The following is a 114,905-nucleotide window of genomic DNA, read 5'->3' as shown; positions in this document are numbered from 1 at the left end:
CGCCTGGGCTGCCCAGGACGCCCCGCGCCCCCTCGGCGCCCTCGGGCCCCTCGGGCGGCGGCGACCCGCTGTGCCCGCCGGTGTGCACCAGCAGCTATGCCGCGTACGGAGACGGGGACGGCAACCGCTACCCGGCCGGGGTCGATCTCGCCCTCGCCGAGCTCATGCTGAAGGGGATGCAACTGTGATCACACCTACGGTCAAGGCCCAGTTGCTCGCCTTCGCCACCATCACTGCCGTCGGCGTCTCGTATGTCGGCGCCCAGTACACAGGGCTGGGCGACAGCCTTCTCGACCGTGCCTACACCGTGCGTGCCGACTTCGTCGATTCCGGGGGCGTCTTCCCGGGCGCCGAAGTCACCTATCGCGGGGTGCCGGTGGGCCGCGTCGGCGAACTTCGGCTGACCGGCTCCGGCGGAGTGTCCGTGGCACTGGACATCGAGGACGCATCGCGGATCCCGGCGGACAGCCTGGCCGTCGTGGCGAACCGTTCGGCAGTCGGCGAGCAGTACGTGGATCTGCAGCCGCGCGCCTCGGGCGGCCCCTATCTGCGGGACGGCAGCACCATCGCCCGCCGCGATACGCGGGTACCCCTGCCCACATCGGATCTGGTCCTCAGCCTGGACCGACTGGTCAACTCGGTGGGCAGGAAGGATCTGCAGATCACCATCGACGAGCTGGGCAAGGCGTTCGCCGGGACGGGCCCGCATCTGAGCCGGCTCGTGGACTCGGGCAACGACCTCGTCGAGTCGGCGTCCGGCTCGCTGCCGCAGACGATCGCGCTGATCGAGGACTCGCGGAAAGTCCTCAAGACACAGGCCGATCAAGGCTCGGCCATCAAGTCGTTCTCACGCGACCTGGCCGATCTCACGGGCCAAATGAAGGCGAGTGACGGTGACCTCCGCAGAGTCATCGGCTCCGGCGCCCCCGCCGCGCAGGAGGTGAACTCGCTGCTCCAGAGCAACCGGACCCATCTGCCGGTCCTGCTGGGCAATCTGATCAGCGGCGGCCAGATCACGGTGGCCCGGCTGCCCGGCGTCGAACAGGCCCTGGTCACCTTCCCGCTGGTGGTCGCCGGCAGCTACACCGTGATCCCCGGCGACGGCACCACCCACTTCGGCATGGTCGCGGGCGCCGACGATCCACCGCCGTGCCGCCAGGGTTACGGCACACAGCGGCGCGACCCCTCGGACACCGGCGAGCGGCCCGCGAACACCGGCGCGCGCTGCACCGCTCGCGGCGGCGGCACATCGGTCCGCGGCGCCCAGAACGCCCCCGGCGCCTCGGGACACGGCAGCACCGGCGGAGCGGACCCTGCCGCGTACATCACCCCGTACGACCCGGAGACCGGCACCGCCACCGGCCCGGACGGAACGCCTGTCGAGATCGGCTCGACGGGCGGCGAACAGAACGTGTTCGGAAAGGACTCGTGGCAATGGCTGCTCGTCGGACCGATGGCATGAGCAAGGGCTTCGTCGCGTACGCGATCCGGCCGATCCGCCGCCTGGGTGCCAGGCTGATGGGCGCCGCGCGCCGCGGGAGGGCGCTGCCCGCGGCTCTCGCCGTGGCGACGGCCGTGACAACGGCCCTGAGCGGCTGGCTGTGCGTCCAGGTGTACGAGCAGCGGGCGCAGGAGCATCGGAACCAGGACATTCTGGCCGCGGCCCGTCAGTCGGCGCTGAACTTCACCTCGCTCGACTACCGGCACTACACGCGGGACAGCACCAACGTACTGAAGGGTGCCACCGGCGACTTCAAGGAGCAGTTCGCGGCGCAGACCGCGGAGCTGACGAAGCTGGTCGCCGCGAACAAGTCGGTCTCCGAGGGGCAGGTGCTCGAAGCGGGCATCACCCGGGCCGACGAACGCAAGGCCCGCGTCCTGGTGGTGGCCGACAGCAAGGTGACCAACACCGCCGCTCCCCAGGGACAGGCCCGCACCTACCGGCTTCAGCTCGATCTCGTCCACGAGGGCGGTCGCTGGCTGACGTCCTCGGTCGAGTTCGTCGGCTGACCGCGCGCCCGAGCACACACCCGTAACACCAGCAGTGAGGAGCAAGACCGTGGCGAACCTGACTGGACGAGGCTCCGGCGTCGCATCCCCCGGCCGCCGCTCGATGGCCGCGGCCGCCCGAGCGGCGGCCAAGCGCACGGAACGGGTCGGGCCCGGACCGGATGCATCGGTCCGCGTGGCGGAGCGCAGTGCCGCCACGAGTACGAGGGCGGGCGCGGCAACGGACCTGGCGGAGCCGGACGGGATACGGCTGGAGGCGCCGGACGACGCGAGCCAGGCGCGCCGGCCGGACGTGCAGCACGCCGGCCCTGTCCTGCACGCCGACGACCCGGTGGCCGGCGCGGCACGCGGACGCCGGCGTGTGCTGGGCAGTGCGGCGCTCGCCGTGCTGGTCGTGGCCGGGCTGATCGCGGTCGCGGTGCTCGGCTCGGCGTACCGGGACAGCCGGCAGGCGGATACGGCGCGGGTGCAGGCCCTCGCCGCCGCTCAGAAGGCGGCCCCGGTCGTCCTGTCGTACGACTACCGGCGTCTCGACAAGGACTTCGCCGCGGCACTCGGCCATCTGACCGGTGCCTTCCGCGACGAGTACCGCAGGACGACCACGACGGTGGTCGCGCCGACCGCGACGAAGTACCACGGGGTGGTCAAGGCGACGGTGGCGAAGCCGCAGGGCGGCGGCACCCCCGCGGCCTCGGTGGTGTCGGCCTCCCCGGACAAGGCCGTCGTTCTGCTCTTCGTCAACCAGGTCACCCGGAGCACCCAGGTGACGGGAGACCGCGTCGACCTCAACCGGGTGCGGATGACCCTCACCCGCACCTCGCACGGCTGGAAGGTGAGCGCCGTCGACGCGCTGTAGCCCCGTACGGCTGCGCGCGAGACCGCGTGCAGCCGTACACCCCGTGCGCGCCCGCCCGGACACTCCTGAGTGCCTCCTGAGCCGGGACGACAGAAGCCTGGAGAAGTGCTTCTGTCGTCCCCGCTCGGGGGGCACTTTTTCGTGTCCGCTCTTGACAGTCCTCCCCCGCTCCAGGCAGTCTTCCATCAAGCAGAAATTAACTTCCGCAATACGGAAGGAGCGCAAGCCCCTCATGGCCCCTCTTTTTCGGGACAAGCGCGGCGCGGACCAGCGCTTCGATGTGAACCTCTCGATCCTCTTCACGGAACTCCCGCTCCTGGAGCGCCCCGCGGCCGCGGCCGCGGCGGGCTTCACGGCGGTCGAGCTGTGGTGGCCCTGGATCGAGACCCCGACCCCGCCGCAGGCCGAGCTCGACGCCCTCAGGAAGGCGCTCGACGACGCCGGCACCCAGCTGGTGGGACTGAACTTCTACGCCGGGCAGCTGCCGGGCCCCGACCGTGGCGCGCTCTCCGTGCCCGGCGACGAGTCCGACCGCTTCCGCGCCAATATCGAGGTGGCCGCGGACTTCGCCGCCTCGGTGGGCTGCACGGCGCTCAACGCGCTGTACGGAAACCGCGTCGAGGGCGTCGACCCGCAGGTCCAGGACACCCTCGCCCTGGAGAACCTGGTCCTGGCGGCCCGCGCGGCCGACCGGGTGGGGGCGATCCTGCTGGTCGAGACGCTCAACAAGCCGGAGTCCCCGCTCTACCCGCTGGTGAGCGCCCCGGCCGCGATCGAGGTCGTCGACAAGGTGAACGCGGCGACGGGACTCGGCAACGCCAAGTTCCTGCTGGACATCTACCACCTGTCGATGAACGGCGAGGACGTCAGCCAGGTCATCGCGGCCTACGCCGACAGGACCGGCCACGTACAGATCGCGGACAACCCGGGCCGTGGCGCGCCGGGCACGGGCTCACTTCCGCTGGAGCAGCTCCTCGACGAGCTGACAGAGGCCGGTTACGACGGCTGGGTCGGCCTGGAGTACAAGGCCGGCGACCGCCCGAGCGCCGAGTCCTTCGCCTGGCTGCCGACCGAGGCCCGCGCCGCCAACTGACGTGACGTACAAAAGTTTTGAGAGAGGCACCATGATGAGCACCCCCGCAGCTTCCTCCCACCCGGCCCGCCCTGCGATTGCCTGGATCGGCCTCGGCATCATGGGCTCGCCCATGTCCGAGAACCTGCTGAAGGCGGGTTACGACGTCACCGGTTTCACGCTGGAGCAGGACAAGCTGGACCGTCTCGCCGCGGCGGGCGGCACCGCCGCCGGCTCGATCGCCGAGGCCGTGAAGGACGCCGACGTCGTCATCACGATGGTGCCCGCATCCCCGCACGTCGAGGCCATCGCGTACGGCCCCGACGGCATCCTGGAGAACGTCAGGCAGGGCGCCCTGCTGATCGACATGTCCTCGATCACCCCGCAGACCTCGGTCGACCTGGGCAAGGCCGGTGCCGAGAAGGGCATCCGCGTGCTTGACGCCCCGGTCTCCGGCGGCGAGGCCGGCGCGATCGAGGCCGTACTGTCGATCATGGTCGGCGGCGAGCAGGCCGACTTCGACGCCGCGCTGCCGATCCTCGATGCTCTCGGCAAGACCATCGTGCTGTGCGGTCCGCACGGCTCCGGTCAGACGGTGAAGGCCGCCAACCAGCTGATCGTCGCGGTCAACATCCAGGCCTGCGCCGAGGCCGTCGTCTTCCTCGAGAAGTCCGGCGTGAACCTCCAGGCCGCCCTGGACGTCCTGAACGGCGGTCTGGCCGGTTCCACGGTCCTGACCCGCAAGAAGGACAACTTCCTGAACCGGGACTTCAAGCCCGGCTTCCGGATCGACCTGCACCACAAGGACATGGGCATCGTCACCGACGCCGCCCGCAACGTCGGTGCCGCGCTGCCCGTGGGTGCGGTCGTCGCCCAACTGGTCGCCTCCCTGCGCGCGCAGGGCGACGGCGGCCTGGACCACTCCGCCCTGCTGCGCTCCGTCGAGCGCCTCTCCGGTCAGCAGGTCTGAGTGACCGAGGCTCATCGCCTCACCCCCTGATCTCCGGGCCGCGGCAGCGCTGACACCTGTCCTGTCGCGCCCAGGCGCTGCCGCTGCCCGGGAACCACAACTTCAATTTCAACAAACTGTTGACGTTACATTCTCCGCGAATTTACGCTCCAGGGGCCGTCAGCAGCTCCAGCCCGGAAGGTCAATCCCGCCACCATGACGCAGCGTGTGCTTACGACCGAGTCAGGCGCCCCGGTCGCCGACAACCAGAACTCCGCCACCGCCGGCGTCGGTGGCCCGATTCTTCTCCAGGACCAGCACCTGCTGGAGAAGCTCGCCCGCTTCAACCGGGAGCGCATCCCGGAGCGCGTCGTGCACGCCCGCGGCAGCGGCGCGTACGGCTACTTCGAGGTGACCGACGATGTCACCGGCTTCACCAGGGCCGACTTCCTCGGCAAGGTCGGCAAGCGCACGGAGACGTTCATCCGCTTCTCCACCGTCGCCGACTCGCTCGGCGGCGCGGACGCGGTCCGTGACCCGCGCGGCTTCGCGCTGAAGTTCTACACCGAAGAGGGCAACTACGACCTCGTCGGCAACAACACCCCGGTGTTCTTCATCAAGGACCCGATCAAGTTCCCCGACTTCATCCACTCCCAGAAGCGCGACCCCTTCACGGGCAAGCAGGAGCCGGACAACGTCTGGGACTTCTGGGCGTACGCCCCCGAGGCGACGCACCAGGTGACCTGGCTGATGGGCGACCGCGGCATCCCGGCCTCGTACCGCCACATGAACGGCTACGGCTCGCACACCTACCAGTGGACGAACGCCGCCGGCGAGGCCTTCTTCGTCAAGTACCACTTCAAGACGAACCAGGGCATCCGCTCCCTGTCGAGCGAGCAGGCCGCCGAGCTCGCGGGCAAGGACGCCAACAGCCACCAGACGGACCTGCTGCAGGCCATCGAGCGCGGCGTGAACCCGTCCTGGACCCTGTACGTCCAGGTGATGCCGGCCGCCGAGGCCGCGGACTACCGCTTCAACCCGTTCGACCTCACCAAGGTGTGGCCGCACAGCGACTACCCGCTGCAGCGCGTCGGCCGTCTGGTCCTGGACCGGAACCCCGACAATGTCTTCGCCGAGGTCGAGCAGGCCGCGTTCTCGCCGAACAACTTCGTTCCGGGTATCGGTCCTTCGCCGGACAAGATGCTCCAGGGCCGGCTGTTCGCCTATGCGGACGCGCACCGCTACCGCCTGGGCGTCAACCACACCCAGCTCGCGGTGAACGCGCCGAGGGCTGTGCCTGTTGGGGCTGCCGATAACTACGGCCGCGACGGCCTGATGGCGACCCGCAACGGCCGCCGCACCGACAAGAACTACGAGCCCAACTCGTACGCGGGTCCCGCACAGACGGACGCCGCGCTGTCGGCTCCGCTCGCGGTCCAGGGCTGGACCGGCACCCACGCGGCGCCGGCCCACGTCAAGGACGACGACTTCTTCCAGGCGGGCGAGCTCTACCGCCTGATGTCGGACGAGGAGAAGTCCCGTCTGATCGCCAACATCGCCGGCGGCCTCTCGCAGGTCACCCGCGACGACGTGATCGAGAAGAACCTCGCCCACTTCCACGCCGCCGACGCCGACTACGGCAAGCGCGTCGAGGAAGCGGTCCGCGCCCTGCGCGAGGACCAGTAACAAGGCTGCGCCCGGGATCTGACGGAAAGTCAGATATCCGGGCGCCGAGCCCGCACCGCAAGATCCGGATGAGGGGTGGTCATGCGGAGCGGGTGGAGGCGAGGACCGCAGCGGCAGGTGATGCCAGTGCGGTGGTGAAGGTCTCCAGGTCCCCTTTCTGACCTGAAGGAAGGGGAGCCCGGGGAGCAATCACCGCCGCTGCGGTCCCAGCCCGACCCACAGTCTCCGCCCGGCGGCGCGAACGTCCTGTCGCGCCAGCCTCGCGCCGTCGGGCGGTAACAACTTCACAACCTGAGCGCCGAGTACGGACAGCCCCGTACTCGGCGCCCTCCTTTGTCCCGGCAGTCTCACGCGGCCGGCGCCCGGCGGCCGAGGCCGGTGACGGTGGCGCCCGCGATACGGCTCGGCTGGGTTCTCTGCCCGCCGGCACTGGCCGACGCGGTCGCCGAGCTGAAGCGGCGCCATGACCGCGGCTGCCCCGAACTCGACCAGCTCGCGCTGGCCGCGCTCATCGAATCGGGCCGCATCGAATCGGGCCGCTACGACCGGCATGTGCGCCGGATGCGCACGGTCTACGCGCAGCGGCACGCCGCGCTCGTCGAATCACTCACTGAGCACGCGCCCGAGGTCCGGCTGACCGGTCTCGCGGCCGGCTTCCGTGCCGTGGCTCATCTGCCGCGAGGCGCCGACGAGCAGTCGGTGATCACCGCGGCCAGGGCGCGCTCGGTGGGCCTGTACGGCATGAGTCCGCACCGCTCGTCGGGCGCGACGGACCCGGCCCAACTCATCCTGGGCTTCGGCAATCTCGGCGAGCGCGCCGTCCGCGCGGGTATCGAGGCCACCGGTGGCCTTCTGCGCGGAGACGGCGCAGGCAGTGATGCAGACAACGAAGCGGCCTCCGTCCGGGAGTGACTCCGGGACGGAGGCCGTTCGTGACTGCGGCATTCCACACCGCGGCGTTCCACATGGCGCCATTGGACGCCGCGGGGTGAGTGTCAGACCTTGAGCGGCTTGATCGAGGTCGGGGCGTGGCCCGGCTCGGTGGCGAGCTCTTCCCACTCGTTCACGCCGTCGATCTGGACACCCATCGAGATGTTGGTGACCCGCTCCAGGATCGCCTCGACCACCACCGGGACGCGGTACTCCGCGGCCAGCTTCTTGGCCTCCTCGAAGGCCGGCAGCAGTTGGTCGGGCTCGGTGACGCGGATCGCCTTGCAGCCCAGGCCCTCGACGACCTTGACGTGGTCGACGCCGTAGACGCCCAGTTCCGGGGAGTTGATGTTCTCGAACTCCAGGTTGACCTGGAAGTTGATGTCGAGATTGCGCTGCGCCTGGCGGATCAGACCCAGGTACGCATTGTTCACCAGGACATGGACGTACGGGATCCTGTGCTGCGCGCCGACCGCCAGCTCCTCGAGCATGAACTGGAAGTCGTAGTCGCCCGACAGCGCGACGACCGGAGTCTCCGGGTCGGCGGTGGCGACACCGAGCGCGGCCGGGATGGTCCAGCCGAGCGGGCCCGCCTGGCCGCAGTTGATCCAGTGGCGCGGCCTGTAGACGTGCAGCATCTGCGCACCGGCGATCTGGGAGAGGCCGATCGTGGTGACGTAGCGCGTCTCCGGGCCGAAGGCCTTGTTCATCTCCTCATACACGCGCTGCGGCTTCATCGGCACGTTGTCGAAGTGCGTACGGCGCTGCAGCGTGGCCTTGCGCTCCTGCGCGGAGGCGGCCCACTCGGCGCGGTCCGGCAGCCGGCCCGCGGCCTTGAGCTCCTTCGCCACCTCGATGAAGAGCTCCAGCGCTGCCTTGGCGTCGGAGGCGATGCCGTACTCCGGGGCGAAGATCTTGCCGATCTGGGTGGGCTCGATGTCGACGTGGACGAACGTGCGGCCCTTGGTGTAGACGTCCAGGCCGCCGGTGTGGCGATTGGCCCAGCGGTTGCCGATGCCGAGGACGAAGTCGGACTCGAGGAAGGTCGCGTTGCCGTAGCGGTGCGAGGTCTGCAGACCGACCATGCCGGCGTTCAGCTCGTGGTCGTCGGCGATGATGCCCCAGCCCATCAGCGTCGGGACGACCGGGATGCCGGTCAGCTCCGCGAACTCGACCAGCAGCTCGGAGGCGTCGGCGTTGATGATGCCGCCGCCGGCGACGATCAGCGGGCGCTCGGACGCGTTGAGCAACTTGATGGCCTTCTCGGCCTGGGCGCGGGTCGCCGACGGCTTGTAGACCGACAGCGGCTCGTACGTCTCCGGGTCGAACTCGATCTCGGTCAGCTGAACGTCGATCGGCAGGTCGATGAGGACCGGTCCGGGCCGTCCCGACCGCATCAGGTGGAAGGCCTGCTGGAAGACGCCGGGGACCTGCGCGGCCTCCAGGACGGTGGTCGCCGCCTTGGTGACGGGCTTGGCGATCGAGGCGATGTCGACGGCCTGGAAGTCCTCCTTGTGGATCACCGCGGTCGGCGCCTGGCCGGTGATGCAGAGGATCGGGATCGAGTCGCCGATGGCCGAGTAGAGCCCGGTGATCATGTCGGTGCCGGCCGGACCCGACGTACCGATGCAGACACCGATGTTGCCGGGGTTGGCGCGGGTGTAGCCCTCCGCCATGTGGGAGGCGCCCTCGACATGGCGGGCGAGCGTGTGGTCGATGCCCCCGCCGGCCTGCAGTGCCTTGTAGAAGGGGTTGATCGCCGCGCCCGGCACACCGAACGCGTTCGTGACGCCTTCGCGCTTGAGGATCTCAACTGCCGCTCGGGCAGCGGTCATACGAGGCATGGGTGCTCCTGCTTCAGCCAGGCGGAGTCGGGCTCTTTTGCGTCACTCGAGAGCATCGATTCCATAATGCGGAAGTTTAGTTCTGCTATACGGAAGTAATGTAGGACGCCTGCGGAGCGACGTCAAGGGATGCCCGAAGTCGCTCCCCAAGGCCTCGCGCTTGGTGGACGATGAACCGGAGCGCCTGGGGAAGGGGGACCGCGATGGCCGAGACCGTGCCGGTTCGCTGTCCGGCCTGCCGCCGCGACCACCTGTACGCGCCGACGCTCTATCCCTGCGCGTGCGGTGCGCCGCTCGCGCCGCCGATGCTGCGCGGCGCTCCCCCGGAACGGATCACCCACCGCACGTGGACGGACGACTGGGTGACGGTCCGCTGCCAGGAGTGCGGGCGCCAGGACCAGTGGCCGCAGCCGGAGCTCGGCTGCCCCTGCGGCACCGTGCTGCGTATCCCGGTCCGCCCGGTGAGCGCCCCGCTCCCGACGTCACCGGCCGCCACGTCGGCCGCCCCGCTCATGCGCCCGGCGCCCATCCCGTTCCCCCGCACGGTCACCGCGCCGCGCCCCACCTTCCGCCCGGTCACCATCCGCACGGCGCGCGACGCGGTGACCGCGGCGGCGCTCTACCTGAAGTGGCTGGGATTCCGCGATGTCGTCCAGCCGGAGGTCAGGCCCTCGTCCGGGATAGATCTGCGCGGTCCCGGTCTGGTCGCCCAGGTCGACCCGTCCACCCACCCCGCCACTCTGCGCGATGTCGAATGCCTCTGGCTGAACGGGCTGAGCATCTCGGCCGCGAGCGTCTTCTTCTCCCTCGCGGGGTACGCGGAAGACGCCAGGTCCCGCGCCGACCACCTCGGCATCCCGCTCTTCGTCATGGACCTCACGGGCAGCCCTCAGCCGGTCAACGGCCCGGCGGACGAATTGATCTCCACCGGCGCGTAACGGCACGGAATGTCGGTCGCGCCGTACGGGGATCCGACCCTGCTCCGGTACGTACCGCACGTCGCCCGGAACGGCGGACTGTTGCGGACTGTTCGGGCGCGGCAGCAAGGGTCCCGGCTTCTCCGTGCACCACAACCCGACGGGCGGCGGAGCGAGCTGCGGGGCCTGAAACCGCTGGGTCATACTCCCCGTATGCGTATCCGACCGGCCGCACTCGCCGAACTCCCCCTGCTCCAGGACATCGAGAGGGCTGCCGGGGAGCCCTTCCGCGGCCTCGGCATGGCGGCGATCGCCGACGACGAGCCCCCGGCTCTCGATCTCCTGGACCGCTACCGGCGGCGGGGCCGCGCCTGGGTGTCGGCCGACGGATCGGGCCGCCCGCTCGCCTATCTGATCTCCGACGAGGTCGACGGCGCGGCCCATATCGAGCAGGTGTCGGTCCATCCGGACGCCGCCCGCCGCGGGCTGGGCAGCGCCCTGATCGACCACCTCGCGGCGTGCGCCGTCGCCGACGGGCTGACGGCGCTGACCCTGACGACGTTCACCGAGGTGCCGTGGAACGCGCCGTACTACACCCGCCTCGGCTTCCGCACGCTCGACGAGGACGAACTCACCGAAGGGCTGCGGGAGATCAGACGCGCGGAGGCCCGGCACGGCCTGGACCACTGGCCCCGGGTGTGCATGCGCCGGGAGCTCGCCTAGCTCTCCTCAGGGCCGTACCGCCGGCGCAGCTCCACCTTTCTGACCTTGCCGCTCACCGTCATCGGGAAGTCCGCGAGGACCTCAAGCCTGCGCGGGATCTTGTAGTGCGCGAGCTGTTCGCGGCAGTACTCGGCGAGGCCCTCCAGCGTCGGCGGGTCCGCCGGATCGCGCGGGATCACACAGGCCAGGATCTCCTCGCCGTACTTCTCGTCGGGGACACCGACGACCTGGACGTCCGCGATCTTGGGGTGGCCGTACAGGAACTCCTCGATCTCGCGCGGATAGATGTTCTCTCCGCCCCTGATGATCATGTCCTTGATCCGGCCGACGATCTGGAAACAGCCGTCCTCGCGCATCACCGCAAGGTCGCCGGTGTGCATCCAGCGGCCCGCGTCGACCGCCTCCGCGGTCTTCTCCGGCTCGTTCCAGTAGCCGAGCATCACGCTGTAGCCGCGGGTGCACAGCTCGCCCGCCGCCCCGCGCGGCAGGGTCACGCCGCCGGCCGGGTCGACGACCTTGACCTCGATATGGGGCAGGACACGGCCGACGGTGCCGGTGCGGCGTTCCAGGTCGTCGTCGCGACGGGTCTGGGTGGAGACCGGGGAGGTCTCCGTCATGCCGTAGCAGATCGACACCTCCGCCATGTTCATCTCGGCGACGACCCGCTTCATCACCTCCACCGGGCAGGGCGAGCCCGCCATGATGCCGGTGCGCAGCGAGGAGAGGTCGTACGTCGCGAAGTCGGGAAGGTTCAGCTCGGCGATGAACATCGTCGGGACGCCGTAGAGCGAGGTGCAGCGTTCCTCGGCGACCGCGCGGAGCGTGGCGGCCGGATCGAAGGACGGCGCCGGGATGACCATGCACGCGCCGTGCGAGGTGGCCGCGAGGTTGCCCATGACCATGCCGAAGCAGTGGTAGAAGGGCACGGGAATGCAGATCCGGTCCTGCTCCGTGTAGCCGACCGACTCCCCCACGAAATAACCGTTGTTGAGAATGTTGTGGTGGGAGAGCGTGGCGCCCTTCGGGAAGCCGGTGGTGCCGGAGGTGTACTGGATGTTGATCGGGTCGTCGCAGGACAACTCGGCCTCACGGGCCGCCAGTTGCTCGTCGGAGACCTTACCGGCCGCGTCCAGGAGCACGTCCCAGGAGCCGTCCTCGATGTAGTGGACGGCCCGCAGTTCGGGGCAGCTGGGGCGCACCTGCTCCACCAGTACCCGGTAGTCGCTGGTCTTGTGCCGCTGCGAGGCGAACAGCACCGAGATCCCGGCCTGTTTCAGCACATACTCGAGCTCGTGCGCCCGGTACGCCGGATTGATGTTCACCATGATCGCGCCGATCCTGGCGGTGGCGTACTGCACGAGCACCCACTCGGCACAGTTGACCGCCCAGATCCCGACCCGGTCGCCCTTGTCGACCCCGGTCCCGAGCAGCCCGCGCGCCAGCTGGTCCACCGCCGAGCCGAATTCGGCATACGTCCAGCGGGTGCCCGCGGGTTCGTCGACCAGCGCTTCGCGGTCGGGGTACGCGGCGATCGTCCGGTCGAGGTTCTGGCCGATGGTGTCACCGAGCAGCGCCGTCGTGCCGGTGCCGTGCGCGTACGAGAGTGCCGTCGTCGCAGGTGCCGTCATCGCAGGTCCCCCTCGTCGTACTCGGCGGCCGAGCCCTCGGCCGTACGCTCGCGCAGCTCGATCCGGCGGATCTTCCCGGACACCGTCTTCGGCAGCTCGGCGAACTCCAGGCGGCGGATGCGCTTGTACGGGGCGAGGACGGCGCGCGAGTGCTCGAAGAGCAGCTTCGCCGTGTCCGGCCCCGGCTCCCAGCCCTCCGCCAGCACGATGAACGCCTTGGGCACGGCGAGCCGCACCGGGTCCGGGGCCGGTACGACCGCCGCCTCCGCCACCGCCTCGTGCTCCAGGAGCGCGCTCTCCAGCTCGAACGGCGAGATCTTGTAGTCGGAGGCCTTGAAGACGTCGTCGGAGCGCCCGATGTAGGTGATGTATCCGTCGGCGTCCCGCGCGCCGATGTCACCGGTGCGGTAGAAGCCGCCCGCCATCGCCTCGGCCGTACGCTCCGGGTCGCCGTGGTACCCGGTCATCAGACCGACCGGACTGCCGGACAGGTCGAGCGAGATCTCGCCCTCCGTCGCGCCCGGCCGGCCCGTCACCGGGTCGAGCAGCTCCACCTTGAAGCCGGGACAGGGTCGGCCCATCGAGCCGGCCTTGAGCAACTGGCCCGGGGAGTTGGCGACTTGGACGGCGGTCTCGGTCTGCCCGAAGCCGTCCCTGATCACCACGCCCCACTCCCGGCGGACCGTCTCGATGACCTCCGGGTTGAGTGGTTCGCCCGCGGCGACGACCTCGCGCGGCGGCGTGCGCAGCCCGCTCAGATCGGACTGGATCAGCATCCGCCAGACGGTCGGCGGGGCGCAGAAGCTGGTGACGCCCGCCCGGTCCATCTCGGACATCAGCCGGCCGGCGTCGAAGCGTGTGTAGTTGAGGATGAAGACCGTCGCCTCGGCGTTCCAGGGCGCGAAGAGGTTCGACCAGGCGTGCTTGGCCCAGCCGGGCGAGGAGATGTTGAGGTGGACGTCGCCGGGCCTGAGGCCGATCCAGTACATGGTCGATAGGTGGCCGACGGGGTACGAGACATGGGTGTGCTCGACCAGTTTGGGGCGGGCCGTGGTGCCCGAGGTGAAGTAGAGCATCAGCGGGTCGTCCGCATGCGTGACGCCGTCGGGCTCGAAGTCGCCGCGGCCCGGCACGGAGAACGCCTGGCGGAAGTCGAGCCAGCCCGGCACACCGGCCGCGCCCCGGTCCGCCACCGCGATCCGGGTGTAGTCCCCCGGCACCTCGGCGAACTTGGCGGTGTCCGCCTCGCGCACGATGACATGCCGTGCGCGTCCACGGTCGATCCGGTCCCGCAGGTCCACCGGGCCGAGCAGGGGGGTCGCGGGAATGACGACGGCACGCAGCTTCATCGCCGCCAGCGCGGTCATCCACAGTTCCTGCTGGTTGCCGAGCATCACGAGGATCCGGTCGCCGGCCTCTACGCCCTGCGCCCGCAGCCAGTTGGCGACCTGGTCCGAGCGCACGGACATCTCGCCGAACGAGACCTTGACCTCGCTGCCGTCCTCCTCGACGATGTGCAGCGCGGTCCTGCCGTTGCCGGTGGCGATCTCGTCGAACCAGTCGAGTGCCCAGTTGAAGCGCTCGAGCCGCGGCCAGGTGAAGCCTTCGTACGCCGTTGCGTAGTCATCCCTGTGCTGCAGCAGGAAGTCCCGGGCGGCCCGGAACCTCTCCGTCGCGCTGCCAGACGTCATGTGTCCTCCTCATTGCGGGACCGGCTACCGACATCGTGTAATCAGTGACCCAGGTCTCACTACCCCCGTACGGGGGTGACCCCTCGCAGAGAGAAGAGCCGGTGTCCGAGTCGGCCGATGCTGTGGAGATGCGAGCGGCGCTGCAGCGGCTGCGCCGCTCGACCGGGCTGCCGGTCGCCTTCGGCGGACTGCTGCACGATGCCCGACAGCTGCGGATCGCCGAACTGAGCGGCACGGCGACGGGAGCGTTGCGCGGTCTCGCGATCAGCGCGGGCAGCGGCCTCGGCGGGAAGTCCATCGCGCTGTCGCGGCCGTGTGCGGTGAGCGACTACCCCTCGGCACGGCACATCAGCCATGAGTACGACGCGGCGGTGGCGACGGAGGGGCTGCGCTCGGTGCTGGCGGTGCCCGTCGTCGTGCGGCGCAAGGTGCGGGGTGTGCTGTACGGCGCGCTCCGTGAGCCGGTGGCGCTGGGCGAGCGGACCTTCGACGCGGCGGTGGCGGCGGCGCGCGATGTGGAGCAGGCCCTGGTCGTACGGGACGAGGTGCAGCGGCTGCTGGCCGCGGTCCGGGAGCCGGTGGCCGGCCCCGGGGCGTGGGAGGAGGTCCGCGAGGTCCACGGGGAGCTGCGCGCGCTGGCACCGCGGATCGGCGACCAGACACTGCGGGAGACGCTCCTGACGGTCTGCCGCCGGCTGGCGACCGCGGCGGGCGGCCCGCCGCGCGAGCGGACCGTCGCGCTGGCGCCGCGCGAGCTGGATGTGCTCGCCTGCGTCGCGGCGGGCTCGACGAACGCGGCAGCGGCGGAGCGTCTTGGCCTGAAGCCGGAGACGGTGAAGGGGTATCTGCGGGCCGCGATGCGGAAGCTGGGGGCGCACACCCGGCTCGAGGCGGTGGTGGCGGCGCGCCGCGCGGGCCTGCTGCCGTAGCTGGGGGCACCGGACAACCAAGCCCCGCCAATCAAGCCCCGCCGGCGATTGAGGCGCGGGGTCTGGGGCGGAGCCCCAGTTACGGGAAGGGGCGGGTAGGGGAACAACCCGCCTGCCGGACGCGGCGACGTGGCAACGCGGAAGGCGCCTCACCCCAGCGGGCCGACCCTTGCGCAAGGAGCGCGTCAAATACCGGTCTCCCGGCGTCAGCGGCACGTCAGGAGCCCGCTGACCCGCCTCTGTACGGGCATAGCTTCAGGTGGTCAGGAAAGCGATCGACTCCCCTGTGGAGGACACCATGAAGACCCTCACCCGCGAGGAAGCGGACCCTGCGGAACCCGACGAACCTTGCCCGGCAGGGCCGCTGTACGTGCCGGTTCGGCTCGGCTCTGCCGGAGGATGCCAGGTGCGCTTCATGCGCACACCGCTCGGCGTACGCACGGCCATCGGCTTCACCGGCCGGGACCGGCTCGTCGCCGTGCTCGGTGAACGACAGCAGTGGATCAGGATCGCCGAGCCCACGCTGCGTGCGCTCGCCGAACCGCTCGGGGTCACGACCGTGACGGTGGATCCCCGGCTCACCGCGCCCGCCGCTGCCAGGAGCGCGGCCGCACCCGCTCCCGTACAGCAGTGCGCGCGCCGCGAGGTCTCCCCGGTGCACGCCCTTCACGGCTGATGCCCTGCCGGCGTACACCACCTCGCGTCGGGCAGGCCGTCCGGGCTCGTACCCCGTATCGATGGCATCGGGCTGCAACATGACGGGCCAGGGGCTACTCGCTGAAGGTCCCGAAGCGGATGTCGTGCGCGGTGGCCGAGGTCATGGTGGTGAGCATCCGCTCCCCCTCCTCGACCAGCGCGTCGCACTGCGATCGGGTCAGCTTTCCGAAGGCCTGCACGGTCAGGGTCGCGCGCTCCTTGGTCTCGGCCAGCCGCCAGATGCCGGCCAGGTACCCGTCGACAAGGAAGGTGCAGTAGGCCATGTTGCCCTTCCAGGTGCGCGCCTTGTACTCCTCGGCCACCACCCGGCTGCGGTCGGCGTGCGAGAGCAGCAGATTGTCGAACTCGGGGAGGAAGCGGGGCGGCGCGGGGGTGTCGGCGTCGGGGCGGGGGGCGTCGGGGAGGTCGAAGAGCTCGACGCCCTTCTCGTCCTGGAAGACGGCCAGCTGCGGCCGGAGCCGCTCGAAGACCTCCCGCATCCGGGTCAGTCCGGACCACATCTGCATGTCCTTGACCGATGCGGGCCCGAAGGCGGCGAGATAGCGGAGCACCGTGCCGTCGGGCGCGGGCACCGGCTCGGTCGCCCTGCCGAACCAGTGCTCGGCGGTGGTCAACGTGACCTGGCCGCTTCTGCCCCACAGCCCACGCGGGGTGACCTGCACCAGCGGCAGTACACAGCGGGCGGCCACGGAGAGTGCGAACGGATCGGCGTCCGGCCACTCCTTCAGCAGAGTCTCGCGCAGCTCCTTCATGGTCCGCGGCTGCTCCTCGACCAGCTCGCGGGCGAGGGCGCCGAGCCGGTCCAGGTCGACCCCGGCCAGACCCTTGCGGAACTGCGTGAGCTCCCGGTCGCGCGCCGCCTGGACCAGCGGCCGCAGCGTGAGGCAGTCGTCGGCGGAGTGCGTGTGAATGGTGGAGCGCATGGTGACCAGGCGGGCGACGTCGCGGGAAGCCATCAGCCCGGAGAGCTCCTCGGGGTCGAAGCCGTCCAGGCGGGCGGCGAGTGCGTAGTACGGGGGCTTCACGTTCTGCGCCTGGAGGCCGACGAGGTGCTCGACGGCGCCCTTGACGGACATCGCGGACCTGGGGGCGCGGCGCAGCAGGAGCTGACGGTCCAGCGTGGCGCGGTTCAGTGCGCGGTTGCCGAGTACGGGGTTCGTCGTCTTCGAGGCCATGCGCCACACGCTACCCAGGCTTGCGGACAGCTTCTGTCCGCAATGGTGGTACGCCTGGGCCGCCACCCCGTCCTGCCAGGGCAATTCGGCCCGGATATCCTGCTCCGAGGCCATACCGGCGCAAGCCGCAGACGTTCGAGGTGGGAGGTGGGACCGCGATGCCACGCTCCTCGAAGAGGCACCAATGGCGCCGCCGCCCACTGCCGCCCGCGAGCCCGCCGCCACAAGCCCCCACGGCCGCCGAGCCGCCCGCCCCCTCCCCCGTACACAAGGACCAGGGCAGCGTCGTCCAGGCCGCGCTCTACCGCGACGGACGCCGCGTCTCGACGCCGGACTCGCTCGCCGAGACCTTCCGTCAGCTGCGTGAGTACCCGGACGGCATGGCATGGATCGGGCTGCACCGCCCGTCCGAGGCCGAACTCCTCTCGCTGGCCGCGGAGTTCGACCTCCATGAACTCGCCGTCGAGGACGCTCTTGAGGCCCACCAGCGCCCGAAGCTGGAGCGGTACGGCGACACCTTGTTCGTGGTGCTGCGCGCCGCCCGCTATCTCGACGCCCAGGAGGAGGTCGACTTCGGCGAGCTGCATGCCTTCGTCGGCAAGGACTTCCTGATCACGGTCCGCCACGGAGCAGCCCCGGACCTGTCGGCCGTACGCAACCGGATGGAGAAGACTCCCGAACTTCTCGCGCTCGGCCCGGAGGCGGTGCTGTACGCGATCCTCGACGCGGTCGTCGACGGCTACGCCCCGGTTGTCGCGGGCGTGCAGAACGACATCGACGAGATCGAGACCGAGGTGTTCGGCGGCGACCCGGCGGTGTCCCGCCGTATCTACGAACTCTCCCGCGAAATGGTCGAGTTCCAGCGCGCCACCCGCCCCCTGGTCGGCATGCTCCACGGCCTGATGGCGGGCTTCGCAAAGTACGGCACGGACGAGGAGCTGCAGCGCTATCTGCGCGACGTCGCCGACCATGTCACGCACACCAGCGAGCGCGTGGACGGCTTCCGCCAGGCGCTGGCGGACATCCTCACGGTCAACGCGACGCTGGTGACGCAGCAGCAGAACGCGGAGATGCGGGCGCTGGCGGAGGCCGGCTTCGAGCAGAACGAGGAGATCAAGAAGATCTCCTCGTGGGCCGCCATCCTCTTTGCTCCCACGCTCGTGGGAACGATCTACGGCATGAATTTCGAGACAATGCCGGAGCTGAAGTGGGCAGCGGGCTATCCGTTCGCGATCCTGCTGATGGCGGTCGTCTGCGTCAGTCTGTACTTCATCTTCAAGCGCCGCGACTGGCTCTGAGTCACATACACCGACCAGCGCGACCGACACAGTCGATTCGCTATCGCAACCTCCCCTGGATGACCCTCCGCGCCCCTGGGGGGTATCTGGGGAGAAACGACAGAGCCGGGGAGTCGCACCCCTTCACCGGTTCGGGCCGGCGGACGCGCACCGGACACACAGCGGCGTTCTGAGCGTGATCGAGACTGCTCACGCTTAATAGTCGCTGCGTAGACGCAAGAGGCGGGTGGCCGCTGTGTGCGACCCACCCGCCTCTTGGATACCCGGCCACCTACGCTCCCGGTCCAGCCATTTCGTACGCCTCCCGTGTGCCAGCGCCGTCGGCATCCTCAGCGGAGCCCAGCAATTTGTTGATGACTGCGCGCCCTTTACTGCCAGCCATGCGCGTTGCAGTTCTCTCGCTCACAAAGCCTTCAAGGCGCGCCGAACCGTCGCAGAATACCCATTGTTCACGAGAATCCGAATATTCGACTCAACACGCGACCGGTATATCAATACCTCGAGGCCGGGGCGCCAACTCTCTTCGACCCCAACGTATGCAACTTCAGGTAGCGAAATTGAGTTACGAAACCTACGATCGAACGTCACTTCGCCGCCATGCGAGACTATCTTTCCACAAATTGAGATATCATCCCATTCTAAGCTGGCCCGACTAGAAGTATTCCGCGATATGCAACGGCCAGTGCAATCCATAAAGTAGTGCACACTTGGCCGAATGCCCTGCGACGAGGCGGATGGCGGTGACCGAGATAATCGCGGCGAAAATGCCTAACCCGACAACCGCAGACCACTGAGGAGCAATGCCCAGCCCCACGGCCACTGCCACAGCGCACCAGACAAGCAACCCATAAGTACCATCCCGCAGAACTTCCCTGAACCCGACGACACCCGCGCCCTCACCCCGGTTATCGAGATTGCCGATAAAGATATGCCGTTGGGTGAGGCACTCCAACTTTCCCATCCAGCCACCATACTTCACCATTCCTGATAGTGCAGATATGCGCAGGTCGCTCGGGGCTTGTGCCGCGAGCGACCTGCGCAGAATTTAGACTACTGTCACGGCAGATCTCTCAGATAGTTCCTGACCGTCGCCTTCCACTCCCCACGAGGGACTTTATAGAGCAGAGGAGAGGAGCCAGCCATGTCGCGCTTGGCGAAGAATGAGGCGTACTTACCATTTGCTCCCTTGATGAGGCCTCCGCCGAGCCCTCGTCCCCACAAAGCCCCAGCCGCGATCCCCTTGGCCTCCGCCTTGGCTGTCCTGAACAGAAATGGTGTGGCGCCTGCTCGCCGACCCGATGGCTGCAACCGCTCCGATGGCTATATCCACGCCCTTGTGGTTCCGCCAGTCTGAATTTCCAAGCCTCTCGTCCCACACCTCGTCAACGGTATTATCCCAGGCCGCACTGAAGTTTCCCTTCTTGATGCTGCCCCAGATTCCATCCCTCTTGCGGCGTTCGGCTTCGGCTTCGGCTTTGGCGCGGGCGATGGCCTGAGCGCGGGCGACCGCTACCTGCTGCGCTCGCTGTTTGGCTTCCGCGTCGTCAATGAGGTAGTGACTCGGACTGGCGCGGTAGGCGCGGTAGCGGCGTTGCGACTCCTGGTCTTTCTTGGAGGTCTGGTGCCAGACCCACTTGCCGTTTTTGTAGGTGTCGCCGGCGCTCATGCCGCGCTGGTCGGCCCAGTAGTCGTCGTTGTAGGAGGCTCCGCCGGCGGGCCCGTCAGGGCGGAGGCCGTCGGGGCGGAGGCCGTCGGGGTCGGCTTTGGTGAACGCTCCCTGCCGGAGGTGGCCGCCGCAGTGTTGGACGGGTGGCGTTGACTTCATCTCTCTGCTGTCTTGGCACCGAGCAGTCACACTGAACGTTTACCCATGGACGCTGCCCGCAACCAGATAAAACCCCTAAACAGTTACAACCGGAGAGGGGCCGTCAGCTATCTGGGACCCCTCGCAAAAGATCGCCGCTAACCGTTGGGGTGGCCATCCATCTTGATGTCCAGATACTCGTCTAGCAGGCGAAACAATGTCTCGACTGCTCTGGAGTTGTCTCGCGCGCTAAGTGGACTAGTGGGGGAGGGCCGCGGACCGTTAGGCAACGCATATCTGAGGATCAGGGCCTGCCAGCTCAGATTCGTGCCCTCACCAAGCTCGGCGGCCAACCACTCAGCGAAACCGTCCAGGAGACGCCACGAGTTGCCTGCATCGCAGCCGTTCACGAAGGCGGCCACAGTAACATAGGAGCCGTCAAGACCGAGCATCTTGGGCCGCTCGCGTGCAGTGCGGAACAGCTCTTGAAAGTCCATGTCTTTCCCTCAGAATCCAAAGTTGATCGCGTCACGGTAATCGAAGAGCTTCATATGCTCCGCTAAGGCACTCCGTTGGTCGGACTGAACTGATCATAAACCCGCCCCTCCTTGACCACCACAGTGTGCGAATACCATCCGCTGTCCTGTTTACGATAGGGGCCAAGCTGGAACCTTCTAGTGGGATCGACTTCAATAGTCTTTATTCCCCGCCAATCACCTTCTAAATGCGTGGGCCCTCCGCGCCCCTGAGGAGTATCCGGGAAGAAACGACAGAGCCGGGGAGTGGCACCCGTTCACCGATTCGAGCCGGCGTACGCGCACCGGCCACACGGCGGCGTTCCGAGCAGTGATCAAGGCTGCTCACGCTTAGTAGTCGTCGTGCAGACGCAAGAGGCGGGTGGCCGCTGTGTGCGACCCACCCGCCTCTTGCCTACCCGGCCACCTACGCTCCCGATCCAGCCATTTCGTACGCCTCCCGTGTGCCAGCACCGTCGGCATCCTCAGCAGAGCCCAGCAACTTGTTGATGGGTACGCGCCCTTTTCTGCCGGCCATGCGTGTTGCAGCACTCTCGCTCACAACGCCTTCAAGGCGCGCCGAACCGTCGCAGAATCCCCAGTATTCACGAGAATCCGAATATTCGGCTCAACATGCGATCGGTAGATCAATACCTCGAGGCCGGGACGCCAGCTCTCTTCGACGCCAACGTATGTAACTTCAGGTAGCGAAATTGACTTACGAAACCTACGGTCGAACGTTACTTCGCCACCATGGGAGACTATTTTTCCATAAATAAAGGGGACTCTTCCAGTGACCTCAGCCCAGGACGCTCGGCAGGGAATCTCGACTCGACCTTCAGTAATAAACTGGCGCGAGCGCGCGCTCGCCCTACGGCTCGCACCCGCCTTAATTGCAGCACCGGAGACGGCCGCCACCAAGGTGAGAAACGCAAGTTCAATTATGAGCGACACGGATATACCATCCAATTCTAGACTGGACCGACTAGAAGTACTCCGCGACACGCGATGGCCGTGAAATTCATAAAGCAGTGCGCACTTAGCCGAATGCCGCCGTTATCCGCATCAGGAGAGTAGATCCACCAGTCTCAGGGCAGATGATACCCCGCCCAGGGATGCACACTTGGCGGTATGCCCCTTCGCCAGCCGGACGAGGCAAACCGCCAGCGCAAGAAGGGAGAAGGCGGCCACCGCCATGAGAGCCACCACCCAGCTGACCACAACACCGAGAGCGCAGGCCGCTCCGACCCATATCAGCAGAGGTACGCGACACCCCTTCAGAACCGTGAGAAGTCCGACAGGAACGGGGCGATCCGGCACGACTCTGTAATTGTCGAATTCAAGATGATTTCTCGTCGCGCAATACTTCTGATTCAACAGGTTCCCTATCTCTACGGTTGAGGCCTGGTGCTCTGCCGCCAGGGCACCAGACCTCTACGACCGATCTCTCAGTCCTTCACTTCCCCAAGCTCTTAAAGTTCCACCGCAGCGGAAGCCCTCCCGACCTCGGGCCGGTTACGATGCTGTCGACTCGCGCATGCCCGCCCTTAACAGCCCAGCGTGAGTACATGGTGGTACCTCCCTTCCGCAACGCTCCGAGTGCTCCCCGGCCATACATGGTGCCCCACGCCATCCCAACCACTTCAGACTTCGCAGTGCGCAGCATGAACTGACTGGCCCCCTGCCTTCTATCCTCTTCACTTGCGACGGCCATGTGAGCACCGAGACCAGCTACGAAGACAGCACTCGCACCCACGACGAACAGCCCCATTCCGCAGACAGCCGACGCGATGCAGGCAGCTGTGCCCACGGTGGCGAGGATCTTGATTCCTATGTCCACGCCCTTGTGGTTCCGCCAGTCTGAATTTCCAAGCCTCTCGTCCCACACTTCGTCGACGGTATTATCCCAGGCTGCACTGAAGTTTCCCTTCATGATGCTGCCGAAGATTCCGTCCTTCTTGCGGCGTTCGGCTTCGGCTTTGGCTTTGGCGCGGGCGATGGCCTGAGCTCGGGCTACGGCTACCTGCTGGGCTCGCTGTTTGGCTTCGGCGTCATCGATAAGGTAGTGACTCGGACTGGCGCGGTAGGCGCGGTAGCGGCGTTGCGACTCCTGGTCTTTCTTGGGGGTCTGGTGCCAGACCCACTTGCCGTTTTTGTAGGTGTAGCCGGCGCTCATGCCGCGCTGGTCGGCCCAGTAGTCGTCGTTGTAGGAGGCCCCGCCGGCGGGCCCGTCAGGGCGGAGGCCGTCGGGGTCGGCTTTGCTGAGCGGGTTGTTGTGGGCGTAGCTGTAGGCGTTCATCTGGGCGGGGTCTTCCACGTCGATGATGGGGTCGACGGAGAGGAAGCGTCCGGTGGTGGGGTCGTATTCGCGGGCGCCGAGGTGGGTGAGGCCGGTGGGGTCGTTGGTGCCGCCGACGAAGCCCCGGGTGCCGAACGTGTCGGACTGTGCGCTGCGGAGCTGGCCGAAGGGGAGTTGCTTTCGGCGGGTGATTGCGAGCGTGGCGACGTTGATGGCGGTCATCGCGGTGCCCTGGTGGTCGGACATCAGGTAGGAGATGTTCGCGCCGCTGCGGACGGCGACGTTTTCGCCGTTGTGGGTGTAGTAGCGGGTGCCGGTCTTGGTACTGGCGCTGGCGGTGAGTTCGTTGCCTTCGGGCAGGGTGAGGACGCTGCTGCCGTCGGCGTTCTTGGCGATCAGCCGGTCGCCGTCGGCGTCGTAGAGGTAGCTGGTGGTCTTTCCGGATTCGGTGAGGGTGGCCAGGTGGCCTTCGGTGTCCCAGGTCAGGTCCTGGGTGCGGCTGCCGATGACGCGCTTGGTGGTGTTGCCGGCCTTGTCGTCGTATCGGAAGGTGCTGCTCTGGCCGTCGTTCGCGCCGCCCTTGACGGTGGCCTGTTGCACGGCGTGAGGCAGGCCGGTGTTCGGCGCCGGGTAGTTGTAGGTGGTGGTGGCGTCGGTGGTGGCCGGTCCGGTGGCGTGGTCGGTCTGTTTGGTCCGGTTACCGAGGGCGTCGTAGCGGTAGCTGTGCCAGTAGGCGTCGGGGCCGCCGACGGTGCTCGCGGAGGGGTCGCTGGTGCAGTCGGTCTTGGCGGTCCAGGCCTCGGTGAGCTGTCCAAGCGCGTCGTTCGTGAAGCATTGGGTGTCGGTGGACTTCTGGACGTCCTGGCCGCTGGTTGTGGTGACGCCGGTGACGTTCCCGGCCGGGTCGTAGGCGTAGGAGGTGTCGTCGATCCGCTGAGGGGCGCTGTCGCGGTCGGTGACCTGCCGGGTCAGGCGGCCGGTGTGCTCGTCGTAGAGCTGCTTCTTGTAGACCTTCTTGCCCAAGGCGCTGCCGAACTCGAGGCTTTGGGGGCGGGAGTAGACGTCGTACAGGGTGTTGGCGACCAGGATGACGCCGCTGCGGCTGGTGCGGAAGGGCTGGTCGTCGCTGTTGTAGTTGGTCGTTACCCGCTCGGAGGGGACGTTGCCGACCACGGGATGGAGAGTCCAGTCCAGGGCGCCGGTTTCGGGGGTGTAGCCGTAGGTCCAGGTGTACGTGCCGGCCAGGCTGCGGGCCGCGGCCGGGACGGTGACCGTGGTGGAGGTCGGCTGGTAGCGGTCGTTGTAGTCGCCGGTGGCGGTCGTGTACTCGGAGCCGTTGTCGTATCGGGTGCTGCTGGTCACGTAACCCTTGGCGAGGGTGTCGTAGGTCCACGTGGCCAGTAGCGTGTCGCCGCGCTTGGTCTCGGTCTTGCGGCCGAGCTCGTCGTATGTGGTGGTGAGGGTGATGTTGCGGGCGTCAGTTTCCGTGGTGACGCGACCGAGCTTGTCGTATGTGGCGGTGGCCGGGCCCTTGTCCGGGTCGTCGGTGCCGGTCTTCTGGCCACGGTTGTCGAATGTGTAGGTCCAGGTGTTGCCGGCAGGGTCGGTGACCTCTTCCGCCTCGTCGTACTTGCCGTAGGTGTAGGTGGTCTTCTGCGAGGCGGTGCGTTCGGCGTTGGTGTATTGCAGGAGTTCGGTGGTGCGGCCGCGTGCGTCGGTGACCGTGGTGGTCGCGGTGCCGCCCTTCGGCGGGATCACGGTGGTGCGGTCGCCGTCGTATTGCCTGGTGGTGCGCCACTGCTCGTCGCCGAACTTCAGCGAGAGGGCTGCAGTGATCCGGCCTGCGCCGTCGTAGCGGTTCTCGGCCGCGGCGGGAATCTGATTGATGGCTTTGGCGGTGAACAGCTTGTCCGAGGGGGCGGCTTCGGCGTAGTACGCGGCGAAGCTGGTGGAAGCCCAGCCCCGGGTGTCGTAGTGGGTCTCGGTGACAATGCTGTGCTGGGTGCCGTTGGCGGGCGCCTGGGTCTGCCGCTCGCGCAGCAGCCCGTCGTACAGCGCGTACACGGTGCGGTAATCGCCGTTGCGTTTGAGCATCTTGGTGGTGACGACGTTCGCCTCGGTCTGAGAGATCTTGTAGCTGTATTCCGCGGAGGGCTGGGTGGCGTGGTCGGCCTTGGCCCAGCCGGGCTGCCACACCTTGAGGACACGGCCGAGGCCGTCATGAACGGCGTCGGTGCGCTTGCCGTTGGCGTCGACCGTGGCGGTGACGACGCCACGGGCAGGCTCGTAGCTGTTGGTGACGGTGTGTTTGAGCGTGTTGGTCACCGTGGCGGACGTCGGCGCCTCTACGGTGAGCGGATTGTAGGCGGTGGTGGTGGTGTTGCCCAGCGCGTCTGTGTCGGTCAGCGCGCGGCCGTGCTGGTCGTAGGTGTGGGTGGCGGTGGTGAGGTATCCGGTGCCTGCGGCATCCTGCTCCTCGAGCTTGGTGACGTCTCCCCTGGTCGGCTGGGCGGTGAGGCTGGTGGCGCCGTCGTAGTAGTGGCGCTCGGTCGAGACCAGATCGGCCGGCAGGGAGGGCGTGGTGCCGCAGGGCTTGGCGACCGTCTTGACCTCGGCGATGAGGGTCAGGATGTTCTTGGCCGTGTTGCGGACGTAGGCAGTGGTGGCGCATTCCTCGTCACCGGTCTTGGCGGTGTCGCCGAGCTGCGACTCGGTCAGGGGCTGGCCGTAGGTGTCGAAGGTGCGGTCGGTCTTCGTCGTGCGCCAGCCGGTGCCGACTGCGGTGCGGGTCTTTTCCGAAGCGCCGCCGGTTGCGTAGGCCTTCAGGGCGGGCAGGTCTTCGCTGCGGGTTTCGGTGGCCGTGGCGGCGGAGAGCCACGGGGTGTAGCTGGTGGTGGTCTCCAGCTTGCCGCCGTCGCCGTTGTACGTGGCCTCCTCGCGGGTCATGCCGGCGAAGGCTTCCTTGTCGGTGACCGCGATGCCTTCGGTGTCCTTGACGGACGCTCCGTCGATGCCCCGGAAGTAGCGGTATTCCTTCAATGTCTGCCGGTCGGCGCCGGCGCCGGTGCGGACCTGGACGCGGTCATAGCCCTTGCGGTCGCTGTAGGTGAGGTGCTTGGCCTTGGTGAATTCGTCGTCCTTGGCCTTCGCCCACGCCATACCGTCCAGGTAGGCGTAGTCGGTCTGTTTCACGGCGGCGCCGCCGGTGTTGTCGGCCTCGAGGATCTGGGTGGCGACGTAGGAGTGGAACCAGTCCAGGTACGGTTCGTAGTCCTCGGCGGGTGCGTCCGGCGGTGACCAGATCACCGGGTAGCAACGGCGGGTGTTGGAGGCCGGGGAGGGGACGTCGCCGGCCTTGCAGTCTTCGGGCGAGTAGGTGACGCCGATGGTGCCGCCGGTCTCGGTGTTGATGCCGTATATCCGGTAGCGCCACATGGGCGGCACGGGATCGGGCTCGCCGCCGGTCGTGGCGCCTTCGACACGGTTCTTCAGCGTCTGGCCCTGGAAGGTGACGGGAGGCAGGGCGGTGTCGCCGGCGCCGGTGTGCCCGGTGCGCTTGACCGATGCCAGCCACAGCGGCGGGTCCTGGCCGTCGCCGGTGGCCGGGAACTGGTGCTCCAGAGCCCAGGTGTCGACGGGTTTGTAGGCTCCGCCGGTCAGGACTGACGTGTCGATCTTCTGCAGCATCTTCCGGGTCCAGAAGGACGGCGAGAAGCGGTCCTTGCATTCGGTGCCGGAAGCGCAGTGCTGGTCGAAGGGGACGTCGGGCCAGTTCTTGGCGTGGTCCTTGTCGAAGGCGCCGCAGTTGGCGAGGCAGCGTTCGGCGACGGTGAAGTCGACCTTGGCAGCGGCCTTCACATACATGGCGTTGGAGCGCAGCCCGTACTCGATGCGGTCGAGGTGGCCGCCGCGGTCGTACACGGTGGCGGTGGAGGCGCCGGTCGTGGAGTTGACGTTGCGGCCGTAGTAGTTGGTCTCGGTGCTCCAGTAGTAGGCCATGGCGTCGTTGTGCGGGTCGACGACATAGTCGAGGTTCCAGCGCCAGGCCTGCTGGCACCAGGAGTCCTTGAACGCGGTGGCGTGGCACGGCTCGCCCGCGTGGTTGCCGAAGACGGGCACCGTCCAGGTGGAGTTCGTCGGCGTTTTGTCCGAAGTCCAGCCGGGCAAGCGGTTGTAGCCGAAGTAGTACTGGGTGCCGTCGGGAGTGGTGACCTTCCAGTACTCGCCGTTGTCGTCGCCGTTGCCACGGTCGGCACCAGCCAGCTTCTCGATCGTGGTGCCGTCGTCGCTCTCCAGGTGCCATTCGCCCGACGCGGTGTCCCGGATCAGGGTGTTGGACTGGCCGTTCAGGTTGAGGACGGCGTTGTCCTTCTTCCAGCACAGGTCGCCGACCTTGGTGGTGTTGTTGCCGTTCTTCGTGTCGTCGGTGCAGGAGACATACCGGCGTTCCACGTAGCCGGGCTCCATCGATCAGCCGTCGCCGATTCCGTTCGCCTGATTGTTCGTCGCGGCCGTGTGGCCGTCGATGGACTGCGAGGCGTAGGACAGGTTCAGTTGCGGTGCGACTGCGCCGGGCACCTCGGGGGTGTCGATGTCGTACTTCCAGGTGAAGCCGCCGTTGGAGCCGCCGGCCGACCACGATGATGACGGTGCCAGCGACGTGGCGCCGAAGCTCCCGGACGAGCCGGACACGCCTGCGGTCGCGGCGAGGAGCACGGTGCCGGAGGATGCGGACAGCTCGGTCGCGGACCTGACAGCCGGGCTCTTGGCCACCGGGGCCGCCTGATCAGCGGCTGGCGGAGCTGCGGGGAGGGGTACCGCGGCGGACAGGGTCCCGGTCTTGCTGTTGTTCGACGTCTTCAGCTCGGTACCCGTGGAGCAGCTCTTGGCCGTAGGGGTGGTCAGCGCACAAGCGGGGACCTGCCGTAGCGTCAGACGGGAGGCCCAGTCGCCGCCGTAGGCGTGCCGGAAGCCGGAATAGTCGACATCGACTTTGACCTGGCCCGCGGCTCCGACGGAAGGGCGCACTGCCAGAAGGATGCCGTCCACTCCCAGCTCATCGGCCGTCTTGCGATCCAGCACTTGGACCTGGGCCCGCTCAGGCCCCGACGAACCAGCGCCCTTGGCCTTGACGTGCTGCAGCTTCACCGGCAGCTTCCCCGCCCGGGCGGGACCGGATGCGGGGAGTGTCGCCTGCGCCGTCGCCGGCGTAGGCCACGTCACTTTCGGCGAGGCATTCCATGCGTGCTGTTCTGCCTGGTCGGGCCGGGTGATCCTGTGCGTTTTCACCGGTGCCGTGGCGACGGCGTCGGGCTTCTTGAGTTCGAGCAGGCTTAATTCCGCCGCAGCCGCGACCGGACCGCCGAGCAGTCCGGCCAGCAGGTAGACGGCCAGCGACAGGGCGGTGGCCCTGACGGCCATGAGACGTCTGCGTATCCGGCGCCCCGGCTGGAGCACTGTCGACCGCGATCGAGACACAAATCCCCCCACAGGATGCACACAACATGAAGATCAGACCGACCCTATCCGGAGGTCGACTTCCTGAAAAGACGGCATGAATGAATAGTTGATGCACCGTGAAATTGCCTGCGGAATAACACAACTCCCAGTGAAGGCGCAGTCGTTACTCGGGCGCGTCGCGTCTCGGTTCGATAACTTGACGATTCCCTGACGTGCGCAGATGCTCTCAACGACCACGATGCGGTGGGACGTAGAGTGCGAATCGTGCATCCGTAATGCTCCGACTGATTGGGGCATAGCTCCGGTATTCAAGGCGTGCTGCGCAAACCGTCTTTCTCGCCGCGCATCCCTTCTGGGTGCGGTAGAAAATCTGTAGGATTCGCAAAGGGGAGCATTATGAAGAGAGCCTGGTACGGCTCGAGACGTCTCACACCTCACCGGATATCGCTTGCCGTCGTGGCGGCTTTGGCGCTGGCCGCGCCCTCTGCCGCCGCACTGCCGTCAACTCCAGCCATGTCCGTCGAAGTTGACCGGAGTGTTGCTCCGAAGACTCCGGACGAGGCGGCCGCACTGGCGGAGGCGGCCGATTCGGGCAAGCCTGTCGAGGTCATCTCCCGGCGCACAGAGACATCGCAGACGTTCGCCAACCCGACCGGCACGTTCACCGAAAGCCGCTACACGCTTGCGCAGTGGACCCGGCAGGGCAACAAGCTGGTGGACATCGACACCACCCTGGCCCCGGCCACGGACGGCACCGTCAGCCCGAAGGCCACCACCGTGGACGTGACGTTCTCCGGTGGCGGGACGGGCGCGCTGGCCACCGTAGTCCGCGACGGCCGGACCATGTCACTGTCCTGGCCCACGGCCCTGTCCAAGCCTCACCTCGACGCAGACACCGCCACCTATCCCGAGGTGCTGCCGGGCGTGGATCTGAAGCTGCGGGCCGTCGACTCGGGCTTCAGTCAACTGCTGGTCGTCAAGTCCGCCGAGGCAGCCGCCAACCCGGCGCTCAAAGCCGTCGGCTTCAAGCTCGCGACCGACGGGCTGGAGGTGTCCGCCGACGGCCACGGCAACCTCAGAGCTGTCAACCCCGCAGGGCAGGAGGTGTTCACCGCCCCCACTCCGCGTATGTGGGACAGCACCACCGCCGCTCCCGTTCCCCAGGCCGCACGCTCCGTCCAGAGCCTGGCCGCCGGCCCGCCGCCGAACGACGAGTTCGAGCCCGGGCACGGCGCCCGGCAAGCCGCCATGCCCCTCGATGTGGCGGCCCACCAAATCACCCTCACGCCAGACCAGTCCCTGCTGACGGGCAAGGACACCACCTACCCCGTCTACATCGACCCGGCCGTCTCCGGCGGCCGTGAGGCGTGGGCCATCGCCTACAAGAAGTACCCCAACACCAGCTACCTCAACGGCGCCGGCTGGGGCGGCCCGGGCGAAACGACCTCCACCGCCCGCGTGGGATACGAGAACGAGACCAACGGCCTGGCCCGCTCGTTCTTCCGAATGGACACCAACAACCTCTGGAACACCAAGAAACAGGTCATCGCCTCCACGTTCCGGATCAAGAACACCTGGTCCTGGTCCTGCACCGACCGCACCGTGGAGACCTGGCTGACCAACCCGATCTCGTCCTCGACAACCTGGAACTCGCAGAACAACAGCAGCATGTGGGCCCGCAAGCTCGACCAGTCCACAGAATCCAAAGGCTGGAGCTCCAGCTGCCCGGCCGGGAACCTCGCCTACGACGTCACCTCGGCCGCCAAGGAAGCCGCGACGAAAAAGTGGCCCAACATGACACTCGGCATGCGGGCCAGCAACGAGTCCGACGTGTTCGCGTGGAAGAAGTTCGACGCCAAGTCGGCTGTGCTGTCCACCGAATACAACACGCTGCCCAACACACCGTCGAACCTCGACACGATCCCCAGCACCAGGAACAGCACGGGTTGCGGCAACGCTGCACCTGTGGGGAAAATCGGCAACACCGACGTCTACCTGACAGCGAAGGTCTCCGACCCGGACGGCGGAACCGTCAAGGCCCAATTCCAGCTGTGGGCAGGTGAAGGAACGGCGAGCGTCGGCATCCTCAACCAGACCATCGCCGCCACGTCCGGCACCGTGGCCAAGCTCAAGGTCCCCAAGGCGACACTCACCCAGTACGTGCCCAACGCCAACGGCCGATTTTCCTGGAAGGTCCGCGTCCAGGACGCCAAGGCCAGCTCGGACTGGTACCCCTCGACTTCCTGCCGCTTCGACTACGACGCCACACGGCCCAGCAGCCTGCCCGTGATCGGCTCCAGCGACTTCCCGGACGGCTCGGACGGCTGGGACCCCGAACACACCGGCCAGGTACGCACCGAGGGACTGTTCAAACTCACCAACGGCGGCATCACAGACGTCAAGTCCTACGAGTACTGGACCGACTGGGACCCCACCGTCCGCCCTGCCGCCCCCAAGACCGCAGGCGACCCCACGGGCTATGCAGAAGTCCGGCTCACCCCGCCCGCGGCCGGCTCCCAGCGCCTCTACGTCCGCAGCATCGACGGCGCCGGCAACCGCTCCGACCGAGCCGCACACTTCTTCTACGCCAACAGCCTCGCAACGCCGGACAAGCCAGGCGACCTCAACGGTGACACCCTTGCCGACTTCTACGGCTTGCGGCCCGACGGGGAACTCTGGCTCTACCCGGGCCAGGGCAACGGCCACGTCGGCACCTACACCGTCGCCAGCAACACCGACTTCACCGGCGCTTCCCTCACCCACCGGGGGGACTGGACCACCGACGGCTTCGAAGACCTCGTCGCAGCCATCCCCGGAGACGGCGGAAAAAAGACCCTGCACGTCTTCCCCAACAACAGCCTCGGCTACGCCTGCAGCGCACGCGACGAGCAGGCCGACGGGCACTCCCAGACCTGCCTCTACGACGAGCAGGAACTCGACGTCTACGACCCCGCCAACAACCACTGGGCCGACGCCGACCAGATCCTCGCCATCGGCGACGTCGACGGCCCCCTCGACACCGACGGCAACGGCACCATAGACGTCGAAGGCCACACCGACCTCCTGGTCAAGGAAGGCAACCTCCTGTGGCTCTACTACGGCTCTGACACGTTCCACCTCGACGAGACCCGCGCCCCTGTCCTCATCGGCAACGGCTCCTGGTCCAACTACGACCTCGCAGCCCCCGGCGACACCAACAACAACGGCCACATCGACCTCCTCGCCCGCCACAAAACCAACGGCGAACTGCGCCTCTACCCGGGCACCGGCCCGGCCGGCGAAGGACTAGGCAACGGAACCACCTCCAGCATCGTCGGCACCTACTGGACCAGTGCCAACCGCCCCCTGCTCACCGCCGCCCCCGACAACGGCACCGACGGCAAAGCCGACCTGTGGGCCACCGGCAGCGACGACAAGCTGTACGCCTACCCCGACTTCCGCGGCCCCGGCACCGCAGTCGGCACCGGAGGCTGGAACAACTTCCAATCCATCAACTAGTGATCACGAGTCAGAGATCCCTCTGAGCACGCGGCGCGTGCCCGCCGGATTCATCCAGCGGTCGGGTAGCCGGGTCACGACAACGTGACCCGGCTACCCCACCAGAAGCTGATTCTCTTCCATTTCCGCAGGTGACAGGGGCCGGGTCGTGGTCGTACGGTGCGGTCATGGGCAGGGATGGGGGCGTCCGGCTGAGGCTGCTGGCGGTCGGGGAGGATCGTGATGCCGGGCCGCGGTTGTGCCGGGGTGTGGTGGTCCGTTGACGCTGGCGATGAAGGTGACGGCGGAGCTCTGCCCAGCCGAATGAGGCACCGCACCTCACTCCGGGACGTCGTCCCGGAGGTCTACCACGAGGAACTGCCGTCCGTCTGGCATGTGATGACCGGCCCCGGCAGTTACGACGACGGCAGCGGGATCTTCCGGTTCCGGGGGAAACCGCCGTCAGCGTTCGGCGTGCCGTGCACACGGTGATGGACCGCTTCGGCCTGCGGACCGAACCCGTGGACGACCAATGCCAGGTCGCCGCCGTACCGTCCGGGCAGCGGCATGACTGACATACCACCCGCCTCAACCGAGTAACTTCCAGTTCGCTGAGCTTGACTACTTTCAGTGATGGCCGGCCGGGTCAACGCCCCGCGTTCGCCGCGCATCGCAGCCCATTCCTCTACTTGCACGACGTGGTGCGGTTGGGGGCCGGTGTACGGGTCGGGCTGGACGAGGAGCGTGGGAAAGCCGCGGGCGGTGCGTTCGGTGGCCCAGGTGTGGTCGAGGGCGGTGAAGTCGTCGTCGATCCAGGCGACGGGGGCGCTGCCGAGCCAGGCGTCGACGTGGTCGCGTTTCCAGAGGTATCCGTTGGGGTGGCTGGTGGTGATCTGGGGGCAGGTCGAGGTAGGGGAAGTGGGGCAGGCCGATTGAGGGGCCCGATGATAGTGGTGGCGTCCTTTCGCCAGCTGGTGCACCACACGGGAGTGACGAGGCCGCTGGCCAGGAGGGCGGTGAGAATGCCGCCGTGGTTGGGGTCGAGCCAGACGGGGACGGGGTCGTCGGGGTGCCGGTCGGTGGGCAGGACGGTTTGGCAGACGTGGGTGGGCGGGGTGCTGCCGTACGGCCGCCGGGAACGGTATGAGGACGCCGTCGATGTCCAGGGGCAGGTAGGGCAGGGGCATCGGTACCTCCGGGGTGAGCGTTTGCGGGCGGTGATCAGGAGGGTGGTGGGCCACGGGTCGAGACGCGGGTGGCGGACTGCCTACCTCGCCGACACCGCCGCCCCCATCCTGCGCGGACGCTTCCCCTCCGAAGCCTTACGCCAGGCAGCCTTCGGCGCCGTCGCCGAACTCGCCTACCTCGCCGGCTGGAAACACCACGACCTCGGCCACGAGGGCGCTGCCCAGCGCTACTACCAGGTCGGCTACCAGCTGGCCTGCGAAGCCGACCCCCACGGCCACGCGGCCTGGATGATGCGCGCCCTCGCCCACCAGTCCCTCAGCTTCAAGCAGCCCCACCATTGCGTCGATCTCGTCGAAGGCGCCCTCACCCGCGGCCTCGGCCACGTCGACGGCCAGACCGAAGCCCTCCTCCACATCACCCACGCCCGCGCCTACGCGGCCATCGGCGAGACCCCCTCGGCCGCACGTGCCGTCCTCGCCGCCGAAGACGCCCTCCTACGCGAGGACGGGCCCCAGCCCAGCTTCTCCCGCGTCAGCGGCCCAGCAGCCGGCACCGTGGCCAGCCATACCGCACGCACCCTGACCGACCTCGCCGACCACGTCGGCACCGAACAACAGCACCGCGACGCCCTCACCCGCTGGGACCCGAAGAAGTACAAGCGCGTCCACGCCCTCACCCACGCCGACCTCGGCGACAGCCTCGCCGCCCAGGCCCGCGCCGACGAAGCGGTCGCCGCCTGGACCCAGGCCCTCGTCCTCATGGAGGGCATGACATCCGACCGCACCCGCAAGGCGATCTCCTCGATCCGCTCCACCCTTGCGATGTACCAGCGCCGCCGCGTCCCCGGCGCCGCCGATCTCGCCCGCCGCGCCCGCGAGGCCCTCGCCTAACATGCCCAACAACCCGCCCGACGAAGGGAACCCCGTGGCTCAGCAGACCGACGACCGCTCCCAAGCCCTCAAGCCGGCGCTCGGATCGATGACCCTGCTGGTCGCGGCCGTCATCGTCCACGACAAGGCCACCAACCGCGTCGTGCTCCTCCAGCGCAGCGAGAACGCCAAGTTCGCCCAGGGCCTGTGGGATCTCCCCGTCGGCAAGAGCGAGCCGGGCGAGCCCATCACCGAAACCGCAGTCCGCGAGCTGTACGAGGAGACGGGCCTCACGGTGAAGCCCGAGTCCCTCAGAGTCGCCCACATTATCCACGGTGCCTGGGGCGTTGAGGCTCCCAACGGCTTCCTCACGGTCGTCTTCGCCGCCCACGAATGGACCGACGAACCCGAAAACCGCGAACCCCGCAAGCACTCCCGAGTCCGCTGGGTCGACGCCAACGCCATCCCCAAGGAGTTCGTGGACACCACCGCCAGCGCCCTCCACCGCTACCTCACCGAAGGCTCCCAGGTCTCTCTCGACGGCTGGTCCTGACACGGCAGTTCCGGTCAAGCCTTAAGGATCAGCTGCCGCAGCCAATCCCGGGTGGAATCGTCACGGGCGTGCTTCTTGCACATGAGGTCCGATGCACCAAACCTTGCCTCCGGTTGCCGCCCGCGTCGGTTGCCATTGCTTGCCTTGGGCCCTTCTGAGTTGGTGGAGTTGATGTGCTCCGGAGCCAATGGAGTTGGGATTGCCGTCCACGCGCGCCAGACGTGGGCCCCATCAGTACTCCGCGAGGGGACGAGGAAGCACCGAGGGATGCCCGGCACCTCCCTCGCTTCGGCTGGACCGGATTAAGGCCCGGTTCACGTGCCGGCTGTTGAGCCCCGCCCGGGTCGGCGCCGGGGGACGGAGGCCGGCGTCGGGCGCGGAGCAGGTGCGTTCGCAGTCTGACTACGGTCTCCGCCTCCCGCTGCACGAGGACGAGGACGAGATGGAGAGGGGTTGGCCGTCGCCGTAGCGGCGAGATCATTCAGCGTGGCGTTCACCACCGGCCAGCAGATGTCAACCGTGTCACGATTCGGGCTGTGCCCAGTCCTCTTCTCGGCCAGTGGGTGGACATGGTTCCGGTAGGAGCGAATGAGCTCTGACGCCCACATCACATGGTGCTCGATCCACCCGTTCTGGTGGGCGAAGTCGACAAGGTCCTTCAGTCCCATGCCTCGCACCGGCTTCGGAAGCGGCGCTGAGCCGGTGCGGACCTGCGCGGCATGCACAAGCACACCCTCCAGCAGACTGCCGAGCATGATGACCGCGGAGGTGTACGCGCCATGCTCATAGCACGTGCGGGCCTCGTCGAGCCGCAGTTGTGCAGTCGCGGCGAGTTCCGGGTCGCTGACCACCTGGGCCACGGAGGCGCTCGTGGCATGACCGGATTCCTGTTCGCCCTGTCCTTCTGGCTGGGCGCCCCGGTCTGACTGTCCATGATCTTCGCGCCCGCGTGGCGGCCGACCGACCGTGTCGCCGCCTCCCCTCTGACCGTCCTCCCCCTGAGGCTCTATCTGGCATGGCCGTTTCCGTCTTCCCCGAACTCCGGGCCGCGGTCAGCAGCCCGGACCTCGACGGATTCCGCGAGCGGTCGTCACGCGACGGCGCGCGGCCGACGGCACCGCCCCGGTGCCACGGAACGCCTGACGACAGGACCTACGGCACCCGCCCCGCCGCTCCGGAGGACGGGTGCCGCTGGCGGTGCCGGGACGTCTTCCCCGTCTCCGTCACCGGCCGGTCGTGCCGCAGGTCGTCGAAGAGCCGGGACGACTTCTTGGCGTCCCACTTCAGTACGTTGCCCTTGGGCGTGGGGACGCCGATGCCGGACACGGGCACGTTGATCTGCTTGCCGTGTCCGCCCGAGACGCTCTGCACGGCGCGGAACACCCTGCTGAGATCGCGCAGGCTCATGCCCTTGTCGACGATGAGCGTGTCGAGCCCGGCCTGCATGGCCGGACCGATCTCCAGCGGGTCGAAGAGGGTGCCGGGACGGGCGGCCTGGTGGGCGAGGGTCGACAGGAACTTCTGCTGGTTCCTCGACCGGCCCAGATCGCCCTCCTTCTCCTGGTGCCGCTGGCGGACGAAGGCGAGCCCCTGCTTGCCGTTCAGGGTGTGACAGCCCTTGCGCAGGTCGGCGCCCGACTTCTTGTCCTTGATGTCCCGGTCCAAGCACATGCGAACGCCGCCGATGGCGTCAACGATGTTCACGAACCCGGCGAAGCCGATCTCCGCATAGTGGTCGATGCGCAGCCCGGTGTTCTTCTCGACGGTGTGCACCAGCAGTTCGGGGCCGCCGTAGGAGAAAGCGGCGTTCAGTTTGTCCCCCTCCGGCCGCTTGGTCTTGCCCGTCGATGTGTCGAGGCGGCCGGGCACGGTGATCCAGGAGTCGCGCGGCAGGCTGACCATGCTGGTTCCGTGGGCCCCGGTGTGCAGCAGCATCATCGAGTCGGTGCGCCGCCCGCCGCCCCCGCCGGCGTGCAGGTCCTTCACGTCGTCCGGCGAGAGCCCGTCGCGGCTGTCCGAGCCCACGATGAGGTAGTTGGTGCCCTCGCCGGGCGGCGGACGGTCCCCGTACGCTCCGAGGTCGACGTCACGTTGGAGCCGGGTCTCGGCCCAGCCGTACGTGCCGCCCATCGCGACGACCACAACGGCCAGCAGGACGAACACCGCCCGCCGCAGCCTCCTGCGCTTCTTCGGCCGCCGGGCGTGGGCGCGCCGGGGCCCGTAGCGGGAGCTGGGGCGTTCGGCGAACCGCTCACGAGCGGCGGAGCCTTCCGGGGCCGCGTACGGATCCGGATCGGCGTACAGCTCCGGGTCGACGTACGGATCCGGATCGGCGTACAGCTCCGGGTCGACGTACGGCCCCTGGCCGGCGTACGGATCCGGCGCAGCGTACGACTCCGGGCCGGGTGTCGGCCCCCGCCCGGCCCTCGGCTCCGGGCGCCACAGCTCGCCCGTCATCTGCACCGGCGCACGGCGCACGGGATGGCTCCCGGCGTCGCCGTTCCAGCCGTGCTCCCCCGTGGGTATGGTGCGTCCGGCCCGCTGGTCAAGCGGGTCTGTCATGGTCAACTCCCTTGGTCATGTCCCAGGTCCGACTCGCGCGGCCGCTCGCCGGTTCCCCTCCCGTCCCATCCCACACCTGGATCACTGCGACGACAGGCTCCGCCGCGGGGGCTGCTCGTCGAGCGGATCTCCGGACGTCTCCCCGGACGGCATTTCGAGCAGATACGGGTCGGCGGTTCCGGTGCGCTTCATGCTGTGCCACTTCAGCCGGGTGCCGAGCAGCGCCGTGGTCACGGAGTGGATGACCACCAGGTACATCAACTGCCGGTAGACGAACTGCTGGAGCGGCAGCACCCACAGCACGCGCAGCCGTTCGCGGTCGAGCCGCAGCGCGTACGCGGCGGTGACCAACTGGACGGCGAGGAACCCGAACCAGACGAGGGCGGCCTCCAAGGGGTCGCGGAACAGCGCCCCGAACAGGACGAACATGTCCACAACCGGTGCGCACAGCGGCAGCACGATCTGGAACAGCGTGACATAGAGCAGCACACGACGGCCGAAGCGTCCGGCGGGGCCGACCTCCGTCACCGCGTGACGGTGCTTCCACATCGACTGGAGGGTGCCGTAGCACCAGCGGTAGCGCTGACGCCACAACTGCCGCACGGTGCTGGGCACTTCGGTCCAGGCGACCGCCGACTCCTCGTAGACGACGCGCCAGCCGGCCCGCCAGAGCGCCATCGTGAGGTCGGTGTCCTCGGCCAGGGTCTCGTCGCTGACGCCGCCGACGCCCATCAGCGCGTCCCTGCGGAAGGCGCCGATCGCCCCCGGCACCGTCGGCATGCACTCCAGGACCTCGAACATCCGCCGGTCGAGGTTGAAGCCGAGGACGTACTCCAGGTGCTGCCATTTACCCAGCAGGCGGCGCCGGTTGCCGACCTTGGTGTTGCCGCTGACCGCACCGACCGCCGGGTGGGCGAGCGGCTGGACGAGCCGGGCCAGCGCCTCGGGTTCGAAGATGGTGTCCGCATCGACCATGACGACGATGTCGTGCCGGGCGTGCGCCAGGCCGGTGTTGAGGGCGCTGGGCTTGCCGCCGTTGGGCTGCCGGATCACCGTCACCCGCGGGTCGTCGATGTCCTCAGCGATGTCGGCGGTGGCGTCGGTCGAGCCGTCGTCGATCACGATGATCTGCACGTGCGGGTGGGTGGAGGCGAGCAGCGAGTACACGGTGGAGGCGATGCCGGCCTCCTCGTTGTACGCGGGCACCAGGACCGTCACCGGCTCCCGCACCTCGCGCAGCCGTGGTGCGCCGGGCCGGTACCGGTGCAGCCTGCGCACGTGGAGCCGGGCGAACACCGCGAACAGGAGCATCCGCAGGACGCCGAGCACGCCAGTGAGGGTCAGCGTCCACACCATCACGGTGAGGAAGGCGTGCCCGAGTCGCTGCGACCAGATCAGGCCCTGGCCCTTGATCTCCTGGGCGACCGGGACGTGGTCGAGGAAGGAGGGACGTTCAAGGCCGCCGCTGACGGTGGTGAACCGTTTCACGCTGCGGTCCCGCAGCAGTTCCTCGGCCTCGTGGTAGCCCAGATCGGTCTGGCTGTGCTGCGTCACCACCCCCCGCCACGGCTTGCGGTCCTTGTGGTCCGAGGCGACCACCAGGTACCCCTGCGCCGCCGCGCGCTTCGCGGCCGACCACTCGGCGCCGCAGAGCGTGTCCGCGGCCGTGGTGTGCGGCAGCCGCAGCAGGGTGGTGTTGATGCCGACCGCACCCGCGAAAGCGGTCTGGGTGAGCGACAGTTCAAGGCTCGCGCGCAGCGGCGAGGCGACACCGAGGTCGCCGCCGCTGTAGGTGTACGAGCCGATCTCGTGGCCCTCGTACAGGATCCGCCGCATCAGCTCCGGGTGCCGGGCCGCGTCCTTCCCGTAGACGAAGAAGGTCGCCCGCGCGTGGTGCCTGCGCAGCAGGTCGAGCAGGCGCGGCGTCCACACCGGGTCGGGCCCGCCGTCGAAAGTGAGCGCGGCGGTCCCCGGCGGCATGGCCGCGGTGGTGACCCCCGTCGGGCCGAACCGCAGCAGCGGCTTCCCGTCGTCCGCCTCGCGCGGGATCGGCCGGGTGCACGGCGGCTTGGCGCGCGCGGCGTCGACCTGGTGGGTCGTCCAGCCCTCGAAGAGGAGGGTGACGGCGACCACCAGGAGAACCAGCAGGAGGACGAGCCAGTGTCCGCGCGGCGGGCGGCGAACAGCGGCGCGCCGGCTCACTGCTTCAGGCCTCCGGTCGGCGGGAGGGATCTGCCGGCCGGCGGGCGGCGGCGGTCGTCCCGGTCCGCGTGGGCCCTGGCCGGTGGCCGGTGGGCCGCTGCTCGGGCCGGTGCGCCGGGGCCGTGCGGCGCCTTGCCGGTGTCCGGGCCGGAAGGCGCTGGTCCGTTCGTACTCGGCGGGTGCGTGCCGACGGGCTGCCGGAGTCCGCTGATCAGCGTGCCGACGAACAGCAGATACCCGAGGCAGGCGCAGCCCACGGCCAGCGCCACGCCTTGCAGCGTCCGCCTGCGCCAGCCCGACTGGTCGATGAAGACGGGGAGTTGGGGGGCGGCGGCCTGGGGACGTTGTGCCACCGGGGTCACGCGAGGCGCCGCCACCCCGTGCGGCATGCGATGTGTCATGTCCCGCCCCGTGTGCTGCTCCCTTAGGGCAGGGGGTACGGACGACAATCGCCCGTCGTGTGGTGTGCTGGCTATGTGGGGGATGCCCTGCACTGGTGCTCCTGATCTGCGGCCGCGCACGCGCGACTCTTTGTGTGTGGGGGGTACGGACCCGGGGGTCCGCTGTACTGCCCGTGAGACGTCGGAGCCGCATCCCGGTGCCCGGCGCGTACGGAGGGTTCCCGTACGTGCGCATGCCATGCGCCCTTCCCGGGTGGGGCCGGGAAGACCACGTACGCATGTGCCCTCACAAGGGCCGGGAGGCCAGGGTGCGGCCGTCAGCCATCACGCAGCCCCCGACCCTAACTCGGGCGGACGGTGTCGGGCACCCCCGAACGGGCGGGCGGTCACCCGGGCGGCACGGCAACAGGCCGTCCTGGCCTTCGACATCGCGATGAACGACACCTACAACGTCGGACTCACGATCGCATTCGACGTCGCGACGCGCTCCGTCCTTGCCTGGCGCCTAATCTCCACCGCGGCTTCCCGAGATCTCGGAAGGCTTCCCTGACGGCCCGTCAAGGGTTGGTGTTCGTGCGGGTCACAGGCGTGGGTGAGCTCAACTAGCCGGTGATGCGGCTCCCATCGGGCGCGGCCCAAGTACTCCTCGCCGCTGGGGGGGGTGGTGACATCCTGTGCCGTTTGGTGGCACGCTCGAATGCCGACTTGCAGCGCGTGATCGACCGGATGGTGGGATTCGATGGCATCGTGCGGGCCTCGACGGCGATCACGTTGGAGAATCCGGTGCCCCTCCGGATCACTCCACTGGTGCGCCAGGCGTCGCGGCAGGCGCCGTATGGACCGCTGACCGCTGGAGGACCGGCCTTGAGGGAGGGACCGAGAAGTGAGCTTCTGGGAGTACCTGGGCACCCGCTACCAGCAGCTGCTGGTGGACGCCTATCAGCACGCCAGCGCCGTCTTCCAGTGCATGGTCGTCGCCACAGTGCTCGGGGTCTTGATCGGCGTCCTCACCTACCGCTCCGAGTGGGCGGGAAACCTGGCGATCACCACGACCGCAAGCATCCTCACCGTCCCCTCCCTGGCTCTCCTCGGCCTGCTCGTCCCGGTCGTCGGCCTCGGCGTCGCGCCGACCGTCATCGCGCTGACGCTGTACGGACTGCTGCCCGTGGTCCGTAACGCGGTCGTCGGGTTGCGCGGAGTCGACCCGGCCCTCGTCGAGGCCGCCAAGGGCATGGGGATGTCACGGTTCGCCCAGCTGCTCAGGGTCGAACTGCCCCTCGCCTGGCCGCCGATCCTCACCGGTGTCCGGGTGTCGACCCAGATGCTGATGGGCATCGCGGCGATCGCGGCCTTCGCCTCGGGGCCCGGGCTCGGCAATCAGATCTTCCGTGGGATCTCCAGCCTGGGCAGTGCGAACGCGCTCAACGAAGTACTGTCGGGGACGCTCGGAATCGTCGTCCTGGCCTTGCTGTTCGACGCCGGGTACGTGCTGATCGGACGGCTCACCATCTCACGGGGGATCCGTGGCTGACTCTGCCGAAATCGTCGAACCGACCTCCCCGACGTCCGGCGCCGCAGGCCCCGGCGGATCCGCCCGATCCGCCGGGTCCGACCGGCCGGCCGCCGCCGGCGCGAGTATCCGGCTGGACAACCTCACCAAGCGCTATCCGGACAGCCAAGCCCCGGCCGTGGAGGACGTGACCCTGGACGTCGCGGCCGGCGAAACCGTGATCCTCGTGGGGCCCTCGGGCTGCGGCAAGAGCACCACCCTCAAGATGATCAACCGGCTGATCGAGCCGACCTCGGGGCGGATCACCATCGGCGGCGAGGACGTCACCGGCATCAACCCCGTGGCGCTCCGCCGCACCATCGGCTATGCCATCCAGGCCACGGGCCTCTTCCCGCACATGACCGTCGCCGAGAACATCGCGCTCGTACCGAAGATGGCCGGCTGGCCCCGCGCGAAGGTGCGGGACCGGGTCGAGGAGATGCTCGAACTGGTCGGGCTGGATCCCGGGGAGTTCCGCGGCCGCTATCCGCGCCGGCTCTCCGGCGGCCAGCAGCAGCGGGTCGGGGTGGCGCGGGCGCTGGCGGCCGACCCGCCCGTGCTGCTGATGGACGAGCCGTTCGGGGCCGTCGACCCCATCACCCGCGAGCGCCTGCAGGACCAACTCATCCGGTTGCAGCGCGAGTTGCGCAAGACGATCGTCTTCGTCACGCACGACTTCGACGAGGCCATCAAGGTCGGCGACCGGATCGCGGTGCTGCGCGACCGGTCGCAGATCGCCCAGTTCGACACTCCGGAAGCGATCCTGGCCAGTCCGGCGGACGACTTCGTCGCCGGTTTCGTGGGCGCGGGAGCCGGGGTGAAGCGGCTGCACCTCAAGCGCGTACGGGAGGTGGAGCTCGCCGACGTCCCGACCGCCACCGTCGACGACCCGCTCGAGACCGCCCTGCACCTGCTGGACGCGGGCTCCGCCTCCGCCGACCACCTGCTGCTACTGGACCGGGAGCGGCGCCCGCACTCCTGGCTGCGACGCGAGGACCTGACGCGCGCCCGGAGTGGGCAACCCGCCGGAGAGCCGCTGCCGTTGTCGGCGGGCACCCCCGTACGGAGCCGGATCGGGGTGGACATGACGCTGCGGGACGCGCTGGAGGCGCTGCTGGCCGACCGTGCGGGCCGCGTCGCGGTCACGGGACAGGACGGCGCGTACGCCGGCGTGGTGGACATGTCGACACTGCTGAACGCGATGCACGGGGCGCCGGGCGAGCGGGGAGCCGAGGAGGCTCGGCCGACCGGCCGGGGTGAGCCCGCGTGAGCCGGAGCGAGGTCGGTGTCGGGGCCGGTGGTGGAGCCGCTCCCGAGGCCGGTTACAGGTCCCCGAGGCCGGCTCCAGGGCCAGGGCATGACGAGCCCGTGACCCGGCTCGCCGCACTGGACCGGGTCCCGCCCCGCATCACCTGGCAGAAGCTGGTGACGCTGCCGGCCTTCGTCGCGGTCGTCCTCGGCGCCACCGCGCTGTATCTCCGCACCGCAGAGCTGGACTCGATCGCCAGGAACGCCCTCGCAGACGGCGCCGTGCGCACCGCACTCCTCCAGCAGACCGAACTCGTCGCGATCTCCACCTTCTTCGTGCTCATCATCGCGATCCCGCTGGGCATCGCGCTGACGCGCGGGGTCCTGCGCCGGGCCGCACCGCCGTTCGTCTCGGTGGCCAACATCGGCCAGGCGACCCCGGCCCTTGGCCTGCTGGCGCTGCTGGTGATCTGGCTCGGCATCGGCCAACGAGCCGCCCTGGTCGGCATCGTGGCATTCGCGGTGCTGCCGGTGCTGAGCAACACCGTGGCCGGCCTGAGGGCCACCGACCCGGCACTCGTGGAGGCGGCGCGCGGCATCGGGATGTCGCCGCTGCTGGTGCTGTTCCAGGTCGAATTACCGCTGGCCGTACCGCTGATCCTGGCGGGCGTACGGACCGCGCTCGTGCTGAACGTCGGCACCGCGACGCTGGCCACCTTCGGCGGCGGAGGAGGACTCGGGGACCTGATCTCCTCCGGCATCACCAACCAGCGCATGCCGGTGCTGGTGCTCGGCTCCGTACTGACAGTCGCCATGGCGCTGATCGTGGACTGGCTGGGGATGCTCGTCGAGTTGCTGCTGCGCCCACGCGGCCTGGAGGTGGACTGATGCGCCTGACCCGGGTACGGACGGCCGTCGCGGGCGCGGGCGCCCTGCTGCTCGCCGCCGCAGGGCTGAGCGGCTGCGGACTGACCAGTGGCAGCCCGCTGGCCGACTCGGTGCAGCCCGGCTCCATCGGGAAGGGGCGACCGCTGGAGGGCGCCCAACTGACCGTGACCTCCAAGGAGTTCACCGAGCAGATCATCCTGGGCCAGATCATGGGGCTGGTCTTCAAAGCGGCCGGCGCGGAAGTCCTGGACCGGACGAACATCCAGGGCTCGATCGGTGCCCGCGAGGCGGTCAAGTCCGGTGCGGCGGACGGGATGTACGAGTACACGGGCACGGCCTGGATCACCTACCTCGGTCACACCAAGCCGGTCGTCGACCCGTACGAGCAGTGGGAGGCCGTACGCGACGAGGACCGCCGCAACGGCATCACCTGGCTGCCCGCCGCCCCGCTCAACAACACCTACGCGCTGGTCGCGAACCGGGCGAATGCGCGGAAGTACCGGCTGCGCACCCTCTCCGACGTGGCACGTCTGACGAAGAAGGACCCGGGCGCGGCGACGGTCTGCGGCGGAAGCGAGTTCTCGGTGCGCGAGGACGGCCTGCCGGGCGTGGCGAAGACGTACGGATTCGCCCTCCGGCGCGGAAACTTCAAAAAGATGGACGACGGCGTCGTCTACACCCAGGTCGCCAAGGGCGCGGCCTGCATCCTCGGCGTGGCGGCCACCACCGACGGCCGCATTCCGGAACTCGAGCTGAAGGTGCTGGAGGACGACCGGCACTTCTTCCCCAACTACAACGCGGCACCCGAGATGAACAGCGCCACGATGAGAAAGTACCCGGCCATCGCCGACGTCCTCGCCCCGATCACCAAGCGGCTGACGGGGGCGGAGGCCCAGCGGCTGAACGCGCGGGTGGACGTGGACGGGGAGGACCCGCACGAGGTGGCGAAGGACTGGCTGGTGCGGGAGGGCTTCATCCGGGAGGGCTGACAGACGGCTTCGCCCCAGGCTTGAGCTCCATCACAACCGGCTCACCGCCCCGAAGCTGCGTCAGTCTGTCCTTCATCTTCAAGCGCCGCGACTGGCTCTGAGTAGTTGCCACCGAACGCGCTCCACCTGTTCCGCTGAGCGATTCAGCCTCGCGCCCGGGTGGTGGGCCACGAGTCGCGGCTCGGGTGAGCAGGTCCAGGGCGGAGGTGATCCGCAGGCCCGCCCCGGTGAGCTTGCCAACACGCGGGAGCTCGGTGACCACACATCGGCCGTGCAGTTGACAGGAGCAGTCGGGCACGCCCCAGGTCCGGGGACCTGGGGCGTGCCCACCCAGTTCATACGACGCTGCGGTCGGACCTTCCGCTACGGGTGCAGCACGACCTTCGTGTAGCCCTCGATCCGCTTGTCGAACTTGTCGTACGCCGACGGTGCCTGGTCCAGGGGCAGTTCATGCGAGACCACGAAGCTCGGCTTCGCCCTGCCCTCGATGATCATGTCGCGCAGGTACCGGTTGTAGCGCTTCACGTTGCACTGCCCCGTACCCATCCGCAGGCCCTTCTCGAAGAGCTTGCCGATCGAGACGAGGAGCATGCCGTGCTTGGCCTGCTCGTCAGGGCCTCCGGGGTCGGCCGGGACGTAGAGGCCGGGCACGCCGAGCGCTCCCGTGGCCCGGACCGTGCCGACGAGCGAGTTCAGGACGGTCGCCGGTTCCTCGCGCTCAGCGCCGTGCGCCATCGCCTGATAGCCGACGGCGTCCACGCCCTTGTCCGTGCCGACACCCTCGGTCTGCTCCTTGATCTGCTCCACGGCATCGCCCTCGGCGAAGTTGATCGGAACCGCGCCGATCTCCCGGGCCTTCTCCAGCCGCTCGGGAACCCGGTCCACGACGAACACCTTCCTCGCGCCGCGCAGCAGGGCCGAGTAGGCGGCCATGAGCCCGACCGGCCCGCCGCCGTACACGGCGACGCTCTCACCCGGGCGGACCTGGGCGAGTTCACAGCCGTGGTAGCCGGTGGGGAAGATGTCGGCGAGCAGCATGAAGTCGGTCTCGTGCTCGTTTCCCGGCGGCAGCTTCAGGCAGTTGAAATCGGCGTAGGGAACGCGCAGGTATTCCGCCTGACCGCCCGGCCAGGGCCCCATGGCGACATAGCCGTAAGCGCCGCCCGCGAAGCCGGGATTGACGGTCTGACAGAATCCGGTGAATCCCTCGACACAATTGGTGCAGAACCCGCAGGCGACATTGAAGGGCATGACCACGCGGTCGCCGTTCTTGAGCGAGGTGACGCCTTGGCCGGTTTCCTCGATGATTCCCATGTTCTCGTGGCCGAAGACTATGCCGGGCTCGGCGGCAGTACGGCCTTCATACATGTGCAGGTCGGATCCGCATATCGCGGTGGAGGTGACCCGTACGACCACATCGTTCGGGTGCTGGATCTTTGGCTTTTCAACGTCTTCGACCGCCACGGAGAACGGTCCCTTGTACACGACAGCTTTCATGACTGGCACCTCCGCTCGGCAATGCACGTAAAATCTTGCCCCCCCGCCCGCTCTATTTCGCGTGACCTATCTCTCATGATTCTCCGACCTGCGCCAACAGACAACCCGCTAGTCTCGGGAGGAATATCAGGCCTGGTGTCGCACCGGGAAAAGGAGGGCGAGGAAATGGCAGCACAACGGCTCGGGACCCTGCTCGTCCCAGTACCCGGACTGTCCGGCACCACGTACCCGGCCGGAACAACGGTGGCGGTACGTGGTCGCGGCGCGACTGTCGATGCCTTTGTCAACGGCGACTGGCTTCCGCTGTCGTGGTGGGAGTTCTCCGACGGCCTCCGCGAGGACATCGCCGACCGCTGACCCCGGTGCCCGAACGGTGATCCGCCGAGACGCCCAGGGCCTCTCCTTTTCACGATCACGCCCGCGCCGCTCGTTCCCCGGCCCCCCGGGACTGGCACGCCCTGTTCCGGTCGAGGCCGCGCAGGCGTGCACCTCGGTCACGACGGTCAGCAACCGCCCGTGGCCGCTGGGGCGCCGATGCCGATCTGCAGGGTGGCCGGGGCGGCGCAGCAGCCCCGGCCAGAGCTCTCGCCGGCTTCGGGCCCGTCGAAGAGTCCGGCGCCGCCGCAGACTCCGGTCTCGGGCAGGGTGAGTTCGACACGCTCAGCCGCCTCCCGGTCGCCGGCGAGGGCCGCGGCGATGGAGCGGATCTGCTCGTAGCCGGTCATGGCCAGGAACGTCGGCGCGCGGCCGTAGGACTTCATACCGACCAGATAGACACCCTTCTCCGGGTGGGACAGCTCGTTCACGCCGTGCGGGTAGACCGTGCCGCAGGAGTGGATGTTGGGGTCGATCAGCGGCGCCAGTGAGGTCGGAGCCTGGAGACGCTCATCCAGGCCGAGGCGGACCTCGGAGAGGAACGACAGGTCGGGGCGGAAGCCGGTCAGGACGATGACCTCGTCGACCGGCTCGGTGCGGCGGCCGTCCTCCGCCACCAGCACCAGACGCCCGTCGCCGGCACGCTCGACGACTTCCGTGCGGAAGCCGGTGACCGCACTCGCGCGCCCGGCCGCGACCGCAGCCTTCGCGGCGAGCCCCAGGGCGCCGCGAGCGGGGAGCTGGTCGGCTTCTCCGCCGCCGTAGGTGTTGGCACCGATTCCCCGGCGCAGGATCCACATCGCGTGCGTACCGGGTTCACCCTTCGCAAGGTCGGCGAGGGCGGCAAGGGCGGTGAATGCGGAGGCGCCGGAGCCGACGACAGCGGTGCGCTTGCCGGCGAAACGGGCGCGTACGGCCGCGTCGCGGAGGTCAGGGACGCGGTAGGAGATCCGGCCGGCAGCCGCGCGCTCGCCGATGGCAGGCAGGCCGTCGGCGCCGATCGGGCCGGGGGTCGTCCACGTGCCGGAGGCGTCGAGTACCGCGCGGGCGGTGATTCGCTCCTCCCGGCCGTCCGCCGTGGTCAGGTGCACCGTGAACGGCTGCTCGTCCCGCCCGGAGTCGACGATGCGGTCACGGCCGGCCCTGGCGACGCCGGTGACCCTCGCGCCGTAGCGGACCGTGCCGCCGAGGGCGTCAGCCAGCGGCTGGAGGTACCGCTCGGCCCAGTCACCGCCGGTCGGGTACGTCGCGCCGTCCGGGCGCACCCAGCCGGTGGGAGCGAGCAGCTTCTCGGCGGCCGGGTCGACGACCTCGCCCCAGGGGGAGAAGAGCCGCACGTGCGACCACTGCCGCACGGCGCTGCCCGCGGCCGGTCCGGCTTCCAGGACCAGCGGTTCGAGGCCGCGCTCGATCAGGTGGGCAGCGGCGGCCAGGCCTACGGGGCCGGCCCCGATCACGACCACGGGCAGCTCGGTGATGGCGGGCGCAGTCACAACGGCTCTCCTTTGTTTCGACGTTTGTCGATGTCCGATGGAGTCAGCATGAGCTCTGTATCGACATACGTCAACATAGACATTTGTCGAACTCGCAGGAACAATGGACGCATGCCGACTACGAAGACGCTGCCGCTCCTGGAGCCGGATTCCGTGGCGCCGTGCTGCCCGCCACTGACCGAGCGTCCACTGACAGCCGAAGAGGCCGTGCGCACCGCCGCGATGTTCAAGGCTCTCGGCGACCCCGTGCGGCTCCGGCTCTTCTCGCTCGTCGCCTCGCACGCGGGCGGCGAGGCCTGCGTGTGCGACATCTCCGACGTCGGCGTGTCCCAGCCGACCGTCTCCCATCATCTGAAGAAGCTCAAAGACGCCGGACTTCTGACCTCCGAGCGACGCGGGACCTGGGTGTACTACCGGGTGGCCCCTGAGGTGCTGGCCGCCATGGCCGGCCTGCTGTCCGCCAGTCGTTGATCATGCCCCGCCGATGTGCACCCGGCGGTCCGTCCTCGCCGCCGAGGGAGCGCCGACCACGATCACGCGCTGCCCGGCGACGTCATGCGGGGAACGGCGGTCCACGGTGTCCAGCTGTACGCCGCGGATTCCCGGTTCCCAACGCCCCGACGTTTTCGAGACCGGCACCCACGTCAGCGAGCTGCTCCGCTCCCTCCCGGGCAATTGAACACCCCCCTGCCCCGCCCCCCTGTTGAACCGTCTCGCAAAGGGAAGACCTGATGCCCGCCAGCCCCGTCACGTCCGTCCTGTTCGTCTGCGTCCACAACGCCGGACGCTCGCAGATGGCCGCCGGATTCCTCTCCCATCTCGCCGGTGACCGTGTCGAGGTCCGCTCGGCCGGGTCGCTGCCCGCCCAGCAAGTCAACCCGGCCGCGGTCGAGGCGATGAAGGAGGTCGGCGTCGATATCTCCGCGCAGCAGCCGAAAGTGCTGACCACCGAGGCCGTGAAGGCGTCCGACTACGTCATCACCATGGGCTGCGGCGACGCGTGCCCGATCTTCCCCGGCAAGAAGTACCTGGACTGGGCGCTGGAGGACCCGGCCGGCAAGGGTGTCGAGTCCGTACGCCCCATCCGCGACGAGATCAAGAACCGCATCGAGGCCCTGATCGCGGAGATCGACGCCACGCAGGAGGCGTGAGGGCCGTGACGGCTCTGGACGACATCCGCGAGGGCACCTCGGCGTGTCGTCCGATGCTGCTTAGCACGTCGATCTCGGGGTAGACGCACCCCGCGTGCCATCGGCTTGCCGGACAGCACGTTTCGCCGGGGGGACGAAGCAGAGCCAAGGAGCGCTTCATGTTCCTCATCCTCGGACTCATCATTCTGATCGCCGCAGTCGCCATCGGCGTGGTCGGCGTCTTCGCAAACGACGGCAGCGCGCACGGACTCACCGGCGGTTTCTCGGTCTTCGGCTACGACGTCACCGGCTCTACCGGCACGCTCTTCTTCTCCGGCATCGTCATCGGGGCAGCAGCTCTGCTCGGACTGAGCCTGCTGATCGGCGCGCGCCGCGCCAGTCGCCGCCGCACCCTCGCGCGCCGCGGCCCCACCCTGTCACGGCGCGAAAGGGCCCTTGCCGACCAGGAGCGTGTTGACCTGATCCAGGAACGGGATACCGCCTGGGGCGAGACGGCCAAGGCGCAGAGGGACGATCGCCCTGCCGTCACGGGGCAACGTCGCCGTGGGCCGCACTGGTTCGGTCACCGGTCCGCCCCGCGGTGAGCAGCTGCGTAGCCGGAGCTGCCTGTGCCGGGCGGGTGTCACGGCGAGCCGGTCGACACTGCTGCGGCTGATCCCGCGTCCTGCCCGAGCCGGCGACGCACACACCCATGGTGCTCAGCCGGCCCACCGGCTTCGTCGGCAGCAGGCCGAGGTTCGCCGGGCGAACGCGCGGGCGGGCATCGTCGGCCAACGTCGGCCCAGCCGTGTGCAGATGGCGCGACAGCCCTTGCGCCAGGGCGCGGACATGGGCGCGCACCGGCGGGTGAGCTGTCAGGAATGCGGCGGGTACGTGTTCATCCGTGCGGCGCGTCCTCCGGGCGCTGCCCGCCTCCGATGCCCTGAGTGTCGCCCATCCGCGCCGTGGCGTGGCGGAAGGGATCCATGAACTCCCGCGCGACAGAGTCCTCGAGGAGCCTGAGCTCCGTACGGACGGCCGGCAGGTACTCGGCCGACAGGGTGTCGAGCAGGCCATCCAGCAGCGCGCGGAGGCGTCGGCAGACCTGGGTGGATCCCGCCCCGTACTCACGGATCTCGGTGACGGCGAGCTGGAGGTAGTCCTCCCACACCCGGCCCGGCATCATCAGTCGCGGCCGGCCGCGGTCGTCGTTGAGCACGTGCCGGCGAGGGAGTTCGGTCCTGCCGGCGCTGTAGAGAAACGCCTCGATGTGGTTCAGCACCTGGACGGCGGTCGTGGGGTCGTTCACGGCCGGGGAGAGCGCGCGGATGGCGATGTCGACGAGAACGCGCAGGGCGAAGGCGGGGTCCTGCTCGATGGTCCGCTCGGCACCGAGGGCGACAAGCCCGGTCACCCGCCGCGGATCGGGCGCCGAGGTCCCACCGTGGACCTCGACCAGGATGGCGCCCGGCGGTACGTAGTCCCCGACCTGGTGGGTCACCACGAAGGTGCAGTCGTGGCGCGCCGCGGCTGCCGTCAGCCCGACTATGTGGAACGCCTGGATGACTCCGCCGTGTTCGGACCGAATGCCTGTCACCGGGCGGTCCGGCAGCGGGGGTCCGTCGTCGCTGGGCGCGGAGGCGCCGGTCCCGGCCGCCCAGCGGGTGAGGACCTTCGCCCCCATGCGACCGACCAGGTCGGCGATGGCCACCGGCCGGAGGTTGTGGGTGAACCGGTTGAGGTAGACCAGCAGAAGCAGCAGGCTGACGGAGACGGCCAGCCCGGCCAGGGTGACTCCCAGGTTGGGGACGAAGTCCGACCCGATGCTGCGGAGCAGGGAGAAGGCGAACGCGAACGTCCCGGTGAAGGTGGCCAGCACGGCTTTCTGCAGGCGGTCCCGGTACCACAGGCGCATGTACCGCGGGGACAGCGTTCCCGTGGCCTGCTGGACGACGAGAACGCCAATGGTCACGACGAATCCGAGCAGGGCAACCATGGCCCCGACGATGGCCGTGAGCACACCGCTCGCCGTGGTCGCGGAATACTGCCACTTCACCGACAGCCACCCTGTTCTGTCCGCGGCCATGGCGTACTCGGCGAGAATCACCCCGAGTACGAGTCCGAACAGCGGGACGATCCACAGGCTGGCTTTGGCGTATTGCCGCAGCTGAAACGCGAACGCCCACGACAGCACGGGGCACCCTCCGGGTTCAGCTCTGGAATGCGGCCTTCGACATCCACGCTAATGCCGTACCCCGGCGGGCGCAGAAACAGGACGCTGTCCGGGCTTCCCGGAATTGCGCGCTTCCGGGTCCGCGCCGGGTTTCCGCCCTTCAAAAGGCCAGGTCCGGACCGGCTCGGCAGGCCCGTGGGGAGTTCCTTGCTTAAGCTGACCGGGTGGCACCGGATCGGCTCAACGGCGCATGAGGTTGATGTCCGCGATGCTGCCGAGCCGTACCTGGGGGGTCGCGCGGCCGTGCGTCTCCGCCGGGCCGGAAGGGGCTCACAATGGACGACTACCCGCTGATCGAGAACCACGGCCTGATCGGTGATCTGCAGACCGCGGCGCTGGTGACCACCGACGGGACGATCGACTGGTTCTGCTGTCCGCGCTTCGACTCGCCAAGCGTGTTCGGCGCTCTGCTGGACCGTGAAAAGGGCGGGCATTTCACGGTCGCCCCGGCAACCAAGACCTACGCGACAAAGCAGTTGTACCTTCCCGACACCGCGATTCTCGTGACCCGGTTCATGACCGAGTCGGGCGCCGGCGAGGTGGTCGACTTCATGCCGGTGACCGGGCAGACGGCCACCCCTCGGCACCGTCTGGTCCGCATGCTCCGATGCGTGCGCGGCAGCATGACCTTCGAGATCGACATCGCCCCACGATTCGACTACGGCCGCAAACCGCACAAGCTGCACATCACCGACCACGGAGCGGTGTTCACCGCGGAGGATCTGGAACTGACCGTCCACGCGGTCCGCGAACCGGAGGACGAGCGGCTGCTGAACTCCCTCACGGGCGAACAGGATCTGCACTTTTCGGTGACCCTGCACGCCGGTCAGCAGCGGGGCCTGGTCATGGAGTCGTCCGCCGGCGGACCGCCGCGCGAAATCCGCCTCACCGAGTTCCAGCAGCTCTTCGACAACACCGTCCAGTACTGGCGGTCCTGGCTCGGCCAGTCCCGGTACTCGGGCCGGTGGCGGGAGGCGGTGGAGCGCTCCGCCGTGACGCTGAAGCTGATGACGTACGCACCCAGCGGCGCCCTGGTGGCAGCCCCGACGGCGGGGCTGCCGGAGCAACTGGGCGGCGAACGCAACTGGGACTACCGGTTCACCTGGATCCGCGACGCCTCGTTCTCCGTGTACGCCCTGCTGGGACTGGGGTTCAAGGAGGAGGCCACCGCGTTCATCGGCTGGCTGCGCGACCGGGTGAAGGAGAAGGCCGGCAGTGACGGTGACACAGGACCGCTGAACATCATGTACCGGGTCGACGGCTCCTCCGACCTCTTCGAGGAGACCCTGGAGCACTGGGAGGGATACCAGCGCTCCTCCCCGGTGCGCATCGGCAACGGCGCCGCCAACCAGCTGCAACTGGACATCTACGGCGAGGCGCTGGACAGCATCTTCTTCGCGCACCAGCGCGGTATCCAGCTGGACCACGGGGGCTGGACCTCGCTGCACACGATCCTCGACTGGCTCACCGATCACTGGGACCAGGCCGGGGAGGGCCTGTGGGAGACCCGGGGCGGCCGCAAGGACTTCACCTACGGCCGGGTGATGTCCTGGGTCGCCTTCGACCGCGCGCTGCGGCTCGCGGCGGCCAGCGGCCGGCCGGCCGCGCTCGACCGCTGGAGCAGTGAGCGGAACAAGATCTACGAGCAGGTCCTGGCACGCGGCTGGGACCCCCAGCGCCAAGCCTTCGTCCAGCACTACGGCAGCGATGTGCTCGACTCCTCGCTGCTGCGGATGCCGACGGTCGGCTTCATCACCCCCGACGACCCGATGTGGACATCCACGCTGGACGCGATGGACCGGGAGCTGGTCACCGACAGCCTGGTCTACCGCTACAACCCCGAAGCCTCGCCCGACGGGCTGCGCGGCTCCGAAGGGACCTTCTCCCTGTGCACGTTCATGTACGTCGACGCACTTGCCCGGGCCGGACGGACCGATCAGGCCAGACTCGTTCTGGAGAAGATGCTGACGTACGCCAACCATCTGGGCCTGTACTCCGAGGAGATCGACCTGACGGGTCGACAACTGGGCAATTTCCCCCAGGCATTCACCCATCTGGCACTCATCGACGCGGCCATCACCCTGGACGCGACCTTGAACCGGGCGCGGGAGACCGGTACTTCGATCCCGCTCGGTACGGCGGACCGGGCTCCCCTTTCGGCGGTGCCGATCGGGGACCGGCCGAACGTCGGCGGCTGACGGTCGATACCCGGCGCGGAAGTCGCTGCCGGCCCCCTCCCCGCCGGGCTCGGCGGGGAGGGGGCCGGGGAGTAACGACGGTGCTGCCTTGTCCGTCAGCCGCCGGTGGCGAAGCCGGGGAAGAGGGTCATCCCGCCGTCCACATAGAGGGTGGTTCCCACCACGTAGTCCATGAGATCGGAGGCAAGGCCCACGACGGCATGGGCGATGTCCTGGGGGTCGCCGATGCGCTTGTACGGGATGAGCCGCAGCAGATCCTCCTGGGCCTCCGGCGTCTCCCAGGCGCTGCGGTTGATCGGCGTCTTGATGGCTCCCGGGGCGACCGCGTTCACACGGATCTTCTGCGGTGCGAGTTCCTGCGCCAGTGTCTCCATCATCATCTGTACGCCGCCCTTGGAGGAGGCGTAGTTGACGTGCCCCGCCCACGGGATGAGCTGGTGCACCGAGCTCATGCAGATGATCTTCCCTGCCGCGCTCGACACCTCCGGGACGACCCCGCGCCGCAGGAACTCCTTCGTCGCCTCCCGGGCGCACAGGAACTGACCCGTCAGGTTGACGTCCAGCACCTTCTGCCACTGGGCGAGGGTCATCTCCGTGAACGGGGCGTCGCGCTGCAGACCGGCGTTGGCGACCAGGATGTCGATCGTCCCGAACTCCTGGACCATCCGGTCCATCATGCCGACGACCTGGTCCTCCTGGGACACGTCCGCCTCGTACGCCGCCGCGCGCACCCCGAACGAGGTGATCTCCTTGACCACTTGCTCGGCGGCCGCACGGTCGGCCACATAGTTCACGACCACGTCGGCGCCGGCCCGGCCAAGACCGATGGCCGTCGCCATGCCGATTCCGGAGTTGGCGCCCGTGACCAGTGCCTTCTGCCCCTTCAGCAGATGCGTCGGGATCACGCCCTGGGGTACACCCGCGGTGGAATTCACGATTGCCTGCCTCCTGGCTGCGTGGCCCCCGGTCCGCCGGCCCGCGGCCCGGTCGAGTCCCGGCGTCAGAGAATCACCGGTGGCGGGACGCGGCACCTCCGGCGAGCTGACGTTGGGCTGCCCGGCGGAGCAACTTCGCCCGGTCGGACCAGTGGACGCCCGGCGGTCAGCTCAGCCGTTCCATGAGGTGGTCGCCCACCCGCAGGGCGTTGGCGATGGCCGTCAGGGACGGGTTGACCGCGCCGATGCTCGGGAAGAAGCTCGTGTCGACCACGTAGAGGTTGTCCAGGTCGTGGGCCTTGCAGTTGACGTCCAGGGCGGAGGCGGCCGGGTCGTCGCCGAACCGGACGGTGCCGGCCTGGTGCGCGGTTGCGCCGATCGGCATGCCCTTGTGCAGATAGATGCTGTGGGACAGCAACCGGTGCTCGTGCATGCCCAAGTGACCGAGCATGCCCTGGAGTTTGTGCTGCAGACGCTTCAGGCCTTCCACGTTGTTCTTCTCGTCGAGGGCCAGATGGATGCTGCCGTCGCCGTCCAGGGTGACGCGGTTGTCGGACAGCGGAAGGTCCTCGCCGCACAGCCAGAAATCGACGGCGTGATGGGCCAGCACCTCGAAGGGCATGTCGGGCGAGACCGCGCCGGCCCAGCGTGGGGCCTCGCCGTGGATCTGTTCGGCGTCCGACTTGCCGAGCATCTGGATTCCGCCCAGCGGGTAGTCCCAGTCGTCCGCGCCCAGATACCAGTCGTTCATGGCGAGGGTCTTCTGGAACTGGGTGTCGTTGGGTTCCTTCGACACGGCCATCAGGGCCAGGTTGTTGTGCCGCATGTAGAAACGGCCGACCACGTCGGAGCTGTTGGCCAGCCCGCGGGGGTGCCGGTCGTTGGCCGAAGCCAGCAGCAGAGCGGCGGAGTTGACCGCCCCGCAGGCGACGACCACGATGTCCGCCGCGTACCGGTCCTCCGAGCCGTCCGCGTTCCGGGTGACGACCGTGCTGACGCTGCGTCCGGCCGGGTCGGTCTCCAGCCGGACCACTCGGGCATTGGTGATCATCTCGACGTTGGGGTGCTGCAGGGCGGGTTCCACGCAGATCACCTGGGCGTCGGACTTGCCGCGCACCAGACACGGGAATCCGTCGACCCGGTTGCAGCGGATGCAGACGCTGGAGTGGGTCGCCCGCCCATTGCTGTCCTGGGTCAGGTTGACCCCGATGGGCAGATGGAAGGGGTGCAGGCCCCGCTTCTCCAGGTCGTCGCTCAACTGCTGGATGCGTGGCTCGTGTTCGACGGGCGGGTACGCGTACTGCGCGCTCGCCGGCCCTTCGCCGGGGTCCTCGCCGTGCCGCCCGTGTACGAGATAGAGGTGTTCGGCCTGGGTGTAGTACGGCTCCAGATCCTCGTAGCGGATCGGCCAGGCGGGCGAGACGCCGTCGTGGTGGCGGAGTTCGCCGAAGTCCTCGGGCCGCAGCCGGAAGAGGGCGGCGCCGTAGAACTTGGTGTTTCCTCCGACGTAGTAGTTGACCTCGGGCGGGAACTCGTTGCCGTGCTTGTCGAACCAGAATTCCGGGGCCCGGTACTTGCCCTTGACGAACACGGCGGTGGAGTCCCAGTTGTCCCGCTCACGCGGGAGATAGTCACCGCGTTCGAGGATGAGCACCCGTTTGCCGGAGGGAGCGAGCCGGTGGGCGAGCGTACCGCCGCCGGCGCCGCTGCCGATGATGATGACGTCATAGTGCGGGGAGTCGCCCACGGCGACCACCGTCCTTGCTCTCGCGGCCCTGCCCTCTCGCCGGGACCTGTCACATCACGCTGCGGAGACAAAGGAACCATTCCGCCTTTTCGAACGTAACCGCCCTTTCGGTTCGCGGCGACCGGGGAGCCGCCGTGCGGACGCGGTCACAGAACGGCGATCGGATTCACCGGCGAGCCGGTGGCCGCCGGCAGCCGCAGCGGCGCGACCACACACAGGAAGCTCCAGCGGCCGGCCCGTTCGCACGCCGGAGCCAGCTCCTCGAACTGCAGGTAGTCCATGAGATGCACTCCCAAGGCGTGCATGGCCAGCACATGCACGGGAAAGGCGATCTCCGCCACCGCGCTGGGGGCGGTGTCGTTGTTGCCGTCCCCGCCCAGCACCGCGACCTGCCGCTCGGCCAGGAACCGCATCGCCGTCGGATGGAGGCCGCACCGGGCCTGCGCCGCGTCCCAGGCCCCGAGTTCCCGGCGCCTTCCCCGGTGCCCCACCCGGACGAGCAGCAAATCCCCCGGCCCGACCCGGACCCCTTGGGCGGCCTCGGCCGCGGTGAGGTCGTCGGCCGTCACATGGTCGCCGGGTTCCAGCCAGGGCACCCCGCGCAGCCGCGGGATGTCCAGCAGTACGCCGCGGCCGACGATGCCGTCCCGTACCACATCGAGGGAGAGCGAACCGGCGCCGTCCCGCGTCACAGTGCTCGCCGGCACCCCGTTGTAGAGCTCGCCGTCGAGCAGCACATGGCAGAGCGCGTCGAGATGGCTGTCCGCGTCCCCGTGCACGTTCATCGCGAACCGGTCGAGGGCGAAGTGCAGCCCGTCCGCGCCGATGTCACCGGGCGGGGGTCCGGTCATCCGGTGCTCCGCGGGCTCGGGATTGTCCGGGCCCGGCCGGGTCTCGATGGGCGAGGCGAGGGACACCGTGTGCCCGGACCTGACTTCAGCGGCGGCTGCCACCACCCGCTCGGGCGTCAGGTGGTTGAGTGCTCCGCGCCGGTCGTCTGGACTGCGCCGGGCGCCGTCGCGCAGGTGCTCGTACAGCTGCCGGAAGGCGTCCGCGGTCATGGGCTGCGGGGCTGAGGGTTCCGTGTACGGGGCCATGGGGATGCTGCCTCCCGCCGACGATTCGGGCGTCCGGCGTCTCATTGTCGGGCGGCCGGTCCGGGCCCGCGACAGCGGCGCCCGCCTCAACCGGTGGTCTCCCAGGGGCCGAGGCCCCACCGGAGCACATGGCTGGCGCCCGGCTCCAGGGTGGTCAGATCCGTACCGCTGCGGAAAGCGTCCGCCGGACAGGACATGGCTTCCACGGCGAGACCGCGGCGCCGCCGCCCGGGCTCGGGCAGGGTGTCACCCGTGTACACCTGGACGTACCGGGTGCCTTCGCCGAGCCGTACGTCGATGCCGCGCAGCCCCGAGGGGTGCGCCAGCCGCACCACGGCCCGGCCGGAGGGGTCCCGGTCGAGTCCGGTGAACGCGGTGTCCAGCTGCTGCTCGCCGATGGGCCGGGCGACGCGGAAGTCGTACGCCGTGCCTTCGACCGGTTCCCGGCCGACCGGCAGGCTCTGCTCGTCCGTGCGCAGCCGGTAGCGGGCGGGTACGGTCAGCAGCGCCGTGTCCACCAGGTCCGTGCCCACGGTCAGATAAGGGTGCTGGCCCACGCCATAAGGTGCCGCGGTGTCCCCCACGTTGGTCGCGGTGACGGCGACCTCGAGCCCCTGCGGCCCCAGCCGGTACTCGGCGACGACCTCCAGCAGAAAGGGATAGCCCGGCTGCGGGAAGAGCGTGGTGCCGACCCTGACTCCGTCGTCGCTGCGGGCGAGCAGCTCCCACGGGGTCCAGCGGAGGAGTCCGTGGATCGCGTTGTGCTTCTCCGGCTCGGTCAGTGGGAGTTGCAGATCCTGGCCATTGAAGTGGTAGCGCCCGCCGCCCACCCGGTTGGGCCAGGGAAGGAGAAGTTGCCCTCGGCCGCCGGTGATCCGTGCGTCGGCGGTGAATCCGTCCAGCAGCGGACGGCCGTCCACCTCGTAGTGGCGCAGGGCGGCACCCAGCTGGACCACGACGGCCGTCTGCCCGGCGTGGCGCAGCTGCCACTGTTCTCCCGTCGCGTGTTGTCCTGTCGCGTGTTCGTCTGTCCGGTGTTCGTCTGTCGCGCTGGGGGGCATGCGCTGCTCCTCACTCGGTACGGTGCCTACGGCCGGCGCGCCGGTCCGCGGGGGAACCGGTGCGGTGTCCGCGCGCAGCAGGGATATGACGGCCTCGACGACGGCTTCCGGCCGCTGGTCGATCTCCACCACCAAGGGGTGTTCGTCGGGCTCCGGCTCCTGGAGATCCGCGAACTGACTGTCCAGCAGTCCGGCCTGAAAGAAGTGGCCGTGCCGGGCGCCCAGTCGGGAGCGGATGAGCTGCCGCGAACCGTGCAGGTACACCAGGCGCACTCCGGGCCGTCCGCCGAGCAGTTGGTCCCGGTAGGCGCGCTTGAGCGCGGAGCACGTGACCACGGCCGGTTGCCGCGCCGCGATCTCCTGGTCCATCCAGGCGGCGATGGCGTTCAGCCACGGTCGCCTCTCCTTGTCGGTCAGCGGTTGACCGGCCGCCATCCTGGCGCGGTTGGCCGGGGGGTGGAAATCGTCCGCGTCCCGGTAGGGCCAGCCGAGCCGGTCGGCGAGCAGCCGCGCCACCGTGGACTTGCCCGATCCCGCCACGCCGACGACAAGCACCAAGGCCTCGGGCACCCCGGCGGCCGCGTCACCCGCCGGAGCCGGGAGCGCCCCGGTCATCAGCCCTCCAAGGACGGGGCGCCGCGCACAGCGCCCGGATGACGAATCCGGCGACAACGATCACGACGCCTCCCATCACAGCCCATGGTGTCCGCTTCATGTCTCGGCGGCTGTTCGCCGGCTGCGCGCGGCCGCCCTCAGGCGGGGCCGGCCACGCGGGCGGCCGGAGATACGGCGGGCTTGACCACCGGCGGAACAGTGCGGCCGGGCGGCAGCAGCTCGGTGGTCACGAAGGCCACGACGGCCGCCAGGATCACGACGGGGATCATGTCGGTCTTGCCGAGCAGCAGGACGACGAGCACCACGCTGCTGACCGGCAGCCGCAGGGCACTGGTCGCCGCGGCCGCCATGCCCGCGGCCATTGCCGGTACGACCCCCAGACCCGGAAGGGGCGCGAGCAGCACACCCACCGCGCCGCCCAGGAACAGGGAGGGAAAGATGGGTCCGCCTCGCAGGCTGCCCAGACAGAGCGCGTAGGCCGCGCCCTTGCAGATCAGTACGGCGATCAGGGCACCGACCCCCCAGGCGTGCGGATCGGCGGCCATTCGGGTCAGCGTGGCCTGACCGGACGAGGCCACGTCCGCAGGTGACAGGTCGGTGGTGAGCGCGTACACGGAGGCGCAGACTCCGGCGGCGAGCGCGCAGACGGCGGTGTGGACGACGGGGCGCATCGAGACGAACACGGCGGCCAGCCGGCCTCCGGCCAGGATCAGATGCACGAAGACACCGATCGCGACAGCCATCAGCACCGACCAGAACACATCACCGGTATCAATACGGGGAACCGGGTCGCCGAGCTTCAGGGACAGGCCGCCGGTCGAGAGGCCGGTCCAGCGGCCGAAACCGGTGAACACGAGCGAACCCACCCCGCTGGACAGCAGCACCGGCAACATGACCGCGAACAGCTGCGGTCCGCCGACCCCCGCCATCTCCATGAGCAGCACCGCGGCCATCAGCGGGTTGCCGAAGATCGTCGAGACGGCCGCCGCGGCTCCGGCCGCGCCCAGGAGCGCCTTGTTCTGCGGGGTGGCCGGCGCCCGGGCGAGGTTCCCGAAGAGCAGCGCCAGGCCCCCGCCCAGGGCGACGAGCGGGGCTTCGGGACCCAGGGCGGCGCCGAGCGGGAGACTGGCCGCGGCAGCGAGGATCACTCCGGGCAGCGCCGCGGCCGAGGAGCCCCCGGCCTGCAGTCCGGAGGCGGGGATGTGGCCGCCGGCGCCGGGCAGATGTGTGACCACCAGTCCGACGAGGATGCCGGCGACCAGCAGCAGGGGCAGCGGCCACCACCACGGCGGGGCGTCCCAGCCCAGGGCCTGCGGCACATTGGTCCACATCAGATGCTCCAGCTGGTGGAGCCCGACGAGGAACCAGAACGCGGCGAGCGACACCGGAATGCCGATGAGGGCGCTGAACGCGAGCGTTTTCAGGTAGGTCGGGGTGCGCAGCATGTCGCGCAGCCGGTCCGCCTCCTGCGGCTGCGTTCCACCGCCGGACGCGGCTGGTCGCGGGCTCGGCTCCGTCATGGGGTCGTCCTTTCCCGGTCCCCAACTCCGGTGTCAGCCAAGGATCTTGCGCTTCTCTGCCGCGAATTCCTCTTCGGTGAGTACCCCTTGGGCCTTCAGGTCGCCCAGTTGCTTGAGCTGATCAATCTTGTTGCTCATGTCGTCGCCGGGTGGAGCGGGCGGCGTTGGGGCCGGAGCGGGTGCCGCTGCCTGCGGCTGCTGCTGGTCGTCCTGCTGCGCCCACCGACCCGCCTGGCGCCGCGACACGCGGTTGGACACCGCGGTCGCGGTTCCGGCGACGACGGCGGTGCGGGCGACGCCACGAATAAGTCCGGGCATGTTCACTCATCTCCCACGGTGGGTGCGGGCGGACCGCCGCAGGGACGGTCCATGGGCCCGTTGCCTTCAGTCGGCGGCGGGGCCGCCGGGGGCCGTCGCCTCGACCTCGTCCAGGGAGGCCAGCAGGGCCTGGACGGGAATTCGGCCGCTCGTCACCAGTTGCGCACCGCTGCGCCGCATGGCTCGGGCGAAGGGTGCCGCCCAGAGGTTCTCGTACACCAGGATTCCGGCGGAGTTGCCCGGCTCCAGCGCGGTCGCGGCCTCGTCGAGATCGTCCTGGCCCAGCAGCCCGGACGAGGCACCCTCGAAGACCGTCAGGTCGAGCCCGTCCCCGAGATCCGTCAGTTCAAGTGCGGTAACCGAGCCGTCGCTGTCCTTGCGGATGAAGCGGAGGTCGAGGATGCGGATGATGCCGCGATCGACCAGATCGACGAGCAGGGGGAAGCCCTCGCCCGTCATACGGTTGCCGGGGAACTCGACGACCAGGTAGTCGACGGGGCCCATCTCTTCGATGTCGTCGCCCATGGCCACTCCTCACGAGCGCGTCGGGTACGGGCCTCGACCACCGCTCGTGTCCGGCGGCGCTCGCCGCGACAGACGGCGACGGAGCGGCCCTTTCAGGCCATTGCAACACCCGGCGGAAGGCTTCGCACTTCCTGAGACCTGGCGCCTGCCGCGTCAACTGGTCAGCTGGTAGATGCTCTTCCCGGTGAGCCACAGGCCGAGAAACAGACAGATGACCACGATCGCCGGCTCCTGGTGGCCTTCGAGCCAAGTGCGCAGTCTCATCAGCCGGGCCTGGGCCGCCTCCGGTGCGAACACCACATACAGCTCGGCGACCAGCAGACTCGAGGTGGCGAGGATGCAGAAGCCGAACAGCGCCAGATATGACGAGAAGTGCGACAGGTCGGCCTCGATGACCGTGGTCGCCCCCGCGGCGACGATGCCCCAGGGCTGTAGGAACACGGCAAGTCCCGCCGCCGCCCAAGCCGAGCTGCGGTCCATCCGGGAGGTCGTGGAAGGGGACGACGGGGAACGGGAAGACTTGCGAGGCGACTTGCGGGCGGACCCGGAGGCCCGCTTGTGAGCCTCTCCAAGCCGCCGTCGCCGGTGTTCGCCGTAGAGCACCAGCGAGAGGCCGATGGCGAGTTTGGCCGCGAGCCCCGCCGTGGACGGCGGAGATCTGGGCGGCGGGGGCTGTCCGCCGGTCAGCGCGAGGACCAGAGCGATCACACCGACGAGACAGGCCAGCCAGCCCAGGATGAAGGCCAGCCCCTTCCACGCACCCCTGGTGGACGACACCACCAGGACGAAAGCCATGATCGGCAGAGGGTCGAGCGTGATGGCCAGCGCGATGAGGAGCAGGTCGATGACCATGGCGACCCAATCGTGTGGCGACATCACGAGGCTATGCACAGGACGCGGAAGCGACACCTTTTGGTCACCGCGCTGCCGGCTTGCCGGAGATGCCGCCGCACACTCCGTCCCCCACCCTGGACGCAGGGAAGGAGCAGCGCCATGACGCATTCCGTACGGGTGCCGTGGAAGGCAGGGGGCCGTTCGCAGAGCCCGGGTGCCGTACCCGCCGGCTGATGCCTCCCAGTGAGCCCGAGGACCTCCGGGGGCGGCCGAGCAAGGGGACACACGCCGGGGAAGAGGGCGCGGCGGACCGCCGACCTGGCTCCGTCTTCCGGCCGTCCTGGTGGCAGGTCCGGTCCCGGAAGCTGGTCGCCACCGCGAAGTGGCTGCACACGCGGGCCGAGGCCCGCTTCCCGGTCATCTCGCATCTCGCCGCACGGATGGTGTCGGTGAACATCTTCGACTCCGCCACCCGGCTGGCGGCGCAGTGCTTTCTGACCGCGATCCCGCTGCTCTTCGTCGTCGGGTCCTTCGCCCCGGAGGCGGTGCGCAATCAGCTGATCAGCTCCGTGCGCGCGGTCTTCGGGCTCGGCGGCGCCGCGAACGACGAACTGGAGCAGGTGTATCGGTCCGGAAACGACAGTCTGCGCGAGGCCACCGGTGTAGTGGGCGCGCTCATGCTGCTGCTCGCCGCCACGGCCGTCAGCCGGGCGATGCAGCGGCTGTGCAAGCGGGCCTGGGAGATCCCCCGGGCGGGAACCGGGATCGCCGCCTGGCGGTGGCTGGCATGGATCGGGATCTGGCTGGCGGTTCTGATCGTGCAGGCACCGCTGCGCGACGGCTTCGGCGCCGGGCTGTGGCTGGGCATCCCGATCACGGTGCTGACCCAGACCGCGCTCTGGTGGTGGACCCAGCACCTGTTGCTGGGCGGCCTGATCCGCTGGCCGCCCCTGCTGCCCGGAGCCGTCATCACTGCGATCGCCGTGACCCTTCTGTCGGTCGGAGCGCGTTTCTACATGCCCCGGGCGCTCAATCGCGCCCTTTCCGAGTACGGGTCGGTCGGCTCGGTCTTCGTCCTGCTCTCGTGGCTGATCGTGGTCTGCGTGGCGATCGCCATCGGCATCTGCGCGGGAGCCGTCGCGGCCCAGGAACCGTTCCTGGCCCGTCACCTGGGCAGTCCACCTCCCACCTGGCAGAAGGCCGGAGGCACTTGACCCATGGCTTCTGCTCCCGGGGCAACCCTCGGGCCGGTCGTGCGGGCCCGGGCTGCGACGGCTTCGCCCGCGCAGCCCGGGCCCCCATTGAATGGACAGCCCGGCGGGTGCAGGGCGTTCACTGCACGATCCGAGCCTCCGTGTGCAGACCTGCCTTGTCGACGTCCGCGTGCACGGTGACGGTGCCGTCGGTCCAGCGGACCAGGACGTCGTTGCGGCGGGTGTCTGAGCCGAAGGCCCCGGCAGTGACGACGGCGGCGCGGGTCCACGGGGACTTCGGGGGTCGGATCGTGATCTCGCCGTGCATGCCGGCGGTGTCGACGCCCGGGTGGATGGTGGTTTCACCGTCCACCCAGCGCACAAGCAGGTCGCCGGTGTTCCTGCCGGTGAACTCCCCGGCGGTGATCTGTGCGGCGAGCGGCCACGTCTTGTCCGGCTTCACCAGGAAGGTGCCCTTGCTCACCGCTTTGCTGTCGACGTCGGCGTACATCCCGACGGAGCCGTTGGCCCAGACGACGGCCAGGTCGTCCCGCAGCGCACCCGGGGTGTGCCGGCCGACGGCGATGAGCCTGGCGTTCTGCCAGTTCTTGTGTTTGGCCAGAGTCTTCTCGTCGTGGAAGCCCGTCTTGTCGACGTGTCGGTACTCGCTCAGCTCACCGTCGCTCCAGCGCACCACGAGCCCGTCCGTGCCACTGCCGGTGAACCTGCCGCCGCTGATGGCCCGCGCGTTCTTCCAGATGCTTCCGGGAGCGGCGAGCCGGTGGGCGGCGGAGAACGGGCGCTTCGGGTCGCCGGCACCGCTGCCCTGGTAGAGAACGACCGACCCGTCGGCCCACACGACGAGCAGGTCGCCGCTCCCGTTGCCCGTGAAGTCCCCGGTGGCCAGCAGCCTGGCGTTCTGCCACTGCTCCCAGCCGCCCATCGCGAAGGGCAGGGCCGGCTGGACGTAGGGGCCGAAGTCGCTGTGACGGCCGTTGTCGGCATCGTCGTACAGCTGGAGGAAACGATCGCCGTACACCGGGCTGTAGGTGATGCGGTTGTACGCCGGGTGGGTGGCCGGTACGCCCGGTCCGCCGCCGTTCCAGCCGCCCACGTTGCCGATGATCTCGCCTGTGCCCTTGGCACGGTCGAGGGTGGAGAAGAACGGCCCGCCGGAGACGCCGTCCCACATGCCTGCGCAGTCGATGCGCATCTGGTGGAAGTCCGGGAGTGCCTGGGTGCGGCTGGTGCACTGGACGGGCCGGTCCTGCGGATTTCGGCCGACATTGGGATAGCCGATGGCGGTGACGGCGTTCTCCGATGTGGTGGGACGGGCCGGCGTGTTGCCGCCGACGGCGTCCTGCAGGTTCCTGGTGCCGTTGGGCTTGACCCGGGCGAACGCGTAGTCCAGGTCGGACTCCGGGCCTCTGCTGTTCTTCACGTATCGCTTGTCGGCGAACCATTCGTCAACCGGCCAGATGCCGTAAGGCTGCTGCGCGAGGCTCTTGACCGGGTCGTACTTCGGCACGAAGACGGCCTTGGTATTGAGGCAGTGACCTGCCGTCAGGATGAGGTTGCGTCCCTTGCTCTGCACCGTGCTGGCCGAGCAGTAGTGCGTCCGCATGTCGGCGCCGACGGTGAAGAGGATGCCGACGGAGGGGATGCCCGCAAACTGCTGCCCCACATCCGCTCGGGCGCGTGGTGACGTACCCCGCCCCGGCAGGCCGGCGCCGGGGCGGCCGGAAGGATCGGTGGCGGATGCGATGCGCTCCGGTGTCCAGAACTGCAGCGCCTCGGCTACCGACCAGCTGTCGTCGTCCGGCCGCGCCGGCGTGCCCGCCCGGTCCGCTGCCGCGGGTGAAGCACCGGGCGATGGACTCGTGGGTGCGGGTGACGGCCGGTCGGCCGCCATGGAGGCGGGGCTTGTGGCGACGGTGGCCAGGGCGCAGCACGCCAGGGAGACGGTGATGCGGGGCAGGGAAGGTATGCGCAAGGGGGGAACTCCATCAGGTGGGAGAGGTGCGGGCGATGGCACCGCGGGGGCGGAAACAGGCGCGAAGGGTCCGGGTGCGACGGCTGCGGAAGAGAGCGGTGACTGGAGGCAACGGCGGGCGGGGTCAGCCGACGAGCTGCACCTCGCTGTGCAGCCCGGCGGCGTCCACACCGGGGTGCAGGGTGAGTCTTCCGTCGTTCCAGCGGACGAGGACGTCGTTGGGCACCTTGTTGGCGGTGAAGGCCCCAATGGTCAGTACGGTGGCGTTGATCCAGGGGGATTTGGCGGGGCGGATCTTGGTCTCGCCGTGGAAGCCCTTGGTGTCGACGCCCGGGTAGATGGTGGTCTCGCCGTCCTTCCAGCGGACCAGCAGATCACTGGTCTTGCCGCCGGTGAACTCGCCCGCACTGATCTGGTCCGCATACGTCCAGGTCTTGTCCGCCTTGGCGAGCTGGACCTCCTTGCGGACAGCGTTGGTGTTGAGGTCGGGATAGAGGGAGACGGTCCCGTTGTTCCACACCACAAGCAGATCGTCCCGCAGAGTGCCGCCGTTGAAGCGGCCGGTGGTCACGAGCTTGGCGTTCTGCCACGCCGCCGTCTTCGCCAGCGTCTTCTCCTCGTGGAAGCCCTGCTGATCCACATGCGTGTACTGGGTCACCTCGCCGTCGACCCAGCGCACCACCAGACCATCGCTGCCACCGGCGGTGAAACTGCCACCGGAGATCGCCCTGGCGTGCTTCCACACACTGCCGGCCTTCGCCAACTCGTACTGCGCCGAGAACGGAACCCTGGCGTCATTGGCCTCAGCACCCTGGAACAGCGTCACCGAACCATCCACCCAGCGCACGACCAGGTCCATGTGCCGCTTGCCATTGGCGGAACCGCCCGTGAAGTACCCGGCGGCCAGGAGGTCGGCCTTCTTCCAGTCGGCGCGGGACAGCAGAGTGCGCAGGGCGGTCTGCCGGATCCAGTCGGCGATGTCGTCGACGCGGGAGCTGACGGCGCCCTTGCGGGTCTCTGCCCCGGCCCCGAGGCATCCTCCTTGCCAGGAGACGCTGTTGAGGGCGGCCAGTTCGACTTTGCCGTCGGCCTCGCGCAGTGCCGGGCCGCCGGTGTCGCCCTTGCAGATGGCCGCGCCGGCGGACGTGGGATCCAGGGCGACCGACGTCTCCCCCGCTGCCTGCACCGCAAAGGCCCCAGCGTGGGACCGGTTGGGCACCCACTCGTTCTTGGTGCGGCCGAAACCGACGGCCTTCAGTTCCTCACCCTGCTGCGGGGCGGCCGAACCGATCTGGACGGGGGCTACACCGGTGACAGGTGTGGCGAGCCTCGCCATGACGAGGTCCCGGTCGTCGCGCGGGACGAGTTCGACGACGTCGACAACGCTTCCACCGGTGGTCGTGAGGTCGGCGCGGCCGATGGTGGCGGTGGTCTTCAACTTGGGCACCCCGGCGGCCACCTTGATGCCCTGCGCCGGGTTGTCGGCGAAGCAGCTGGCCGCGGTGATCAGCCACTGCTGGTCGACCAGCGTGCCGGTGCAGCTGCGCTGTCCGTTGCCTATGTCGAGTTTCGCGGTGAAGGCGTACTGGCCGTCCTGGGGGCTGTCCCCTACAAGGGCGTGGGCGGGAGCGCCGGTCAGCACACCGGTGGTGACGGCGAGCGCGGAGAATACGGAGACAGCCGTGGCTCGTTGGCGTATGCCAGACATGTTCATTCCTTGCAGATCAGGTGCGGTGGGTACCCGGGGGCACGGCGCAGCCGCAGGCCGCGCAGTGTGCCAGGTCAGCCGGTCACCTTGAGTTCGACGAGCACGGCCGGAGCGGGGTTATTGCCTTCCCCTTGGCCGACGGGCTTGTAGTCGTCCTTCGGGACCTCGACGGTCGTGGTCTTCCCGTCCATCGTCAGACTGGCGCGCACAGCACGCTCCTCGGTCTGGATTGCGTGAACCTTGTTGACTTCCAGGGTGAGGTTTCCGGTCTTCCCGGTGACGCGGAAGCAGTACTTGCCTTCCGCGTTCTGCAGCGTCCAGACCTGGATCTGGTGCGGAGCGCTGCACTCCGTCAGCATGATGTGGCCATCGCCCTTCCGCAGGACGATGCCCCTGTCAGCGAGGATCCTGTCTGCATCCGGATAGGCGAAGTCCTCGATGGCATACGAGGGTACGGCTTCGCCGGCACTCGCCGCGGCAGTGGTCGTCGCCCTGGTCTGAGGGGCGGCGGATGCGACGGCGAGAGTACAAGCGCCTCCGAACGCTGTGACGGTGCCCACAACACCGGCAAGCAGCATTCCACGCGCGCGAAATTTCACCAGAACTTCCTTCCGAAAGGTGCGGCGCGTAAGGGCAGCCGCAAAGAAGACCCATTCCCCCAGGGCCTTCACGGAACTTATCACCCATCCATCCGAAACCTTCACTCATTACTCTCCATAACGAATCGACAACATTGCCGCTGCCGGCGAAACGTGAATGCTCTCGGCGACGTCGCGCGGAATCTCTTGTTCCATTTTTTTGCGTTCGGGAGAGCGGGGCTACAAGGCTATGCTCGGTCGGCCGATATGCGGCGAACCCGCCATGACCAGGCGGGTTTTCTTGAACAGGGAACAAAAATACGTGAATAGAGCTGGGGGAAGGTGGGCCCGTGGCATACGGCTGGTATGCCTCGGCGCCCTGTCGCTCACACTGACCGCGGGGGTGCTCGGGGCGGGTCCTGCGCAAGCGGAAGACTCCGGGGCCAATGGCCCGGTTCCGCTGAGCGAGCGCGGTCGGGTGGTGCAGATATGGCAGCAGGGGGGACCGGCTGTCAAAGCCGCGGCCGAACTCGCGCTGCAGGGATCGGACGCGGATGTGCAGCTTTTCCTGACCAAGGAAAAGGCTGTCGCCGAGCGTCATGACGATCAGCTGTTGTTCTCGCAGCTGTACTCGGTCAGTGGTCCGAGTGTGCGTGAGGCGGCGCTGAAGGCACTGGAAAGCAACGATCCGGATGTCCTGAACGCTTTTCTGAAGGACGGCTGGAAAGCACCGCTGGAGAAGGACCGGCAGCTCCGGGTTTCGCAGGTCATCAGCGAAGGCGGCAGCAGCGTCAAGGAAGCCGGCGTGGCCGCCCTGGACGGCGGCCCGGAAAAGGTGCAGGAGTTCCTCGAACGGGGACAGTATCCGGCGCGTGAGGCCGATGACCGGGTCGCGCTGTCCCGGATCGTCAGCACCGGAGGCCCGGCCACCAAAGCCGCAGCCATCGCCGCGGTCAACGGCACGATCGACGATGTCCGGGAGTTCCTCGAGGTCGGGCAGTACATCGCCCAGGCCCGGGACCAGGAACGCGCGACCGTCGCTCAGCTGGCCGAGCGGGCCAAGGCAGCAGGCACACAGGCCAAGCGCCAGACCGATGCCGCCAAGGAGGCCTCCGCACGCGCGGTAAAGGCATCCGAACTGGCCAAGAAGGCCGCCGAAGAGGCGGCGAAGGAAACCGAGGACGCCCGCAAGGACTCCAAGCGCGCCGCGAACGCGGCCGCTCAGGCGGCCCGGGCAGCCCGGGGCGCCGCCGCTGCCGCCCAGCAGGCCATCGACGCGGCACGTGCCGCCAACGCCTCCGCCCGCATCGCTGCCACCGCCGCCTCCCAGGCCGCAGCCGCCGCGGCGGGCGCGGCCGATGCCGCGGCCCGGGCACAGAGTGCCGCCTCAGCGGCCGCTACCGACGCCGGCCAGGCGTCCGCAGCGCGCAAGGTCGCGGAGGAGGCCCGCGCGGTGGCGAAGGAGGCCCGTCAGGCCGCTGCTGCCGCCACCGCCGCCGGTGCGGCTGCCACCGCCGCCGGTGTTGCGGCCGAGTCGGCCGGCAGTGCGGGCAGGAACGCCGGCGCCGCCGCCGCCGAGGCCGGCCGGGCCAGCGGCCTGGCTTCCGCCGCCGGAGCCCACTCCGCCGAGGCTGATGCCGCCGCCGCCACCGCGCGTCGGCAAGCAGCCGAGGCCACCCGCGCGGCCGGTGTGTCGCAAGCGCTCGCCAAGGAGTCGGCAACCGCCGCCTACGCGGCGCGGGATGCCGCCAACGATGCGGCGGACCACGCCGAGCGAGCGGCGAAGGCAGCGGAGGAAGCGGCCAAGCAGGCCGGCAAGTCGGCCCAGGCCGCGAAGGAATCCGCCATCCACGCCGCCAATGCGAAGAAGGCCGCGGACGCTGCCACCGACGCCGTCAGCAAGGCCCGCGCCACCTTCGACCTGACCCGCCGCAGTGAAGCCGAGGAGCTGACCGCACGTACTGCGGCCGCGACGGAGGCGGCCAAGGAACTCAAAGCCGCCGACGACCTCAAGCGGGCCGGGGCCGAGAAGGCTGCCAAGGCGGCCGCCGCTCTCGACACCGACATGGCGCAGTTGGGCACACAGGCCGGTCAGCCGGGGTCCGATACCGCACAGATCGCCGGCAAGGGGCGAACGGCCGCCCTCGCCGTGATGAAGACCCGCGGACCGTGGAGCAGCTCCGCCGCCTCGGTGGCCCTGGCCGGCTCCGACACGGATGTCGTCGAGTACGTACGCAGCGGCTGGAAGGAAGCAGCCGAGCAGGACGAACGGGCCCGGGCCGAGCGGCTCGCGGACGACGCCGACTCCCCGGCCGTGCGCCAGGCGGCGGAGAAGGCACTGAGCGGCGACGCCCAGCAGATCCACACGTTCCTGACCACCGGTCAGCACGAGGCGGCCTCCAACGACTACCGGCTGCGCATCTCCCAGGTCGTCAGCGCCGGTGGACCCGCAACCAAGGAAGCCGCCGTAGCCGCCCTCGACGGCGGCACGGACGCGATGCGCGCCTTCCTCACCACCGGCCAGTACACCGCCCGCACCAACGACGAACATCTGCGTGCCTCCCAGCTCATCAGCACCGGCGGCCCGGAACTCAAGGCCGCCGCACGCGTCGCCATCGAAGGGCCCCCGCAGCTACTGCACCAGTTCATCGAAGTCGGCCAGTACCGGGCCAAGCGGAAGGACGCCCTGGCCGCCACACACATCGCCGACATCCAGCGACTGATCTCCGGGGCCGCCGTCATCGCCGCCCGCGCCCAGCAGAACGCCGCCGAGGCCAATCGGGCTGCCGCCCTCGCCAACAAGAAGGCAGGAGAAGCCAAAACCTGGGCCGACAAGGCCGGCCAGTCCGCCGCGGACGCCAAGAAATACGAGGCCGAAGCGAGCAAATCGGCGACAGAAGCCGAAACCTCCGCCACCCAGGCCCGCGAGTCAGCCAAAGCCGCCCGCAAAGCACAGACCGACGCCATCCGGGCCTCAACGGAAGCCCTCGGCTCCGCTGCCCGTGCGCAGCGTTCGGCCGATGAGGCACAAGACTCGGCGGACGAAGCCTGGACCGCAGCTCACCAGGCACGCACCTCCGCCACGACTGCCGGGAAGGACGCGGCAGCCGCCGACAAGGCGGCGAGGGACGCCTTCGCGACAGCCGTCGTCAAGCAGCGGGAGGAGGATGAGAAATGGCGCAAGCTGCAGGAAGCCTGGAAGAAGAAGTACGCGGAAGCCGAAGAGGAGGACGACAGCTGGGTACCCGACTGGCTGAGTGAAGCGGGCGACACGGCCCTTGTGTACGGCGAAGCGATCTTCACCAACCCCGATGTCTGGGCAGGGGCGGCTGAATCCGCCCTTGGCGTCGTGATGATGGGAGGCGGGGCCGGAGAGGGCCTCGCCGGCGGTGCCGTCTGCCTCACCGGAATCGGCTGCCTCGCAGGCGCCCCAGCCATCGTGATGAGCGCCGGACTTATCGTCGGCGGCGCCTACACCGCAACTGACGGCATCGACCGCTTCAGCGACGGCCTCGGAACAGCATTGCGCGAGGCCCAGGGCAGGAGGGGGAGCGGTGGCTCCCAGCCCCAGGAGACCCCGAATGTCATCCATGACAACGTCAAGGACATCGTGGAGAACGGGCGCGCCAACCGGCCCAAGCGCGACGGAAGTCCGGACAAATACGAGCGGCGGAAGAATACCTCGGAAAGGGTATGGAGGAAATGGGGCGACGCAGACATCTATGATGTTCACGGAGCCGACGACCCGAACCGGTACAGGATCCTCGTGAATAAGTACGGGGACATCGGCTGGGTCGACAACCACAACTACACCAAGGTCACTGAGTACAGGCCCAAGGGGTAGTTCTCGAGGACCGAGAAGTGCGCATCCGGCCGGTGGGACTGCGGCCCCACCGGCCGATCGGGAATTCAGGGGTGGAATGCACGTCGTAGAGGGGCGCTGGGCCTGGGGTCGCAGCTTTCCGTTGAAGTACGTCCTGATGGCCGAGGACGGCAGGGGGGACGAGTACCTGTGGGGGCGGTGTGCTGATGCAGAGGGATTGTTCGCGGACCCTGTGCCGCCTCAGCGGGAACGCCTGACCTTCCGAGCGTGCACACCGCTCGGCCCGCTTGTTGCTGCGGTCGGTTCTCCTGGCGGTGAGGGAGCGCGGCTCGGTGACCTGTGCCTCGAGGTCTGGAACGACGAGCGTCCGCTGGAATGGTGGGGTCTGACGGACGCCGTCGTCGTGGCCGTCCACCCCAGCGAACACGAACCTTCTCTCATCGATATCGTCCTCGAGGCCGGGGTGGAGGAGCCGGAATCGGGTCGCGTCGTTCCATCCGCGTCCGCTCATTACATGCTGTTCAGAGGTGACGACTCCCTCATCGGTTCCTGTCGCGAAGTCGATGGCCTTTCTGCCGAGAGGTCCGGGCCTATGTCCGTCCCCGTGACCGTCACCGGCTGCGAATCGACGGACCGGCTGTTCACAGCACTGGGCGAGCCCGGCAAGCCGGGGCGGTTGGAGCTCTGGGCACTGGATCGCACGGGCCGTCCGATGGCTAAGCTTCCTCTCGCGCCGGGCGCTGTCACGCGTGCATCATCCCTCGGTCACGATCTCATCGACCTTGACTTCAATGAGGGCCTCTACGAGCCGATGCCGCTGCACGACCGCCCGGTCTGGGATGTTTGGTACCAGGGGGTCCCTACGACGCCCAACCAGTGGGCTCCCTTCGGGTCGGAGAACAGAGCCGCGTGGCTCGGGATGGCGTTCAACAACAGGCGCACCAGCGGGGACGACCAGTCAGGTGGCACCTACCACCTCGACGGCAGATTCGTCACGGACAAGCCCGGTCTGCACTGTGCCATGGGCGAGGCGATCTTCGGGCCCGGTGGATACTTCGGCCGGGACTGGCAGGGCTTCAGCGACTGTCTCTCCGGCGGGTTCGGAGTGTCGACGCCGTTCACCCTGGTGTGGCGCAACGCTGAGACCGCCCGTCGGGCCCTGGCTGACGTCATGGACAACCCGGGGCGACAGATCTCGTACTTCGAGGAGATCGTGGAACTCCTTGAGCGCTATGGCGTCGCTGTCGTCCTTGAGTGAGATTCGGCGAACTGGTACGCGCCCGAACGCGTACCTGCCGCCCGGTTTTCGATACGAAAACCGGGCGGCAGGGCGTAGGGGCGCGGGCTGCGACCGCTGCCGGTGTTGCGGCCGAGTCGTCCAGCTGCGCGGGCAGGCCGCTGGACAAGTTCCGCGCCGAAGGCGACCGGGCGGCGCGCGGGTAATCCGCTGCCGGCGGGTGAGCATTCATTTGATCGGACGCAGCATTTCCGGACCGTACAGCGCCTGCCCCTGCCGCTCAGCGGTGGCACGCGCTTGCTGTACGAACCGATGCAGGTACTGCACAGCCTGCGGACCCCCTGGCCAACCCAAGAAACAGAAGACAGCCACCGACCTGACGAAGCGCTCCTAGGCCTGGGCGATCAGGCGGTCCACCGCTGCCGTGCCCGAGGTGTACCCGGCGGCAGTCTCCCCGTACTCGGCGGGCATGGGAACAGCGGCGGGCATGGCGCCGGCAGGCGGCAAGTTCTGCTGCCGGGCCGCCGGGGCCAGGCCCCGGGCGGCGACCGGCTGCTGGGCCAGAGCGAGCATCGGTGTCTGCTGCATCGGCGTCTGCCTCATCGGTCTCTGCTGCTGCGGCGCGGGCGCCTGGGCCAGCATCGGTGCCATCGGCTGCGGGGGCGGTTCGGCCACCTGGGTGCGCTGTCCGTACAACACCTGCTCCATCGCCGATATCAGCCGGATCACGTCCTGATGCGGACGCACCACCAGGCGCAGGAAGCGGCTCGAGCTGCCGACCTTGTTACTGCACTCGCGCACCAATACGCCGTGTTCGGCGAGCAGCCGGTCCCGCAGGACCGCCCCGTCCACCCCCTCCGGCAGGCGGACATAGAGGAAGTTCCCCTGCGAGGGGTAGATGGTGAGGCCCGGCAGCTGAGAGAGGCGCCAGGTCATCTCCTGCCGGTCGCGCCGGGCCTGCTGGAGGCTCTCGGCGTACTCCTGGCGGTGCTCCTTCAGCATGAACACCACTGTTTCGGCGAAGGAGTTGAGGTTCCACTTCGGCAGTGCGGCCCGCACCTTCGCGGCGAGGCTGGGATTCGACACGAGGTAGCCGAAGCGCACGCCGTGCAGCCCGAAGTTCTTGCCCAGGCTGCGCAGCACGATCACGTTCGTCCGCAGTACGGCCTCCGCCGCGACGCTCGGCTCCGGTTCGGCGTCCGCGAATTCGAGGAAGGACTCGTCGACGACGACCAGGTCCAGGTCCTGGAGGGAGTCGAGCATGGCGAGGAGCTGCTGTTTGGGGAGGTAACCGCCATCGGGGTTGTTGGGGTTGCAGATGACCGCCGCGCGGGAGCCGCGGCTGCGGATGAACTGCACGAAGGACTCCGGGTCGAGGCCGAAACCGCGTGCCTCCGGCAGCAGGAGCATGTCGACACGCTTGCCGGTCTCCATCGGCTGGTCGGTCCACCGTCCGAAGGTGGGGACGGGGACCGCCAGCGACTCCTTGACCAGCAAATGGTCGATCCAGGTGATCAGTTCGGTGGAGCCGTTGCCCATGGCGACGGTCTGCGGGTTGAGGCCGAGCACCTGGCACAGCTCGGCGGTGATGGTGTCCGCACTGCTCGGGTAGTACGTCAGGATCTCGCGTAGGCGGTCACCGAGCTGATCGAACATCACTGGGGTGGGAAAGTACGGATTGCAGGGGATGCAGAAGTCCGTGATCTCGCCGCCCTCACCGCCGGCTGCCCTGTTCAGGGTGAAGTACGAAGGGCTGTGCGCGGTGGACGCGCGGAAGAGTGCGGTGACATTGCTGCCGGCCATAGATCTGCCTCCCCTGCCGGAACGGCCCATGCGGAAGCACATGAGCCGCCCAGGTATACGGAAGGGGATGGGACGGCGTTCAACGGCTGGGGCGTGCGGGACACCCCCGGGGCTGATCAGCCGGCCTTCTCGGGGCCCGTCGTGCGGTGGACAACGTCCGGCTGTCGGCCGAAGTAGTAGGCGCCGGTGCTTCACACCTGGGCCATGCCGCCGTCCACAAAGAGCTCCACGCCGGTGATGAAGCTCGACGCATCGCTGGAGAGGAACACCGCGGCCTTGCCCATCTCGCGGGGATGCGCGATCCGCCCGGTCGGGTTGCCCTCCCCCATGGTCTTGATCGCGGCGTCCACCTGATCGGCTCCCTGCGCCATCCCCAGTGCGCGCCTGAGGGACTCGGTGTCGACCGCCCCGGGGCTGAGGACGTTCATCCGGATGCCCGACCCCTTGATGTCCTGGATCCAGGACCGGATGAAACCGCGCACCGCGGCCTTCGCGCCGCCGTACATGCTCATCCCGCGCGGAGGCTGGATGGAAGCCGTCGATCCGATGATGACGACCGTTCCGCCGGACGGCAGCAGGGGCAGTGCCGGCTGGACGGTGAACAGGACGCCCTTCGCATTGACGTTGAAGGTCCGGTCGAACTGCTCCTCCGTGATCGAGCCGAGCGGGGCGTGAGCGCCGATGCCGGCGTTGGCCACGACCGCGTCCAGCCGTCCGTACCGTGTCTTGACCTCCCGGTACATCATCTCCATGGACGCGAGATTCGTGACATCCGCGACGATGCCGGAGCAGTTCGGTCCGATCACCGCGACTGCTTCGTCCAGCTGTGCCTGCTGGAGATCGGTGATGACCACGCGGGCGCCCTGGTCAACGAACTCCTGGGCGATACCCAGGCCGACCCCCGACGCGCCGCCGGTGACAACGGCGACCTTTCCTTCGAGCGAGAGATTCATTTTCTTCTCCTATGACGTTCTTGGTTTCCCGCGCAGAGCTCCGCTGTGGGTACAACGCGGCGGCGGGGAGATATGGGGCGAGAGCGCCCTTCCCCTTCCGGGAAGCGAATGCGGGCAGCAGATGCCCTACAGTGGAAGTGGAGGCGCCGCCACTTCATTGACTATAAGCGGATGCGCCTCCACTTAGCAACCCGGGACGACAGGAGACCGCCGATGACCAGAGAGACAGGGCGCCCGCTGCGCGCCGACGCGCAGCGCAACCGGGACAAGATCCTCTCCGCTGCGGTGCGCGTCTTCGCCGAGCAGGGACTGGACGCACACCTGGAGCGCATCGCCAAGGAAGCCGGCGTAGGCACCGGGACCCTCTACCGGAACTTTCCGACCCGGGAGATCCTGATCGAGGCCGCGTACCGCAACGAGCTGAGCCGGCTGTGCGACGCCGCCCCCGACCTTCTGGCCACGATGGAGCCGCGTGAGGCGCTGCGCGCCTGGATGGGCCGCTTCATCGACTACGCGACCGCCAAACTGGGCATGGCCGATGCCCTGCGGGCCCTCGTCGAGTCGGGCGTCAACCCCTACGCCCAAAGCCACGAGATGATGCTGTCCGCCCTGGCCTCTCTCCTGAACGCCGGCGTAAGCGCCGGCACCATCCGGTCGGACATCAGCGCGACCGACATGTTCGCCGGCCTCACCGGCATTGCTCTGGCCTCCGGAAAACCCGAACAGCGCGAGCAGGCCGACCGTCTCCTCGACCTCATCCTGGAGGGACTGAGCACCGACCGGCACTGACGCGGCGACTGTCCTGACACCCTGTCAATTCACAGGAGGACAGCGCTGAAGCGTGCTCTTCCACGGCGCGGAGAGACCGGATCTCGAACCAATCGACCTTGGTCGGACGGCAGTTCGAGATCCGGACACTCCTCAGAGAGCGCCGAGCCGCTCCAGCGGGAACGGCGGCTGGGCCAGCGGGCGCACCGCGAGCCGGGTCAGCGGCAGGGCATTGTCGTCACCCGCCGTGCGGTTGGCGTGGAGCACCCCGCAGCCGGTGCAGCGGTGGACGAGCACCCACTCGCCGTCGCCGCGGACGGAGATGGCGAGAGGTTCCATCCGGGCTCCGCAGTCGGCAGCCCGGTCGCCGGGGGTGTCGTCGAGATGACGGCTCCACAGGCAGTTGGGGCAGTGATTGCGGTGACCGGTACCGGCTGCGGTCATCGATACGTCGAGACCGCAGTGGAGGCAGCGGAAGGACTGGGCACGCGCTTCGGTGCGGGCGCGTCTGGAGGTGTTGCCCGGGGTGTTGCGTGAGGCATTGCCCGGGGTCTTGCGTGAGGTGCTGCGGGACATCGTGGACACGACTCCTGGTGTGATGCGCGGGATGGGCGTCAGCTCTGAACGCCGTCTCGCATCAAGGGAGTTCATACCGCGAGGGCGGGAGGCCTTCCTCGATCGCGAGAACGGTTCCGCTGGGCCCTGGGCATACACGCACCACCTCTGCCTCGACATCCGGTCGCCTGATGAGATCCCGCCGCACGGGCGTACGGCAACCGAATTTATTCAGCACGCCGGGCATCGGAAGGCCGCAAACGGCGTCAGGCGACCGAACCAATCCGCCCCACCGAGGCCTGCAGGCCATCATGGTGGATCGGGGTGTGCGCTCCCGTCAGGGAGACTCCGCTGCCGCCGCGCCGGTTCGCCACTATCTCCGCACCGATCGACAGCGCCGTCTCCTCCGGCGTACGCGCGCCGAGGTCCAGGCCGATCGGCGAGCGCAGTCGGGCCAGTTCGAGTTCGGTCACGCCGACCTCACGCAACCGCTTGTTGCGGTCCTCATGCGTACGCCGGGAACCCATCGCGCCGATATAGGCGACGGGAAGTCTCAGGGCCAGTTCGAGCAGCGGGACGTCGAACTTGGCGTCGTGGGTGAGGACGCAGAGGACGGTGCGGCCGTCCACCTCCGTCGACTCCAGATAGCGGTGCGGCCAGTCGACGACGATCTCGTCCGCCTCCGGGAAGCGGGTCCTCGTCGCGAAGACGGGACGGGCGTCGCAGACCGTGACGTGGTAGCCGAGGAACGTGCCGACCCGGACCAGTGCCGAAGCGAAGTCGATCGCGCCGAAGACGATCATGCGGGGGGCCGGGACGCTCGATTCGACCAGGAGCGTCAACGGCTGTCCGCAGCGGCTGCCGTCCTCGCCGATGACGACCGTGCCGGTGCGGCCGGCGTCCAGCAGCGCGCGGGCCTCGGCCGCAGCCGTGCGGTCCAGCTCGGGGTGACCGCCGAGGACCCCGTCGTACGAACCGTCCGGCCGGACCAGCAGCGCACGGCCCCTGACCTCCGCCGGTCCGTCGGTGATCCGCGCGACCGCCGCCGCCTCCCCTCCGGCGGCGGCGGACAGCGCGGCCGCGAACACCTCCCTCGCGGGAGAGTCCGTGTGTACCGGCGTGACGAGGATGTCGATGATTCCGCCGCAGGTCAGTCCCACGGCGAAGGCGTCGTCGTCGCTGTAGCCGAACTGCTCGAGGACGGTGAGACCGTCCTCGAGCGACTGCCGGCACAGCTCGTACACCGCCCCTTCCACACACCCTCCGGAGACCGACCCGATCGCCGTGCCCTCGCTGTCCACCGCGAGAGCGGCGCCCGGCTGCCGGGGCGCGCTGCCGCCGACCGCCACCACGGTGGCGACAGCGAATTCGCGGCCCTGCTCGACCCACCGGTTCAGCTCTTCGGCGATGTCCAGCACGTCGGTCTCCTCAAGGTGTGTGTAGGGGCGACGGGGAGTTACTTGACTCCCAGCCAGCCCTCGATCGGGTGAAGGGCGAAGTAGGCCAGGAAGACGACGGACAGCACCCACATCAGCCAGCCGACGTCGCGCGCCTTGCCCTGCACGGCCTTGATCAGGACGTGGGCGATGACGCCGGCCGCGATGCCCGCGGTGATCGAGTACGTGAAGGGCATCAGCACGGTGGTCAGGAACACCGGGATCGCGGTGGCCTGGTCGTTCCAGTCGATGTGCTTGGCATTTGTCATCATCATCGATCCGATGACGACGAGCGCGGCGGCGGCCACCTGGGTGGGGATGACCTGGGCGAGTGGAGTGAAGAACAGGCAGAGTGTGAACGCGAGGCCGGTGATCACGCTGGCGAAGCCGGTGCGCGCACCGTCACCGACGCCCGCCGTGGACTCCACGAACACCGTCTGGCCGGAGGCGCCGGCGAGGCCGCCGAACGCGCCGCCCGCACCATCGATGGCCAGGGCCTTGTTGAGGCCCGGCATCTTGCCCTTGTCGTCGGCGAGGTCGGCCTGCTGGCCGATGCCGATGATGGTGCCCATGGCGTCGAAGAAGCCGGCCAGCACCAGGGTGAAGACGATGACGCCGACGGTGATGCCACCGACGCCACCCATGCCGCTGAAAGAGACACTGCCGAAGAGACCGAAGTCCGGCGTGCTCACGATGGAGCCGGTGATCTCGGGTGCGTTCAGTCCGCCCCAGGCCTTCTTGTCGAGGCCCGCGAACTGGTGGACCACCGCGGCGAAGACCGTACCGCCGACGATGCCGATGAGGATCGCGCCGGGGACCTTGCGGACCTGCAGCATGAAGATCAGCAGGACGGTGACGGCGAAGCAGAGCACCGGCCAGCCGGTGAGCATGTCGCTCGTGCCGAGCTGGATCGGCTTGGCTCCGGCGATACCGCCGTCTCCGGGCATGGAGGTGACGAAACCCGCCTGGACCAGGCCGATGAGGCAGACGAAGAGGCCGATCCCCATGGTGATCGCGTGCTTCAGTGCCAGGGGGATGGCGTTCATGATCAGTTCGCGCAGGCCGGTGACGACGAGCAGGACGATCACGGCGCCGTAGATGACGCACATGCCCATCGCGTTTTCCCAGGTCATCTCCGGGGCGACCTGGAAGGCCATGACGGCGGAGACGCTGAGTCCCGCCGCGAGGGCCAGCGGCACATTGCCGATGAAGCCCATCACGATGGTGGTGGCCGCGGCGGCGAAGACGGTCGCGGTGGTGAGCTGATCACCGTCGAGCCTGTGACCGGCCGCATCCGGAACCGAGAGAATCACCGGGTTGAGAAGGATGATGTACGCCATCGCCATGAAGGTGGTGATGCCGCCACGCACCTCCCGACCGACGGTCGATCCTCGCTGGGTTATGTGGAAGTACCGGTCGAGCCAAGACCTTCCGGCGGGCTGGCGCGTACCCGCGCCGGCGTCCTCCGCCGTCGTCTTGGTCTCAAGGGACTGCTGGGTCATGGTGCCTACTCCCAAGGTTCACAGGGGCACCCGCATGGGGACTGAAATCGCGGGATTTGGGATGGTGCGCTGGCTGCACGACCCGGGGGACGGCCCGAGGCGAACTGGATGGTGCCGGGTGCTGCTGGTGGTGCTGGGTTTCAAGGACCGCGAGCGGTGCGGTACTTGAGTTCTCCGGGCGGCGCGACAGGCGGGCGGGAAGTGTGACGTTCCTCGGAAGCACGGCGCACCGCCCGGAGAAGGCGGGGATCAGGTACCGGTGAGGTGCTCGGGGCGTACCGGTGTCCTGTTGAGCTCCAGCCCCGTCGCGTTCCGGATCGCCGCGAGGACGGCCGGGGTCGACGAAAGGGTCGGGGCCTCGCCGATGCCGCGCAGTCCGTACGGCGCGTGGTCATCGGCCAGCTCGAGTACGTCGACGGGGATGGTCGGCGTGTCGAGGATGGTGGGGATCAGATAGTCCGTGAAGGAGGGGTTGCGCACCTTCGCGGTCTTCGGGTCGACGATGATTTCCTCCATGACCGCGACGCCCAGGCCCTGGGTGGTGCCACCCTGGATCTGGCCGACGACGGACAGCGGGTTGAGCGCCTTGCCGACGTCCTGGGCGACCGCGAGCTCGACGACCTTGACCAGGCCGAGCTCGGTGTCCACCTCGACGACCGCGCGGTGCGCGGCGAACGAGTACTGGACGTGGCCGTTGCCCTGACCCGTATGCAGGTCGAAGGCCTCGGTGGGGCGGTGGCGCCACTCGAGCTCCAGGTCGACCGACTCACCCTCGAGTACGTCCACCAGGTCGGCGAGGACTTCGCCGCCGTCGGTGACGACCTTGCCGCCTTCGAGCAGCAGCTCGGCGGTGGCCCACGCGGGGTGGTACGAGCCGAACTTGCGGCGGCCGATCTCCAGGACCTTCTCGCGGACGTTCTCGCAGGTGTGCTTGACCGCGCCGCCCGTGACGTACGTCTGACGGGAGGCGGAGGTGGAGCCGGCCGAGCCGACCTGGGTGTCGGCCGGGTGGATCGTCACCTGCGAGACACCGAGCTCGGTGCGGGCGATCTGAGCGTGGACGGTGACACCGCCCTGGCCGACCTCCGCCATCGCGGTGTGCACGGTCGCGACCGGCTCACCGCCCACGACCTCCATACGCACCCGCGCGGTGGAGTAGTCGTCGAAGCCCTCGGAGAAGCCGACATTCTTGATGCCGACCGCGTAGCCGACACCGCGGACGACGCCCTCGCCGTGCGTGGTGTTGGACAGACCGCCCGGCAGGGCGCGGACGTCCGCCTCCTCACCGGCCGTGAGCCACTGCTGCTCGGGCGGCAGCGGCCTGGCCTTGACACGGCGCAGCAGCTCGGCGACCGGGGCCGGGGAGTCGACCGGCTGCCCGGTCGGCATGATCGTGCCCTGCTCCATGGCGTTGAGCTGGCGGAACTCCACCGGGTCGATGCCCAGCTTCGCCGCGAGCTTGTCCATCTGGGCCTCGTAGGCGAAGCACGCCTGGACCGCGCCGAAGCCGCGCATGGCGCCGCAGGGCGGGTTGTTCGAGTAGAGCGCGATCGCCTCGATGTCGACGTCGTCGACGACGTAGGGGCCGACGCTGAGCGAGGACGCGTTGCCGACGACCGCCGGGGATGCGGAGGCGTACGCGCCGCCGTCCAGGACGATCCTGCACTTCATGTGCGTGAGCTTGCCGTCCTTGGTGGCGCCGTGCTCGTAGTAGAGCTTCGCCGGGTGCCGGTGGACGTGCCCGAAGAAGGACTCGAACCGGTTGTAGACGATCTTGACCGGCTTGCCGGTGCGCAGCGCCAGGAGGCAGGCGTGGATCTGCATCGACAGGTCCTCACGGCCGCCGAAGGCACCGCCGACGCCGGAGAGCGTCATCCGGATCTTCTCCTCGGGCAGGCCGAGGACGGGGGCGATCTGACGGAGGTCCGAGTGCAGCCACTGGGTGGCGACGTACAGCTCGACGCCGCCGTCCTCGGAGGGGACCGCGAGGCCGGACTCCGGGCCGAGGAAGGCCTGGTCCTGCATGCCGAAGGTGTACTCGCCCCTGACGATGACGTCGGCGCGCTCGGCGGCCTCGTCGGCGTTGCCGCGGACGATCGGCTGCCGGTGCACGATGTTCGGGTGCGGGACATGACCGATGTGGTGGTCGTCGCGGCCCTCGTGGACCAGGATCGCGTCGGGAGCGGTCGCGGACGCCTCGTCCGTGATGACCGGCAGCTCGACGTACTCGATCTTGATCTTGGCGGCGGCGCGGCGCGCGGTCTCCGGGTGGTCGGCGGCGACCAGGGCCACGGGCTCGCCGTGGTGGCGGACCTTGCCGTGGGCGAGGACCGGGGTGTCCTGGATCTCCAGGCCGTAGTTCTTCACCTCGGTGGGCAGGTCGTCGTAGGTCAGTACGGCGTAGACGCCGGACGTCGCCAGCGCCTCGGAGACGTCGATCGACTTGATCTCGGCGTGCGCGACGGTGGAGCGCAGCGTGTGGCCCCAGAGCATGTCCTCGTGCCACATGTCCGAGGAGTACGCGAACTCACCGGTGACCTTGAGGGTGCCGTCGGGACGCAGCGTCGACTCGCCGATGCCGCCCTTGGTCCGGGAGCCCTGGGAGATGTTGGTGGGAGTACCGATGGTGGCCATGGCTATCGGACCGCCTCTTCCTGGCGGGCGGCCGCGAGGCGGACCGCGTCGAGGATCTTCTCGTAACCGGTGCAGCGGCAGAGGTTGCCGGAGAGCGCCTCGCGGATGTCCGCGTCGGACGGCTCGGCGTTGCGCTCGAGCAGCTCGTCGGCGGCGACCAGCAGACCGGGCGTGCAGAAACCGCACTGCACGGCGCCGGCGTCGATGAACGCCTGCTGGATCGGGGAGAGCTCGGAGCCCTCGCCGGTCTGCGAGTCGGAAGGCTTGGCTTCCCACTGCTTGGCCTGGTCCAGGGGGGTGCCGCAGGCGGCCGTGGCGCAGCCGCCGTGCTCGGCACGCTGCTGGGCGAAGTCCGCCAGGCCCTCCACGGTGACGACCTCGCGGCCCTCGACCTGACCTGCGGCAACGAGGCAGGAGCAGACCGGGACGCCGTCGAGCCGGACCGTGCAGGAGCCGCACTCGCCCTGCTCGCACGCGTTCTTGGAGCCCGGCAGGCCCATGCGCTCACGCAGCACGTAGAGAAGGCTCTCGCCCTCCCACACGTCGTCCGCTTCCTGCTGACGACCGTTGACCGTGAAGTTCACGCGCATTGTGCGCCTCCCTTTGTGCCGTGGGCGTTGCCCCGGTATGCCTCCCAGGTCCAGCCGAGGGTCCGGCGGGCCATGATGCCAACCGCGTGACGGCGGTAGCTCGCGGTGCCCCGCACGTCGTCGATCGGGTTGCAGCCGCCGGAGGCGAGCTCCGCGAACTGCTTGGCGATCGACGGGGTGATGATCTTCCTGCTGTCCCAGAAGCCGCCCTCTTCCAGCGCGGCGTTCAGGAATTCCTCGGCCGCCTTCGCCCGGACCGGGGTCGGGGCGGCGGAGCCGATGCCGGTGCGCACCGTGCGGGTCTGAGGGTGCAGGGCCAGACCGAAGGCGCAGACCGCGATCACCATCGCGTTGCGGGTGCCCACCTTCGAGTACTGCTGCGGTCCGTCGGCCTTCTCGATGTGGACGGCCCGGATCAGCTCGTCCGCCGCCAGCGCGTTGCGCTTGACGCCGGTGTAGAACTCGTCGATCGGGATGCGGCGGCTGCCGCGTACCGACTCGACCTCGACCTCGGCGCCCGCGGCGAGCAGCGCCGGGTGGGCGTCGCCGGCCGGGGACGCGGTGCCGAGGTTGCCGCCGACGCCGCCGCGGTTGCGGATCTGGGGCGATGCGACCGTGTGCGACGCCAGTGCCAGTCCGGGCAGTTCGGCCCGGAGGTTCTCCATGATCTGGGTGTACGGAACGGAGGCGCCCAGTCGGACGGTGTCCTCGCCGACCTCCCACTCGCACAGCTCGCCGATGCGGTTCAGGTCCAGGAGGTACTCCGGCCGGCGGTGGTCGAAGTTGATCTCGACCATCACATCGGTGCCGCCCGCAATGGGTACAGCGGTGGGGTGCTCGGCCTTGGCGGCGAGCGCCTCCTCCCAGCTGGCGGGGCGAAGGAAGTCCATGAGTGGCTCTCTTCTTCTCAATCGTGGGCGTTCGTCGCAGCGGGCCCGGGACGGTTGGCCCTCGACTGTCTGTTCCTGCGCTTATTCATGTGCTGTTAACGCGCTGTGGCCCCAGTACACAAGCCGGGCTGCGCCTGGTGCAGTCACCGAAACCATGAAGGAGTTGGCTGGTCGCCTGTCCCGTCTTGTAGATTCGAACGAAAGGCGGGGCTCAGTAACCTCACTGTTTTCCCCTGGAAACGGTGGTCACGGCCACCGGCAACAACGAGACAGATCGGTGGCGACGAGATGCGGCTGCGCGCACTGCTGGAAACCGACGCGCTGGGGCTGCGGCTGCTCGGCGGCGAGGACGAACTGGACCGCGGCGTACGCGGTGTGATGACCACCGACCTGCGGGATCCGAGCCGCTATCTCTCGGGCGGCGAACTGGTGCTGACGGGCCTCGCCTGGCGGCGCACGGCCGCGGACTCCGAGCCGTTCGTCCGGATCCTGGCGGGCGCCGGGGTGGCCGGTCTGGCGGCCGGCGAGGCGGAGCTGGGAAACATCCCGGGTGATCTCGTCGAGGCGTGTTCGCGCCATCGACTGCCACTCTTTGCAGTCAATGAATCCGTTGCATTCGCGACGATCACTGAGCATGTGGTGCGCCAGGTCTCCGGCGAGCGGGCCGGGGACCTCGCCGCAGTCGTGGACAGGCACAGGCGGCTGATGACCTCCGGCCCGGCGGGCGGCGGACCCGAGGTGGTCCTGGACCTCCTCGGCTCCGACCTGGACCTTCGCGCCTGGGTGCTCTCCCCCACCGGTCGCCAGATCGCGGGCGCGGGCGACCCGCTGCCCGGCGACGTGAGCGCCACGCTCGCCGGTGAGCACCTGGCGGCCTCCCGCACCGGCCGCCGGGGGCCGCATCGGGCGACGGTCCGCGGGCTGACGTACTCCCTCTTCCCGATCCGTAACACGGGCCGCGGCGCCACCCCCGCCTCCAGGGACGTCCGCGAGACGGTCCTGTCGGACTGGCTGCTGGCGGTCGAGGCGGACGCGAGCGACTGGCCGGCCGCGCGGCTGGATCTGCTGCAGGGCGTGACCCAGCTGATCGCCGTCGAGCGCGACCGGCGCGAGGCGGCCCGTACGGTACGCCGACGGCTCGCCCAGGAGGTCCTGGAACTGGTCCAGACGGGCGCGGCACCGGCCGAGATCGCGGCACGTCTGCGGGTGGCCGCGCCGGTGCTGCTGCCGGGGCTCGGGACGGCGCCGCACTGGCAGGTGGTGGTGGCGCGGGTGGACTGGGGGGACGCGACGACGACGGCGGGTGCGAGTGCTTCCGCTGCTTCGGCTACGGCCATCGAAGCCGGCCCGGTCGCCCAGTCGCTGCTGGAGGAGATCCTGGTCGACCCGGCGGCGGCCGGGCCGGACTCCGCGGACCGGATCGCGGTCGCCCACACCGGCGACGAGGCGATCGCGCTGGTCCCGCTGCCCGCGACGGCCCTCGCCCCGGACGCCCCCGACGCCGACTCCTTCGAGGCCGGGCTGCACGCCGACGCGCTGCTGCTGTCCGTACGCGACCCGCTCTCGGCGGGTCTCGCCGACGACGGCCGGCTCACCCTGGGCGTCAGTGCGGCAGTGAGCTCGGCAGAGGGTCTGCGGGGCGCGCTGGAGGAGGCACGACACGCCCGCCGGGTGGCGGCGGCGCGCCCGGGCAGGGTCTGCGCGGCGGGTCACCACGAGCTGGCCTCGCACGTACTGCTGCTGCCGTTCGTCCCGGACGATGTGCGCCGCGCGTTCACGGCCAGGCTGCTGGACCCGCTCCGCGACTACGACCGGCGCCACCGCGCGGAGCTGATCCCGACGCTGGAGGCGTTCCTGGACTGCGACGGGTCGTGGACGCGATGCGCGACGCGGCTGCATCTGCATGTGAACACACTGCGCTACCGGGTGGGCAGGATCGAGCAACTGACGAGCCGTGACCTGTCGCGCCTCGAGGACAAGCTGGACTTCTTCCTGGCGCTGAGGATGAGCTGAAGCCCCCCGGGCCCCCGGAGGGGCGGGAAAATCCGGCCTCGCCGGCGATTGAGGCGCGGGGGTCCGGGGCGGAGCCCCGGTTCGTGAACGGGCGCCCCACTGACCACCCGCGCGCCCCATCACCCGCCGCGCGATTGTGAATTCATTCACCTGACCCCTTGGCCAGGCATGCCTATCCATGCTGAGATGCGACTGACTCAACAGCTCAATGGCGTGCTCGGGGAGGGCAATGTGGCGCATACCGCCATGTCTGGTTCCGGAACCACTGCAGGTGACGATCCCCTCCAGACCGCGGTATGGCGGCTGCGCTCGCGCGGCTGTTGGACCGATGCGGCAGCCCTGCTCGAAGCCCACACAGCGAATCCCGCCGCAGCACTCGAGCGGGCCGGACTGCTCGTCGAGCGCTGTCTGTTCACCGCCGACGGCTGGGCGGATGCCGAGGACGCGCTGCGTACGGCGGAGGCCGTGGCCCGGGACGACGACGAACGCGGCGGCGCGGCGTGCGAGCGCGGGAGGCTCGCGTACGCGTCGACCCGCCTCGGCGTACGCGACCGGGCCGACGAGGCCCGCTCCGCACTCGGCAGGGCCGCGGCGCTGCTCGCCCCCACCTCGCCCAGACGCCCGCTGCTCGACTTCCGCCGCGGGCTGGTCGCCGAGCACATCGCCGACTCGCCGCAGGCGGCCCGCGCCGCGTACCAGCGGGCGCACGCCGGAGCCATCGCGCAGGATGACACGCTGCTGCTCTCCTTCACGTGGCATCATCTGGCCGGACTCGCTCTGCGGGACGGCGAGTTGGCGGAGGCTCGGCACGGCTTCTCCGAGTCGCTGCGGATCCGCGAGGAGCTCGGCTACCTGATCGGCACGGCCCCGTCGCTGGCAGCGCTGGCCGAGTGCGAACCGGAAGCGGAGGCAAGCCGTTTGCGGGCGGAGGCGGGCCGGCTGTTCCGCCTGCTGGGCGGCGTACCGGTCTGGCTGGCGGCTCAACTGACCCCGGCGACCTCCACCGTGCCGCTCGAGACCTCACCGGCCCAGCTGCCCGAGCCTGCGGCATGATCGGGCCCGGGGCACGGTAGGGCCTGCGGCATGATCGGGGCGCATGAGCGCTCAGCATGACTTCCTCGACCGCCACTTCGGCCTGCGAGACCGTACGGCGCTGATCACCGGCGGCAGTTCCGGCATCGGCCGCGCCATCGCGGAGGCACTCGCATCGGCGGGCGCGCGGGTGGTGGTGCTGGCGCGGCGCGAGGTTCCGCTGCGTACGGCCGTCGAGGAACTCCGCGCGGCGGGCCACCAGGCCGACTGGGTGGCCGCCGACCTCGGCGACCGGGACGCCCTGCGGGCCGCGGCCGAGCGGGCGGTCGGTGTCGTCGGCGAGCCGGACATCCTGGTCACGGCCGCCGGCGTCAACCACCGTCCACCGCTGGACGATCTGACCGAGGCGCAGTGGGACACGACGATGTCCGTGAACCTGGACGCGCCGTTCCTGCTCGGGCAGCGCTTCGGCCCGTCGATGGCGGGCCGCGGCTGGGGCCGGATCATCCACCTCGCCTCGCAGCAGTCGGTTCGGGCCTTCGGCGCCAGTGGCGCGTACGGGGTGTCGAAGGCAGCGGTCTCCGCCCTGGCCCGCTCCCAGGCGGAGGCGTGGTCGCGGCACGGCGTCTGCGTCAATGCCCTCGCGCCCGGCTTCGTCCGTACGCCACTGACCCGTGCGGTGTTCGACGATCCGGTCCGTACGGAGGCGATGGCGGCGCGCACGATGGCGGGCCGCAACGGCGAGGCAGCTGATCTGACGGGCGCGGCGGTCTTCCTGGCGAGCGACGCCGCACGCTATATGGCGGGCCAGACCTTGTTCGTGGACGGCGGCTTCTCCGTCACCTAGCGTGGACCTCCCCGCAAAGGGAGGGTTCAGTGAAGGCACGTCGCCCGGACCACCACGTTCCGGATCCCCGATCGCCCTGGGACGAGATCACGACCGGCCTCTGGATGGGTGGCCATGTCTGGGAGGACGACAGGAACCGGCGCCTCAATGCTGTTGTGGAACGCGAATTCGACCTGGTGATCAGCCTGTTCACCCGCGTCGGCCACGGTCCGCCGGACGGGGTCGAACACCATGTCGCCCCGATCCCGGACGACTGGCTGACCTCCGAGCAGATCGACCGGGTCCGCGGGCTGGCCGTGCTGGCCGCCGATGCGGTACGCGCCGGGCGCACCGTGCTCGTGCGCTGCTACTCCGGCTACAACAGATCGGGCCTGGTGGTGGCCCAGACGCTGATCGAGCTCGGCCACGACGGCGCGGGGGCGATCGACCTGATCCGGCGCCGACGCTCCTCGTACGCCCTGCACAACCTCGCCTTCGAGCGATACCTCATGACCGGGCTGGACATCGCCTCACTGCTGACCGGCCTGGAGTCGCCGCCCTGAGCCCCCGGCTCACACCAGCCAGGACAGCGTCCTCTCCGGATTCATGACGAGCAGCAGGACGACGACGGTCACGACCACCCAGAAGACTCCCCAGGCCCGCCGCCTGCGCGCCTGCCGCTGCCGGGACGGCCAAGCCCGCCACGCCTCGGGCTCCGCGCGCACCGCTGCCTTCCTCCCCCACCCGCGCGGACGGCGCTGCCGCCGGGCGGCCGCCTCGTCCTCGAGCCGCAGCCGCTCGGTCACCATCCGCGCCCGCGCGGAGGGCTCCTTCGGCGCGGCGAGGCGTGCGGGCCCTTCGCTCTCGCGCTGGAACTCCTCCCACGCCTCGTCGGGTATGGATGGCTCCGGCAGCTCCGCGGACATGAATGTCCCCCCGTTTGTTCGGACTTCGTCAACGGCGGCACAGAATAATGCAGCAGACCGACATCCGCGCGCACGGTCGTACCGACGTGCCCCTGGGGAATTGCCCGGAGCCGGACTCAGGAGACGGTGCCGGCCATCGCTCCGCCCCCGGTGGCGACGCCACCGCTCGGCTTGGGTGCGGAGAAGGGAGGCGTGTCCTGCAGGCACGTTGTTCCGACCGGGGGGAGGGTGCCATCGATGAGGTAGCGGCTCTCGTAATTCCTGACGCAGCTGCTGGGGTTGAGCAGCGCGGTGTGCCCGTATCCGTTGTGGGTGAGCAGGCGGGCGTTGGCCAGTTCCCTGGCCATGGCCTGGGTGCCCGAGAAGGGGGTGGCGGGGTCGTAGGTGGTGCCGACCAGCAGGACGGGGTGCGCCGTCGGCTTGTTCCACGGGCCGCGATAGCTGTTGGCCACGGTGGCCGGCCAGTCGGCACACCCCTCGGCGGCCCAGGCCCAGAAGCGTCCGGCGTCGCCCGCACGGGTCGCGCCGGCCTCCTCCATGGCGTGGTAGGCAGCGGGGTCACGCGGATTGGGGCTGTCGCTGCAGAACACCGCACCGGCCTGTTCATCGCCCAGGTACGGATTCGGATTCGGGACCGGTGGTGGGGGCGGGAGAGGGGACGGCTCCGGAACGCGGCCCTGCCACAGGTTCTGCAGCCTGCCGGCGAGGCCCGTCCACCCGGGGTGGACAATGTAGAGGCTGTTCACGACGTCACCGACCGTACGGCCATAGGTCCATGCACCCAGGGGATGCCCCCTCAGCCGCCGCATCAGCTGGTCGAACTTGTCCCGGGTCGCTTTGGGGCTGCCGGCGGAGAAGGCGCAGCGGGCGGTGGTGGCGGACCCGCAGAGGGCGAGGAACTTGTCGAGGACTGCTGCCGCGCCGCGGTCCGCGCCCATGCGCAGGAATGTCGTGAGCCGGGGGTCGTCGTCGGAGGCGTGGGTCCAGGCCTGCGGGTCGACGTTGCTGTCAAGAACCATAGCGCGGACCTTGCCGGGGAAGAGGTTGGCGTAGGTGGCGCCCAGGAACGTGCCGTAGGAGATCCCGAGGTAGGTGAGTTGTGGGTCGCCCACCGCCCGGCGGAGCTGGTCGAGGTCGCGAGCGGTGTCGGCGGTCGCCACATGGCGCAGGAGCTCGGGGTCACGCTGCTGACAGCGCCGGGCCAGATCCTTGTACGCGGCGATCCAGGTCTTCCGCTGCTGTTCGCCCACCGGGAAGCCGGCCGGTTTGCTCGCATTCCACGCGTCGGCTTCCTTGCGGCTGTCGAAGCAGTTCACCGCGGTGCTGCTGCCGATCCCGCGGGGGTCCCAGCTGACGATGTCGAACCGCTCCCGCACCTCGCGCGGGAAGAACTCGTAATTCTGTGGCATCTGCACCGTTCCGGGCCCGCCGGGTCCGCCGGGGTTGAAGAACAGAGTGCCGATGCGCCGTCCGGGGCCGGTTGCCTTCCGTTTGACGACTGCCAGCTCGATGGTGCGACGACCGGGGTCGCGGTAGTCCAGCGGCACCTTCGCGGTCGCGCAGTCGAACGGACTGCCCTGGACGCAGGGTCTCCAGTCCAGCTTCGGGGCGGGCACCGAAGGTATCGGCGCGCCGCCGGCCGCGGCGAGGTCCGGCCCGGTGAATACCGTCGAGCAGATCACCGCCGCGGCGGTGGCCGCGGCACAACGCCGGCGGCCCGCTGTGCATCTGGGTATGCGCATACTCTGTTCCTCCGCCTTCACGGCTGAGCGCCCGATGACACCAACGCCCTGGACGTCGGCACGCATCCGCATCAACAGCACCGCGGCCCGACGGGGCGCACAAGCCAACCGCGGCCGAATGCGCCGAGCTGCTCGAGGGCGCGTACATCGTCGGCCGAGACCAGCGTCGGGTGGATGCCGTCAGCCGTCCGCGCCGGTGAAGTGCTCCCGCACCAGCGACTGCACCACCGCCAGGTCCTGCGCCACCAGGGCCTCCAGCAGCGCCATGTGTTCCGCCGCGTCCGCCACCAGGTCAGCCCTGCGGGTGACCGGTGCGCTCGCCAGCGGCCACTGGGAGCGGCGGTGGAGGTCGTCCGCCACCATCACCAGTTGCTGGTTTCCGGACAGGGTGAGTACCGCGCGGTGGAAGGCGCGGTCCGTCTCCGCGTACGCCGCGCGGTCGCCCGTCGCCGCCGCCGCTGCCGTCGCGTCGGCCAGCGGGCGCAGCGCCGCCCAGCGGGTGGCGGGGACCGTGCGGGCCAGGCGGAGCATGACCGGGACCTCGAGCATGGCGCGGACCTCGGCGAGCTCGGCCAGCTCGCGGGCGCTGCGTACCGCGACGCGGAAGCCGCGGTTGGGGACCACCTCGACCGCGCCCTCGATCGCCAGCTGCTGCATCGCCTCGCGTACCGGGGTCGCCGAGACGCCGAAGCGCTCGCCGAGGACCGGGGCCGAGTAGACCTCGCCCGGGATCAGCTCGCCGTCGACGAGGGCGGTGCGCAGGGCTTCGAGGATCTGGCCGCGGACCGAATGGCGCTGAACCGTGCGGGGCGCGGGCGGCTCGCTGTGGGTGTGCTCGCCCCGGGCCTGTTCCGGGATGAGGGGACGCGCGGGCTGCCCGCCACCTGCCTGTTCGGGGACGTGCGCGGACGCGTACGGCTGCGGCGTCGCGGCATCGCGCGCTCGGGCCTGCTCCACTCGAGTCCTCCTCCGGCCGGGTGCCGGGCCCGGCTGGCAAATCCAGGGCCCGTGAGCACGATAGGCGGACGGGGCCACAGTTCAAACATCGATCGCGTCGGGTAAGGTAAGGCTAACCTGCTAATGATCGCGATACGGTGGTCCCTGCATGACCGTTCCCGCTCTGCTGCCCGCCCTCACCTCACCCGTCGAGGACGCGTATGCCCGCCTGGCCGAGGTCTACCCCGGGCTGCGCGTACGGGAGCTCATGGACGACGAGCAGGCCCCGTCCGGCGCCGGCTGGGTGGGCGCGGACGAGCTCGCGGCCGGTGGGCCCGCGCTCGACGACTTCCTCGCCTGGGACAACGCACAGGTCCTGCGGGACTACGGACAGCAGGCCCGCCCCGATGTGATCGCCGGCTTCGGTCTGCACCGTTACGCCTGGCCGGCCTGTCTGCTGATCACGGTTCCCTGGTTTCTGTACCGCCGGGTGCCGCGGGTGCCCGTCGAGGATGTCGCCTTCCAACGCGTGGCGGGGCAGATGACGGTACGGGTGAGGGAATTCGCCTGCCTGCCGGACGACCCCGCCGCGCAGCTGCCCGGCGCCCGTGCCGTACAGGACGAGGAAGCGCTCCGTGCCGAGGTACGCTCCGCCGTCGCCGAGCACATCGGGCCCGTCCTGGACGGCTTCCGGCCGCGGATGCGGCGCGGCAGGCGTGCGCTGTGGGGCATGGCGACCGACGAGATCGCCGAGGGCCTCTGGTACATCGCGCATCTGCTCGGCGAGGAGCGGCGTGCCGTACTGGAGCTCGAGCGGCTGCTGCCGGGCGCCACCGAGCCGTACGTCGGTACCGCCGGCTTCCGTGAGCTCACCGGGCCGAACGGCGAGCAGCTGCCGACCCGTGACCGGGCCGGCTGCTGCCTCTTCTACACGCTCCGGCCCGAGGACACCTGCGTCACCTGTCCGCGTACGTGCGACGCCGACCGCGTGAGGAAGCTCCAGCCGAGCTTCTGATCTCCCGCACGCCCTGCGTCACGCCATCCGACCGGGTGAGGTAAATCGAACCAACTCCCCTTATCCATACGGTAGTTCGACGAGATCGCACCTATCCGTATGTCGTACAGCCCCATTGGCATTCTCTTGACCCGAAACCCCTTGGGCAGGCCGCGACTTCGGACACTATGGCGGCCGAAACGCACTACCGCGATGCAAGGGACACCGCCCATGAGACTGACCGACATATCGCTGGACTGGCTGCTTCCTGGCAGCGTGATGCTCCTGGGAGTCCTGGTCGCGGTGACGGTGCTCGCGCGCGGCAAGCGCACCGGCGACAAGGCCTCGTCCGAGGACTCCTGGGAGCGCAGCGAGGAGCGCCGAAGGCGCAAGGAGGCGGTCTACGGCACGGCCTCCTATGTGCTCCTGTTCTGCTGTGCCGCGGTCGCCGCCGCACTCTCCTTCCACGGCCTCGTCGGCTTCGGCCAGCAGAATCTCAACCTCAGCGGGGGCTGGGAGTATCTGGTCCCCTTCGGGCTCGACGGCGCGGCGATGTTCTGCTCGGTGCTCGCGGTGCGCGAGGCCAGCCACGGCGACGCGGCGCTCGGCTCGCGGATGCTGGTGTGGTTGTTCGCGGGCGCGGCAGCGTGGTTCAACTGGGTACACGCACCACGGGGGTTCGGCCATGACGGCGCCCCTCAGTTCTTCTCCGGGATGTCGCTGTCGGCCGCGGTCCTGTTCGACCGGGCGCTCAAGCAGACTCGCCGGGCGGCGCTGCGCGAGCAGGGCCTGGTGCCCCGGCCGCTGCCGCAGATCCGCGTCGTGCGCTGGCTGCGCGCTCCCCGGGAGACCTTCGGCGCCTGGTCGCTGATGCTTCTGGAGGGCGTACGCACCCTGGACCAGGCGGTCGACGAGGTCCGCGAGGACCGCCGGGAGAAGGAGCAGGACCGACTCCGCCGGCGGGGCCGGGAGAAGCTGGAGCGGGCGCAGATCAGGGCGCTCAGCCGGCAGCACCGGGCCTGGGGGCGCGGACGCACCCACCGGATGCCCGAGCTGTCTTCGGAGCTTCCCGCCCTGGGCTCCGCGACTGGTTCGGCGCAGGCCGTCTCCGGCACTGCCGGATCCGCCGCGGAGCCGGCCCTGCCGGAGCCGGGACAACTGCCTCTTCGCCCCCGGCCCTCTCTCCAGGCCGTGAAGATGACCGACGGCTCTGAGCAGCGCACGGTCGACCTCACCGCCGAGGACGACACCCAGACGCTGCCGCGGCTGGACTCTCTGGAGCAGAAGCTCACTGATCTGGAGCGGCAGTTCGGCTGAGCGCACGGTCAGGAGGATTCACGCGAAGGCCGGCCTGCGACTGTCAGGCCGGCCCTTCGTACAGCTCGAACCAGACCACCTTGCCCACGCCGTGTGTCCGTACACCCCACGCGTCGGCGAGGCTCTGCACCAGGACGAGTCCCCTGCCGTTCGTGCCGAGTTGGCCGACCGGTACACGCAGCACAGGCAGTCCGGCCATGAAATCCCGCACCTCCACACGGAGTGTGGAAGCGGCGACGGTGGCCGTGACCACCGCTCCGTGATCGGTATGGATCAGCGCATTGGTCACCAGCTCGCTCGCGAGCAGCTCCGCCACATCTGCCGCGTCCGGTTTCCCCCAGTGCCGCAGCAAGTCCCGCAGCGCACGTCGTACTTCCGGAACGGACGTAAGATCCGCGCACCCTAATCGGCGGTGCTGCCGGCTCTCCGGTTCTCCTTCCGCCCCAGGTTCCCGGCCATGCCCGCTTGCGGCAGGATCGGCCCCTCCCTGACGCCCAGTCATCATCCCCACCCGCACGTCGAAACGACCCTTTCTCCGGTTTTCTCGGAACTACCCCTTCTGCCGAACATGTTCACGAGATGCATGCCCCACGCGGGGAACGCCACTCATGTCCATTCATCAACGAACCAGGGCCGTCGAGACGAAGTCCGTCCCGGGCGTCAGGGCCTCGGCACGTTCCGCAGATTCGAGCGCGCCATCTGGACCATGCGGCCCACGCCACCGTCCAGCACGATCTTGCTGGCGGAGAGCGCGAAGCCCGTCACCATCTCGGCGCTGATCTTCGGCGGGATGGAGAGCGCGTTCGGGTCGGTGACCACATCCACGAGTGCCGGGCCCTTGTGCCTGAAAGCGTCCTTCAGCGCGCCCGCGAGCTGCTTCGGCTTCTCCACCCGTACGCCGTACGCCCCCGCCGCCCGCGCGATCGCCGCGAAGTCGGTGTTGCGGTTGGTGGTTCCGTACGACGGAAGTCCCGCCACCAGCATCTCCAGCTCCACCATGCTCAGAGAGGAGTTGTTGAACAGGACGATTTTCACCGGCAGGTCGTACTGGACGAGGGTGAGGAAGTCGCCCATCAGCATGGCGAAACCGCCGTCCCCCGACATCGAGACGACCTGGCGGTTCCGGTCGATGAACTGTGCGCCGATCGCCTGCGGCAGAGCGTTCGCCATCGAGCCATGGCTGAACGAACCGATGATCCTGCGGCGGCCGTTGGGCGAGATATAGCGGGCCGCCCACACATTGCACATGCCCGTGTCCACGGTGAACACCGCGTCCTGGTCGGCGAGTTCGTCCAGCACGGAGGCGACGTACTCGGGATGGATCGGGGTGTGCTTCTCCACCTTGCGGGTGTACGCCTTGATCACGCCCTCGAGCGCGTCGGCGTGCTTCTTCAGCATCTTGTCGAGGAACCTGCGGTCCGACTTGGCGCGCACGCGCGGCGTGATACAGCGCAGTGTCTCGCGCACATCGCCCCAGACGGCCAGGTCGAGCTTGGAGCGGCGGCCGAGGTGTTCGGGCCTGACATCGACCTGGGCGATCTTGACGTCGTCGGGGAGGAAGGCGTTGTACGGGAAGTCCGTGCCGAGCAGGATCAGCAGATCGCACTCGTGGGTGGCCTCGTAGGCAGCGCCGTAGCCGAGCAGTCCGCTCATGCCCACGTCGTACGGGTTGTCGTACTGAATCCACTCCTTGCCGCGCAGCGCGTGCCCGACCGGGGACTTGATGCGCTCCGCAAACTGCATGACCTCGGCGTGCGCGCCCGCCGTACCGCTGCCGCAGAAGAGCGTGACCCGCTTCGCCTCGTCGATCATCTGCACCAGTTTGTCGATCTCGGTGTCCCCCGGTCGTACGGTGGGGCGTGAGGTGACCAGTGCGTGCTCGATCGACTTCTCCGGGGCGGCGTGCGATGCGATGTCGCCGGGGAGCGAGACGACGCTGACACCGCTCCGGCCGATCGCGTGCTGGATCGCGGTCTGCACGAGGCGAGGCATCTGCTGCGGGTTGGAGATCATCTCGCAGTAGTGGCTGCACTCGCGGAACAACTGGTCGGGGTGGGTCTCCTGGAAGTAGCCGAGGCCGATCTCGCCGGAGGGGATGTGCGAGGCGAGCGCGAGTACGGGCGCCATGGAGCGATGGGCGTCGTACAGACCGTTGATGAGGTGGAGGTTGCCGGGGCCGCAGGAGCCGGCGCAGGCGGCGAGCTTCCCGGTGATCTGTGCCTCGGCGCCGGCCGCGAAGGCGGCGACCTCCTCGTGCCTGACCTGGATCCAGTCGATGGCGGAGTTGCGGCGGATGGCGTCGACGACGGGGTTGAGACTGTCGCCGACGACTCCGTACAGCCGCTGGACACCGGCGCGGACGAGGATGTCGACGAACTGCTCCGCCACGTTCTGCTTGGCCATGGGACGCACCCTTTCTCGGCTTCGGGCCTGCTTCGGCCCGCTTCGGCCTGCTTCGGCCCGCTTCGGGCCTGAAGGTCCATCAACCCATGCCGGATGCGGTTACGCCTCCCAGACTGCGACAGCCGTACGATCGTCGGCGTATCCCTTCACCCTCAGCTGGGTGTCGGCGAGGAACGTCGCCAGGCCCGGCGGCCGGGCGGGCGCCCAGCGCTCGGCGAGCACCTCGGCCAGGGCGGCCTCCCCGCGCAGCGGCTCGGCCAGTCCGCTGCTGCACAGCAGCAGGGTGTCACCGGGGCGGGCCACGGAGGCGCGGAATCGGAACGGTTCGGCGGGTGGCGGTGGCGGGGCCTCGATGTACGGGGACGGGGCCGTCGCGATCCCCAGGTCCATGGTGAGCCGGTCGCCGTCGGGGGTCTCGGCGGGCGTGTCGGCGGGCGCCGAGCCATATCCGACGACGGGTTCTCCGGTCACCGCGGCGGGCTCGGGGACATGCGGCTCGATGTCCTGCCAGGCGCCGCCGCGAAGGCGGAAGAGACCGCCGCCGCCCACTCCGAAGAACACGCGCGTACGGCACTCGGGGTCGGCGGAGAGCAGCAGACACCGGAGGTTCGCGGTGTACTCCTCGGGTTCCACGCCGAGCTCGGCGGCGCGGGCGCGCAGCTTGCCGAAGCTGCGGTCGGTGAGCCGGTGCAGACCCGACTTGAGATCGCCCCGGCGGCCGGCCCGGATGTCCTCGGCGAGGCGGGCGTGGCTGCGGCCGACGGCACCGCCTATCCAGCGGCAGGCGTCGGCGGCGGCGAGATGGGCCCCTTCGGCGGCGCGGGCACCGCTGGCCACGGCGACCAGGACGAGCGCGGCCTCGCCGCTGCCGAAGCGCGCGGTGAGCAGGGCGTCGCGGCGCGGCTCGCCGCGGTAGCGCGCGGAGTCCCCGCGGACGGAGGCGGCGCGCAGGGTGTACGTGCCGTAATGGGCCCCGTCGAGCACGGTGTCGGCGACGAGGTTGTCCAGCTCATGCGGCTGGGCCGCGGGCAGCGCGGTGGGCTCGGCGTCATAGGTGGGCGGTCCGCCACCGACGTACGCGACGTAGGGACGCGGCTGCACGAGACCCGCGTCGGGCGGCGGCAGGGGCGGCTCCGCGGCAGTCTGCGGCGGGGCGGGCAGGTGTGGCTCCGCGGAAACCAGCGGCGGTACGGGCGTGGAGCTCGGTGCCTCGAGGCCTTGCGGCGGTACGGGCGCTGCGTGCCGTGCCGCGGGGGCGGGCGGGGGCGGCTCCGCGGAAACCCGCGGCGGTACGGGCGGGTGCGGTGCCGAAGGGGCGGGCGCGTCCTCGAAGTGCTCGTCCGGGGCGGTCGCTCGTCCGGGCGGGCCTTCACGCCGGGACGGCTCTACGCCGGAAACCGGGGGAATGTCGCGTACCGCGTCCGGCCTGGTGGCCGGATGGCCGGGCGCTACGGGGGCGGCGGGCGCGGCGTCGAAGTTCTCTGCCGGGACCGGCAGTTGCGCGCGCGGGACCTCCGGCCGCTGCGGCCGGGCTGGTTCCCGGGGCGGTGCGACGTCGGGCCGCGGCGGCGGGGCTTCCCCCCTGGAGGCGGCATCCGGCCGGGGCGGCTCGGGCTCTCCGCGCGGTGCGACGTCGGGCCGCGGCAGGCGGGCTGCCTCCCGGGACGCCGCATCCGGCCGGGGCGGCTCGGGCGGCGAAGCCGGCCGGAATGTGGGCGGCTGGTCGGAGGCGGTCGGCCGCTCCCACGCCGCGCGTTGCCGTGGCGGCGTCGCAGGACGGTGCGGGATGTCCGGCTCGGCGGGCGCCGCCGCATCCGTGGGGCGCGTCTCCCACCAGGCGCGGGGGCGCCATCTGCCGCGATCGCCCGGACCGCGGGGGTCGTCCGGCTCCGCCGGCTCGGGTGTGCTCTCCGCGGCCACCGCATCCGCCGCGGAGTCGAAACGGTCGTCCAGCGTGTCGCGCGTGGGCGCCGCGGGACCGATGTCCGGGGCGGACTCGTCGTACAGCCGGTTCCACCATTCGTCCTCGGTGGCGGGCCTCTCCCCCTGCTGACTCATGCCCTTATTGTCCACCGCACGGGCCGTACGAAAACGGGGCATCCCGAAAAAAGAAATATGCGGCAAGTGGTCCGCCGGGCGCCCCGACCCCCCACGGGAAGGACGTCCGGCGGACCGTTTCGTGGTCAGCGCACGGCGTATGCGTCGGCCACGAGCTGGGTGACGGAGTTGCCGTTGGCGTCCGTCAGTTCGGCCTTCAGGGTGACCGGTTCACCCGCCGCGCCCGCGTGGTTCACGGTCGCGGTCCATGCGCCGCCCTGCTGGGACGTGGCCGCCTCGGTCCACGTCCCACCGCCGTCGTACGAGTACGACAAGCCCGCGGCCTCGAGCTCCTTGGGCGTGCCCTTGCCCGCGTCGACGACCGCGGCCTCGCCGGTGCCGTCGAGGTTGACGGAGCCGAGGCCGGCGGCCACCGGGTGCAGATCGCCGCCGCCGACGACGGAGAGCTTCTCGACCAGCGGTGCGTAGGCGCGCCAGTAGCTTCCGAACTCGAACTCGCCGTCGTCCGCGTGGCCTTGGACATCGGCGTAGTAACCGGCGACCAGGCGCGAGCCGGAGACGGTGCCGGCGTGCCGCCAGGTGTCGTCCCAGCTGCGGTCGAAGGCGAGCGTGGTGGTGCGCGTCTCACTCCTGCGGTCGGTCTCGACACGCAGCCTCTTCGCCTTGCAGGCGTCCAGGACGACCGTGGTGTCCTTGGTCAGGTCCAGCTGCGGGCGGCCGACATATCTGACCGTCATGTCCGGCGAGTCCACGAAGGAGGAGAGGAAGTACGCGCCGGGGCGCAGCCGGTAGACCTGGTCGGCCGCGCCGTCGTTGAAGCGGCGCTCGCCCTTGGCGGTGTCGGTGCCGATCACGTCGAGCGAGGACGCGCCGTCGGCGGGCTTTCCGGTGCGGTCGACGAGTTTGACGCGCAGGGTGACGGTCTCCGGCTCGACGTACAGCGAGAACGGCGTGGAGACGCTGACGCCGTGCGCGGGGTGGAGCCGTCGGCGCGGGGCAGCATGGTCGCGGACGGCGTGCCTGCACGGTCGCGGCTCACCAGGACCCTGTCTCCGGTGACAAGGGTGACTGTGGCCGGCCTGTCCCCCTGCTGTGCGGCGGCATCGCTGCCGGCCAGGGCTCCCTTCGCGGCCGTGTCGTCCTGCGGCCCGGCGGCCGCCGACGGCGCGACCGTCGTGACGGCCAGGACGGCGGCGGTCGCCGCCCCCAGTGCCGTACGCGATATCGGGCGCATCGCTCTCCCCATCTGAATCCGGCACAGATGGGCATGAAATACCCTGTTGCCGGAGGCTGTTGGTGCTGCGGTGGCGCCACATTGGCGGAGGGACGGGCGGTGCAGGGATGATGTACGCGGCGGGAATACGCCTTGGCCGGTTTCCGCCAGTGCGGCCGAAGAAGTGCACGTCCGGGGAGGGGTGGGGTCAGATGCTGGGAGCGATAGGTCTCGACGAGAGGCAGGAATCGGCGTACCGCGCGCTCGTCGCGCTCGGGGCGGCGGAAGTCCCCGATCTCGCGCACCGGCTGGCGCTGCCGGAGACGGATACGGAGCGCGCGTTGCGACGGCTGGAGCAGCAGGGCCTTGCCGCGAAGTCCTCGGCCGGCACCGGACGGTGGGTGGCGGCTCCGCCCGGCGTGGCGCTGGGCGCGCTGCTGACCCAGCAGCGCCACGAGCTGGAGCAGGCGGAGCTGGCGGCGGCGCTGCTGGCGCAGGAGTTCAGGTCGGAGGCCACCGCTCCGGCCGTGCACGATCTGGTCGAGGTGGTGACGGGCGCGAGTGCCGTCGCGCACCGTTTCGTACAGCTGCAGTTGGGCGCCACCGAGGAGGTCTGCGCCCTGGTCACCGGAAATCCGGTCGTGGTCACCGGGACGGACAACGAGGCGGAGGAGAAGGCGGCGACGCGCGGGGTGAGGTACCGGGTGGTCGTCGAGCGCGAGGTGTTCTCGCTGCCCAACGGGATCACCGAACTGAGCGCGGCGCTGGGCCGTGACGAACAGGTCCGGGTGGTGGACCGGGTGCCGACCAAGCTGGTGGTCGCCGACCGAACGCTCGCCATGGTCCCGCTGACCGGGCGCGGGGCCGATCCCGCGGCACTCGTCGTGCATGCGAGCGGGCTGCTGGAGTCACTGACGGGTCTGTTCGAGGCGGTGTGGCGGGAGGCGCTGCCGCTGCGGCTCGGCACGGGTGGCGAGGTGGACGAGGAGAAGGCGCCGGGGCCCGATGCCACGGATCTGGAGATCCTTTCGCTGCTGCTCGCCGGAATGACGGACGCGAGTGTGGCCAAGCAGCTGGATCTCGGGCTGCGGACCGTTCAGCGCCGGGTGAAGGGGCTGATGGAGCTGACCGGCGTGACGACCCGGCTGCAGCTCGGCTGGCATGCGTACGCGAAGGGCTGGGTGGCCCGCGACCTGCGGGAATGATCAGCAACCTGCACCCTTGGCAGATGGGCGCACGGCAGCTCCCGATGGTCGGCACGGTGATGCTGGTGGGCCTGCTCGGGCAGCGCGACCCGGTGTCCCTTTGTCCTCCAGCCAAGTGCCTTTTGTCCTCTGCTGAACGCTGTCCAGATAGACAGAGACACATCGGATCTCTCCCGCTGTATTGACTGCCTTCCGCCGCCTGCCTACCTTCCGTCGAGGGATAGCTCGGATGAATTGGCATGTCTGCGTACGAGCCACCGGGAGGCGTCATGGCCACTGCACCAGACCCGTCCACCGCACCGGACCCATCCAGAAGAACCGTCCTTGCCACCGGTACGGCGATCGGCGGAGCGCTGGTGGTGGGAGGTGCCGCCGCCGTCCCGGCGCAGGCCGCGCCCGCCCCGGAAGACACCACCGCTCCCACGGTGCACACCGACAGCTGGCGCACGGTCCTCGACGACGCCGATCTCGTCTGGCAGATGATGCCGAAGACCTGGTACGAGGGCCCGTATCTCGGCAATGGTTACCTGGGCACCGGCATCTACGCCGAGCCCGGCGGAAAGAACGCCGTCCGCTTCAATGTCCAGCACTCCGAAGTGCAGGACCACCGGCCGGAGTTCGGCTCGCTCTTCGGCCTCGCCCGGCTGCCCGTCGGCCACTTCACGCTCGAGCCCGTCGGCACGATCACCGGCCTCGACTGGCGGCTGCGGCTGCGCGGCGCCGAGCTCACCGGCAGCCTCACCACCACGGCGGGCACTCTGCGCCTGCGCGTCTTCGTCCACACCACGACATCCCTGCTCACCGTCGAGATCACACCGAGCGAGGGCGAGAAGAACTTCCGCTGGGTCTTCCACCCGGCCGATGCCATCAGCCCGCGCGCCGCCTTCAAACCCCTTCCAGACGGGTACACGGGCAATCCACCGGCCGTCGTCGAGCAGCACGGCGAGCTGACGGCCGCGGTCCAGCCGCTGCTCGCGGGCGGCCGGCATGTCACCGCCTGGCAGGAGCGGGTCCGCAGGGAGACGCGGACGCTGTATGTGTCCGTCGCGCACTCCTTCCCGAGGACGACCGCACTCGACCGTGCGCTGCGCACGGTGCGGGACGCGTCCTCGGCGCCGTACGACGTACTCGCCCTCCCCCACCGTGTCTGGTGGGAGCGCTTCTACCGCAAGAGCTTCCTGTCGCTGCCCGACGCACGGCTGCAGCGCTTCTACTGGATCCAGCTGTACAAGACGGCTTCCGCGGCCCGGCGCGACGCCCCCGTCATGGCCACTTGCGGGCCCTGGCTGGAGTCGACCCCCTGGCCCAACACCTGGTGGAACCTCAACGTCCAGCTGGAGTACTGGCTGATCCATGGCTCGAACCATCTTGAACTCGACGCCGTCTCACGCGCGTTGGGTGAGTTCCGGGCCCAGCTGACCGCCGAGGTCGCGGGCCCCTACCGTGGCGACTCGGCCGGCATCCCCCGCACCACCGACACCCGGCTCGTCAACGGCGGCGCCACTCCGTCCGGCAACGGCTACGGCGTCGGCATCCCCGGCCAGAACCCGCCCACCCCCGAGGTCGGCAACCTCACCTGGGCGCTGCACAACGTCTGGCTCTCGTACCGCCACACCATGGAGGAGTCGCTGCTGCGCGACCTCCTCTTCCCGCTGCTGCGCAAGACGGTCAATTACTACCTGCACTTCCTCACCCCCGGGCCGGACGGCAAGCTGCATCTGCCGCCGACGTTCTCGCCGGAGTACGGCGTGGACGCGCCGGACTGCAACTACGACCTGATGCTGCTGCGCTGGGGCTGCCGTACGCTCATCGACTCGGCCGCGGAACTGGGCATCTCCGACCCTCTGACCGCCCGCTGGCAGGAGATCCTCGCCAAGCTGGTCCCCTATCCGGTGGACGCGAACGGCTACATGATCGGCGCCGGTGTCCCGTTCGCGAAGTCCCACCGCCACTACTCGCATCTTCTCGCGGTGTATCCGCTGTACGAGATCACCGGCCGTACGCCCGAGGAACGCGCCCTGATCGAGAAGTCGCTCAGCCACTGGGTCAGCTTCGAAGGGGCGCTGCAGGGCTATACGTTCACGGGTGCGGCATCCATGTCCGCGCTGCTGGGCAAGGGGCAGGACGCGCTCAAGTACCTCGGCGAACTGATGACCCGTTTCATCCAGGCCAACACCATGTACAAGGAGTCGGGCCCGGTCATCGAGACCCCACTCTCGGCGGCGCAGTCGCTGCACGACATGGTCTGCCAGTCGTGGGGCGAGGTCATCCGGGTCTTCCCGGCACTGCCGGACGCGTGGCGGGAGCTGGTCGTCCATGACTTCCGTACGCAGGGAGCGTTCCTGCTCAGTGCGGTACGGGAGGCGGGCAGGACCCGCTGGGTCCGGCTGACCAGCGAGGCGGGCGCGCCGTGCGCCGTGCGCCACGGCATCGCGGGCCCGATCGAGGTCCGCGACGGGCGGGGCCGGCGGCTGCGGTGGGAGGATGCGGGCGACGGTGCGATCCGTATCCCGCTGGGGAAGGGCGAGTCGGCGCTGATCACGGCGCGTGGGGACCGCCCGGACCTGCGGATCCGTCCGGTACCTCCGAACGCGCCTGCCCCGGCGTGGGGCCTCCCTGCCTGACCGTCCCTGACCGGCCCCTGACCGGTCCGAAGTCCTAGGACTCGCCCAGTTCCCGCGTCCGATGCGGGGGACGCGGTACGCGTGTGAGGCTGCATCCATGACCGAATTCAGCGACGCCGAGCGCGCGTACCTCCAGTCCCAGCGCCTGGGACGGCTGGCGACCGTCGACCCGAAGGGTCAGCCACAGGCGAACCCGGTCGGTTTCTTCCCGCAGGAGGACGGGACGATCCTGGTCGGCGGCTACGCCCTGGGCACGACGAAGAAGTGGCGCAATCTCCGGGAGAATCCGAAGGTGGCGCTGGTGGTCGACGACATCGTGAGCCTCCAGCCGTGGAAGGTGCGCGGGGTGGACATCAGAGGCGAGGCCGAACTGCTGACGGGCCCGCACGAGTTGGGCCCGCACTTCAGCGAGGAGCTGATCCGGATCCACCCGCGGAAGATCCACAGCTGGGGCCTGGAGTAGGGCCGGAACGGGCGGCGTCAGCGACCATCGGGCCCGGTGACCCACGAGGTCACCGAGCCCGGTCCCACCTGCACTCAGCGCACCCGGCCACGCTTCGCCTGCATCGCGGCGCGGCCCTCCGCGCCCTTCTGCTTCCAGTCGCGCAGGATTTCCGCGCGCAGCCGCGCGTCCGTCTTCGCGACGATGCGCTGGTTCTCCCGCAGCAGCTTGCGGTAGCTCTCCAGCCGCCGCTCCGGCAGCGAGCCGTCGTCGATCGCGGCGAGCACCGCGCAGCCCGGCTCCGACTCGTGCGCACAGTCGTGGAAACGGCACTTCTCCGCGAGTTCCTCGATCTCCGAGAAGACCTGGCCCACGCCGGACTCCGCGTCCCAGAGCCCCACGCCGCGCAGCCCGGGCGTGTCGATCAGCACACCCCCGCCGGGCAGCGCGAGGAGGTTGCGGGTGGTGGTGGTGTGGCGGCCCTTGCCGTCGACGTCGCGGGTCGCCTGCACATCCATCACGTCCTCGCCGAGCAGCGCGTTGGCGAGCGTCGACTTGCCCGCGCCGGACGCGCCGAGCAGCACACTCGTCCCGCCGGAGAGGACCGCGGTGAGCACATCGAGGCCCTCACCCGACGCCGAACTGACAGGCAGCACCTGCACTCCGGGCGCGGTCGTCTCCACGTCCTGGACGAGGTACGAAAGACCGGTCACATCAGGAACGAGATCGGCCTTGGTGAGCACGACGAGCGGCTGCGCACCGCTCTCCCACGCCAGCGCGAGGAACCGCTCGATCCGCCCGAGGTCCAGCTCGACAGCGAGCGAGACCGCGATGATCGCGTGGTCGACGTTGGCGGCGAGGATCTGCCCCTCGGAGCGGCTCGAGGAGGTGGAGCGTACAAAGGCGGTACGGCGCGGCAGATACGTCCGTACGAAACGGGGGTCGCCGTCACGGTCGACGGCAGCCCAGTCACCGGTGCAGATGACCCGCAGTGGATCGTGCGGGGTGACGAACGCGGTGTCGGCGCGGACCAGTCCGTCGGTGGTGACGACATCGCACTGGCCGCGGTCCACCCGTACGACTCGGCCCGGCAGCAGACCCTGCTCGGTGTACGGGGCGAACTCGGCGTCCCATCCTCCGTCCCAGCCGTAGGACGACAGCGGGTGCGACGAAGACGAAGCGGACGCAGAAACAGATGAGAGAGACAAGGGGAACCCTTCGAAGGGCGGCCCCGGCAGCGCGCTCGGCGCGCGGAAGTGGTGTGAGTGTCAGCCGGAGACCACGGGGGTGGGAACAATGAACTCCTGAATGCGGGCAACGCCCGTCTCCGTGACAGTCATCAATGTCCTCACCTCCTACTCCTCGACGCACCAACGCGGTTCCCCGGGCACAGCGCACGGCCGCGCCCCGGAACGAGCAGAACCGTATCCCCATCCCAGGGCGCGGCGCCAGCGATTAACTGTCGGGGCTCATCCGTACGACACCCGCAGCCGGCGGAATCCTGGCCGCGGCCCGCCGTCTCGGATCTGGCAAACGGCGATGATGTGCAGGGCCGAGTTGCTTCGGGACCGCGGGGCCGCAGCTGGGGTCCGGTCAGGCGGTGGCCAACGCGCACTGGCCTCGGTCGGCCTTCATCGGTCCGGCGGCGCTGGGACGGACCTCGAAGTCGAACATGGCGGTGGGTACGTACAACGAGCAGCAGGCGTTGGGGATGTCGACGATGCCGCTGATACGTCCCTCTATGGGGGAAGAGCCGAGCAGCAGGTAGGCCTGCTCTCCGCTGTAGCCGAACTTCTTGAAGTACTCGACGGCGTTGAGGCAGGCCCGGCGGTAGGCCAGCGTCGCGTCGAGGTAGTAGTTCGTGTCCGTGTCGTGGTCGACGGAGATCCCGATGAAGGTGAGGAACTCCGTGTACCTCGGCTCGACGTTGCCAGGAATGAACACGGGGTTGGTGGAGATGCCGTACGTCTCCATGCCGCCCTTGATCAGGTCGACGTGGAAGTCGATGAAGCCGCCCATCTCGATGGCGCCGCAGAAGGTGATCTCTCCGTCGCCCTGGCTGAAGTGCAGGTCGCCTCCGGAGAGCTTGGCGTCCTTGACGTGTACGGGGTAGAAGACCCGAGAACCGCGGGTGAAGTTCTTGATGTCGTGGTTGCCTCCGTTCTCGCGGGCCGGCACCGTGCGTGCGCCTTCCGCGGCGATACGCGTGGCGAGGTCTCCGGTGGCCGTGCCCGCGAGTGCGTTGGTGCTGTCCGGCGGTACGGCGAGTGGCGGGACCCGGTTCGGGTCGGTGTCGATCAGCGCCTGCTCGCGGGCGTTCCAGCGGGCGAGCATCTCGGTGGACGGGGCGGTTCCGAACAGCCCGGGGTGGGTGATCCCGGTGAAGCTGATCCCGGGAAGGTGGCGGGAGACCGCCTGCTGTCCGTGGAAGTCCCATATCGCCTTGTAGGCGTCCGGGAAATAGTCGGTCAGGAAGCCGCCGCCGTTGGCCTTGGCGAAGATACCGGTGTAGCCCCAGCCCTGGCCCGCCGCGTCCCCGGTCTGCTGCGGCACGGGGCCGAGGTCGAGTATGTCGACGACGAGCAGGTCGCCGGGTTCGGCGCCCTCCACGCCTACCGGACCGCTGAGCATGTGAGGGATGGTCAGGTCGATGTCGCGTACGTCGTTGGCGGTGTCGTTGTTGCCGACCTGGCAGTCGGTCCAGTCGCGGCATTCCATGCGGAACTCCGCTCCCGGCTTCACCATGGCGACGGTGGGGACGTCCGGGTGCCACCTGTTGTGTCCGGGAACGTCCTGGTCACGCATCGACTTACTGTGGTCCACATTGAAGATGATTTCTGGCATGACAGCTCCTGGTTTCTGATTCCGTCACGTTTGTGCGCCCACGCTTCCGGCCGCCGGGGCGGCTGGGGCCGGTTGCCGCGAATTCCGGGTGAGCGGCCACAGCGCCCCGAACACCACCACGCCGAACACCGCCAGCGCGATGGCGGTTTCGGTGGGGCTCACCCAGTAACCGGAGAGCAGCAGCGCCGCGGGAATCGCGCCGGTGACCCAGCCCTGGATCGCCGTGACCCAGCCTGTATAGATTCTGAGTCTGTCCATCTTGAGACCGAGCAACAGGAAGAACAGGAACCACAGGAATGCCCAGTAGAGCCAGATGACCCCGAACGGGTAGTCCCTGAAGACCCGGAAATTGACGAACGAGTACCCCAGGGCCGCAACGGCAACGAACAGCGAGTAGTAGCCGACGCCGGTACTGTCGAGACCGGCGAGGAGGCCCACACCTACATACAGGTAGGTGAAGCCGAACAGATAGATGCCGGATGCCGCCAGGATCCCTCTGGGTTCGCCGGCGGCGACGAAGATGAGATAAGTCGGCGTCAGCACCTGCAGTGCGCCGACGAACAGGTTGAACACCGCTGCCGCCTTGGCGTCGACCTTCCCGAGCAACAGCATTCCGTTGATGAAGAGCACTGCACCGACAAACAGCAGTCCCACGTTTCCCACGAGGACGCACCTCCTAAGTCCGCGTGGACGCCCTCAGGGACGCGGCAACCGCGAGAGCGCGGGGTGCGGGTGCCGTGGCACCCTTGTGCGTGACGGCACTTCGGAGACTACTGCCGGGGCCTCACGGGCCTGCTCCTCCTGGTCATGAAGGGCGGCGACCGCGTGCGAGGTCAGCGTAAAGCCGGGCGAGGAGTACACACGTCTCGCAGCGCCTGCGCAAACAGGGCAACCGTAATCCTTGGGCGCCGTCCCGATCGCCAACTTCACGTCGAAGGCCCCACATCGGCTGCATAGATATTCATAGGTTGCCATCAGCAGCCTCCGGACGCCGGTGGACGCTGGCCAACCCGAGTGCGTGCGGTGCGCCCCGAATCAGCACACGGCGCAGCGCGTTTCCTACCTTCAAGGAGACGTCTCGCACATCCAGGTGTCAAGTACCGGACGGCCGGGCCTGGACCTTCTCAGAACGACCCGATCGCGAGCGCCGCCGCTGCTGCCGCAAGACCCACCGCGAGACTCGAAGCGGCGTACAGCAGGGACTTGCCGACCTGCCCTTTCTCGCACAGGTGGACCAACTCGTAACTGAATGTGGAGAACGTCGTATAGGCGCCGCAGAAACCGACGCCGGCAATGGTCACGACCTGCTCCGGCAATGCGTGCCGTGCGCCGAGGCCCACCAGAAGCCCCAGCACGAACGATCCGCTCACGTTGATCAGCCAGGTGCCGCGTGGGAACACGCCCGGGCTCCGGTACTGCACGTACTGGCCGAGGACGTAACGCGCCACTGCCCCGACCGCGGCCGCCGCACCGACGGCGAGCAGGATGATCACCGCACCCACCAGCCGTATCGGCGGGCGCGCCCGCGCCGCGCGTCGAGCCGTATTCGCCGGGCCGACGTCAGCCGGCCGATGGCCAGGCCCAGAACGGTGGCGGCCGCCCCGGCGAAGAGGCTCCCGACGATATTCAACGCCGCGGCTGCGTAGTGGCCGTGGCCCAGCAGGCGATCGGTGTCGACCATCCAGGTCGAGAAGGTGGTGAAGGCGCCGAGGAAGCCGACGGCGGCGAACGGCCGCACGTACAGGGTCGGCGGCCAGGCCTCGAACACATAAATGAGCAGCAGCGCCAGCGCGAACGATCCGGACACGTTGATGGCGAATGTCGTCCACGGGAACGTCGCCCCAGGCGCGGGGAAGGCCAGCTCCAGCGCGTAACGGGCCGTCCCGCCGAGCAGGCCGCCGAGCGCGACCGCCGCCAGGACGCCCCCGCGCAGATGCGCGCGGAACGGCTCCCGAACTCCCGTCACAGGCCTCATCGAAATAGCCGCATCCCTATCCACCGGAACACCTCCCCATTATCCCTGGGGATTGCAGCGCCGACGCACACTCGACTAAAATTCAAGATCATCGGCGTTCGACCGGTTTACCGGTGCCCTACCCGTTCACCGGAGCAGTGGCCCCACCGATGGAGGACGGCCATGGCAAAAATCCTTGCGGTGCTCTATCCGGATCCCGTGGGCGGATATCCTCCCGACTACGCCCGCGACGAGATTCCCACCATCACCGGCTATCCGGGCGGTCAGACCGCGCCGACCCCGCAGGCCATCGATTTCGCCCCGGGGCACCTCCTCGGCTGCGTCTCCGGAGAACTGGGACTGCGCCGGTTCCTGGAGGACCGGGGTCACACCTTCGTCGTCACGAGCGACAAGGAAGGGGCGGACTCCACCCTGGATCGCGAGCTTCCCGACACCGACGTGGTCATCTCGCAGCCATTCTGGCCCGCCTATCTGACCCCCGAGCGCATCGCCGCGGCTCCCCGGCTCAGACTCGCGATCACCGCGGGGATCGGGTCGGACCACGTCGATCTGCCGAGCGCCATCTCCCATGGCATGACCGTGGCCGAGGTGACTTTCAGCAACAGCATCAGTGTGTCGGAGCACGCCGTGATGCAGATCCTCACCCTGGTGCACAACTACATGCCGGCTCACGAGTGGGTGACCACCAAGAAGGGCTGGAACATCGCCGACAGCGTCTCGCGCGCCTACGACCTCGAAGGCATGGACGTCGGCGTCCTCGGCTCCGGCCGTATCGGCCAGGCGGTACTGCGCCGCCTCAAGCCGTTCGACGTCACGCTGCACTACTGCGACGTGCACCGGCTGTCCAAGGAGGTCGAGGAGGAGCTGGAGCTGACCTGGCATCCCGACGCCCGTTCGCTGGCCTCCTCCGTCGATGTGCTGTCGATCCACACTCCGCTGCATCCGCAGACGAAGAACCTCTTCGACGACGAGCTGATCGGGGCCATGAAGCGCGGCTCGTACATCGTCAACACCGCACGGGCGCTCATCGTCAACCGGGACGCCGTGGTGCGGGCCCTCAACAGCGGCCAACTGGCCGGTTACGCCGGTGACGTCTGGTACCCGCAGCCGCCACCGCCCGACCATCCCTGGCGCACCATGCCGTACGAGGCGATGACGCCGCACGTGTCCGGGTCGACCCTCTCGGCGCAGGCACGCTACGCGGCCGGTACGCGGGAGATCCTGGAGTGCTGGCTCGACGGGCACCCCATCCGCCCGGAGTACCTGATCGTCGAAGGCGGTGGGCTCGCCGGGACGGGAGCGAGCTCCTACACGGTCGCCGGATGACCGACACGGGCGGGAGTGACATCCGGCGGACAAGAAATCAGCTGAAGATTCAATAGAAGATCCACCACCCCGGCTGTGAGCCGATTCACGCACAATTCACTGGACGGGCACAGGCGAGGCCTTTAGCGTCCGTAAATAGATTGTTTCTCATTATGCGGAGATACCGGCGCCGCGCGTAATCTCTCGTAAGAAAACCAAGCGCACGCCGGGAAGGTGGATCAGTGAGCATAGACGCAGTGTGGGTCCGGGGCGTGACCGGCATTCAGATGCACCACGTGACCGACCTTCAGGATGCCGGCAGGTTTTTGGGCAACGCAGCGATGGCACTGCGAGCCGCGCACGTAAGGACCGGCGCCGACCGGTACTCCGGCATCGCCACCGAGCTCAAGGCCCTGGTGGAGCGAGTGCGGGAGTTGGAGGAGGAGGCGCGGTCGAGCATGCACGACCTGCACTCCACCGACCCCGACCGGTTCGTCCGCTGCCGGGACGGCCACGAGCCGTGGCCCGGCGAGATCGCGGCAGGATTCATCCCGCGCCACACGTGCAAGGACGAGTGCCTCTACCACGACCGCGAGGTCCTCGACGCCATCATGCAGTGCACCTGCGGGCGGCCGCCGTGCCGGGCCTGTGAGATCGGCGGGAGGCTCTGACGAGCCCCGGGCCTCCCGTGGCCGAGCCGGATCGAAACACCACCTGATCACCGACGGTCACGGCACCCACTCGCGGTGATCAGGACTGACTGTAACCACAACGACGGCTGCCGCTGGTCGATGCCGTCCCTGCCGTCCCTGCCGTCCCTGCCGTAGACAACGGTCAGCAGGGACGGCCACGCCGCAAGCCCGACTCACACATCGCCGAGCACGGTTTCGGCCGGTACCGAGCAGTCCGGCTGCGACGACGCGCTCGCGTCAGCTCACCCCGACCCCACCGCTGTGCGCGGGTCGGGCTGGATCTGCTCGACCGACTCGCCGTTCGCGCGGCGCCGCAGCACGGTGTGCAGCATGTCGTCGGTGATGACGGGTGGCCGGCCGCCGTGCTTGCCCTTGCGGGCCGCCGCGTCGAGTCCTTCGAGGGTCGACTCCCGGATGTTCTCCCGCTCGGTCTCCGCCATCGCCGCGAAGAACGCGAACAGCAGTCGGCCCGGCCCGCTGGGGTCGTACATCCCTGGCAGGGGCCCGGCGAGCATCTCCAAGACCAGGCCGTGGGCAGTGAGGTGGTCGGCGAGCGCGGTGAGTCCGGCGGCGTCGCGGCCCAGGCGCTTCATCTCGTACACGGTGAAGATGACCCGGCACTGCGGGGCGTGGGCCTTGATCTGGCGGGCGAGCGCGAGCGCGGCCTCGAACTGGGGCCGGGGCGAGCGGGACCGAAGTGCCGGGGCGCCACGGCTGGCCCGGCCCGCGGTCGGCGGGGGTGGGCAGGCGCAGGAGCTTGGCGAGTCGGGGCACCTTCGTGAAACGGCCGGTGTGGTAGGTGCCGGCGACCGCGCCGGAGCGCGAGCGGCACGGCGAGCCGGGTTCGGCCCGGCAGCGCGGGCAGGGGGTGGCGCTCGACCTCGTCCGCGTCGCTCGGAGAGGCTTCTTGAGGGGCCGTCATGCCCCGGGCGTTGTCACAAACGATTCTCAGAAGTACCCCGAACCCGTCTTTGAGTGAGAACGAGTTCTGCGAACCGAACCGGTGCTTCGCGATCGCCGGGCCGCCGTCTTGGATCCTGCTCGGGCAAAGGACCGATTATGAGAATCGGGGCAGGGGGCCAGGCTGCGCCATCCCGGAGAAACGGGACCAGGCCGCCGCCCACTGGAAGAAGATCGTGCGCCTCGCCTTTCCCGGCAGGCGCTGACAGGCGAATACCGACACGCGCCAAGGTTGCGTTAGGCGGGCTGCGGGGCGGGCGTTGCCGGAGCGGCCGCGACCTTGCGGGTCTCGCGCATTATCAGCAGGCCGTTGACCACCATCAGTGTCGCGGTCAGGCCGTGGATGCCGAGCGCGGTGGCCACGGAGCCGTGGTGGGCCAGCACGGTGGCCATGTCCCCGTACGCGGCGAGGGCCTCCACCAGCAGCACCCAGCCCAGCGCCCGGCGGTGGCCCGTCACCAGCAGGATGCCCAGGACCAGGGCCAAGACGACGTCGCGGATTCCCTTGATGATCAGGAAGCCGTCGCCGTCGCCGGACGGCCAGCTCGGCAGGCCGAAGCCCGGTGCCGTCGTCTCCGGGCTCAGGATGAACTCCGTCCCGAACCAGAGGATGAAGAGGATGAAGGCGGCGGCCAGGACGGTGTTGATCTTCTTCAGCGACATTGTTCTTCTCCTTGCGAGTCTTGGTGAGCTTCGTGGAGCTTGCTGAGTCGTGTGGGGCCTGATCAGGCCGCGCGGACGCGGCTGATCGAGGGGCGTAGTTTGTCGGGATCGCAGTTGTGGGATCTGAGCGGCAGTTGCATTCCCGGACGTCGGGATTTCGGTGGCCAGCTGCCGCCCAGGGAGTGGGGATTGTGCGCCACCGGCGCGGCGTCAGCCCGCGGGGTCAGCCCGCGGGGTCAGCCCGCGGGGTCAGCCCGCGGGGTCAGTAATCCGAAGCCCTGTCGGGCTCACCCCGACGGGGCGAAAGCCGTCGATATAACGGGGCGAACCAGTGCATGTCGGGGCGGCTTTGGTATCAGGTGAGGGCGGCGACCAGCAGGGCGAAGGCGGCGATGATGACGGCGACGCGGACGTAGTGGAAGCGGTCCCAGCGGTTCATCTGCTGCTTCCAGTCGTCGGGCCGGTTGTCAGGGGTCCACGTCTTGCCCCGGTTGTTGATCGGGACGAGCAGCAGGATCGACATGATCACGCTGAGGATCAGCAGCGCGGCGGCAGTGACGACGAGGCCGGTGCCGTGGTGGCGCCATCCGGCGATGGCCCAGACCGCGACGAGGATGAGCGAGGTGATGTACCAGACCGGCATCACGGCGCCGAGCATCCGGCCCCCGTGGGCGCGGCCGAGTTGGCCGCTGTCCTCGGGGAGGGCGTTGAGGATCGGGTTGATGACGAAGGCGACGGAGAACTCCACCCCCACCATCAGGCCGACGACCACGGTGGTGATGACCTGAAGTGCGTTGAGCATGACGACCCCTCCTGGTATCTAGCGGCGCTAGGCGATGAGGCTACGCTAGTACTACTGCCGCTTGGATGTCTAGCAATGCTAGGATCGAATCATGTCGGTACAGGAACGCAAGCAGCGCGAACGGGCGGAGCGCGAGCGCCTCATCGTGGCGACAGCCCGCGAACTCGCCGAGCAACAGGGCTGGGACGCGGTCACCACCCGCCGGCTCGCCGAGCGCATCGAGTACAGCCAGCCCGTCCTCTACAGCCACTTCCGCGGCAAGCGCGAGATCATCGGCGCCGTCGCCCTCGAGGGCGCCGCCGAGATGGCCGTGGCGGTGCGGGCCGCGGCCTCCAGCGCGAACAGCCCGCGCGAGCGGGTCACCGCCCTCGCCCGTGCCTACCTCGACTTCGCCGCACGCAACCCGGCGGTCTACGACGCCTTGTTCCAGCTCGACGGCGGCCTGGCCTTCGCGGACGAGGACACCCCGGAACCTCTCAAGGACGCCTTCGCCGCGCTGCTGGAGAGCCTGGGCGAGGTCGCCGGGGACGGCGTCGACCCGGGGCTGTTCACCGAGGTGTTCTGGGCGTCCCTGCACGGCCTGGCGACCCTGACCCGAGCGGGACGGCTGCCGCCGGAGTACATCGAGCCGAGGCTGGAGCTGCTGGTGGGTCGGCTCGCCATGGTCTGACACACCATCCCGGTGGGCACGCAGCCGGGGCCCTCGGGCCCCGCCGCTGCCTGCCTGCGGCAACGCTTCCGGTCACTCGCGTCCACACGGCGCAGCCGCAGATCGCCGGGCCCCGTACCCCAGACGGGCACCCGCCCCGGAAGCTGCGATGCTCATTGATCACGACCCGATACGCGCCCTAACGCCGCGTCATTCGCCGGTGCCCTCGTCGTCCTCGTCGAGGTGGACGGTCGCCGGGTCACGCAGTGGGCGCAGGCCCTCGCGTGGCGGGCGGGCGGGCGGCGAAGCTGTAGCGGCCCAGGCAGTTGAGGTTGGGGATGCCGGTGAACCGCTGTCCACGCTGGCCCGGTACGGGCAGCTGAGCAAGGCACAGACGTTCGAGCGGGCACCGGAGCCGCGGCGGACCGCGCTGTTGACGGCGGTGGTGCGTCACCTGGAGGCGCAGGCGGTCGACGACGCGCTGGATCTGTTCGCGGTGCTGATGGCGAACCGGCTGATCAGCCCGGCCCGGCGGGCGTCGGAGCGGGAGCGGTTGGCGATGCTGCCGCAGTTGGAGAAGGCGGCCCGCATCCTGGCGAAGGCGTCGAAGATCCTCACCGAGGAGCTGGACCTGGTCGCCGAGCACGAGGCGGACCTGGACGTGGCCGCGCTGTGGGCGGCGGTGGAGGAAGCCCCGGCTCCGTGCCGAGGGCCACGACATCAAGGACGAAGACGTTGCCCGCCTCTCCCCGCTCAAGGACCGGCACATCAACTTCCTGGGCCGCTACCTGTTCAACATCAAAGCCAGCGGCCCCGGCCAGGGCCTGCGCCCCTTCCGGGACCCGGACGCCGCCGAGGACGACGAGGATTGACGGCCGGCACAACCGACCGACCCGGCTACTCGTTGCGCCCCGCGGGGCCTGGCACCCGACTTGTTGTGACGCCTTCGCGGCAGGCGTCACAACAAGTCGGGTGCACTCTCCTGGGCGGGATCCTTGGATGCCGGGTGATCTGGACCGCCGGCCGGGGCGGCGGCACGCAGCGCCGCTTCGACCCGGCGGTTGCTGGTCATGGATGCCGTGACGGCCGTCATCGCCAGGAGGAGGCCGGCGGCGGCGTAGAGCGGGGTGCGGATGTCGTAGGTGGTGGCCAGCCAGCCGCCGAGGAAGGCCCCGATGGGGGCGGCGCACATGGCCAGCATGCGGGAGGTGGAGGCGACCCGGCCCATCAGGTGGGCCGGGACGATCGCCTGCCGGAGGGAGGGCCCGAGCACCATCGTGGCGCCCATGCCGGCCCCGCAGACGGCGAGCGCCAGCCCGGCCACGTACGGGTTCGGGGCAGCGGCCAGGCCCAGGATGGCAAGCCCTTCGACGGCGGCTGTGCAGGTCAGTGCGGTGCCGGTGCCGAGTCGTCGGCCAAGGTAGGAGGCGATGCCTGCACCGAGCAGGCCGCCGGTGGCCTCCGCCGTGAGGAGCAGGCCGAAGCCGTAGGTGTCGATGCCGAGGCGGTCGTGCGCGAAGAGGGCGAGTACGGTCTCCACGGCGAGGAAGGCGATGTTCCCGACCGCCGGGCGGAGCGCGAGCCCGAGCAGCAACCGGTCCCGGAATACGTACG

92 protein-coding genes and 7 pseudogenes (2 of these 99 cut by a window edge) are annotated in these 114,905 nt (G+C 69.2%); 47 read left to right on the top strand and 52 right to left on the bottom strand.

Translation table 11 applies throughout. From position 1 onward, the window contains the following. The 8 genes from ACFWDI_RS05820 to ACFWDI_RS05785 all read left to right on the top strand — a co-directional run. Positions 1 to 188, top strand: the end of a protein-coding gene (locus tag ACFWDI_RS05820; protein ID WP_385301536.1) for an MCE family protein. It extends 1,093 nt beyond the left edge of the window; 188 of the gene's 1,281 nt are visible here — the last part of the coding sequence; its start codon lies beyond the left edge, outside the window; its stop codon occupies positions 186 to 188. Beyond that, positions 185 to 1,462, top strand: coding sequence for an MCE family protein (locus ACFWDI_RS05815; protein WP_385301535.1), 1,278 nt, complete (start codon positions 185 to 187; stop codon positions 1,460 to 1,462). The genes ACFWDI_RS05820 and ACFWDI_RS05815 overlap by 4 nt, the downstream gene beginning before the upstream one ends. Then, the gene (locus ACFWDI_RS05810; RefSeq protein ID WP_385301534.1) at positions 1,435 to 2,010 is read left to right on the top strand and encodes a hypothetical protein; all 576 of its coding nucleotides are present in this window, start codon (positions 1,435 to 1,437) and stop codon (positions 2,008 to 2,010) included. Before ACFWDI_RS05815 ends, ACFWDI_RS05810 begins: the two co-directional genes overlap by 28 nt. A 49-nt stretch (positions 2,011 to 2,059) precedes the next feature. Next, positions 2,060 to 2,866, top strand: a complete 807-nt coding sequence (locus tag ACFWDI_RS05805; protein ID WP_385301533.1) for a hypothetical protein — start codon at positions 2,060 to 2,062, stop codon at positions 2,864 to 2,866. Positions 2,867 to 3,098: 232 nt separating this feature from the next. Continuing rightward, the gene (locus tag ACFWDI_RS05800) at positions 3,099 to 3,959 is read left to right on the top strand and encodes a TIM barrel protein (RefSeq protein ID WP_385301532.1); all 861 of its coding nucleotides are present in this window, start codon (positions 3,099 to 3,101) and stop codon (positions 3,957 to 3,959) included. A gap of 34 nt (positions 3,960 to 3,993) precedes the next feature. Continuing rightward, positions 3,994 to 4,908: a 2-hydroxy-3-oxopropionate reductase gene (locus ACFWDI_RS05795; protein ID WP_385301531.1), complete on the top strand. Its 915-nt coding sequence runs from the start codon at positions 3,994 to 3,996 to the stop codon at positions 4,906 to 4,908. 195 nt (positions 4,909 to 5,103) lie between these two features. Next, positions 5,104 to 6,573 carry a catalase gene (locus ACFWDI_RS05790; protein WP_385301529.1) on the top strand — a complete coding sequence of 490 codons (1,470 nt, stop codon included), beginning with the start codon at positions 5,104 to 5,106 and terminating at the stop codon, positions 6,571 to 6,573. Between the two features lie 384 nt (positions 6,574 to 6,957). Next, the gene (locus tag ACFWDI_RS05785) at positions 6,958 to 7,485 is read left to right on the top strand and encodes an aminotransferase class I/II-fold pyridoxal phosphate-dependent enzyme (protein ID WP_385301528.1); all 528 of its coding nucleotides are present in this window, start codon (positions 6,958 to 6,960) and stop codon (positions 7,483 to 7,485) included. Positions 7,486 to 7,568: 83 nt separating this feature from the next. Here ACFWDI_RS05785 and gcl read toward each other — a convergent pair whose 3' ends face one another. After that, a complete protein-coding gene (gene gcl, locus ACFWDI_RS05780; RefSeq protein ID WP_385301526.1) occupies positions 7,569 to 9,347 on the bottom strand; it encodes a glyoxylate carboligase in 1,779 nt (592 codons plus the stop codon). Positions 9,348 to 9,550: 203 nt separating this feature from the next. Between gcl and ACFWDI_RS05775 the strand changes: the two genes are divergently transcribed. Next, entirely contained in the window at positions 9,551 to 10,285 is a 735-nt protein-coding gene (locus tag ACFWDI_RS05775) for a hypothetical protein (RefSeq protein WP_385301525.1), read from the top strand. A gap of 192 nt (positions 10,286 to 10,477) precedes the next feature. Beyond that, positions 10,478 to 10,987, top strand: coding sequence for a GNAT family N-acetyltransferase (locus ACFWDI_RS05770; protein ID WP_385301524.1), 510 nt, complete (start codon positions 10,478 to 10,480; stop codon positions 10,985 to 10,987). Here ACFWDI_RS05770 and ACFWDI_RS05765 read toward each other — a convergent pair. Both ACFWDI_RS05765 and ACFWDI_RS05760 read right to left on the bottom strand, forming a co-directional pair. Beyond that, positions 10,984 to 12,615, bottom strand: a complete 1,632-nt coding sequence (locus ACFWDI_RS05765) for an AMP-binding protein (RefSeq protein WP_385301523.1) — start codon at positions 12,613 to 12,615, stop codon at positions 10,984 to 10,986. The two genes, ACFWDI_RS05770 and ACFWDI_RS05765, sit on opposite strands and share 4 nt — an antisense overlap. Further along, complete coding sequence (locus ACFWDI_RS05760) at positions 12,612 to 14,306, bottom strand: AMP-binding protein (protein WP_385301521.1); 1,695 nt, start codon at positions 14,304 to 14,306, stop codon at positions 12,612 to 12,614. The genes ACFWDI_RS05765 and ACFWDI_RS05760 overlap by 4 nt, the downstream gene beginning before the upstream one ends. Before the next feature lie 128 nt (positions 14,307 to 14,434). On the opposite strand from ACFWDI_RS05760, the gene ACFWDI_RS05755 reads away from it, so the two are divergent. Both ACFWDI_RS05755 and ACFWDI_RS05750 read left to right on the top strand, forming a co-directional pair. Further along, positions 14,435 to 15,235: a response regulator transcription factor gene (locus tag ACFWDI_RS05755; RefSeq protein ID WP_385301641.1), complete on the top strand. Its 801-nt coding sequence runs from the start codon at positions 14,435 to 14,437 to the stop codon at positions 15,233 to 15,235. A 415-nt stretch (positions 15,236 to 15,650) separates the two neighbouring features. Next, positions 15,651 to 15,911 carry an SAV_915 family protein gene (locus ACFWDI_RS05750; protein ID WP_385301520.1) on the top strand — a complete coding sequence of 87 codons (261 nt, stop codon included), beginning with the start codon at positions 15,651 to 15,653 and terminating at the stop codon, positions 15,909 to 15,911. Positions 15,912 to 16,005: 94 nt separating this feature from the next. Here ACFWDI_RS05750 and ACFWDI_RS05745 read toward each other — a convergent pair whose 3' ends face one another. Next, entirely contained in the window at positions 16,006 to 17,127 is a 1,122-nt protein-coding gene (locus ACFWDI_RS05745; RefSeq protein ID WP_385301519.1) for a winged helix DNA-binding domain-containing protein, read from the bottom strand. Positions 17,128 to 17,285: 158 nt separating this feature from the next. Between ACFWDI_RS05745 and ACFWDI_RS05740 the strand changes: the two genes are divergently transcribed. Next, complete coding sequence (locus tag ACFWDI_RS05740) at positions 17,286 to 18,425, top strand: magnesium and cobalt transport protein CorA (RefSeq protein WP_385301518.1); 1,140 nt, start codon at positions 17,286 to 17,288, stop codon at positions 18,423 to 18,425. A gap of 652 nt (positions 18,426 to 19,077) precedes the next feature. Here ACFWDI_RS05740 and ACFWDI_RS05735 read toward each other — a convergent pair. The 5 genes from ACFWDI_RS05735 to ACFWDI_RS05715 form a co-directional block, all read right to left on the bottom strand. Beyond that, positions 19,078 to 19,386, bottom strand: coding sequence for a hypothetical protein (locus tag ACFWDI_RS05735; protein WP_385301517.1), 309 nt, complete (start codon positions 19,384 to 19,386; stop codon positions 19,078 to 19,080). Between the two features lie 210 nt (positions 19,387 to 19,596). Then, positions 19,597 to 20,091, bottom strand: coding sequence for a hypothetical protein (locus ACFWDI_RS05730; protein ID WP_385301516.1), 495 nt, complete (start codon positions 20,089 to 20,091; stop codon positions 19,597 to 19,599). A 296-nt stretch (positions 20,092 to 20,387) separates the two neighbouring features. Then, positions 20,388 to 20,726 (bottom strand): hypothetical protein, encoded by a 339-nt coding sequence (locus tag ACFWDI_RS05725; RefSeq protein WP_385301515.1) that lies wholly within the window; start codon positions 20,724 to 20,726, stop codon positions 20,388 to 20,390. A 1,474-nt stretch (positions 20,727 to 22,200) separates the two neighbouring features. Continuing rightward, entirely contained in the window at positions 22,201 to 27,495 is a 5,295-nt protein-coding gene (locus tag ACFWDI_RS05720) for an RHS repeat domain-containing protein (RefSeq protein WP_385301513.1), read from the bottom strand. Positions 27,496 to 27,513: 18 nt separating this feature from the next. Next, positions 27,514 to 28,464: a hypothetical protein gene (locus ACFWDI_RS05715; protein ID WP_385301512.1), complete on the bottom strand. Its 951-nt coding sequence runs from the start codon at positions 28,462 to 28,464 to the stop codon at positions 27,514 to 27,516. A gap of 552 nt (positions 28,465 to 29,016) precedes the next feature. Between ACFWDI_RS05715 and ACFWDI_RS05710 the strand changes: the two genes are divergently transcribed. Further along, a complete protein-coding gene (locus ACFWDI_RS05710; protein WP_385301511.1) occupies positions 29,017 to 32,001 on the top strand; it encodes a VCBS repeat-containing protein in 2,985 nt (994 codons plus the stop codon). Positions 32,002 to 32,651: 650 nt separating this feature from the next. On the opposite strand, the pseudogene ACFWDI_RS05705 reads toward ACFWDI_RS05710, so the two are convergent. Continuing rightward, positions 32,652 to 33,167 (bottom strand): annotated as a pseudogene (locus ACFWDI_RS05705) (hypothetical protein); the annotation flags it as partial. A 75-nt stretch (positions 33,168 to 33,242) separates the two neighbouring features. Between ACFWDI_RS05705 and ACFWDI_RS05700 the strand changes: the two are divergent. From ACFWDI_RS05700 to ACFWDI_RS05690, 3 genes and pseudogenes are all read left to right on the top strand, one after another. Continuing rightward, a pseudogene (locus ACFWDI_RS05700) lies at positions 33,243 to 34,058 on the top strand (hypothetical protein); the annotation flags it as partial. A gap of 1 nt (position 34,059) precedes the next feature. Then, positions 34,060 to 34,590 carry an NUDIX domain-containing protein gene (locus tag ACFWDI_RS05695; RefSeq protein ID WP_385301510.1) on the top strand — a complete coding sequence of 177 codons (531 nt, stop codon included), beginning with the start codon at positions 34,060 to 34,062 and terminating at the stop codon, positions 34,588 to 34,590. Positions 34,591 to 35,369: 779 nt separating this feature from the next. Next, entirely contained in the window at positions 35,370 to 35,516 is a 147-nt protein-coding gene (locus tag ACFWDI_RS05690; protein ID WP_385301509.1) for a hypothetical protein, read from the top strand. Between the two features lie 226 nt (positions 35,517 to 35,742). Here ACFWDI_RS05690 and ACFWDI_RS05685 read toward each other — a convergent pair whose 3' ends face one another. The 3 genes from ACFWDI_RS05685 to ACFWDI_RS05675 form a co-directional block, all read right to left on the bottom strand. Continuing rightward, complete coding sequence (locus ACFWDI_RS05685; protein WP_385301508.1) at positions 35,743 to 37,152, bottom strand: LCP family protein; 1,410 nt, start codon at positions 37,150 to 37,152, stop codon at positions 35,743 to 35,745. A gap of 81 nt (positions 37,153 to 37,233) precedes the next feature. Then, complete coding sequence (locus ACFWDI_RS05680) at positions 37,234 to 39,354, bottom strand: bifunctional polysaccharide deacetylase/glycosyltransferase family 2 protein (RefSeq protein WP_385301506.1); 2,121 nt, start codon at positions 39,352 to 39,354, stop codon at positions 37,234 to 37,236. Continuing rightward, on the bottom strand, positions 39,351 to 39,707 hold the full coding sequence (locus tag ACFWDI_RS05675) for a hypothetical protein (RefSeq protein WP_385301505.1): 357 nt from the start codon (positions 39,705 to 39,707) through the stop codon (positions 39,351 to 39,353). The genes ACFWDI_RS05680 and ACFWDI_RS05675 overlap by 4 nt, the downstream gene beginning before the upstream one ends. 705 nt (positions 39,708 to 40,412) lie before the next feature. Between ACFWDI_RS05675 and ACFWDI_RS05670 the strand changes: the two are divergent. The 5 genes and pseudogenes from ACFWDI_RS05670 to ACFWDI_RS05650 all read left to right on the top strand — a co-directional run. Then, a pseudogene (locus ACFWDI_RS05670) lies at positions 40,413 to 40,580 on the top strand (Lrp/AsnC family transcriptional regulator); the annotation flags it as partial. A gap of 58 nt (positions 40,581 to 40,638) precedes the next feature. Then, positions 40,639 to 41,286 carry an ABC transporter permease gene (locus ACFWDI_RS05665; protein ID WP_385301504.1) on the top strand — a complete coding sequence of 216 codons (648 nt, stop codon included), beginning with the start codon at positions 40,639 to 40,641 and terminating at the stop codon, positions 41,284 to 41,286. Continuing rightward, positions 41,279 to 42,574, top strand: coding sequence for a betaine/proline/choline family ABC transporter ATP-binding protein (locus tag ACFWDI_RS05660; protein WP_385301503.1), 1,296 nt, complete (start codon positions 41,279 to 41,281; stop codon positions 42,572 to 42,574). The genes ACFWDI_RS05665 and ACFWDI_RS05660 overlap by 8 nt, the downstream gene beginning before the upstream one ends. A gap of 98 nt (positions 42,575 to 42,672) precedes the next feature. Further along, positions 42,673 to 43,440 (top strand): ABC transporter permease, encoded by a 768-nt coding sequence (locus ACFWDI_RS05655; protein WP_385301502.1) that lies wholly within the window; start codon positions 42,673 to 42,675, stop codon positions 43,438 to 43,440. After that, a complete protein-coding gene (locus ACFWDI_RS05650) occupies positions 43,440 to 44,429 on the top strand; it encodes a glycine betaine ABC transporter substrate-binding protein (RefSeq protein ID WP_385301501.1) in 990 nt (329 codons plus the stop codon). The genes ACFWDI_RS05655 and ACFWDI_RS05650 overlap by 1 nt, the downstream gene beginning before the upstream one ends. A gap of 363 nt (positions 44,430 to 44,792) precedes the next feature. Here ACFWDI_RS05650 and ACFWDI_RS05645 read toward each other — a convergent pair whose 3' ends face one another. After that, complete coding sequence (locus ACFWDI_RS05645; RefSeq protein WP_385301500.1) at positions 44,793 to 45,926, bottom strand: glutathione-independent formaldehyde dehydrogenase; 1,134 nt, start codon at positions 45,924 to 45,926, stop codon at positions 44,793 to 44,795. A gap of 165 nt (positions 45,927 to 46,091) precedes the next feature. On the opposite strand from ACFWDI_RS05645, the gene ACFWDI_RS05640 reads away from it, so the two are divergent. After that, complete coding sequence (locus ACFWDI_RS05640; RefSeq protein WP_326647534.1) at positions 46,092 to 46,283, top strand: hypothetical protein; 192 nt, start codon at positions 46,092 to 46,094, stop codon at positions 46,281 to 46,283. Between the two features lie 146 nt (positions 46,284 to 46,429). On the opposite strand, the gene ACFWDI_RS05635 is transcribed toward ACFWDI_RS05640, so the two are convergent. Beyond that, complete coding sequence (locus tag ACFWDI_RS05635) at positions 46,430 to 47,794, bottom strand: FAD-dependent oxidoreductase (protein ID WP_385301499.1); 1,365 nt, start codon at positions 47,792 to 47,794, stop codon at positions 46,430 to 46,432. Between the two features lie 111 nt (positions 47,795 to 47,905). On the opposite strand from ACFWDI_RS05635, the gene ACFWDI_RS05630 reads away from it, so the two are divergent. From ACFWDI_RS05630 to ACFWDI_RS05620, 3 genes are all read left to right on the top strand, one after another. Beyond that, positions 47,906 to 48,265: an ArsR/SmtB family transcription factor gene (locus ACFWDI_RS05630; RefSeq protein WP_385301498.1), complete on the top strand. Its 360-nt coding sequence runs from the start codon at positions 47,906 to 47,908 to the stop codon at positions 48,263 to 48,265. Between the two features lie 260 nt (positions 48,266 to 48,525). Continuing rightward, positions 48,526 to 48,945, top strand: a complete 420-nt coding sequence (locus ACFWDI_RS05625; protein WP_385301497.1) for an arsenate reductase ArsC — start codon at positions 48,526 to 48,528, stop codon at positions 48,943 to 48,945. Between the two features lie 158 nt (positions 48,946 to 49,103). Further along, entirely contained in the window at positions 49,104 to 49,529 is a 426-nt protein-coding gene (locus ACFWDI_RS05620; RefSeq protein WP_385301496.1) for a hypothetical protein, read from the top strand. Positions 49,530 to 49,822: 293 nt separating this feature from the next. Here the strand turns inward: ACFWDI_RS05620 and ACFWDI_RS05615 are convergent, their stop codons facing one another. Further along, entirely contained in the window at positions 49,823 to 51,118 is a 1,296-nt protein-coding gene (locus tag ACFWDI_RS05615) for a DUF2254 domain-containing protein (protein WP_385301494.1), read from the bottom strand. Between the two features lie 314 nt (positions 51,119 to 51,432). Here ACFWDI_RS05615 and ACFWDI_RS05610 point away from each other — a divergent pair, with 314 nt between their 5' ends. Beyond that, the gene (locus ACFWDI_RS05610; RefSeq protein ID WP_385301493.1) at positions 51,433 to 53,355 is read left to right on the top strand and encodes a glycoside hydrolase family 15 protein; all 1,923 of its coding nucleotides are present in this window, start codon (positions 51,433 to 51,435) and stop codon (positions 53,353 to 53,355) included. Between the two features lie 95 nt (positions 53,356 to 53,450). Here ACFWDI_RS05610 and ACFWDI_RS05605 read toward each other — a convergent pair whose 3' ends face one another. The 8 genes from ACFWDI_RS05605 to ACFWDI_RS05570 all read right to left on the bottom strand — a co-directional run bounded on the left by ACFWDI_RS05605 (position 53,451) and on the right by ACFWDI_RS05570 (position 62,025). Next, positions 53,451 to 54,245, bottom strand: coding sequence for an SDR family oxidoreductase (locus ACFWDI_RS05605; protein ID WP_385301639.1), 795 nt, complete (start codon positions 54,243 to 54,245; stop codon positions 53,451 to 53,453). A 211-nt stretch (positions 54,246 to 54,456) separates the two neighbouring features. Further along, positions 54,457 to 56,037 carry a GMC oxidoreductase gene (locus ACFWDI_RS05600; RefSeq protein ID WP_385301492.1) on the bottom strand — a complete coding sequence of 527 codons (1,581 nt, stop codon included), beginning with the start codon at positions 56,035 to 56,037 and terminating at the stop codon, positions 54,457 to 54,459. 146 nt (positions 56,038 to 56,183) lie between these two features. Then, entirely contained in the window at positions 56,184 to 57,134 is a 951-nt protein-coding gene (locus ACFWDI_RS05595; RefSeq protein ID WP_385301491.1) for a cyclase family protein, read from the bottom strand. 86 nt (positions 57,135 to 57,220) lie between these two features. Beyond that, positions 57,221 to 58,810, bottom strand: a complete 1,590-nt coding sequence (locus ACFWDI_RS05590) for a gluconokinase, GntK/IdnK-type (protein WP_385301489.1) — start codon at positions 58,808 to 58,810, stop codon at positions 57,221 to 57,223. Positions 58,811 to 58,947: 137 nt separating this feature from the next. After that, complete coding sequence (locus tag ACFWDI_RS05585; RefSeq protein ID WP_385301488.1) at positions 58,948 to 60,330, bottom strand: chloride channel protein; 1,383 nt, start codon at positions 60,328 to 60,330, stop codon at positions 58,948 to 58,950. Positions 60,331 to 60,363: 33 nt separating this feature from the next. Beyond that, on the bottom strand, positions 60,364 to 60,648 hold the full coding sequence (locus ACFWDI_RS05580) for an SHOCT domain-containing protein (RefSeq protein ID WP_385301487.1): 285 nt from the start codon (positions 60,646 to 60,648) through the stop codon (positions 60,364 to 60,366). Between the two features lie 66 nt (positions 60,649 to 60,714). Then, the gene (locus ACFWDI_RS05575; protein WP_385301486.1) at positions 60,715 to 61,173 is read right to left on the bottom strand and encodes a DUF6325 family protein; all 459 of its coding nucleotides are present in this window, start codon (positions 61,171 to 61,173) and stop codon (positions 60,715 to 60,717) included. A 153-nt stretch (positions 61,174 to 61,326) separates the two neighbouring features. Continuing rightward, entirely contained in the window at positions 61,327 to 62,025 is a 699-nt protein-coding gene (locus ACFWDI_RS05570; RefSeq protein WP_385301638.1) for a GAP family protein, read from the bottom strand. A gap of 215 nt (positions 62,026 to 62,240) precedes the next feature. Here ACFWDI_RS05570 and ACFWDI_RS05565 point away from each other — a divergent pair, with 215 nt between their 5' ends. Continuing rightward, the gene (locus tag ACFWDI_RS05565) at positions 62,241 to 63,221 is read left to right on the top strand and encodes a YhjD/YihY/BrkB family envelope integrity protein (protein ID WP_385301485.1); all 981 of its coding nucleotides are present in this window, start codon (positions 62,241 to 62,243) and stop codon (positions 63,219 to 63,221) included. 118 nt (positions 63,222 to 63,339) lie between these two features. On the opposite strand, the gene ACFWDI_RS05560 is transcribed toward ACFWDI_RS05565, so the two are convergent. The 3 genes from ACFWDI_RS05560 to ACFWDI_RS05550 all read right to left on the bottom strand — a co-directional run bounded on the left by ACFWDI_RS05560 (position 63,340) and on the right by ACFWDI_RS05550 (position 67,605). After that, complete coding sequence (locus tag ACFWDI_RS05560) at positions 63,340 to 65,193, bottom strand: trypsin-like serine peptidase (protein ID WP_385301483.1); 1,854 nt, start codon at positions 65,191 to 65,193, stop codon at positions 63,340 to 63,342. A 124-nt stretch (positions 65,194 to 65,317) separates the two neighbouring features. Then, complete coding sequence (locus ACFWDI_RS05555; protein ID WP_385301482.1) at positions 65,318 to 66,901, bottom strand: S1 family peptidase; 1,584 nt, start codon at positions 66,899 to 66,901, stop codon at positions 65,318 to 65,320. Between the two features lie 74 nt (positions 66,902 to 66,975). Beyond that, entirely contained in the window at positions 66,976 to 67,605 is a 630-nt protein-coding gene (locus tag ACFWDI_RS05550; RefSeq protein ID WP_385301481.1) for a hypothetical protein, read from the bottom strand. Positions 67,606 to 67,657: 52 nt separating this feature from the next. Between ACFWDI_RS05550 and ACFWDI_RS05545 the strand changes: the two genes are divergently transcribed. Together ACFWDI_RS05545 and ACFWDI_RS05540 are read left to right on the top strand one after the other, a co-directional pair. Beyond that, positions 67,658 to 71,323 (top strand): chemotaxis protein, encoded by a 3,666-nt coding sequence (locus ACFWDI_RS05545; RefSeq protein WP_385301480.1) that lies wholly within the window; start codon positions 67,658 to 67,660, stop codon positions 71,321 to 71,323. A 121-nt stretch (positions 71,324 to 71,444) separates the two neighbouring features. After that, positions 71,445 to 72,560 carry a barstar family protein gene (locus tag ACFWDI_RS05540; protein ID WP_385301479.1) on the top strand — a complete coding sequence of 372 codons (1,116 nt, stop codon included), beginning with the start codon at positions 71,445 to 71,447 and terminating at the stop codon, positions 72,558 to 72,560. 369 nt (positions 72,561 to 72,929) lie between these two features. Here the strand turns inward: ACFWDI_RS05540 and ACFWDI_RS05535 are convergent, their stop codons facing one another. Both ACFWDI_RS05535 and ACFWDI_RS05530 read right to left on the bottom strand, forming a co-directional pair. Beyond that, complete coding sequence (locus ACFWDI_RS05535; RefSeq protein WP_385301478.1) at positions 72,930 to 74,342, bottom strand: aminotransferase class I/II-fold pyridoxal phosphate-dependent enzyme; 1,413 nt, start codon at positions 74,340 to 74,342, stop codon at positions 72,930 to 72,932. 191 nt (positions 74,343 to 74,533) lie between these two features. After that, entirely contained in the window at positions 74,534 to 75,295 is a 762-nt protein-coding gene (locus tag ACFWDI_RS05530; protein ID WP_385301477.1) for an SDR family NAD(P)-dependent oxidoreductase, read from the bottom strand. Positions 75,296 to 75,508: 213 nt separating this feature from the next. Between ACFWDI_RS05530 and ACFWDI_RS05525 the strand changes: the two genes are divergently transcribed. Continuing rightward, positions 75,509 to 76,084, top strand: a complete 576-nt coding sequence (locus ACFWDI_RS05525) for a TetR/AcrR family transcriptional regulator (protein ID WP_385301476.1) — start codon at positions 75,509 to 75,511, stop codon at positions 76,082 to 76,084. A 132-nt stretch (positions 76,085 to 76,216) separates the two neighbouring features. Here the strand turns inward: ACFWDI_RS05525 and ACFWDI_RS05520 are convergent, their stop codons facing one another. The 6 genes from ACFWDI_RS05520 to ACFWDI_RS05495 form a co-directional block, all read right to left on the bottom strand. Beyond that, positions 76,217 to 76,639, bottom strand: a complete 423-nt coding sequence (locus ACFWDI_RS05520) for an RNHCP domain-containing protein (RefSeq protein ID WP_385301475.1) — start codon at positions 76,637 to 76,639, stop codon at positions 76,217 to 76,219. A 245-nt stretch (positions 76,640 to 76,884) separates the two neighbouring features. Further along, on the bottom strand, positions 76,885 to 78,036 hold the full coding sequence (locus ACFWDI_RS05515) for an XdhC family protein (protein WP_385301474.1): 1,152 nt from the start codon (positions 78,034 to 78,036) through the stop codon (positions 76,885 to 76,887). 38 nt (positions 78,037 to 78,074) lie between these two features. Continuing rightward, positions 78,075 to 79,556, bottom strand: coding sequence for an NCS2 family permease (locus tag ACFWDI_RS05510; RefSeq protein WP_385301473.1), 1,482 nt, complete (start codon positions 79,554 to 79,556; stop codon positions 78,075 to 78,077). 249 nt (positions 79,557 to 79,805) lie between these two features. Next, the gene (locus tag ACFWDI_RS05505) at positions 79,806 to 82,190 is read right to left on the bottom strand and encodes a xanthine dehydrogenase family protein molybdopterin-binding subunit (protein WP_385301472.1); all 2,385 of its coding nucleotides are present in this window, start codon (positions 82,188 to 82,190) and stop codon (positions 79,806 to 79,808) included. A 2-nt stretch (positions 82,191 to 82,192) separates the two neighbouring features. Continuing rightward, positions 82,193 to 82,780, bottom strand: coding sequence for a (2Fe-2S)-binding protein (locus ACFWDI_RS05500; protein ID WP_385301471.1), 588 nt, complete (start codon positions 82,778 to 82,780; stop codon positions 82,193 to 82,195). Continuing rightward, positions 82,771 to 83,670: a xanthine dehydrogenase family protein subunit M gene (locus ACFWDI_RS05495; RefSeq protein ID WP_327326792.1), complete on the bottom strand. Its 900-nt coding sequence runs from the start codon at positions 83,668 to 83,670 to the stop codon at positions 82,771 to 82,773. Before ACFWDI_RS05495 ends, ACFWDI_RS05500 begins: the two co-directional genes overlap by 10 nt. A gap of 288 nt (positions 83,671 to 83,958) precedes the next feature. On the opposite strand from ACFWDI_RS05495, the gene ACFWDI_RS05490 reads away from it, so the two are divergent. The 4 genes from ACFWDI_RS05490 to ACFWDI_RS05475 all read left to right on the top strand — a co-directional run bounded on the left by ACFWDI_RS05490 (position 83,959) and on the right by ACFWDI_RS05475 (position 88,104). Next, positions 83,959 to 85,683, top strand: a complete 1,725-nt coding sequence (locus ACFWDI_RS05490; RefSeq protein ID WP_385301470.1) for a PucR family transcriptional regulator — start codon at positions 83,959 to 83,961, stop codon at positions 85,681 to 85,683. A gap of 186 nt (positions 85,684 to 85,869) precedes the next feature. Beyond that, a complete protein-coding gene (locus ACFWDI_RS05485) occupies positions 85,870 to 86,736 on the top strand; it encodes a hypothetical protein (protein WP_385301469.1) in 867 nt (288 codons plus the stop codon). A gap of 43 nt (positions 86,737 to 86,779) precedes the next feature. After that, positions 86,780 to 87,562, top strand: coding sequence for an SDR family NAD(P)-dependent oxidoreductase (locus ACFWDI_RS05480; RefSeq protein ID WP_385301468.1), 783 nt, complete (start codon positions 86,780 to 86,782; stop codon positions 87,560 to 87,562). A gap of 29 nt (positions 87,563 to 87,591) precedes the next feature. Further along, positions 87,592 to 88,104, top strand: coding sequence for a protein phosphatase (locus ACFWDI_RS05475; protein WP_327326788.1), 513 nt, complete (start codon positions 87,592 to 87,594; stop codon positions 88,102 to 88,104). Between the two features lie 9 nt (positions 88,105 to 88,113). Here the strand turns inward: ACFWDI_RS05475 and ACFWDI_RS05470 are convergent, their stop codons facing one another. The 3 genes from ACFWDI_RS05470 to ACFWDI_RS05460 form a co-directional block, all read right to left on the bottom strand. Beyond that, on the bottom strand, positions 88,114 to 88,467 hold the full coding sequence (locus ACFWDI_RS05470; RefSeq protein WP_385301467.1) for a hypothetical protein: 354 nt from the start codon (positions 88,465 to 88,467) through the stop codon (positions 88,114 to 88,116). Between the two features lie 116 nt (positions 88,468 to 88,583). Further along, the gene (locus ACFWDI_RS05465; protein ID WP_385301466.1) at positions 88,584 to 90,209 is read right to left on the bottom strand and encodes an alpha/beta hydrolase; all 1,626 of its coding nucleotides are present in this window, start codon (positions 90,207 to 90,209) and stop codon (positions 88,584 to 88,586) included. 180 nt (positions 90,210 to 90,389) lie between these two features. Then, positions 90,390 to 91,166, bottom strand: coding sequence for a GntR family transcriptional regulator (locus ACFWDI_RS05460; RefSeq protein WP_385301465.1), 777 nt, complete (start codon positions 91,164 to 91,166; stop codon positions 90,390 to 90,392). A 148-nt stretch (positions 91,167 to 91,314) separates the two neighbouring features. Here ACFWDI_RS05460 and ACFWDI_RS05455 point away from each other — a divergent pair, with 148 nt between their 5' ends. Next, a complete protein-coding gene (locus ACFWDI_RS05455; RefSeq protein WP_385301464.1) occupies positions 91,315 to 92,160 on the top strand; it encodes a (2Fe-2S)-binding protein in 846 nt (281 codons plus the stop codon). Positions 92,161 to 92,370: 210 nt separating this feature from the next. Then, positions 92,371 to 93,456: a DUF2637 domain-containing protein gene (locus ACFWDI_RS05450; protein ID WP_385301463.1), complete on the top strand. Its 1,086-nt coding sequence runs from the start codon at positions 92,371 to 92,373 to the stop codon at positions 93,454 to 93,456. Positions 93,457 to 93,499: 43 nt separating this feature from the next. Here the strand turns inward: ACFWDI_RS05450 and ACFWDI_RS05445 are convergent, their stop codons facing one another. The 4 genes from ACFWDI_RS05445 to ACFWDI_RS05430 all read right to left on the bottom strand — a co-directional run bounded on the left by ACFWDI_RS05445 (position 93,500) and on the right by ACFWDI_RS05430 (position 98,771). Beyond that, positions 93,500 to 93,958 carry an ATP-binding protein gene (locus ACFWDI_RS05445; protein ID WP_385301462.1) on the bottom strand — a complete coding sequence of 153 codons (459 nt, stop codon included), beginning with the start codon at positions 93,956 to 93,958 and terminating at the stop codon, positions 93,500 to 93,502. A gap of 158 nt (positions 93,959 to 94,116) precedes the next feature. Further along, on the bottom strand, positions 94,117 to 95,859 hold the full coding sequence (locus tag ACFWDI_RS05440) for a pyruvate dehydrogenase (RefSeq protein ID WP_385301461.1): 1,743 nt from the start codon (positions 95,857 to 95,859) through the stop codon (positions 94,117 to 94,119). A 99-nt stretch (positions 95,860 to 95,958) separates the two neighbouring features. Beyond that, a complete protein-coding gene (locus ACFWDI_RS05435; RefSeq protein ID WP_385301460.1) occupies positions 95,959 to 97,917 on the bottom strand; it encodes a protein phosphatase 2C domain-containing protein in 1,959 nt (652 codons plus the stop codon). A 125-nt stretch (positions 97,918 to 98,042) separates the two neighbouring features. Continuing rightward, complete coding sequence (locus tag ACFWDI_RS05430) at positions 98,043 to 98,771, bottom strand: hypothetical protein (RefSeq protein ID WP_385301459.1); 729 nt, start codon at positions 98,769 to 98,771, stop codon at positions 98,043 to 98,045. A gap of 201 nt (positions 98,772 to 98,972) precedes the next feature. On the opposite strand from ACFWDI_RS05430, the gene ACFWDI_RS05425 reads away from it, so the two are divergent. The 4 genes from ACFWDI_RS05425 (at position 98,973) to ACFWDI_RS05410 (ending at position 103,422) form a co-directional block, all read left to right on the top strand. Further along, positions 98,973 to 99,167, top strand: coding sequence for a hypothetical protein (locus ACFWDI_RS05425; RefSeq protein WP_385301458.1), 195 nt, complete (start codon positions 98,973 to 98,975; stop codon positions 99,165 to 99,167). Positions 99,168 to 99,342: 175 nt separating this feature from the next. Continuing rightward, positions 99,343 to 100,335: a helix-turn-helix domain-containing protein gene (locus tag ACFWDI_RS05420; RefSeq protein WP_385301457.1), complete on the top strand. Its 993-nt coding sequence runs from the start codon at positions 99,343 to 99,345 to the stop codon at positions 100,333 to 100,335. Between the two features lie 269 nt (positions 100,336 to 100,604). Continuing rightward, the gene (locus ACFWDI_RS05415; protein WP_385301456.1) at positions 100,605 to 102,959 is read left to right on the top strand and encodes a glycoside hydrolase family 95-like protein; all 2,355 of its coding nucleotides are present in this window, start codon (positions 100,605 to 100,607) and stop codon (positions 102,957 to 102,959) included. Between the two features lie 97 nt (positions 102,960 to 103,056). Next, positions 103,057 to 103,422 (top strand): PPOX class F420-dependent oxidoreductase, encoded by a 366-nt coding sequence (locus ACFWDI_RS05410; protein WP_327326777.1) that lies wholly within the window; start codon positions 103,057 to 103,059, stop codon positions 103,420 to 103,422. Positions 103,423 to 103,496: 74 nt separating this feature from the next. On the opposite strand, the gene rsgA is transcribed toward ACFWDI_RS05410, so the two are convergent. The 6 genes from rsgA to ACFWDI_RS05380 all read right to left on the bottom strand — a co-directional run bounded on the left by rsgA (position 103,497) and on the right by ACFWDI_RS05380 (position 108,211). Next, a complete protein-coding gene (gene rsgA, locus ACFWDI_RS05405; RefSeq protein WP_385301454.1) occupies positions 103,497 to 104,609 on the bottom strand; it encodes a ribosome small subunit-dependent GTPase A in 1,113 nt (370 codons plus the stop codon). A 385-nt stretch (positions 104,610 to 104,994) separates the two neighbouring features. Then, positions 104,995 to 106,245 (bottom strand): formamidase, encoded by a 1,251-nt coding sequence (gene fmdA, locus ACFWDI_RS05400; protein ID WP_326653435.1) that lies wholly within the window; start codon positions 106,243 to 106,245, stop codon positions 104,995 to 104,997. A gap of 24 nt (positions 106,246 to 106,269) precedes the next feature. Next, on the bottom strand, positions 106,270 to 106,908 hold the full coding sequence (locus tag ACFWDI_RS05395) for an AmiS/UreI family transporter (protein WP_385301453.1): 639 nt from the start codon (positions 106,906 to 106,908) through the stop codon (positions 106,270 to 106,272). A 33-nt stretch (positions 106,909 to 106,941) separates the two neighbouring features. Next, on the bottom strand, positions 106,942 to 107,220 hold the full coding sequence (locus ACFWDI_RS05390; RefSeq protein ID WP_385301452.1) for an FmdB family zinc ribbon protein: 279 nt from the start codon (positions 107,218 to 107,220) through the stop codon (positions 106,942 to 106,944). A gap of 149 nt (positions 107,221 to 107,369) precedes the next feature. Then, positions 107,370 to 107,738 carry a fluoride efflux transporter CrcB gene (crcB, locus tag ACFWDI_RS05385; RefSeq protein WP_385301451.1) on the bottom strand — a complete coding sequence of 123 codons (369 nt, stop codon included), beginning with the start codon at positions 107,736 to 107,738 and terminating at the stop codon, positions 107,370 to 107,372. Beyond that, positions 107,735 to 108,211 carry a fluoride efflux transporter FluC gene (locus tag ACFWDI_RS05380; protein ID WP_385301450.1) on the bottom strand — a complete coding sequence of 159 codons (477 nt, stop codon included), beginning with the start codon at positions 108,209 to 108,211 and terminating at the stop codon, positions 107,735 to 107,737. The genes crcB and ACFWDI_RS05380 overlap by 4 nt, the downstream gene beginning before the upstream one ends. 171 nt (positions 108,212 to 108,382) lie before the next feature. Here ACFWDI_RS05380 and ACFWDI_RS05375 point away from each other — a divergent pair, with 171 nt between their 5' ends. The 3 genes and pseudogenes from ACFWDI_RS05375 to ACFWDI_RS05365 all read left to right on the top strand — a co-directional run. Further along, a complete protein-coding gene (locus ACFWDI_RS05375; protein ID WP_385301449.1) occupies positions 108,383 to 109,546 on the top strand; it encodes an NAD-dependent formate dehydrogenase in 1,164 nt (387 codons plus the stop codon). Between the two features lie 227 nt (positions 109,547 to 109,773). Further along, positions 109,774 to 110,196 (top strand): hypothetical protein, encoded by a 423-nt coding sequence (locus ACFWDI_RS05370; RefSeq protein WP_385301637.1) that lies wholly within the window; start codon positions 109,774 to 109,776, stop codon positions 110,194 to 110,196. After that, a pseudogene (locus tag ACFWDI_RS05365) lies at positions 110,153 to 110,414 on the top strand (IS5/IS1182 family transposase); the annotation flags it as partial. The gene ACFWDI_RS05370 and the pseudogene ACFWDI_RS05365, both read left to right, overlap by 44 nt. 72 nt (positions 110,415 to 110,486) lie before the next feature. Here the strand turns inward: ACFWDI_RS05365 and ACFWDI_RS05360 are convergent. The 3 genes and pseudogenes from ACFWDI_RS05360 to ACFWDI_RS05350 all read right to left on the bottom strand — a co-directional run. Then, positions 110,487 to 111,139, bottom strand: a pseudogene (locus ACFWDI_RS05360) (recombinase family protein); the annotation flags it as partial. Positions 111,140 to 111,414: 275 nt separating this feature from the next. Next, positions 111,415 to 111,840 carry a DUF4267 domain-containing protein gene (locus ACFWDI_RS05355; protein WP_385301448.1) on the bottom strand — a complete coding sequence of 142 codons (426 nt, stop codon included), beginning with the start codon at positions 111,838 to 111,840 and terminating at the stop codon, positions 111,415 to 111,417. A 355-nt stretch (positions 111,841 to 112,195) separates the two neighbouring features. After that, positions 112,196 to 112,642 carry an anthrone oxygenase family protein gene (locus tag ACFWDI_RS05350; RefSeq protein WP_385301447.1) on the bottom strand — a complete coding sequence of 149 codons (447 nt, stop codon included), beginning with the start codon at positions 112,640 to 112,642 and terminating at the stop codon, positions 112,196 to 112,198. Positions 112,643 to 112,733: 91 nt separating this feature from the next. Between ACFWDI_RS05350 and ACFWDI_RS05345 the strand changes: the two genes are divergently transcribed. The 3 genes and pseudogenes from ACFWDI_RS05345 to ACFWDI_RS05335 form a co-directional block, all read left to right on the top strand. Next, complete coding sequence (locus ACFWDI_RS05345) at positions 112,734 to 113,312, top strand: TetR/AcrR family transcriptional regulator (protein ID WP_385301446.1); 579 nt, start codon at positions 112,734 to 112,736, stop codon at positions 113,310 to 113,312. A 331-nt stretch (positions 113,313 to 113,643) separates the two neighbouring features. After that, a pseudogene (locus ACFWDI_RS05340) lies at positions 113,644 to 113,982 on the top strand (Tn3 family transposase); the annotation flags it as partial. Positions 113,983 to 113,998: 16 nt separating this feature from the next. Continuing rightward, positions 113,999 to 114,163, top strand: a pseudogene (locus ACFWDI_RS05335) (hypothetical protein); the annotation flags it as partial. 86 nt (positions 114,164 to 114,249) lie between these two features. On the opposite strand, the gene ACFWDI_RS05330 reads toward ACFWDI_RS05335, so the two are convergent. Continuing rightward, positions 114,250 to 114,905 carry the 3' portion of an MFS transporter gene (locus tag ACFWDI_RS05330; protein WP_385301445.1) on the bottom strand. 640 nt of this gene lie beyond the right edge of the window, so only the last 656 of its 1,296 coding nucleotides appear in the window; its start codon lies beyond the right edge, outside the window — the gene reads right to left on this strand; it ends in the stop codon at positions 114,250 to 114,252.

Origin of the sequence: Streptomyces sp. NPDC060064 (assembly GCF_042736455.1) — a bacterium.
GTDB lineage: Bacteria > Actinomycetota > Actinomycetes > Streptomycetales > Streptomycetaceae > Streptomyces.
This window is presented reverse-complemented; position numbering and strand designations above follow the sequence as displayed.

Bases quoted from the DNA above. Each gene is read 5' to 3' on its own strand.
- ACFWDI_RS05775 (WP_385301525.1), top strand. From the start codon at position 9,551: ATGGCCGAGACCGTGCCGGTTCGCTGTCCGGCCTGCCGCCGCGACCAC.
- ACFWDI_RS05525 (WP_385301476.1), top strand. From the start codon at position 75,509: ATGACCAGAGAGACAGGGCGCCCGCTGCGCGCCGACGCGCAGCGCAAC.
- ACFWDI_RS05570 (WP_385301638.1), bottom strand. From the start codon at position 62,025: ATGGTCATCGACCTGCTCCTCATCGCGCTGGCCATCACGCTCGACCCT.
- ACFWDI_RS05415 (WP_385301456.1), top strand. From the start codon at position 100,605: ATGGCCACTGCACCAGACCCGTCCACCGCACCGGACCCATCCAGAAGA.
- ACFWDI_RS05690 (WP_385301509.1), top strand. From the start codon at position 35,370: ATGCTCATAGCACGTGCGGGCCTCGTCGAGCCGCAGTTGTGCAGTCGC.
- ACFWDI_RS05510 (WP_385301473.1), bottom strand. From the start codon at position 79,556: ATGACCCAGCAGTCCCTTGAGACCAAGACGACGGCGGAGGACGCCGGC.
- fmdA (WP_326653435.1), bottom strand. From the start codon at position 106,245: ATGCCAGAAATCATCTTCAATGTGGACCACAGTAAGTCGATGCGTGAC.
- ACFWDI_RS05585 (WP_385301488.1), bottom strand. From the start codon at position 60,330: ATGACGGAGCCGAGCCCGCGACCAGCCGCGTCCGGCGGTGGAACGCAG.
- ACFWDI_RS05495 (WP_327326792.1), bottom strand. From the start codon at position 83,670: ATGGACTTCCTTCGCCCCGCCAGCTGGGAGGAGGCGCTCGCCGCCAAG.
- ACFWDI_RS05500 (WP_385301471.1), bottom strand. From the start codon at position 82,780: ATGCGCGTGAACTTCACGGTCAACGGTCGTCAGCAGGAAGCGGACGAC.
- ACFWDI_RS05580 (WP_385301487.1), bottom strand. From the start codon at position 60,648: ATGCCCGGACTTATTCGTGGCGTCGCCCGCACCGCCGTCGTCGCCGGA.
- ACFWDI_RS05645 (WP_385301500.1), bottom strand. From the start codon at position 45,926: ATGAAAGCTGTCGTGTACAAGGGACCGTTCTCCGTGGCGGTCGAAGAC.
- ACFWDI_RS05715 (WP_385301512.1), bottom strand. From the start codon at position 28,464: ATGGCCGTCAGGGCCACCGCCCTGTCGCTGGCCGTCTACCTGCTGGCC.
- ACFWDI_RS05345 (WP_385301446.1), top strand. From the start codon at position 112,734: ATGTCGGTACAGGAACGCAAGCAGCGCGAACGGGCGGAGCGCGAGCGC.
- ACFWDI_RS05535 (WP_385301478.1), bottom strand. From the start codon at position 74,342: ATGGCCGGCAGCAATGTCACCGCACTCTTCCGCGCGTCCACCGCGCAC.
- ACFWDI_RS05620 (WP_385301496.1), top strand. From the start codon at position 49,104: ATGTTCCTCATCCTCGGACTCATCATTCTGATCGCCGCAGTCGCCATC.
- ACFWDI_RS05735 (WP_385301517.1), bottom strand. From the start codon at position 19,386: ATGGGAAAGTTGGAGTGCCTCACCCAACGGCATATCTTTATCGGCAAT.
- ACFWDI_RS05440 (WP_385301461.1), bottom strand. From the start codon at position 95,859: ATGGCCAAGCAGAACGTGGCGGAGCAGTTCGTCGACATCCTCGTCCGC.
- ACFWDI_RS05795 (WP_385301531.1), top strand. From the start codon at position 3,994: ATGAGCACCCCCGCAGCTTCCTCCCACCCGGCCCGCCCTGCGATTGCC.
- ACFWDI_RS05410 (WP_327326777.1), top strand. From the start codon at position 103,057: ATGACCGAATTCAGCGACGCCGAGCGCGCGTACCTCCAGTCCCAGCGC.
- ACFWDI_RS05420 (WP_385301457.1), top strand. From the start codon at position 99,343: ATGCTGGGAGCGATAGGTCTCGACGAGAGGCAGGAATCGGCGTACCGC.
- ACFWDI_RS05750 (WP_385301520.1), top strand. From the start codon at position 15,651: ATGCGCACACCGCTCGGCGTACGCACGGCCATCGGCTTCACCGGCCGG.
- ACFWDI_RS05465 (WP_385301466.1), bottom strand. From the start codon at position 90,209: ATGCGCATACCCAGATGCACAGCGGGCCGCCGGCGTTGTGCCGCGGCC.
- ACFWDI_RS05725 (WP_385301515.1), bottom strand. From the start codon at position 20,726: ATGGACTTTCAAGAGCTGTTCCGCACTGCACGCGAGCGGCCCAAGATG.
- ACFWDI_RS05790 (WP_385301529.1), top strand. From the start codon at position 5,104: ATGACGCAGCGTGTGCTTACGACCGAGTCAGGCGCCCCGGTCGCCGAC.
- ACFWDI_RS05610 (WP_385301493.1), top strand. From the start codon at position 51,433: ATGGACGACTACCCGCTGATCGAGAACCACGGCCTGATCGGTGATCTG.
- ACFWDI_RS05760 (WP_385301521.1), bottom strand. From the start codon at position 14,306: ATGACGTCTGGCAGCGCGACGGAGAGGTTCCGGGCCGCCCGGGACTTC.
- ACFWDI_RS05455 (WP_385301464.1), top strand. From the start codon at position 91,315: ATGACCGTTCCCGCTCTGCTGCCCGCCCTCACCTCACCCGTCGAGGAC.
- ACFWDI_RS05650 (WP_385301501.1), top strand. From the start codon at position 43,440: ATGCGCCTGACCCGGGTACGGACGGCCGTCGCGGGCGCGGGCGCCCTG.
- ACFWDI_RS05740 (WP_385301518.1), top strand. From the start codon at position 17,286: ATGCCACGCTCCTCGAAGAGGCACCAATGGCGCCGCCGCCCACTGCCG.
- ACFWDI_RS05765 (WP_385301523.1), bottom strand. From the start codon at position 12,615: ATGACGGCACCTGCGACGACGGCACTCTCGTACGCGCACGGCACCGGC.
- ACFWDI_RS05625 (WP_385301497.1), top strand. From the start codon at position 48,526: ATGCCCGCCAGCCCCGTCACGTCCGTCCTGTTCGTCTGCGTCCACAAC.
- ACFWDI_RS05435 (WP_385301460.1), bottom strand. From the start codon at position 97,917: ATGAGTCAGCAGGGGGAGAGGCCCGCCACCGAGGACGAATGGTGGAAC.
- ACFWDI_RS05640 (WP_326647534.1), top strand. From the start codon at position 46,092: ATGGCAGCACAACGGCTCGGGACCCTGCTCGTCCCAGTACCCGGACTG.
- ACFWDI_RS05505 (WP_385301472.1), bottom strand. From the start codon at position 82,190: ATGGCCACCATCGGTACTCCCACCAACATCTCCCAGGGCTCCCGGACC.
- ACFWDI_RS05555 (WP_385301482.1), bottom strand. From the start codon at position 66,901: ATGTCTGGCATACGCCAACGAGCCACGGCTGTCTCCGTATTCTCCGCG.
- ACFWDI_RS05770 (WP_385301524.1), top strand. From the start codon at position 10,478: ATGCGTATCCGACCGGCCGCACTCGCCGAACTCCCCCTGCTCCAGGAC.
- ACFWDI_RS05565 (WP_385301485.1), top strand. From the start codon at position 62,241: ATGCCTCCCAGTGAGCCCGAGGACCTCCGGGGGCGGCCGAGCAAGGGG.
- ACFWDI_RS05490 (WP_385301470.1), top strand. From the start codon at position 83,959: ATGCGGCTGCGCGCACTGCTGGAAACCGACGCGCTGGGGCTGCGGCTG.
- ACFWDI_RS05470 (WP_385301467.1), bottom strand. From the start codon at position 88,467: ATGTCCGCGGAGCTGCCGGAGCCATCCATACCCGACGAGGCGTGGGAG.
- ACFWDI_RS05450 (WP_385301463.1), top strand. From the start codon at position 92,371: ATGAGACTGACCGACATATCGCTGGACTGGCTGCTTCCTGGCAGCGTG.
- ACFWDI_RS05530 (WP_385301477.1), bottom strand. From the start codon at position 75,295: ATGAATCTCTCGCTCGAAGGAAAGGTCGCCGTTGTCACCGGCGGCGCG.
- ACFWDI_RS05545 (WP_385301480.1), top strand. From the start codon at position 67,658: ATGCTCTCGGCGACGTCGCGCGGAATCTCTTGTTCCATTTTTTTGCGT.
- ACFWDI_RS05595 (WP_385301491.1), bottom strand. From the start codon at position 57,134: ATGGCCCCGTACACGGAACCCTCAGCCCCGCAGCCCATGACCGCGGAC.
- ACFWDI_RS05520 (WP_385301475.1), bottom strand. From the start codon at position 76,639: ATGTCCCGCAGCACCTCACGCAAGACCCCGGGCAATGCCTCACGCAAC.
- ACFWDI_RS05755 (WP_385301641.1), top strand. From the start codon at position 14,435: ATGCGAGCGGCGCTGCAGCGGCTGCGCCGCTCGACCGGGCTGCCGGTC.
- ACFWDI_RS05745 (WP_385301519.1), bottom strand. From the start codon at position 17,127: ATGGCCTCGAAGACGACGAACCCCGTACTCGGCAACCGCGCACTGAAC.
- gcl (WP_385301526.1), bottom strand. From the start codon at position 9,347: ATGCCTCGTATGACCGCTGCCCGAGCGGCAGTTGAGATCCTCAAGCGC.
- ACFWDI_RS05800 (WP_385301532.1), top strand. From the start codon at position 3,099: ATGGCCCCTCTTTTTCGGGACAAGCGCGGCGCGGACCAGCGCTTCGAT.
- ACFWDI_RS05630 (WP_385301498.1), top strand. From the start codon at position 47,906: ATGCCGACTACGAAGACGCTGCCGCTCCTGGAGCCGGATTCCGTGGCG.
- ACFWDI_RS05485 (WP_385301469.1), top strand. From the start codon at position 85,870: ATGCGACTGACTCAACAGCTCAATGGCGTGCTCGGGGAGGGCAATGTG.
- ACFWDI_RS05350 (WP_385301447.1), bottom strand. From the start codon at position 112,642: ATGCTCAACGCACTTCAGGTCATCACCACCGTGGTCGTCGGCCTGATG.
- ACFWDI_RS05590 (WP_385301489.1), bottom strand. From the start codon at position 58,810: ATGACCGGGGCGCTCCCGGCTCCGGCGGGTGACGCGGCCGCCGGGGTG.
- ACFWDI_RS05375 (WP_385301449.1), top strand. From the start codon at position 108,383: ATGGCAAAAATCCTTGCGGTGCTCTATCCGGATCCCGTGGGCGGATAT.
- ACFWDI_RS05445 (WP_385301462.1), bottom strand. From the start codon at position 93,958: ATGACTGGGCGTCAGGGAGGGGCCGATCCTGCCGCAAGCGGGCATGGC.
- ACFWDI_RS05575 (WP_385301486.1), bottom strand. From the start codon at position 61,173: ATGGGCGACGACATCGAAGAGATGGGCCCCGTCGACTACCTGGTCGTC.
- ACFWDI_RS05810 (WP_385301534.1), top strand. From the start codon at position 1,435: ATGGCTGCTCGTCGGACCGATGGCATGAGCAAGGGCTTCGTCGCGTAC.
- ACFWDI_RS05355 (WP_385301448.1), bottom strand. From the start codon at position 111,840: ATGTCGCTGAAGAAGATCAACACCGTCCTGGCCGCCGCCTTCATCCTC.
- ACFWDI_RS05695 (WP_385301510.1), top strand. From the start codon at position 34,060: ATGCCCAACAACCCGCCCGACGAAGGGAACCCCGTGGCTCAGCAGACC.
- ACFWDI_RS05480 (WP_385301468.1), top strand. From the start codon at position 86,780: ATGAGCGCTCAGCATGACTTCCTCGACCGCCACTTCGGCCTGCGAGAC.
- ACFWDI_RS05685 (WP_385301508.1), bottom strand. From the start codon at position 37,152: ATGACAGACCCGCTTGACCAGCGGGCCGGACGCACCATACCCACGGGG.
- ACFWDI_RS05390 (WP_385301452.1), bottom strand. From the start codon at position 107,220: ATGGCAACCTATGAATATCTATGCAGCCGATGTGGGGCCTTCGACGTG.
- ACFWDI_RS05710 (WP_385301511.1), top strand. From the start codon at position 29,017: ATGTCCGTCGAAGTTGACCGGAGTGTTGCTCCGAAGACTCCGGACGAG.
- ACFWDI_RS05730 (WP_385301516.1), bottom strand. From the start codon at position 20,091: ATGAGCGCCGGCGACACCTACAAAAACGGCAAGTGGGTCTGGCACCAG.